Source organism: Streptomyces sp. SLBN-31 (genome assembly GCF_006715395.1).
Taxonomy (GTDB): domain Bacteria; phylum Actinomycetota; class Actinomycetes; order Streptomycetales; family Streptomycetaceae; genus Streptomyces.
Map to the genome: position 1 here is coordinate 2,145,431 of NZ_VFNC01000002.1, position 113,278 is coordinate 2,258,708.

At 71.8% G+C, this 113,278-nt stretch carries 105 protein-coding genes, 1 pseudogene and 1 riboswitch (2 of these 107 cut by a window edge); of the genes and pseudogenes, 53 read left to right on the top strand and 53 right to left on the bottom strand.

The annotated features are described in order from the left end of the window. From FBY22_RS29860 to FBY22_RS29870, 3 genes are all read left to right on the top strand, one after another. Positions 1-431, top strand: the 3' portion of a protein-coding gene (locus FBY22_RS29860; RefSeq protein WP_399212053.1) for a carbohydrate ABC transporter permease. 565 nt of this gene lie to the left of the window's left edge; only the last 431 of its 996 coding nucleotides appear in the window; its start codon lies off the left edge, out of view; its stop codon occupies positions 429-431. Positions 432-447: 16 nt separating this feature from the next. Further along, a complete protein-coding gene (locus FBY22_RS29865) occupies positions 448-1,380 on the top strand; it encodes a carbohydrate ABC transporter permease (RefSeq protein ID WP_142151083.1) in 933 nt (310 codons plus the stop codon). 71 nt (positions 1,381-1,451) lie between these two features. Further along, positions 1,452-2,912, top strand: coding sequence for a GH1 family beta-glucosidase (locus FBY22_RS29870; protein ID WP_142151084.1), 1,461 nt, complete (start codon positions 1,452-1,454; stop codon positions 2,910-2,912). 40 nt (positions 2,913-2,952) lie between these two features. On the opposite strand, the gene moaA is transcribed toward FBY22_RS29870, so the two are convergent. The 3 genes from moaA to FBY22_RS29885 all read right to left on the bottom strand — a co-directional run bounded on the left by moaA (position 2,953) and on the right by FBY22_RS29885 (position 6,084). Further along, positions 2,953-3,942: a GTP 3',8-cyclase MoaA gene (moaA, locus tag FBY22_RS29875; RefSeq protein ID WP_142151085.1), complete on the bottom strand. Its 990-nt coding sequence runs from the start codon at positions 3,940-3,942 to the stop codon at positions 2,953-2,955. 163 nt (positions 3,943-4,105) lie between these two features. Beyond that, positions 4,106-5,731, bottom strand: a complete 1,626-nt coding sequence (locus FBY22_RS29880) for a cation acetate symporter (RefSeq protein ID WP_142151086.1) — start codon at positions 5,729-5,731, stop codon at positions 4,106-4,108. Further along, a complete protein-coding gene (locus FBY22_RS29885; protein WP_142151087.1) occupies positions 5,728-6,084 on the bottom strand; it encodes a DUF485 domain-containing protein in 357 nt (118 codons plus the stop codon). Before FBY22_RS29885 ends, FBY22_RS29880 begins: the two co-directional genes overlap by 4 nt. 253 nt (positions 6,085-6,337) lie before the next feature. Between FBY22_RS29885 and FBY22_RS29890 the strand changes: the two genes are divergently transcribed. The 4 genes from FBY22_RS29890 to FBY22_RS29905 all read left to right on the top strand — a co-directional run bounded on the left by FBY22_RS29890 (position 6,338) and on the right by FBY22_RS29905 (position 12,011). Continuing rightward, positions 6,338-7,867 carry a S8 family serine peptidase gene (locus FBY22_RS29890; RefSeq protein ID WP_142151088.1) on the top strand — a complete coding sequence of 510 codons (1,530 nt, stop codon included), beginning with the start codon at positions 6,338-6,340 and terminating at the stop codon, positions 7,865-7,867. A 101-nt stretch (positions 7,868-7,968) separates the two neighbouring features. Then, the gene (locus FBY22_RS29895) at positions 7,969-9,501 is read left to right on the top strand and encodes a S8 family serine peptidase (RefSeq protein ID WP_142151089.1); all 1,533 of its coding nucleotides are present in this window, start codon (positions 7,969-7,971) and stop codon (positions 9,499-9,501) included. A gap of 34 nt (positions 9,502-9,535) precedes the next feature. Continuing rightward, positions 9,536-10,900, top strand: a complete 1,365-nt coding sequence (locus tag FBY22_RS29900; protein WP_142151090.1) for a CoA transferase — start codon at positions 9,536-9,538, stop codon at positions 10,898-10,900. A 100-nt stretch (positions 10,901-11,000) separates the two neighbouring features. Beyond that, positions 11,001-12,011 (top strand): CopD family protein, encoded by a 1,011-nt coding sequence (locus FBY22_RS29905; protein WP_142151091.1) that lies wholly within the window; start codon positions 11,001-11,003, stop codon positions 12,009-12,011. Positions 12,012-12,025: 14 nt separating this feature from the next. Here FBY22_RS29905 and FBY22_RS29910 read toward each other — a convergent pair whose 3' ends face one another. The 4 genes from FBY22_RS29910 to FBY22_RS29925 all read right to left on the bottom strand — a co-directional run bounded on the left by FBY22_RS29910 (position 12,026) and on the right by FBY22_RS29925 (position 15,698). Beyond that, positions 12,026-13,072 carry a zinc-dependent alcohol dehydrogenase family protein gene (locus FBY22_RS29910; RefSeq protein WP_142151092.1) on the bottom strand — a complete coding sequence of 349 codons (1,047 nt, stop codon included), beginning with the start codon at positions 13,070-13,072 and terminating at the stop codon, positions 12,026-12,028. A gap of 36 nt (positions 13,073-13,108) precedes the next feature. After that, positions 13,109-13,756, bottom strand: coding sequence for a lysoplasmalogenase (locus tag FBY22_RS29915; protein ID WP_142152561.1), 648 nt, complete (start codon positions 13,754-13,756; stop codon positions 13,109-13,111). Between the two features lie 230 nt (positions 13,757-13,986). Then, positions 13,987-14,877 (bottom strand): sterol desaturase family protein, encoded by an 891-nt coding sequence (locus FBY22_RS29920; RefSeq protein WP_142151093.1) that lies wholly within the window; start codon positions 14,875-14,877, stop codon positions 13,987-13,989. A gap of 107 nt (positions 14,878-14,984) precedes the next feature. Next, on the bottom strand, positions 14,985-15,698 hold the full coding sequence (locus FBY22_RS29925) for a VIT family protein (RefSeq protein ID WP_142151094.1): 714 nt from the start codon (positions 15,696-15,698) through the stop codon (positions 14,985-14,987). Positions 15,699-15,896: 198 nt separating this feature from the next. On the opposite strand from FBY22_RS29925, the gene FBY22_RS29930 reads away from it, so the two are divergent. The 3 genes from FBY22_RS29930 (at position 15,897) to FBY22_RS29940 (ending at position 18,033) form a co-directional block, all read left to right on the top strand. Further along, entirely contained in the window at positions 15,897-16,877 is a 981-nt protein-coding gene (locus tag FBY22_RS29930; RefSeq protein ID WP_142151095.1) for a DEDDh family exonuclease, read from the top strand. 80 nt (positions 16,878-16,957) lie between these two features. Further along, positions 16,958-17,191 (top strand): hypothetical protein, encoded by a 234-nt coding sequence (locus tag FBY22_RS29935; RefSeq protein ID WP_063824492.1) that lies wholly within the window; start codon positions 16,958-16,960, stop codon positions 17,189-17,191. A 50-nt stretch (positions 17,192-17,241) separates the two neighbouring features. After that, the gene (locus tag FBY22_RS29940; RefSeq protein ID WP_142151096.1) at positions 17,242-18,033 is read left to right on the top strand and encodes an SURF1 family protein; all 792 of its coding nucleotides are present in this window, start codon (positions 17,242-17,244) and stop codon (positions 18,031-18,033) included. A gap of 3 nt (positions 18,034-18,036) precedes the next feature. Here the strand turns inward: FBY22_RS29940 and FBY22_RS29945 are convergent, their stop codons facing one another. From FBY22_RS29945 to FBY22_RS29955, 3 genes are all read right to left on the bottom strand, one after another. Continuing rightward, positions 18,037-18,969 carry a hypothetical protein gene (locus FBY22_RS29945; protein WP_142151097.1) on the bottom strand — a complete coding sequence of 311 codons (933 nt, stop codon included), beginning with the start codon at positions 18,967-18,969 and terminating at the stop codon, positions 18,037-18,039. A gap of 99 nt (positions 18,970-19,068) precedes the next feature. Next, the gene (locus tag FBY22_RS29950; protein WP_142151098.1) at positions 19,069-19,251 is read right to left on the bottom strand and encodes a YbdD/YjiX family protein; all 183 of its coding nucleotides are present in this window, start codon (positions 19,249-19,251) and stop codon (positions 19,069-19,071) included. Beyond that, positions 19,248-21,389: a carbon starvation CstA family protein gene (locus tag FBY22_RS29955; RefSeq protein WP_142151099.1), complete on the bottom strand. Its 2,142-nt coding sequence runs from the start codon at positions 21,387-21,389 to the stop codon at positions 19,248-19,250. The genes FBY22_RS29950 and FBY22_RS29955 overlap by 4 nt, the downstream gene beginning before the upstream one ends. 343 nt (positions 21,390-21,732) lie before the next feature. Here FBY22_RS29955 and FBY22_RS29960 point away from each other — a divergent pair, with 343 nt between their 5' ends. The 5 genes from FBY22_RS29960 to FBY22_RS29980 are packed head-to-tail and all read left to right on the top strand — an operon-like array spanning position 21,733 to position 26,715. Next, entirely contained in the window at positions 21,733-23,274 is a 1,542-nt protein-coding gene (locus FBY22_RS29960) for a sodium:solute symporter (RefSeq protein WP_142151100.1), read from the top strand. After that, a complete protein-coding gene (locus FBY22_RS29965; protein ID WP_174267294.1) occupies positions 23,271-23,837 on the top strand; it encodes a SigE family RNA polymerase sigma factor in 567 nt (188 codons plus the stop codon). The genes FBY22_RS29960 and FBY22_RS29965 overlap by 4 nt, the downstream gene beginning before the upstream one ends. Beyond that, entirely contained in the window at positions 23,834-24,133 is a 300-nt protein-coding gene (locus tag FBY22_RS29970) for a hypothetical protein (protein ID WP_142151101.1), read from the top strand. The genes FBY22_RS29965 and FBY22_RS29970 overlap by 4 nt, the downstream gene beginning before the upstream one ends. Positions 24,134-24,166: 33 nt before the next feature. Next, positions 24,167-25,954, top strand: a complete 1,788-nt coding sequence (locus tag FBY22_RS29975; protein WP_142151102.1) for a glycoside hydrolase family 15 protein — start codon at positions 24,167-24,169, stop codon at positions 25,952-25,954. 5 nt (positions 25,955-25,959) lie between these two features. Further along, positions 25,960-26,715 carry an SDR family oxidoreductase gene (locus tag FBY22_RS29980; RefSeq protein WP_142151103.1) on the top strand — a complete coding sequence of 252 codons (756 nt, stop codon included), beginning with the start codon at positions 25,960-25,962 and terminating at the stop codon, positions 26,713-26,715. 15 nt (positions 26,716-26,730) lie between these two features. Here FBY22_RS29980 and amaP read toward each other — a convergent pair whose 3' ends face one another. From amaP to FBY22_RS30005, 5 genes are read right to left on the bottom strand one after another with little or no spacing between them, the layout of a single operon-like run. Next, positions 26,731-27,309: an alkaline shock response membrane anchor protein AmaP gene (gene amaP / locus FBY22_RS29985; RefSeq protein ID WP_142151104.1), complete on the bottom strand. Its 579-nt coding sequence runs from the start codon at positions 27,307-27,309 to the stop codon at positions 26,731-26,733. Between the two features lie 5 nt (positions 27,310-27,314). Continuing rightward, entirely contained in the window at positions 27,315-27,962 is a 648-nt protein-coding gene (locus FBY22_RS29990; protein WP_142151105.1) for a DUF6286 domain-containing protein, read from the bottom strand. Further along, entirely contained in the window at positions 27,959-28,342 is a 384-nt protein-coding gene (locus FBY22_RS29995; RefSeq protein ID WP_142152563.1) for an Asp23/Gls24 family envelope stress response protein, read from the bottom strand. The genes FBY22_RS29990 and FBY22_RS29995 overlap by 4 nt, the downstream gene beginning before the upstream one ends. A gap of 2 nt (positions 28,343-28,344) precedes the next feature. Beyond that, positions 28,345-28,530, bottom strand: coding sequence for a hypothetical protein (locus FBY22_RS30000; protein WP_133048226.1), 186 nt, complete (start codon positions 28,528-28,530; stop codon positions 28,345-28,347). A gap of 37 nt (positions 28,531-28,567) precedes the next feature. After that, positions 28,568-29,065: an Asp23/Gls24 family envelope stress response protein gene (locus tag FBY22_RS30005; RefSeq protein ID WP_142151106.1), complete on the bottom strand. Its 498-nt coding sequence runs from the start codon at positions 29,063-29,065 to the stop codon at positions 28,568-28,570. 88 nt (positions 29,066-29,153) lie between these two features. Here FBY22_RS30005 and FBY22_RS30010 point away from each other — a divergent pair, with 88 nt between their 5' ends. Continuing rightward, complete coding sequence (locus FBY22_RS30010) at positions 29,154-29,864, top strand: nucleopolyhedrovirus P10 family protein (RefSeq protein WP_142151107.1); 711 nt, start codon at positions 29,154-29,156, stop codon at positions 29,862-29,864. 4 nt (positions 29,865-29,868) lie between these two features. Here FBY22_RS30010 and FBY22_RS30015 read toward each other — a convergent pair whose 3' ends face one another. The 6 genes from FBY22_RS30015 to FBY22_RS30040 all read right to left on the bottom strand — a co-directional run bounded on the left by FBY22_RS30015 (position 29,869) and on the right by FBY22_RS30040 (position 37,098). Beyond that, positions 29,869-30,672, bottom strand: coding sequence for an enoyl-CoA hydratase/isomerase family protein (locus tag FBY22_RS30015; RefSeq protein ID WP_142151108.1), 804 nt, complete (start codon positions 30,670-30,672; stop codon positions 29,869-29,871). Between the two features lie 123 nt (positions 30,673-30,795). Next, entirely contained in the window at positions 30,796-31,017 is a 222-nt protein-coding gene (locus tag FBY22_RS30020; RefSeq protein ID WP_004002281.1) for a helix-turn-helix domain-containing protein, read from the bottom strand. Positions 31,018-31,370: 353 nt separating this feature from the next. Continuing rightward, positions 31,371-32,969 (bottom strand): ABC-F family ATP-binding cassette domain-containing protein, encoded by a 1,599-nt coding sequence (locus FBY22_RS30025; RefSeq protein WP_142151109.1) that lies wholly within the window; start codon positions 32,967-32,969, stop codon positions 31,371-31,373. Between the two features lie 196 nt (positions 32,970-33,165). Then, entirely contained in the window at positions 33,166-34,563 is a 1,398-nt protein-coding gene (locus tag FBY22_RS30030) for a hypothetical protein (RefSeq protein ID WP_174267295.1), read from the bottom strand. 571 nt (positions 34,564-35,134) lie between these two features. Beyond that, positions 35,135-36,253: an alpha/beta hydrolase gene (locus FBY22_RS30035; protein WP_142151110.1), complete on the bottom strand. Its 1,119-nt coding sequence runs from the start codon at positions 36,251-36,253 to the stop codon at positions 35,135-35,137. 116 nt (positions 36,254-36,369) lie between these two features. Further along, entirely contained in the window at positions 36,370-37,098 is a 729-nt protein-coding gene (locus FBY22_RS30040) for a class II aldolase/adducin family protein (RefSeq protein WP_142151111.1), read from the bottom strand. 283 nt (positions 37,099-37,381) lie between these two features. Between FBY22_RS30040 and FBY22_RS30045 the strand changes: the two genes are divergently transcribed. From FBY22_RS30045 to cobI, 9 genes are all read left to right on the top strand, one after another. Further along, the gene (locus FBY22_RS30045) at positions 37,382-38,626 is read left to right on the top strand and encodes an inorganic phosphate transporter (RefSeq protein WP_142151112.1); all 1,245 of its coding nucleotides are present in this window, start codon (positions 37,382-37,384) and stop codon (positions 38,624-38,626) included. 34 nt (positions 38,627-38,660) lie between these two features. Then, complete coding sequence (locus tag FBY22_RS30050; protein ID WP_058926122.1) at positions 38,661-38,888, top strand: hypothetical protein; 228 nt, start codon at positions 38,661-38,663, stop codon at positions 38,886-38,888. Positions 38,889-39,014: 126 nt separating this feature from the next. Then, positions 39,015-39,157: riboswitch (cobalamin riboswitch) on the top strand. A gap of 99 nt (positions 39,158-39,256) precedes the next feature. Further along, positions 39,257-40,198: a cobalamin biosynthesis protein gene (locus tag FBY22_RS30055; RefSeq protein ID WP_142151113.1), complete on the top strand. Its 942-nt coding sequence runs from the start codon at positions 39,257-39,259 to the stop codon at positions 40,196-40,198. Further along, on the top strand, positions 40,195-41,706 hold the full coding sequence (locus tag FBY22_RS30060) for a cobyric acid synthase (protein ID WP_142151114.1): 1,512 nt from the start codon (positions 40,195-40,197) through the stop codon (positions 41,704-41,706). Before FBY22_RS30055 ends, FBY22_RS30060 begins: the two co-directional genes overlap by 4 nt. Beyond that, positions 41,703-45,356, top strand: a complete 3,654-nt coding sequence (gene cobN, locus FBY22_RS30065; protein WP_142151115.1) for a cobaltochelatase subunit CobN — start codon at positions 41,703-41,705, stop codon at positions 45,354-45,356. Before FBY22_RS30060 ends, cobN begins: the two co-directional genes overlap by 4 nt. After that, positions 45,353-47,341, top strand: coding sequence for a putative cobaltochelatase (locus FBY22_RS30070; protein ID WP_142151116.1), 1,989 nt, complete (start codon positions 45,353-45,355; stop codon positions 47,339-47,341). The genes cobN and FBY22_RS30070 overlap by 4 nt, the downstream gene beginning before the upstream one ends. Continuing rightward, positions 47,341-47,940, top strand: a complete 600-nt coding sequence (gene cobO, locus FBY22_RS30075; protein ID WP_142151117.1) for a cob(I)yrinic acid a,c-diamide adenosyltransferase — start codon at positions 47,341-47,343, stop codon at positions 47,938-47,940. Before FBY22_RS30070 ends, cobO begins: the two co-directional genes overlap by 1 nt. Next, positions 47,937-49,334, top strand: coding sequence for a cobyrinate a,c-diamide synthase (locus tag FBY22_RS30080; protein WP_174267296.1), 1,398 nt, complete (start codon positions 47,937-47,939; stop codon positions 49,332-49,334). The genes cobO and FBY22_RS30080 overlap by 4 nt, the downstream gene beginning before the upstream one ends. Next, positions 49,331-50,062: a precorrin-2 C(20)-methyltransferase gene (gene cobI / locus FBY22_RS30085; protein WP_142151119.1), complete on the top strand. Its 732-nt coding sequence runs from the start codon at positions 49,331-49,333 to the stop codon at positions 50,060-50,062. Before FBY22_RS30080 ends, cobI begins: the two co-directional genes overlap by 4 nt. A 20-nt stretch (positions 50,063-50,082) precedes the next feature. On the opposite strand, the gene FBY22_RS30090 is transcribed toward cobI, so the two are convergent. Beyond that, positions 50,083-50,814 (bottom strand): ZIP family metal transporter, encoded by a 732-nt coding sequence (locus FBY22_RS30090; RefSeq protein WP_142151120.1) that lies wholly within the window; start codon positions 50,812-50,814, stop codon positions 50,083-50,085. 105 nt (positions 50,815-50,919) lie between these two features. On the opposite strand from FBY22_RS30090, the gene cobM reads away from it, so the two are divergent. The 6 genes from cobM to cobC are packed head-to-tail and all read left to right on the top strand — an operon-like array spanning position 50,920 to position 57,225. Next, positions 50,920-51,738 (top strand): precorrin-4 C(11)-methyltransferase, encoded by an 819-nt coding sequence (cobM, locus tag FBY22_RS30095; RefSeq protein WP_142151121.1) that lies wholly within the window; start codon positions 50,920-50,922, stop codon positions 51,736-51,738. Further along, entirely contained in the window at positions 51,735-52,976 is a 1,242-nt protein-coding gene (gene cbiE / locus FBY22_RS30100; protein WP_174267297.1) for a precorrin-6y C5,15-methyltransferase (decarboxylating) subunit CbiE, read from the top strand. The genes cobM and cbiE overlap by 4 nt, the downstream gene beginning before the upstream one ends. Then, the gene (gene cobJ / locus FBY22_RS30105) at positions 52,973-54,655 is read left to right on the top strand and encodes a precorrin-3B C(17)-methyltransferase (protein WP_142151122.1); all 1,683 of its coding nucleotides are present in this window, start codon (positions 52,973-52,975) and stop codon (positions 54,653-54,655) included. Before cbiE ends, cobJ begins: the two co-directional genes overlap by 4 nt. Beyond that, a complete protein-coding gene (locus FBY22_RS30110; protein ID WP_142151123.1) occupies positions 54,652-55,242 on the top strand; it encodes a precorrin-8X methylmutase in 591 nt (196 codons plus the stop codon). Before cobJ ends, FBY22_RS30110 begins: the two co-directional genes overlap by 4 nt. Further along, the gene (locus FBY22_RS30115) at positions 55,239-56,165 is read left to right on the top strand and encodes a sirohydrochlorin chelatase (protein WP_142151124.1); all 927 of its coding nucleotides are present in this window, start codon (positions 55,239-55,241) and stop codon (positions 56,163-56,165) included. Before FBY22_RS30110 ends, FBY22_RS30115 begins: the two co-directional genes overlap by 4 nt. Beyond that, the gene (gene cobC, locus FBY22_RS30120) at positions 56,155-57,225 is read left to right on the top strand and encodes an Rv2231c family pyridoxal phosphate-dependent protein CobC (protein ID WP_260845211.1); all 1,071 of its coding nucleotides are present in this window, start codon (positions 56,155-56,157) and stop codon (positions 57,223-57,225) included. The genes FBY22_RS30115 and cobC overlap by 11 nt, the downstream gene beginning before the upstream one ends. Positions 57,226-57,383: 158 nt before the next feature. Here cobC and FBY22_RS30125 read toward each other — a convergent pair whose 3' ends face one another. From FBY22_RS30125 to FBY22_RS30145, 5 genes are all read right to left on the bottom strand, one after another. Then, complete coding sequence (locus tag FBY22_RS30125; protein ID WP_142151126.1) at positions 57,384-58,475, bottom strand: amidohydrolase family protein; 1,092 nt, start codon at positions 58,473-58,475, stop codon at positions 57,384-57,386. 24 nt (positions 58,476-58,499) lie between these two features. After that, a complete protein-coding gene (locus FBY22_RS30130; RefSeq protein WP_142151127.1) occupies positions 58,500-59,291 on the bottom strand; it encodes a PIG-L deacetylase family protein in 792 nt (263 codons plus the stop codon). Between the two features lie 70 nt (positions 59,292-59,361). Continuing rightward, on the bottom strand, positions 59,362-60,171 hold the full coding sequence (locus FBY22_RS30135; RefSeq protein ID WP_142151128.1) for an amino acid ABC transporter ATP-binding protein: 810 nt from the start codon (positions 60,169-60,171) through the stop codon (positions 59,362-59,364). Then, on the bottom strand, positions 60,168-61,001 hold the full coding sequence (locus FBY22_RS30140; protein ID WP_142151129.1) for an amino acid ABC transporter permease: 834 nt from the start codon (positions 60,999-61,001) through the stop codon (positions 60,168-60,170). The genes FBY22_RS30135 and FBY22_RS30140 overlap by 4 nt, the downstream gene beginning before the upstream one ends. Beyond that, positions 60,998-61,849 (bottom strand): transporter substrate-binding domain-containing protein, encoded by an 852-nt coding sequence (locus tag FBY22_RS30145; RefSeq protein WP_142151130.1) that lies wholly within the window; start codon positions 61,847-61,849, stop codon positions 60,998-61,000. Before FBY22_RS30145 ends, FBY22_RS30140 begins: the two co-directional genes overlap by 4 nt. 187 nt (positions 61,850-62,036) lie before the next feature. Here FBY22_RS30145 and FBY22_RS30150 point away from each other — a divergent pair, with 187 nt between their 5' ends. The 6 genes from FBY22_RS30150 (at position 62,037) to thpD (ending at position 67,232) form a co-directional block, all read left to right on the top strand. Next, positions 62,037-63,137, top strand: coding sequence for an alanine--glyoxylate aminotransferase family protein (locus FBY22_RS30150; RefSeq protein ID WP_142151131.1), 1,101 nt, complete (start codon positions 62,037-62,039; stop codon positions 63,135-63,137). Positions 63,138-63,188: 51 nt separating this feature from the next. Next, positions 63,189-63,722, top strand: coding sequence for a DinB family protein (locus tag FBY22_RS30155; protein WP_142151132.1), 534 nt, complete (start codon positions 63,189-63,191; stop codon positions 63,720-63,722). Positions 63,723-64,029: 307 nt separating this feature from the next. Beyond that, positions 64,030-64,545, top strand: coding sequence for a diaminobutyrate acetyltransferase (ectA, locus tag FBY22_RS30160; RefSeq protein ID WP_142151133.1), 516 nt, complete (start codon positions 64,030-64,032; stop codon positions 64,543-64,545). An 83-nt stretch (positions 64,546-64,628) separates the two neighbouring features. Continuing rightward, positions 64,629-65,900 (top strand): diaminobutyrate--2-oxoglutarate transaminase, encoded by a 1,272-nt coding sequence (ectB, locus tag FBY22_RS30165; RefSeq protein ID WP_142151134.1) that lies wholly within the window; start codon positions 64,629-64,631, stop codon positions 65,898-65,900. 32 nt (positions 65,901-65,932) lie between these two features. Next, a complete protein-coding gene (locus FBY22_RS30170; RefSeq protein WP_142151135.1) occupies positions 65,933-66,337 on the top strand; it encodes an ectoine synthase in 405 nt (134 codons plus the stop codon). A gap of 7 nt (positions 66,338-66,344) precedes the next feature. Further along, positions 66,345-67,232, top strand: a complete 888-nt coding sequence (thpD, locus tag FBY22_RS30175) for an ectoine hydroxylase (RefSeq protein ID WP_142151136.1) — start codon at positions 66,345-66,347, stop codon at positions 67,230-67,232. 65 nt (positions 67,233-67,297) lie between these two features. Here thpD and FBY22_RS30180 read toward each other — a convergent pair whose 3' ends face one another. The 4 genes from FBY22_RS30180 to FBY22_RS30195 all read right to left on the bottom strand — a co-directional run bounded on the left by FBY22_RS30180 (position 67,298) and on the right by FBY22_RS30195 (position 70,726). Next, positions 67,298-68,350: an aminotransferase class V-fold PLP-dependent enzyme gene (locus tag FBY22_RS30180; RefSeq protein WP_142151137.1), complete on the bottom strand. Its 1,053-nt coding sequence runs from the start codon at positions 68,348-68,350 to the stop codon at positions 67,298-67,300. A gap of 95 nt (positions 68,351-68,445) precedes the next feature. Further along, complete coding sequence (locus FBY22_RS30185) at positions 68,446-69,162, bottom strand: DsbA family oxidoreductase (RefSeq protein WP_142151138.1); 717 nt, start codon at positions 69,160-69,162, stop codon at positions 68,446-68,448. A gap of 68 nt (positions 69,163-69,230) precedes the next feature. Beyond that, entirely contained in the window at positions 69,231-69,734 is a 504-nt protein-coding gene (locus FBY22_RS30190; RefSeq protein ID WP_142151139.1) for a GNAT family N-acetyltransferase, read from the bottom strand. Beyond that, positions 69,731-70,726 (bottom strand): GlxA family transcriptional regulator, encoded by a 996-nt coding sequence (locus tag FBY22_RS30195; protein ID WP_142151140.1) that lies wholly within the window; start codon positions 70,724-70,726, stop codon positions 69,731-69,733. The genes FBY22_RS30190 and FBY22_RS30195 overlap by 4 nt, the downstream gene beginning before the upstream one ends. 70 nt (positions 70,727-70,796) lie before the next feature. Between FBY22_RS30195 and FBY22_RS30200 the strand changes: the two genes are divergently transcribed. After that, a complete protein-coding gene (locus tag FBY22_RS30200) occupies positions 70,797-72,170 on the top strand; it encodes an MFS transporter (protein WP_142151141.1) in 1,374 nt (457 codons plus the stop codon). Between the two features lie 132 nt (positions 72,171-72,302). Here the strand turns inward: FBY22_RS30200 and FBY22_RS30205 are convergent, their stop codons facing one another. Both FBY22_RS30205 and FBY22_RS30210 read right to left on the bottom strand, forming a co-directional pair. Further along, positions 72,303-72,911 carry a DUF1349 domain-containing protein gene (locus tag FBY22_RS30205; protein ID WP_142151142.1) on the bottom strand — a complete coding sequence of 203 codons (609 nt, stop codon included), beginning with the start codon at positions 72,909-72,911 and terminating at the stop codon, positions 72,303-72,305. A gap of 26 nt (positions 72,912-72,937) precedes the next feature. Further along, complete coding sequence (locus FBY22_RS30210; protein ID WP_142151143.1) at positions 72,938-74,467, bottom strand: aldehyde dehydrogenase (NADP(+)); 1,530 nt, start codon at positions 74,465-74,467, stop codon at positions 72,938-72,940. A 130-nt stretch (positions 74,468-74,597) separates the two neighbouring features. Here FBY22_RS30210 and FBY22_RS30215 point away from each other — a divergent pair, with 130 nt between their 5' ends. The 3 genes from FBY22_RS30215 to FBY22_RS30225 all read left to right on the top strand — a co-directional run bounded on the left by FBY22_RS30215 (position 74,598) and on the right by FBY22_RS30225 (position 77,386). After that, positions 74,598-75,371, top strand: coding sequence for an IclR family transcriptional regulator (locus FBY22_RS30215; protein ID WP_142151144.1), 774 nt, complete (start codon positions 74,598-74,600; stop codon positions 75,369-75,371). A gap of 18 nt (positions 75,372-75,389) precedes the next feature. Continuing rightward, positions 75,390-75,860: a GNAT family N-acetyltransferase gene (locus FBY22_RS30220; protein WP_142151145.1), complete on the top strand. Its 471-nt coding sequence runs from the start codon at positions 75,390-75,392 to the stop codon at positions 75,858-75,860. Positions 75,861-75,934: 74 nt separating this feature from the next. Continuing rightward, positions 75,935-77,386 carry a penicillin-binding protein 2 gene (locus FBY22_RS30225; protein WP_142151146.1) on the top strand — a complete coding sequence of 484 codons (1,452 nt, stop codon included), beginning with the start codon at positions 75,935-75,937 and terminating at the stop codon, positions 77,384-77,386. An 86-nt stretch (positions 77,387-77,472) separates the two neighbouring features. Here FBY22_RS30225 and FBY22_RS30230 read toward each other — a convergent pair whose 3' ends face one another. Beyond that, positions 77,473-78,933 carry an NCS2 family permease gene (locus tag FBY22_RS30230; protein ID WP_142151147.1) on the bottom strand — a complete coding sequence of 487 codons (1,461 nt, stop codon included), beginning with the start codon at positions 78,931-78,933 and terminating at the stop codon, positions 77,473-77,475. 231 nt (positions 78,934-79,164) lie between these two features. On the opposite strand from FBY22_RS30230, the gene FBY22_RS30235 reads away from it, so the two are divergent. The 3 genes from FBY22_RS30235 to FBY22_RS30245 all read left to right on the top strand — a co-directional run bounded on the left by FBY22_RS30235 (position 79,165) and on the right by FBY22_RS30245 (position 83,112). Next, complete coding sequence (locus tag FBY22_RS30235; RefSeq protein WP_142151148.1) at positions 79,165-79,731, top strand: SigE family RNA polymerase sigma factor; 567 nt, start codon at positions 79,165-79,167, stop codon at positions 79,729-79,731. Continuing rightward, positions 79,728-80,573 carry a DotU family type IV/VI secretion system protein gene (locus tag FBY22_RS30240; RefSeq protein WP_142151149.1) on the top strand — a complete coding sequence of 282 codons (846 nt, stop codon included), beginning with the start codon at positions 79,728-79,730 and terminating at the stop codon, positions 80,571-80,573. The genes FBY22_RS30235 and FBY22_RS30240 overlap by 4 nt, the downstream gene beginning before the upstream one ends. Positions 80,574-80,913: 340 nt before the next feature. Next, positions 80,914-83,112, top strand: coding sequence for a family 43 glycosylhydrolase (locus tag FBY22_RS30245; protein WP_142151150.1), 2,199 nt, complete (start codon positions 80,914-80,916; stop codon positions 83,110-83,112). On the opposite strand, the gene FBY22_RS30250 is transcribed toward FBY22_RS30245, so the two are convergent. The 17 genes and pseudogenes from FBY22_RS30250 to FBY22_RS30330 all read right to left on the bottom strand — a co-directional run bounded on the left by FBY22_RS30250 (position 83,109) and on the right by FBY22_RS30330 (position 101,897). Next, complete coding sequence (locus FBY22_RS30250; RefSeq protein WP_142151151.1) at positions 83,109-83,906, bottom strand: HAD family acid phosphatase; 798 nt, start codon at positions 83,904-83,906, stop codon at positions 83,109-83,111. The two genes, FBY22_RS30245 and FBY22_RS30250, sit on opposite strands and share 4 nt — an antisense overlap. 109 nt (positions 83,907-84,015) lie before the next feature. Continuing rightward, on the bottom strand, positions 84,016-85,128 hold the full coding sequence (locus FBY22_RS30255; RefSeq protein ID WP_142151152.1) for a right-handed parallel beta-helix repeat-containing protein: 1,113 nt from the start codon (positions 85,126-85,128) through the stop codon (positions 84,016-84,018). A 38-nt stretch (positions 85,129-85,166) separates the two neighbouring features. Further along, positions 85,167-86,326, bottom strand: a pseudogene (locus FBY22_RS30260) (dienelactone hydrolase family protein). After that, positions 86,313-87,341, bottom strand: a complete 1,029-nt coding sequence (locus FBY22_RS30265) for a pectinesterase family protein (protein ID WP_142151153.1) — start codon at positions 87,339-87,341, stop codon at positions 86,313-86,315. Before FBY22_RS30265 ends, FBY22_RS30260 begins: the two are co-directional and overlap by 14 nt. Before the next feature lies 1 nt (position 87,342). Next, a complete protein-coding gene (locus FBY22_RS30270; RefSeq protein WP_142151154.1) occupies positions 87,343-88,467 on the bottom strand; it encodes a pectinesterase family protein in 1,125 nt (374 codons plus the stop codon). 70 nt (positions 88,468-88,537) lie between these two features. After that, the gene (locus FBY22_RS30275; RefSeq protein ID WP_260845212.1) at positions 88,538-89,809 is read right to left on the bottom strand and encodes a polysaccharide lyase family 1 protein; all 1,272 of its coding nucleotides are present in this window, start codon (positions 89,807-89,809) and stop codon (positions 88,538-88,540) included. Between the two features lie 55 nt (positions 89,810-89,864). Then, on the bottom strand, positions 89,865-90,656 hold the full coding sequence (locus FBY22_RS30280; RefSeq protein ID WP_142151156.1) for a rhamnogalacturonan acetylesterase: 792 nt from the start codon (positions 90,654-90,656) through the stop codon (positions 89,865-89,867). 90 nt (positions 90,657-90,746) lie between these two features. Beyond that, on the bottom strand, positions 90,747-92,084 hold the full coding sequence (locus FBY22_RS30285) for a sugar ABC transporter substrate-binding protein (RefSeq protein ID WP_142151157.1): 1,338 nt from the start codon (positions 92,082-92,084) through the stop codon (positions 90,747-90,749). Between the two features lie 192 nt (positions 92,085-92,276). Beyond that, positions 92,277-93,782, bottom strand: coding sequence for a glycoside hydrolase 43 family protein (locus FBY22_RS30290; RefSeq protein ID WP_142151158.1), 1,506 nt, complete (start codon positions 93,780-93,782; stop codon positions 92,277-92,279). Beyond that, on the bottom strand, positions 93,779-94,624 hold the full coding sequence (locus tag FBY22_RS30295) for a PmoA family protein (protein ID WP_142151159.1): 846 nt from the start codon (positions 94,622-94,624) through the stop codon (positions 93,779-93,781). Before FBY22_RS30295 ends, FBY22_RS30290 begins: the two co-directional genes overlap by 4 nt. Further along, positions 94,624-95,769 (bottom strand): Gfo/Idh/MocA family protein, encoded by a 1,146-nt coding sequence (locus FBY22_RS30300; RefSeq protein ID WP_142151160.1) that lies wholly within the window; start codon positions 95,767-95,769, stop codon positions 94,624-94,626. The genes FBY22_RS30295 and FBY22_RS30300 overlap by 1 nt, the downstream gene beginning before the upstream one ends. Positions 95,770-95,821: 52 nt before the next feature. Further along, positions 95,822-96,709 (bottom strand): carbohydrate ABC transporter permease, encoded by an 888-nt coding sequence (locus FBY22_RS30305; protein WP_142151161.1) that lies wholly within the window; start codon positions 96,707-96,709, stop codon positions 95,822-95,824. Further along, positions 96,706-97,641, bottom strand: coding sequence for a carbohydrate ABC transporter permease (locus tag FBY22_RS30310; protein ID WP_142151162.1), 936 nt, complete (start codon positions 97,639-97,641; stop codon positions 96,706-96,708). Before FBY22_RS30310 ends, FBY22_RS30305 begins: the two co-directional genes overlap by 4 nt. Positions 97,642-97,801: 160 nt before the next feature. After that, positions 97,802-99,538 carry an L-arabinonate dehydratase gene (gene araD / locus FBY22_RS30315; RefSeq protein WP_142151163.1) on the bottom strand — a complete coding sequence of 579 codons (1,737 nt, stop codon included), beginning with the start codon at positions 99,536-99,538 and terminating at the stop codon, positions 97,802-97,804. Continuing rightward, positions 99,535-100,446: a dihydrodipicolinate synthase family protein gene (locus tag FBY22_RS30320; protein WP_142151164.1), complete on the bottom strand. Its 912-nt coding sequence runs from the start codon at positions 100,444-100,446 to the stop codon at positions 99,535-99,537. Before FBY22_RS30320 ends, araD begins: the two co-directional genes overlap by 4 nt. Continuing rightward, positions 100,443-101,117 (bottom strand): GntR family transcriptional regulator, encoded by a 675-nt coding sequence (locus FBY22_RS30325; RefSeq protein ID WP_142151165.1) that lies wholly within the window; start codon positions 101,115-101,117, stop codon positions 100,443-100,445. The genes FBY22_RS30320 and FBY22_RS30325 overlap by 4 nt, the downstream gene beginning before the upstream one ends. A 192-nt stretch (positions 101,118-101,309) precedes the next feature. Beyond that, on the bottom strand, positions 101,310-101,897 hold the full coding sequence (locus FBY22_RS30330) for a TIGR03086 family metal-binding protein (RefSeq protein ID WP_142151166.1): 588 nt from the start codon (positions 101,895-101,897) through the stop codon (positions 101,310-101,312). Between the two features lie 145 nt (positions 101,898-102,042). On the opposite strand from FBY22_RS30330, the gene FBY22_RS30335 reads away from it, so the two are divergent. Next, a complete protein-coding gene (locus FBY22_RS30335) occupies positions 102,043-103,278 on the top strand; it encodes an MFS transporter (protein WP_142151167.1) in 1,236 nt (411 codons plus the stop codon). Here FBY22_RS30335 and FBY22_RS30340 read toward each other — a convergent pair. Both FBY22_RS30340 and FBY22_RS30345 read right to left on the bottom strand, forming a co-directional pair. Continuing rightward, positions 103,215-104,378: a hypothetical protein gene (locus FBY22_RS30340; protein ID WP_142151168.1), complete on the bottom strand. Its 1,164-nt coding sequence runs from the start codon at positions 104,376-104,378 to the stop codon at positions 103,215-103,217. The two genes, FBY22_RS30335 and FBY22_RS30340, sit on opposite strands and share 64 nt — an antisense overlap. After that, positions 104,375-105,316 carry a 5-dehydro-4-deoxyglucarate dehydratase gene (locus FBY22_RS30345; RefSeq protein WP_142151169.1) on the bottom strand — a complete coding sequence of 314 codons (942 nt, stop codon included), beginning with the start codon at positions 105,314-105,316 and terminating at the stop codon, positions 104,375-104,377. The genes FBY22_RS30340 and FBY22_RS30345 overlap by 4 nt, the downstream gene beginning before the upstream one ends. A 243-nt stretch (positions 105,317-105,559) precedes the next feature. On the opposite strand from FBY22_RS30345, the gene FBY22_RS30350 reads away from it, so the two are divergent. The 8 genes from FBY22_RS30350 to fxsT all read left to right on the top strand — a co-directional run. Beyond that, positions 105,560-106,369: an NAD(P)-dependent oxidoreductase gene (locus tag FBY22_RS30350; RefSeq protein WP_142151170.1), complete on the top strand. Its 810-nt coding sequence runs from the start codon at positions 105,560-105,562 to the stop codon at positions 106,367-106,369. A 273-nt stretch (positions 106,370-106,642) separates the two neighbouring features. Continuing rightward, positions 106,643-107,422: a DeoR/GlpR family DNA-binding transcription regulator gene (locus tag FBY22_RS30355; protein ID WP_142151171.1), complete on the top strand. Its 780-nt coding sequence runs from the start codon at positions 106,643-106,645 to the stop codon at positions 107,420-107,422. 78 nt (positions 107,423-107,500) lie between these two features. Beyond that, positions 107,501-108,874 (top strand): sugar ABC transporter substrate-binding protein, encoded by a 1,374-nt coding sequence (locus FBY22_RS30360; protein WP_142151172.1) that lies wholly within the window; start codon positions 107,501-107,503, stop codon positions 108,872-108,874. Beyond that, a complete protein-coding gene (locus FBY22_RS30365) occupies positions 108,871-109,806 on the top strand; it encodes a carbohydrate ABC transporter permease (RefSeq protein WP_142151173.1) in 936 nt (311 codons plus the stop codon). The genes FBY22_RS30360 and FBY22_RS30365 overlap by 4 nt, the downstream gene beginning before the upstream one ends. Then, a complete protein-coding gene (locus FBY22_RS30370) occupies positions 109,803-110,651 on the top strand; it encodes a carbohydrate ABC transporter permease (protein WP_142151174.1) in 849 nt (282 codons plus the stop codon). Before FBY22_RS30365 ends, FBY22_RS30370 begins: the two co-directional genes overlap by 4 nt. Beyond that, complete coding sequence (locus FBY22_RS30375) at positions 110,648-111,637, top strand: zinc-dependent alcohol dehydrogenase family protein (RefSeq protein WP_142151175.1); 990 nt, start codon at positions 110,648-110,650, stop codon at positions 111,635-111,637. Before FBY22_RS30370 ends, FBY22_RS30375 begins: the two co-directional genes overlap by 4 nt. Positions 111,638-111,689: 52 nt before the next feature. Then, entirely contained in the window at positions 111,690-112,862 is a 1,173-nt protein-coding gene (locus FBY22_RS30380) for a TerD family protein (RefSeq protein WP_142152566.1), read from the top strand. A gap of 74 nt (positions 112,863-112,936) precedes the next feature. Continuing rightward, positions 112,937-113,278 carry the 5' end (the start) of an FxSxx-COOH system tetratricopeptide repeat protein gene (gene fxsT, locus FBY22_RS30385; protein WP_160159939.1) on the top strand. Its footprint extends 2,976 nt past the window's final position, so the window shows 342 of its 3,318 coding nt (coding positions 1-342); its start codon is at positions 112,937-112,939; its stop codon lies off the right edge, out of view.

Below are 113,278 nucleotides of genomic sequence, written 5' to 3' on the forward strand. Positions count from 1 at the left end.
AGATCGCGATCTCCACCATCGTCATCTGGCGCTGGACCGGCTACAACGCCCTGCTCTACCTCGCGGCGATGCAGGCCGTCCCGCGCGACCGCTACGAGGCCGCGGCCATCGACGGTGCCTCCCGCTGGCAGCAGTTCCTCAAGGTCACGGTGCCGGGCATCCGGGCCACCATCGTCTTCACCATCGTGCTGTCCACGATCGGTGCCACCCAGCTCTTCGGAGAGCCGCTGATCTTCGGGCAGGGTCCCAACGGCATCACCGGCGGCGCCGACAACCAGTACCAGACGCTGGGCCTGCTGCTGTACGAGGAGGGCTGGAAGAACTACCAGATGGGCCGCGCCGCCACCGTCGCCTGGGCGATGTTCCTGCTGCTCATCCTCGTCTTCGTCGTCCAGCGAGTCCTCAAGCGCGCGCTGGCGCGCAGGTCCTGACCAGGAGTGCTTTCCCATGACCACTGACAGTCTCCCGGTCCGGACGGCGGACCCGCGGCCCCGCACCGGCACCCCTGAAGGGTCCACCCGCCGCCGCCGGACGCGCCTTTGGCTGCGCCCGCGCGCCGGACGCCAGCACCACGCCGGCCCCCTGGCCTACGTACTGCTCGGCTTCGCCGCTCTGGTGTCGCTCTTCCCGCTGTACTGGACGATGGTGGCCGCCTCCAGCGACAACACCCGTGTGACGCAGAGCCCGCCGCCCTTCCTGCCCGGCCCGCACCTGCTGGAGAACCTGGGCAAGGCCTGGCGCGACGCGGCGCTGGGCAAGGCCATGGTCAACAGCCTGATCGTGGCCGGGGTGATCGCGCTGTCCACGGTGCTGTTCGCCACCCTGGCCGGGTTCGCCTTCGCCAAGCTGCGCTTCAAGGGCCGCAACGCACTGCTGATGCTGGTCATCGGGACGATGATGGTGCCGCCCCAGCTGGGCGTGGTGCCCCTGTTCATGATGATGACGGACCTCGGCTGGGGGCAGCAGCTGCCCGCCGTCATCTTCCCCACTCTGGTGAGCGCCGTCGGCGTGTTCTTCATGCGGCAGTACCTCGCCGAGGCCCTTCCCGACGAACTGGTCGAGGCGGGCCGGGTGGACGGCGCGCACTCTCTGCGCATCTTCTGGAGCATCGTGCTGCCCGTCGCGCGCCCGGCCATGGCGGTGCTGTTCATGATCACGTTCGTGCACGCCTGGAACGACTTCTTCTGGCCGTTCATCGTGCTCGACATGACCAACCCGACGGTTCCCGTCGCCCTCACCCAGCTCAGCGCGGGCTATGTGCGCGACCAGTCGCTGATCATGGCCGGCGCCCTGCTGGGCACGCTGCCGCTGCTCGCCCTCTTCGTCGTCTTCGGCCGCCAGATCGTCGGCGGCATCATGCAGGGCGCGGTCAAGGGCTGAGCCCTGTACTCCCTCCGCCGAGCCCCGAAATCCCCTTGCGCGTTCTTGCCGCCTCCTCCGAAAGGATCTCCGTGAGCACCGCTACCCGACGTGTCGCACCCGGGCCGCAGCACACCTCCGCCCTGGTCTTCCCCACCGGCTTCCGGTGGGGCACCGCGACCGCCGCCTACCAGATCGAGGGCGCCGCCACCGAGGACGGCCGCACCCCCTCCATCTGGGACACCTACTCGCACACGCCCGGACGGGTACGCAACGGGGACACCGGTGACGTGGCCTGCGACCACTACCACCGGTGGCGCGAGGACGTCGAGATCATGGCCGACCTCGGCGTGGACACCTACCGCTTCTCGATCTCGTGGCCGCGGGTGCAGCCGACCGGTCGCGGCCCCGCGGTCGAGAAGGGCCTGGACTTCTACCGGCGGCTCACCGACGCCCTGCTGGAGAAGGGCATCGAGCCGGTGGTCACCCTCTACCACTGGGATCTGCCGCAGGAGCTGGAGGACGCCGGCGGCTGGCCCGAACGGGGCACCGCGGACCGCTTCGCCGAGTACGCCTCGCTCGCGGCCCGTGCGCTGGGCGACCGGGTGAAGATCTGGACCACGCTCAACGAGCCCTGGTGCAGCGCCTTTCTGGGGTACGGCTCCGGGGTGCACGCCCCCGGGCGCACCGACCCGGTGGCGGCGCTGCGGGCCGCCCATCATCTCAACCTGGCGCACGGCAAGGCGGTTCAGGCGCTGCGGGCCGAACTGCCCCATCACGCCCAGACGTCGGTCACCCTGAACATCCACCACGTCAGGGCCCTGACCGAGCGCGCGGAGGACGTCGACGCCGCTCGCCGGATCGACGCGCTGGCCAATCGCGTCTTCACCGGCCCCCAGTTGCTCGGCGCTTACCCGGAGGACCTCATCGAGGACACCTCCCGGCTGACGGACTGGAGTTTCGTGGAGGACGGCGACCTCTCCGCCATCCACCAGCCGCTGGACTTCCTCGGCGTCAACTACTACACGCCCACCCTGGTCTCGGCCTCGGACGGGCGGGGCACCCACAACTCGGACGGTCACGGCCGCAGCGACCACAGCCCGTGGCCCGCCGCGGAAGACGTGGCCTTCCACCTGCCGCCGGGTGACACGACGGCGATGGGCTGGGCGGTCGACCCGAGCGGTCTGTACGACCTGCTGCTGCGGCTGAAGGCGGACTTCCCCGGACTGCCGTTGATGATCACGGAGAACGGAGCGGCCTTCGACGACTACGTGGACCCGCACGGCCGTGTCGTCGACCCCGACCGCATCGCCTACCTGCGCGGGCACCTGAGCGCGGTACACCGGGCGATCGAGGCGGGCGTCGACGTCCGCGGGTACTTCCTGTGGTCGCTGCTGGACAACTTCGAGTGGGGCTACGGCTACAGCAAGCGGTTCGGCGCGGTGTACGTGGACTACCCCACCGGTCGGCGCATCCCGAAGGAGAGCGCACGGTGGTACGCCGAGGTGGCTCGTACCGGTGCGGTTCCCCCGCGGGACGGGGGCGACGCGTGAGCTGAGCGCTGGGGGCGGGACGGCGGCCGGCCGGGGTCGGTCAGCCGCCGATGGCCGACATCGGCCGGTCCGGCTGGACGAACGACGGGTCGTCCAGGCCGGCTCCCGCCTTCTTGCCCCACATGGCCAGCCGCCAGATGCGGGCGATCTCCTCGTCCGGGGAACCGTCGCGCAGGGCGGTGCGCAGGTCCGTTTCCTCCCGGGCGAACAGGCAGGTGCGTATCTGGCCGTCGGCCGTGAGGCGGGTGCGGTCGCAGGCGGCGCAGAAGGGGCGGGTCACCGAGGCGATGACGCCCACCCGGTGCGGGCCGCCGTCGACCAGCCAGCGCTCCGCCGGGGCCGAGCCGCGCGCGGCGGCCCCTTCGGGGGTGAGGTCGAAGCGGGTGCGCAGGGAGGCCAGGATGTCACCGGCCGTGACCATGCCCTCGCGCTTCCAGCCGTGCTGGGCGTCCAGGGGCATCTGCTCGATGAACCGCAGTTCGTAGTCGTGCTCGACGGCCCAGGCCAGCAGGTCGGGGGCCTCATCGGCATTCAGGTCAGGCATCAGGACCGTGTTGACCTTCACCGGGGTCAGACCCGCCTCGCGGGCGGCCCGCAGGCCTTCGAGGACGTCCTTGTGGCGGTCCCGGCGGGTGAGGGTCTTGAAGACGTCCGGGCGCAGGGTGTCCAGGGAGACGTTGACCCGGTCCAGACCCGCGTCCTTCAGGGCCTTCGCCGTGCGCCCCAGGCCGATGCCGTTGGTGGTCAGGGACATCTGGGGGCGGGGGTCGAGCCGCGCGACCCGCTCGACGATGCCGACCAGGCCGGGGCGCAGCAGGGGTTCTCCGCCGGTGAAGCGGATCTCCTCGATGCCCAGGGAGGTGACGGCGATGTCGATCAGGCGGACGATCTCGTCGTCCGTGAGCAGATCAGGCTTGGCCAGCCACTGCAGGCCTTCCTCGGGCATGCAGTAGGTGCAGCGAAGATTGCACCGGTCGGTCAGCGAGACCCTCAGGTCGGTGGCCACCCGGCCGTAGGTGTCGATGAGCACGTGGGCCCCCTCCCTCGTAGCGGATCAGTGCGGGTCGTCATTTCCGTCACTTGCGAGCCTACGTGACGTCACTGACAACGACAGCGGCCCGGATCCCACGAGGTACGGCGCGGCCGCGTCGTAGGGATCTACGACGCGGCCGCTCAGGGGGCGTACCGGGGTGTCAGTGGGCGCCGGTTCCGGTGAGTGAACGGACCTCCAGCTCGGCGTATTTGCCGGCGTCCGGCTCCTCCTTGGAGAGATAGGTGCCGAGGATGCCGAGCAGGAAGCCGACGGGGATCGAGATGATGCCCGGGTTCTCCAGCGGGAACCAGTGGAAGTCGGCGTCCGGGAACATCGAGGTCGGCTTGCCCGAGACGACCGGCGAGAACAGCACCAGGCCCACGGCGGTGACCAGGCCGCCGTAGATCGACCACAGGGCGCCGGAGGTGGTGAACCGCTTCCAGAAGAGGCTGTAGATGATCGTCGGGAGGTTGGCGGAGGCGGCGACCGCGAAGGCGAGGGCGACCAGGCCGGCGACGTTCAGGTCGCGGGCGAGGGCGCCCAGGACGATGGAGACGGCGCCGATGCCGACCGTGGCCCAGCGGGCCGCGCCGAGCTCCTGCTTCTCGGTGGCCGTGCCCTTCTTGATGACGTTGGCGTAGATGTCGTGGGCGAAGGACGACGAGGAGGCCAGGGTGAGGCCCGCCACGACCGCGAGGATGGTGGCGAAGGCGACCGCCGAGATCGTGGCGAGCAGGATCGCGCCCCAGTTGGAGTCGACGCCGCCGAGGTGGAGGGCGAGGAGTGGCGCGGCGGTGTTGCCCGCCTTGTTGGAGGCGATGATCTCGTCCGGCTTGATCAGGGCCGCGGCGCCGAAGCCGAGGGCGAGGGTCATCAGGTAGAAGGCGCCGATCAGGCCGATCGCCCAGATCACGGACTTACGGGCGGCCTTGGCGGTGGGCACCGTGTAGAAGCGGATCAGGATGTGCGGCAGGCCGGCGGTGCCCAGCACCAGGGCGATGCCGAGGGAGATGAAGTCCAGCTTGGTGGTGCCCGTGGCGCCGTACTTCAGGCCGGGCTCCAGGAAGGCCGAACCCTTGGCGCTGTTGTCGGCGGCCGAGCCGAGCAGGTCGGAGATGTTGAAGTGGAACTTCAGCAGCACCAGGAAGGTCAGCAGCAGGGCGCCGACGATGAGCAGGACGGCCTTGACCATCTGCACCCAGGTGGTGCCCTTCATGCCGCCGATGGTGACGTAGACGATCATCAGGACGCCGACCAGGGCGACGATGCCGATCTTGCCGGCGTCGCTGGTGATGCCGAGCAGCAGGGAGACCAGAACGCCGGCGCCCGCCATCTGGGCCAGCAGGTAGAAGATCGACACGACGATGGTGGAGGTGCCGGCCGCCGTGCGGACGGGGCGCTGGCGCATCCGGTAGGCGAGGACGTCGCCCATGGTGTAGCGGCCGGAGTTGCGCAGTGGCTCGGCCACCAGGAGCAGGGCGACCAGCCAGGCGACCAGGAAGCCGATGGAGTACAGGAAGCCGTCGTAGCCGAAGAGGGCGATGGCGCCCGCGATGCCGAGGAAGGACGCGGCGGACATGTAGTCGCCGGAGACGGCGAGGCCGTTCTGGAAGCCGGTGAACTGGCGGCCGCCCGCGTAGAAGTCGGCCGCGTCCTTGGTCTGGCGGCCGGCCCAGATGGTGATCACGAGGGTCGCGGCGACGAACACCGAGAACAGCGTGATGATCAGCGGCCGGTGCTGGCTCGCCTCGCCGGCCGCGAGCAGGGTGTGCTGTGCGGGGCTCATGCGCCGCCCTCCATCCGGGACTTGATCGCCTCGGCCTTGGGGTCGAGCTTGGCGGCGGCGTGCCGCGAGTACCACCAGGCGATGAGGAACGTGGTCAGGAACTGGGCGAGGCCGAGGACGAGGGCCACGTTGATGTTGCCGAACAGCTGGGTGCCCATGAAGTCGCCCGCGTAGTTCGACAGCAGGACGTACAGCAGGTACCAGGCGATGAAGCCGACGGTCAGCGGGAAGGCGAACGAGCGGTAGGAGCGGCGCAGTTCACCGAATTCCGCGCTCTCCTGCTCCGCGAGGAACTCCTCTGTCGGGGGGAGTTGGGTGGGGGTCTTCGAGGGGGGCGGTGTCTCGGTGGCCACGTAGTCTCCTCGCGTTGCGGATGCGTTCGTCTCGGGGATCGGGGGCGCGTGTCCTGGTGCTCCCTGCCCAAGGTCACGGCGCGATGCGGGGACGGGTTCAACTCACTTGACCGATTTCCGAACTCGCCTTGGGCAACTCATTGCTGACCAGCGACTTCGGGAGATAGTTTTCGGCCTGGACCGCCCGTCATGTACCTGCCCGAGCACCACCTGTGTCTCGGGCGGTTTCGTTTCCGGATGATGTGGAGACCCCATGGTTCATCTGCGTTCCAGACGTCGGCTCGCGCTCGCGGTGCCGGTCGTGCTGTCGCTGACCGCCTCGCTCGGCTTCCTGCCGGCGGCGGCTCAGGCCGCTCCCCGCGTGGAGTCCGCCTCTCCGGCGGCCGCCGCCGCGGACACGTACGCATACCTCGTCAACACGAAGACGGACCCCTACACGATCAAGTCGGTCAAGGCGGCGATCAAGGCGGCCGGCGGTTCGATCGTGGTGTCGTACGACAAGATCGGTGTCATCGTGGTCCATTCCACGGACCTCGACTTCGCCAAGAAGATACGCACCGTACGTGGCGTGCAGTCCGCGGGTGCCTCGCGCACCTCGCCGGTACAGGCGGCGGGGACCACGGACGAGGGTGCGGCGCAGTACCTGTCCGAGGCCGAGGCCGCGAAGGTCGAGAAGGGCTCGGCGGCCGGTGAGGAGCCGCTGGAGGCCGACCAGTGGGACCTCAGGGCGATCGGCGCCGACAAGGCCGCCGCGATCGACCCGGGCAGCAGGAAGGTGACGGTCGCCGTGATCGACGTGGGCGTCGACGACACCCACCCCGACCTCGCCCCGAACTTCTCCCCCTCGCAGTCCGCGAACTGCGTCAGCGGCAAGGCGGACACGACCTACGGCTCCTGGCGGCCGGTGGACGCCGAGCACTACCACGGCACGCACGTGGCGGGTGAGATCGCCGCGGCCCGCAACGGCATCGGTGTCGCGGGCGTCGCGCCCGGCGTGCGGGTCGCCGGCATCACGGTGGCCCAGCCGGACGAGAACCAGCTGTTCTTCCCCGAGAGCGTCGTGTGCGCGTTCGTGTTCGCCGCCGACCACGGCGTCGAGGTCACCAACAACAGCTACTACGTTGATCCATGGCAGTACAACTGCATGGACGACCCCGATCAGCGCGCCATCGTTGATTCGGTCAACAGGGCCCAGCTGTACGCACAGAGCAAGGGCACGCTCAATGTGGCCGCCGCGGGCAACGCCAACGACGACCTCGACTCGGACGCCCTCGTCGACGACTCCAGCCCCGACGACTCGACTCCGGTGACCCGGACGGTCGACCCGCACGAGTGCTTCGACGTGCCGACCCAGCTGCCGGGCGTCGTCACGGTCAGCGCGGTGGGCGTCAAGGGCACCAAGTCGTACTACTCCAGCTACGGCTACGGAGTCGTCGACGTCGCGGCGCCCGGTGGCGACAAGTACCAGATCCCGGACACGCCGTCGAAGAACGGCCGCATCCTGTCCACCATGCCGAACAACCAGTACGGCTTCCTGCAGGGCACGTCGATGGCCACGCCGCACGTGGCCGGCGTCGCCGCGCTGCTGAAGTCGACGCATCCGTTCGCGACCCCGGCCCAACTGCAGGCCCTGCTCAAGGCGGAGGCCGTCAACCCGGGCTGCCCGAGCGGCCCCTACGACGGGGACGGCGACGGCGTCGTCGACGCGACCTGCGTCGGCGGCAAGCGGGTCAACGGCTTCTACGGCTTCGGCGTCGTCGACGCGCTGCGCGCGGTGAAGTGACCGCGGCCGATCCACCATCCACTCGCTCCGGGGGACGCCACCGTCCCCCGGGGCTCCCGCACGGCCCCTTCGTACCGCGAACGAACTGGAGACCCCGACACATGACAGCGCCTCACCCGCGCTCGCGCCGCGTGCTCGCCCTTCCGCTGGGGATGGCGATGGCGACGGCCCTCGCGTTCCTGCCGAACATCACGGCCTCGGCGGCGGAGGCCGCGCCGACGGCCACGGCCACGACCACGGCCGGTGACGCCACCTCGCTCAGCTACGTCGTCAACGTCCGCCCGGGGCACGGCCCTTCGGCGCGTGTGAAGAAGGCGATCGCCGAGGCAGACGGCACGATCGTGACGTCGTACGACCAGATAGGCGTGATCGTCGTCCACTCGTCGAACGCCGACTTCGCCAAGATCCTGCGCGCGGTGCCCGGCGTGGAGTCGGCGGGCAACACCCGCAACGCGCCGCTGCCCGCCCAGTCGACCGACGACATGGGCACGCCGAAGGTGCTCTCCGCACGGGAGGTCGCCGCCGCGCAGGCCGCCGACGGGCAGGATCCGCTCGAACCCCAGCAGTGGGACCTGGCCGCCATCAAGGCGGACAAGGCGCACGAGGTGTCGCTGGGCAGTCCCAAGGTGACGGTCGCCGTCATCGACACCGGCGTCGACGACACCCACCCCGACATCGCGCCCAACTTCGACCGCGCGGCGTCGGTCAACTGCGTGGCGGGCAAGCCGGACACGGCGGACGGCGCCTGGCGGCCGAGCGCCTCGGAGAGCCCGCACGGCACCCACGTGGCGGGCGAGATCGCGGCCGCGAAGAACGGCGTCGGCATGACGGGCGTGGCGCCCGGGGTGAAGGTCGCCGGCATCAAGGTGGCCAACCCCGACGGCTACTTCTACACCGAGGCCGTGGTCTGCGGCTTCGTGTGGGCGGCCGAGCACGGCGTCGACGTGACGAACAACAGCTATTACACCGACCCGTGGTACTTCAACTGCACCGACGACCCGGACCAGAAGGCACTGGTGGACGCCGTCACCCGGGCCTCGCGGTACGCGGAGAAGCGGGGTGCCGTCAATGTCGCGGCGGCCGGCAACGAGAACTACGACCTCGCCGCCGACACGATCACGGACCCGGTGTCGCCGAACGACGGCACGCCCTCGGACCGGGTGATCGACCCGACCAAGTGCTTCGACATACCGACCCAGTTGCCGGGTGTGGTGACGGTCGCGGCCACGGGCGCCAAGGGCCTGAAGTCGTCCTTCTCCAACCACGGCCTGGGCGTCATCGACGTCGCCGCGCCGGGCGGCGACTCGACCCGCTACCAGACCCCGGCCCCGCCGGCCACCAGCGGCCTGATCCTGGGCACGCTGCCCGGCGGCAAGTGGGGCTACATGGCGGGGACGTCGATGGCCTCGCCGCACGTCGCGGCGGTCGCCGCATTGATCAAGTCAACGCACCCGCACGCTACGCCGGCCCTGGTGAAGGCGCTGCTCTACGCGGAGGCCGACGCCACGCCGTGCACGGACCCGTACGACATCGACGGCGACGGCAAGGTCGACGCGGTGTGCGAGGGGACGAAGAACCGCAACGGCTTCTACGGCTGGGGCACGGTTGACGCGTTGGCCGCGGTGACCAAGTGATATATTGATTCAGTCAATACTGCATAGTGCAGTCATGACTGCAATCAAGTTCGCATGGGCCGAGCTGGGCGGCGATCCCGCCCTGCTCTCCAGGATGTCGACCTCCGCACGGGAGGGCGCTCTCCAAGGGCGCCTTCCCGTACGGGAGCTGGCGCGGGCCTGTGTCGGTGCCTGTGCGCTGGCCGCCGCCGAGCTGGGGGCGCGGCGGGCCGGGCTCGCGCAGATGCCCCGGGTGCGGGTCGACGACGGGGCGGTCGCCACCGCGTTCCACAGTGAGCGGCATCTGCAGGTCGACGGGCGGGCGCCGGTCGTCTTCGCGCCGCTGTCGCGGTTCTGGCGGACCGCGGACGGGTGGGTGCGCACCCACGCCAACTACCCCCACCACCGGGCCCGGCTGCTGGACGTGCTGCGGGTGCCCGAGGACGTGGCCGCCGTCGAGGCGGCGCTGGCGCGGCGGTCCTCGCTGGAGGTCGAGGAGGCTGTGTACGAGGCCGGCGGCCTCGCGGTGGCGCTGCGGACACCGAAGGAGTGGGCCGCCCACGAGCAGGCCGCCGAGGTGGGCCGGCGTCGGCTCGTCGAGCGCGAGCGGCTCGACTCCGCACCCGCGCGCGTGCTGCGGCCTCTCGACGGACCCGCGCTGCTGCCCGCCGCCGGGCTGCGCGTCCTGGACCTGACCCGGGTGCTCGCCGGACCGGTCGCCACGCGCACGCTCGCCCTGCTCGGCGCGGACGTCCTGCGCCTCGACCCCCCGCACCTGCCCGAACTGCCCGACCAGCACACGGACACGGGCTTCGGGAAGCGGTCGGCGCTGCTGGACCTCACGGCCGACCGGCGTGCGTTCGAGGACCTGCTCGCGCGCGCGGACGTCGTCGTCACCGGCTACCGGCCGGGCGCCCTGGACCGGTTCGGGCTGTCGCCCGAGGCGCTGGCCGAGCGGCGGCCGGGACTGGTCGTGGCACAGGTGTCGGCGTGGGGCGCGTACGGGCCGTGGCGCGGGCGGCGGGGCTTCGACAGCCTGGTGCAGGTCGCGACCGGCATCGCCGCCCTGGAGGGCTCGGCGGGACAGCCGGGCGCGCTGCCGGCGCAGGCCCTGGACCACGGGACGGGGTATCTGCTGGCGGCCGCGGTACTGCGGGCGCTGACCGAGCAGTCGTACGACGGCGGCGGCCGGTCCGTGCGGCTGGCGCTGGCCCGGACGGCCGCGTGGCTCGTGAACGACGTCGAGGCGGAGGGTCCGGGCGACGCCGAGTACGACGGTCCGGGGCCCTGGCTGACCGAGACGGACAGCGCCCTGGGCCGACTGCGGCACGCCCTGCCGCCGGTGTCCTTCGACGGTGGGCCGGCCGACTGGGCGCGCCCGCCGGAGCCGTGGGGGTCCGGCACCGCGCGTTGGGTCTGAGCCAAGGGACGGCCAAAAACGTCTCTACGGGCGGAATGGCGTACCGCCAGTTGTTTTACTGCAGTTGCCCTGTTCTGCGACGGCTGGTGAAGTCTTCGAGGTGACGTTGATACGACCCCCCGCCGGGGTGGCGGACGCGAGTGGGCCCGTACGGCGCCCCGGTGCCGGCCGGGCCGTCGGCGTCCTCGTCCTGGTGGCACTGGCCGCGCTGATACCCCTGCTGGGCCAGTCGGCCGCCCTGCACGGCACCGGGGAGGCCGCCGCGCCCGGCGTCGGGGGCATCGCGCTGCTGCGGGCGGTGCTGTTCGCCGCGCTGTGCGTCCCGGTCGGCGAGGCGTTCGTGAACCGTCTGGCGCGCTCGCTGCCCGGGGCCCCCGGGCAGGCGCCCCGCAGTTGGGCCCCGTACACGGCGCTCGCCGGTTTCGTGGCCGCCGTGGGGCTGGCGTCGGTCGTGTCGACGGGCAACCTGCTGCCGCACGACCTGGACCAGGTCGACGTCGGCGGCCTGTACGACTCCCCGGACGGCAGGCTCGCCCTGGTCGAGGTCAACGCCTTCCTCGCGGCCGCCCTGTGCGCCCGCGCGCGCCGTCCGGCCGCCCGGCTCTGGCCGGTGGCCGCGGTGATCGTGGCGGAGGCCCTGCGCGCGCACCCCACCACCGAGCACGCCCCGCTCCTCGGATCCGGGCTGACGCTGGTGCACCTGACGTGCGCGGCGCTGTGGGCGGGCGGTCTGCTGCACGTGCTGCGCACACTCGGCCGCTGGGGCCGTACCGAGGCCGGCCCCGCCCTGCTGGGGCTCTACGCGCGCGTGGCGGCTGTGCTGCTCGCCGCCATCACCGCGACGGGCGTGTGGAGTTCGCTGCGCCGCATGCCGTCGGCCACGGTCCTGGACCAGCTGACGACGACGGCCTACGGGCGCACCCTGCTGGCCAAGGTGCTCCTGGTGGCCGCCGTCGCACTGCTCGCCGTGTGGGCGCGGCTGAGGCTGCGCCGCGCCGCCGACCCGCTGACCGCCTGCGCTCCCGCCCGCGCGGAGGTCGTCGCCCTGGGCGTGGTGGTCGTGGTGTCGGGTCTGCTGACGGCGCTGCCGCTGCCGATCCGCTGGTCGTGACGTTGATCCGTTGATCAACCGTTGGTGACGAGCACCTTGAGGGCGGTGCGCTCGTCCATCGCCTTGTAGCCGTCGGGCACGCCCTCGATGTCGACGGTCATGTCGAAGACGGGCGAGGGGTCCACGGTGCCGTCGAGGACGTCGGGCAGCAGCTGCGGGATGTACGCGCGCACGGGTGCGACTCCCCCGCGCAGCGCGATGTTCCGGTCGAACATGACGCCCAGGTCGAGACCGGTGCCGCTGCCGTGCGGCACCCCGACGAAGCCGATGGCGCCGCCGTCGCGGGTGATCTCGACCGCCGTGCGCATGGACTGCTCGGTGCCGACGGCCTCGACCACGGCGTGCGCGCCCTGGCCGCGGGTGAGTTCGCGTACGGCCTCGACGGCCGCCTCCCCGCGCTCGGCGACGACGTCGGTGGCGCCGAAGCGGCGGGCGATGTCCGTGCGGACCTCGTGCCGGCCGAGGGCGATGATCCGTTCGGCGCCGAGCCGCTTGGCGGCGAGGACCGCGCACAGGCCGACGGCTCCGTCGCCGACGACGGCGACCGTGGCGCCCGGGCGGACGCCCGCGCCGAGGGCAGCGTGGTGGCCCGTGCCCAGGACGTCGGAGAGGGTCAGCAGGGCGGACAGCAGGTGCTCGTCGGACGCGGCCTCCTTGGGCAGCCGCACGAGGGTGCCGTCGGCGAAGGGGACGCGGACCGCCTCGCCCTGGCCGCCGTCGTAGCCGACGGAGCCCCAGAATCCGCCGTGCTCGCAGGAGGTGGTCAGGCCCTCCCGGCAGTAGTCGCAGACGCCGTCGGACCACATGAACGGGGCGACCACGAGGTCACCCCGCCTGAAGCCCGAGACCTCGCTGCCCGTCTCCTCGACGACACCGAGGAACTCGTGCCCGATCCGCTGCCCCGGCTGCCGCGCGGCCTCGCCGCGGTACGCCCACAGGTCGCTGCCGCAGATGCAGGCGCGCAGGACCCGCACGACGGCGTCGGTGGGCAGCTGCACCACGGGCTCGGGGACGTCCTCCACGCGCATGTCGTACGGGGCGTGGATGGTGGTGGCGCGCATGGCGAGGATCCTTCTCGTGCGGTGTCGTGGGCGCGCTCAGGGGGTGGTCGAGCGCACTTCACGGTACGTCGCCGCCGGCGCGGGCCGCTCGTCGAGGGCGCCCTGGACCAGCAGGAACTGGGCGGCGGCGTAGGTGAGCATGATCCACAGGTCGGGCCGTGGCGGCTGCGGCCAGTTCGCGACGCCGGTCGCGATCAGGGTGTCGGAGAGCATGAAGAGCGCGCCACCGGCGGCGGCCCGGGGGCCGAGCCGGGTGGCGGCGCCGTACGCCATCGCCGTGAGCAGGGTGCTGTAGCAGGCGACCGGGACACGCAGGCCCGCCGGGAGGTCCGGCCACAGCAGGGCGACCGTGGCGGCGAGGGCGACGGCGTAGGCCGGGGCGAGGAGACGGCCACGCGCGTGTGGAGCGCCGTGGCGCAGGAACAGCGCGATGTAGCAGACGTGTCCCGCCGCGAAGGAGGCCATCCCGGCGAGGAACGCCGGGTCGGCGTCGGACAGGAGCAGGATGTCGCCACCCCAGCCGAACAGCAGGGCGGCGAGCAGGAGCCGCGGGGCGCCGCGAACGCCGGCGTAGGCGGCGAGGAGCGGCATGAGAAGCGTCTTGGCGACGGTGTGACCGGCGTCGAATCCCACGGCGAGGGACCCGAGGTCGGCGAGGGTGGCCACACCGAAGAGGGCGAACAGCCGGGCGCCCCAGGGAGTTTCGGCCCGCGGCTCACCGGGGCGGGTCGCGTGGGGGCAGGGCGCGACGGCGGGCGGCTCGGCCAGGGGCTCTTCGGGAGCGCGCGCGGCGGCCGTCGACCCGGCCTCGGGCACGCCGGGGCCGGGTGCGGCGGAGGTCGGCTCGGGCGCGGGCGGCTGTGGAGCGGCCGTGTGCGACGCCCGTGGGCGGGCGCGGCTGTCGTCGTCCGGGCTCACGCGGCCGCGGTCCCCTCGGCCGGGGCCGGTTCGGCCACCGGGCCCGGCTGGGCGAGGCGGGCCGGCCGCCAGCCCGGGCCCCGGAAGACGCGCCCGGCGCGCTCGCCCCAGCTCTCCGCCGCCCTCACGTCCCTGATGATCGCGGCGTACTCGTGCGTCGCCACCTTGATCGGGTTGAACGTGTTGATGTTCTTGGTCAACCCGTAGACCGGTCGCTCGACCTCCGCCACGAACGAGCCGAACATCCGGTCCCAGACGATCAGGATGCCGCCGAAGTTGCGGTCCAGGTAGCCGCCCTGGGAGGCGTGGTGGACACGGTGGTGGGAGGGGGTGTTCAGGACGGACTCGAACCAGCGGGGCATCTTGTCGATGCGTTCGGTGTGGATCCAGAACTGGTAGACGAGGCCGGCCGAGGAGCAGAAGGCGACGGCGGCCGGGTGCACCCCGGCGGCCACGAGGGGGACGTAGAACGGCCAGGCGGTCCACGACGTGCAGGGCTGGCGCAGCGCGGTGGTGAGGTTGAACTTCTTGCTGGAGTGGTGGACGACGTGGCAGGCCCACAGGATGCGGATGACGTGGTGGCCGCGGTGCGACCAGTAGTAGAAGAAGTCCTGCGCGAGGAGCATCAGCGGGACGGTCCACCACAGCACCGGCACGCGCGGGGGCGTGAGTTCGTAGACCGCCGAGTAGACGGCGACGATCGGGATCTTCCACAGGAAGTCGAAGACGAGGCTGCCGAGTCCCATGCCGACGCTCGTCGCGGCGTCCTTCGCCTCGTATCCCGCGGCGTCCTCGTCGGGATGGAGACGGACGCTGATCATCTCGACCACGGTGAGCAGGACGAAGGCGGGTATCGAGCACAGCACGACATCGGGCAGGTTCGGCATGTGGGCACCGTAGAACCGCTGGTCGGTGAGGGATAGACGTTGTTACCCACAAGTATCGCCCGGGGTACGCGCTTGCTTCTTGGTGATCTCCGCCAACGCGCCCGCGGCTACACCCCGACCGCTCCCAGCAGCGCCCCCGCCGCGTACGTGATCCCCATGGCCAGCGCCCCGCCCACCACGTTCCGCAGCAACGCGCGTCCCGGCTCGGCCGCGCCCAGGCGCGCGCTGCTCCACCCGGTCAGGACGAGGGCCGCGAGCACCGACACCACGGTGATCCAGAGCCGCCAGCCCGCGGGCGGCAGCACGATCGCGAGCAGCGGCAGCAGCGCGCCGACCGTGAACGCCAGGAAGCTCGCCCACGCCGCGTGCCAGGGGTTGGTCAGCTCGTCGGGGTCGATACCGAGCTCCACGCGCGCGTGCGCCCTGAGCGCGTCACGTTCCGTCAGCTGCTCGGCCGCCTCCCGTGCGACGTCGTGGGACAGGCCGCGTTCCTGGAGCAGCTGGGTCAGCTCCTCCAGCTCGGCCTCGGGCTGTTCGCGCAACTCCCGTTTCTCCAGGGCGAGGGCCGCCATCTCCGAGTCGCGCTGGGTGGACACGGAGACGTACTCGCCGGCGGCCATCGACATCGACCCGGCGAGCAGCCCGGCGAGTCCGGCGGTGAGCAGCGCGGAGCGGCTGTCGGTCGCGCCGGCCACGCCGACGACGAGACCGGCGGTGGAGACGATGCCGTCGTTCGCGCCGAGCACGGCCGCGCGCAGCCAGTTCAGCCGCTGTCCCAGTGCGCCCCCGTGGGCTTCGCCGCCGTGCGTTGGTTGGGTCACACGGGGAGGATGCCACCCGCACACCGCTCCCATGCGCACCGACGCTCCCCCGGACCTCACCGGCGTCGCACGGGGCTCGGTCAACGAGCGGGGTGCGCCCGGGGATTGGGAGGGGTCCATTGCCGCAAGGCCGGACATTCCGTACGCGGAGCCCCTGTTGGAGGAGACTGTCAGTCGTGGCCCGTATCCTCAGGGACCATGCTCGAAGACCCCACGACCGCAGCGTCCTTCCCCACCGGGTGGCCGACCGCGTATCCCCCTGGATACGCGGTCGTTGACGTGGAGACGACCGGCCTGGCCCGGGACGACCGGATAATCTCCGCGGCCGTCTACCGGCTGGACGCGCGCGGTGAGGTCGAGGACCACTGGTACACGCTGGTCAACCCGGAGCGGGACCCGGGCCCGGTGTGGATCCACGGTCTGACGAGCGAGGTGCTGGAGAGCGCGCCCCTTTTCACGGACATCGCCGAGGAGTTCGCGACCCGCCTGGAGGGCCGGGTGCTCGTGGCGCACAACGCGGTCTTCGACTGGCAGATGATCGCACGGGAGTACGCGCGCGCCCGGCGCGAGGCGCCGGTGCGCCAGCGGCTGTGCACCATCGCGCTCTCCAAGGAGCTGGGGCTGCCGCTGCCCAACCACAAGCTGGAGTCGCTGGCCGCCCACTTCGGCGTCGTGCAGCGGCGCGCGCATCACGCGCTGGACGACGCGCGCGTGCTCGCGGAGGCGTTCCGGCCGAGCCTGAGGGCCGCGGCGGCGGGCGGCGTACGGCTGCCTCTGCTGGAGTGCCGGCCGCTGACGGAGTTCACCGACCGGCCGGTGCCCCGCCAGGCGGGCGGCTACGGCGGCTACCGGCCGACGAGTTGGCGCCCCTCTCGCAAGAGGCCCGCATGCCCCCATCCCAACCCCGGTCGTTACGAGGACGGCAAACCGCTCAAGCAGGGCATGCGGGTCGCCTTCTCCGGGGACACCTCCGTCGAGCGGGAGCTGCTGGAGGACCGCGCGGCCGAGGCCGGCCTGCATGTCGCCACCAGCCTGTCCCGGCTGACCAGCCTGCTGGTCACCAACGACCCCGACTCCGGCACGTCGAAAGTGGTCAAGGCCCGGCAGTACGGGACGCCGGTGGTGGACGAGGCGGCGTTCGGACAGCTGCTCAGGGACGTCGAACCGGCGGACGAGTGACCCGTACGGACGGGTGATTGCCGCGCGACTCGCCCGGCGCCCGCTCGCCCGCGCGGCGCCGACGGCCCACGCTGAGGCCCATGGCGAGATGCGAAGTTTGCGGCAATGACTACGGAATGAGCTTTGAGGTGCACGCGCAGGGCGCGGTGCACGTCTTCGACTGCTTCTCCTGTGCGATCCATCGCATGGCACCCATCTGCGAGCACTGCCGGGTGCAGATCATCGGTCAGGGCGTCGAGGCCGACGGCCAGTGGTACTGCGGTGCCCACTGCGCCCGCGCGGCCGGGAAGGCCGGCATCGTCGACCGCGTCTGAGACGCACCCCTGGCGCAGGCACCCCACGGCCCGAGAGGTACGGTCGTGGGGTGTACCGCTTCCTGTTGACCCGGCAGTGGGTGATCCTCACGCTGGTCGCCCTGCTGCTCATCCCCACGATGATCAGGCTGGGCATCTGGCAGATGCACCGCTACGAGATGCGCTCCGCGCGCAACCAGCTGGTGTCGGACGCGCTGCACGCCAAGCCCGTACCGGTGGAGAAGCTGACCTCCCCTGGGCACACCGTCACCACCCACGACCGGTACCGCACGGTGAGCGCGAAGGGGCACTTCGACACCGCGCACGAGGTCGTCGTGCGCCGCCGCACCAACTCCGACGACGAGGTCGGCTACCACGTCCTGACCCCCTTCGTGCTGTCGGACGGCAGGGTGCTGCTGGTCAACCGGGGCTGGATCCCCTCCGACGGCCCGAGCCAGACCACCTTCCCCCGGGTTCCCGCGCCGCCGAGCGGCCAGGTCACCGTCCAGGGCCGGCTGATGCCCGACGAAACGACCGCGGCGAGCGGCATCAAGGACCTCCAGGGGCTCCCGGCCCGGCAGATCATGCTGATCAACAGCGAGGAGCAGGCCCGGCGCCTGCACGCCGAGGTCCTCGGCGGCTACATCCAGCAGACGGCGCCCGAGCCGAAGGGCGACAGCCCGGAGCAGATCTCCGACCCGGGCAAGGAGGACGCCCCGCTGAACTACGCGTACATGATCCAGTGGTGGCTGTTCGCGGCGGGTGTGCCGTACGGCTGGTGGATCCTGGTGCGCCGGGAGCGCCGCGACCGGGCGGCTGCGGCCAAGGACACGGATCAGGAAGCGGAACCGGCGTCGGTATGACGCTCACCGTCCGAGACGGTCGCGCCAGTACAGGAACGTGCGCTGCGGCTCTGGCAGCAGTTCCCACGGGTGGGGTGTCATGTGGCGGCCCATGCGCCGGAAGACGGCGGCGGCCTCGTCCGGGCGGTGCATCCGGATCAGGGCAAAGGCGAGGACGTTGAGGTCGGCGACGCCCTCGGCGTGCGGCGCGGCCGCGGCGGCGAACCAGTCGGTCAGGGCCACGGCCACCTCGTCTGCGGCCCGGGGTTCGCGCCAGTGGGCGTCGGTCCCGAGGGACATCTGCCGCTGCCGGTGGGTGACGAGTTCCACGCGGGCCGCGACGGGGAGCAGGGCGAGCGGTGATCCGTGTGGTGCGCGGGCCGCGGCCTGCCGGGCGAACTCCAGCATGTCGTCGACCGTGCCGTGCCCGCGCGGGGACAGGTAGCGCAGCAGCTGGTGGTAGGCGGTGCGGTGCCAGGGGGCACGGGTGACGGCCTCGCTCCACACCGGGACCGCGTCACGGACAGGGACGGCGAAGGAGTGCATCAACTCCAGCAACGCCAGCCACGGGGTCGGGTCCTCGGGGCAGCACTCGGCTGCCCGCAGACACGCCCGCTCGGCCGCCCGAGCCTCGTCCCGCCCCCCGGCGACGGCCCGGACCGAGCGCACCCATGCCTCGAGCACCAGGGCGTCCCCGTCGCCGGGCCGGTCGGCGGACCACCGCTCACTGACCGAGGGCGGTAGGGCGCGCGCCAGCACGGAGACCCGGTGCGCCCTGCGGTCCCAGTCCCGTCCGGTCCTGCCCAGCAGTTCCGCGACCGGTTCCCAGAGCGGACGGGTGCGCCCGGCGCCGAGGCCGTGGAGCTGCGGCGCGGGGCGGAGTTCGGTCAGGGTCGCGTGCAGGGCGTGGTCGTCCAGCGCGGGGCGGACGACCAGGGAGGGGCGGCGTCTCAGCATCTCGTTCCCGGGGAGAAGGGTAGAGGTCGACGAGGTCGCGCGTGGCGGCCCACCCCGGTGCCGGGAGGGAGCCGCCACGGCGCCGACGGCGACAGGGAGTCAGCAGCACCTGCTCTGCGGACGGTTCTCGTGATGCAGCGTGCGCAGCACCTGGTACTCCCGCCGGGTCGGCAGCGGAGCCTGCGGGTGATGACGGGCGTGCCGTTCGCAGTAGCGGTCGTACTCCGCCTCGCCGGTCAGCTCCCGCAGATACCAGCGCACCGCTCGCACCCAGGTCCTCACGGCCCCACCTCCACCAGTTCCGGCGCCGTGCCGATGCGGGACTCCACGTACGGCGCCTCGGCCGTGGGCAGCGCGCCCGGCGACCGCACGGCCCGGACGCACACCACCGCCGCGTTGACGATCACGACCGCGACGAGCAGCAGGAACAGGGCGATCAGGACGCCGTCGACGGTGGAGTTGGTGACCACGGTGTGCATGTCGTCGAGGGACTTGGCGGGCGGCAGGACATGGCCGGCGCCGAGGGCGTCGGCGTACTTCGCTCGCTGGGCGAAGAAGCCGACCCGGGGGTCGTCGGAGAAGATCTTCTGCCAGCCCGCGGTGAAGGTGACCGCGGTGACCCAGGCGAGCGGGAGCCCGGTGACCCAGGCCCAGCGCAGGCGGCCGGACTTCACCAGGATCGTGGTGCACACGGTCAGGGCCACCGCCGCCAGCAGCTGGTTGGCGATGCCGAACAGCGGGAAGAGCTGGTTGATTCCGCCGAGCGGGTCGGTGGCCCCGGTGTAGAGGAAGTAGCCCCAGGCGGCCACGACCAGCCCGCTGCACAGCCAGATGCCGGGCTTCCAGTTGACCCGGCCGACCGGCTTGAAGACGTTGCCGAGCATGTCCTGGAGCATGAAGCGTCCGACCCGGGTGCCCGCGTCGACCGTGGTCAGGATGAACAGCGCCTCGAACATGATCGCGAAGTGGTACCAGAAGGCCTTGAGCGCGCTGCCGCCGAAGATGCCGGAGAAGATCTCCGACATGCCGACGGCGAGGGTCGGGGCGCCGCCGGAGCGGGCGATCAGGGTCTGTTCCTCGACCGCCCTGGCCGCGTGGGTCAGCTGGTCGGGGGTGATGGTGAAGCCGAGGCCGGCGACCGCGTGGGAGGCGGACTGGGCCGTCGTGCCGAGGAGGCCCGCGGGGGCGTTCATGGCGTAGTACAGACCCGGCTCCAGGGTGGCCGCGGCGATCAGCGCCATGATCGCGACGAACGACTCCATCAGCATGGCGCCGTAGCCGATCAGCCGGACCTGGGACTCCTTCTCGATCAGCTTCGGCGTCGTGCCGGAGGAGACCAGGGCGTGGAATCCGGACAGGGCGCCGCAGGCGATCGTGATGAACAGGAAGGGGAAGAGGGACCCGGCGAAGACCGGCCCCGCCCCCGAGGTCGCGAACTCGCTGACCGCGTCCGCGTGCAGCACCGGTGCGGCGATCACGACCCCGACCGCGAGCAGCGCGATGGTGCCGATCTTCATGAAGGTGGAGAGGTAGTCGCGCGGGGCCAGGAGCATCCACACCGGGAGCACGGAGGCGACGAAGCCGTAGCCGATCAGGCAGAAGACCAGGGTCGTGGGGCTGAGGGTGAAGGCGGACGCCAGCGAGGAGTCCTGCACCCAGCTGCCGCCGGCGATCGCCATCAGGAGCAGGGTCACGCCGATGAGGCTGGTCTCCACGACCCGGCCGGGTCGGACGCGGTGCAGCCAGAAGCCCATGAACAGGGCGATGGGGACGGTCATCGCGACGGAGAAGGTGCCCCACGGGGAGTGCGCGAGGGCGTTGACGACGACCAGGGCCAGCACGCCCAGGAGGATGATCATGATGGCGAACACGGCGATCAGTGCCGCCGCCCCGCCCGCCCGGCCGATCTCGTCCCGTGCCATCTGGCCGAGCGAGGTGCCGTCCCGGCGCATGGACAGGAACAGGACGACCATGTCCTGTACCGCGCCCGCGAAGATCACGCCGGCGACGATCCAGAGGGTGCCCGGCAGGTAGCCCATCTGGGCCGCGAGGACCGGGCCCACGAGCGGTCCGGCCCCGGCGATCGCGGCGAAGTGGTGGCCGAGCAGCACGCGCCGGTCGGTGGGATGGAAGTCGACACCGTCCTCCAGCCGCTCGGCGGGCGTGGCCCGGCGGTCGTCGGGCCGCAGGACGCGTCGGGCGATGAAGCGGGAGTAGAAGCGGTAGGCGACGGCGTACGAGCCGAGGGCGGCGACGACCAGCCAGACCGCGGAGATCTTCTCGCCGCGGGCCAGGGCGAGGACACCCCAGGCGACGGCGCCGAGCAGGGAGACGGTGGTCCAGAGCAGGACCGACCTCAGTGACATACGTGACTTTTCGGGCGCCTTGGTGTCGGCTTCGGGCAGGGCTGTCGCGGGCATGGCGGCTCCTCACCGGAGAACGGTGTGACGACGTACGGGTCGGAAAAGGGAATTCAGCTCGGCCGACGGACCGGCCGGGCGGTCACGAGGGGACCGACGGCGGGCCTGCGACGGGCGCGAGGAGCGGTACGGCGATCGCGACGCGCCGTAGCCGGTGATGACCGTGGGGTGCCATGACCTGCGCTCCTCTCCCGCTCGCTGTCGGTCTGTGCAAGAGTTGCCCACCCCCCGGGACCGGTTGACAGCGCATGTCCAGAAGATTTCCCGCCGGTTTCCTGTCCTCCGTTCCGGCCGCTCGCGCAACTCCCGCACGAGGGTTCAGGCACACCAAGGACGGTGACCCATGGCCGACGGCGCCATGACCGCGACGTTCCTCGCCGTGATCGGCGGGGCGTCGCTGCTCGCCGTGACCGCACGGCGCCTGCGTCCCAGCGACCGCCTGCCGTCCCTGGAGGGCTGGGCGCTGGCCGACCGCAGTCTGGGCCCGGTCTGGACGTGGTTCTTGCTGGGCGGCACGATCTTCACGGCGTACACCTTCACCGCCGTACCCGGACTGGCGTACGGCAACGGCGCGCCCGCCTTCTTCGCGGTGCCGTACACGATCATCGTCTGCCCCATCGCCTTCGTGCTGCTCAGCCGCCTGTGGACCGTGGCCCGCGCGCACGGCTACGTCACCGCGGCGGACTTCGTGCGCGGACGGTACGGCTCGCCGTCGCTGGCCCTGGTCGTCGCGCTCACCGGGATCCTCGCGACCATGCCGTACCTGGCGCTCCAACTGCTGGGCATACGGGCGGTGCTGACCGCCGGGGGCGTGTATCCGCGCGGTGCGGCCGGGGACCTGGCGATGGTGGCGCTGTTCGCGGGGCTCGCGGTGGCCACCTACCGGCACGGATTGCGGGCGCCGACGGTCATCTCGGCGCTGAAGGCGGTCGCCGTGTTCGTGTCGCTGACCGCGGTGACCTGGCTGGTCTTCGAGCGGCTCGGCGGGCCGGGCAGGGTCTTCGACGGCGCGGCGCGCCGGCTGGGCAGCCCGGCACTGGTCCTGACACCTCAGCAGCAGCCCGCGTACGCGACCCTCGCCCTGGGCTCGGCACTGGCGCTGCTGATGTACCCGCACGTGCTGACGGCGGGGTTCGCCGCCGACGGGCCGCGCACCCTGCGCAAGGTCTCCGCGGCACTGCCCGCCTGGACAGGGCTGCTCGCCCTGTTCGGCTTCCTCGGCATCGCGGCGCTGGCCGCGGGCGTGCGCGCGCCCGGGGGCGCCGCGGAGGCCGCCGTTCCGATGCTGGTGGACCGGCTGATGCCGGGGCCGCTGGCCGGGCTGGTGTTCGGCGCGATCACCGTGGGCGCCCTGGTCCCGGCGGCCGTGATGTCCATCGCGGCGGCCACCGCCTTCGTACGCAATGTGTACGTCGAGTACGTGCACCCCACGGCCACGCCCAAGCGGCAGGTCCGCATCGCCAAGGCCGTCTCGCTGACCGCGAAGGTGGGAGCGGTGGCGTTCGTGTTCGGGCTGCGCGACCAGGACGCGGTCAACCTCCAGCTGCTCGGCGGGGTCTGGATCCTGCAGATCTTCCCGGCCGTGGCCGTCGGCCTGTTCACCGGGCGGCTGCATCCGCGTGCCCTGCTCGCCGGCTGGGGCGCGGGCATGCTCGCCGGGACGTTCCTGGTCGTGCGCGAGGGGTTCTCGTCCATCGTGTCCCTCGGCTTCGGACCGCTCCGGATCTACGCCGGCCTCGCCGCCCTGGTGCTGAACCTGGCCGTCGCGGTGGCCGGCACCGCCCTCCTCGAACGTCTCGGCGTCCCGCGCGGCGCCGACCTGACCGACCTGCCGTCGCGCCTGAGAGTCAGGCGACGCCCGGAGACGGGAGCGAACCAGCCGTGAGACGCAAGTACCCGACACCTGTGCCCGAGCCGCGCGTCGAGCCGCTCGCGCCGACGCCGGCCGACCCGGCCGACCTGGAGCGCGAGGCCGGGCTCGCGCGCCTCTTCGAGCTGCACTACTCCTCGATGCTGCGCCTTGCCGCACTGCTCGGCGCCGACGACCCGGAGAACGTGGTGGCCGAGGCGTACTACCAGATCTACCGCAAGTGGCGGCGCCTGCGTGACGTCGAGGCGGCGGAGGCCTATCTGCGCTCCACGGTGTGCAATCTGACCCGGATGCGGATACGCCATCTCCAGGTCGCCCGCAGACACGTGGAGAACCCGCCCGAGGAGACCGTCGTCTCCGCCGAGAGCGCCGCGCTGCTCCGCGACGACCAGCGCGTCCTCATCGACGCGCTCCAGCAACTGCCCGCCCGGCAGCGCGAGGCACTGGTGCTGCGGCACTGGCTCGGGCTGAAGGAGGGTGAGATCGCCGCCGCGATGGGCATCTCCGGCGGCTCGGTGAAGACCCACACCTCCCGCGGCCTGGCCGCACTCACCCAGGCGATGGAGGCCCGGCGATGACGCACCGAGACGCGACCGGGTCGCGTGGCACCGGACCGGACCGCACCGAGCGGGAGTTGAGCGAGGCGCTGGCCGCGCTGGCCGAAGGGGTGCGCGCCGCCCCCGACGCGTACCGCACGGCGCGCGGCGAATGGCTGCGGCGGGAGCGCAGGCGACGCCTGGTGCTCGCCGTACTGATCGCCGTCGTCTTCACCCTCGCCACCCTGATCGGGCTGTGGGTGCTCAACCAGACGCCCTCCCATCAGGGCGTCGTCTTCTCGGGCATGGCGCACTCACTCCCCCGGCCCACCCGCTGATTGTCATCTCGGCAGGCCGGGAACCCGCAACTCGTGCATCCCCGTATCGAGGACTACGCGCTCATCGGCGACGAGCAGACCGCGGCCCTGGTCGGCCGCGACGGCTCCGTCGACTGGCTGTGCCTGCCCCGCTTCGACTCGGCGGCCTGTTTCGCCCGGCTGCTCGGCGACGAGGAGAACGGCCACTGGCGCATCGCCCCCAAGGGCGTCGACGGGCCCTGCAGCCGCCGCGCCTACCGCCAGGACACCCTCGTACTGGACACGGAGTGGGAGACCGACGAGGGCGCGATCCGCGTCACCGACCTGATGCCGCAGCGCGACCGCGCCCCCGACCTGGTGCGCGTCGTCAAGGGCCTCACCGGCAGGGTGACCGTGCGCAGCACCCTGCGGCTGCGCTTCGACTACGGCTCGATCGTGCCGTGGATGCGCAAGTCCGACGGGCACCGGGTGGCGATCGCCGGGCCGGACTCGGTGTGGCTGCGCAGCGAGCCGTCCGTGCACACCTGGGGCGAGGACCTGAGCACGTACTCGGAGTTCACCGTGGAAGAGGGCGAGAAGGTCGCGTTCGTGCTGACCTGGCACCCCTCGCACGAGCCGCGGCCCCCGCTCGTCGACCCGCACAAGGCGGTGCACGCCAGCGTCAAGGACTGGCGCAAGTGGGTGCGGCGGTGCCGCTACTACGGCCCCTACCGCGACACCGTCGTGCGCTCCCTGATCACCCTCAAGGCCCTCACCTACCGGCCGACCGGCGGCATCGTCGCCGCCGCCACCACCTCCCTGCCCGAGGAGCCGGGCGGCGTCCGCAACTGGGACTACCGCTACTGCTGGCTGCGCGACTCCACCCTCACCCTGAACGCCGGCCTGGCCGCGGGCTACCGCAAGGAGGCGGAGAACTGGCGGAACTGGCTGCTGCGCGCGGTCGCCGGCGACCCGGCCGACCTGCAGATCATGTACGGCCTCGCGGGTGAGCGGCGGCTGCCGGAGACCGAGCTGCCGTGGCTGTCGGGTTTCGCGGGGTCGGCGCCCGTACGGATCGGCAACGACGCCGTCAACCAGCTCCAGCTCGACGTCTACGGCGAAGTCATGGACTCGCTGGCGCTGGCCCGCAGTTCGGGCCTGCCCCCGCGGCCGCACATGTGGTCGATCCAGCGGGCGCTGATGGACTGGCTGTGCGCGGAGTGGCGGCAGCCCGACGAGGGACTGTGGGAGGTGCGCGGCGGCAGGCGCCACTTCGTCCACTCCAAGATCATGGTGTGGGTGGCCGCGGACCGTGCGGTGCGGACGCTGGAGGAGGAACCGGAGCTCGGCGGCGACCTCGACCGCTGGCGCGCGCTGCGCGAGGAGGTGCACCGGGAGGTGTGCGAGAAGGGCTACGACGCCGAACGGAACACCTTCACGCAGTCCTACGGCTCCCGCGAACTCGACGCCGCGCTGCTGCTCATTCCCCGCCTGGGCTTCCTGCCCCCGGACGATCCACGGGTCACGGGCACCATCGAGGCGATCCGCGGCGAGCTGGGGCACCACGGTCTGCTGCGCCGTTACAGCACGGACGGCACGACCGTCGACGGGCTGCCCGGGGACGAGGGCACCTTCGTCGTGTGCTCGTTCTGGCTCGCGGACGCGCTGCACATGACGGGCCGCCACAAGGAGGCACGGGAGTTGTTCGAACGGCTGGTGGGCCTGTGCAACGACGTGGGGCTGCTGTCCGAGGAGTACGACCCCGTGAGCGGACGTCAGCTGGGCAACTTCCCGCAGGCCTTCAGTCACGTCGGTCTGGTGAACACCGCCCTCGCCCTGTTCGGGGACGGAGAGGCAGGATAGGGGCCATGGATCTTGGACTGAAGGACCGGGTGTACGTCGTCACCGGGGCCACGCGCGGCCTCGGCAACGCGGCGGCACGGGAGCTGGTGGCCGACGGCGCGAAGGTCGTCGTGACCGGCCGGGACGAGAAGCGGGTGGCCGACGCCGCGAACGAGTTGGGGCCGAGCGCCCTCGGGCTGGCCGTCGACAACGCCGACCCGCAGGCGCCGGCCCGGCTGATCGCCGCCGCGCGGGAGAGGTTCGGCGGCTTCCACGGCATCCTCGTGAGCGTGGGCGGACCCGCGCCGGGGTTCGTCGCCGACAACACCGACGAGCAGTGGGGGGCCGCCTTCGAGTCGGTGTTCCTCGGCGCGGTGCGGCTGGCCCGGGCGGCGGCGGAGGAGCTGGACGCGGGGGGTGTCATCGGGTTCGTGCTGTCGGGCTCGGTGCACGAGCCGATTCCGGGGCTGACGATCTCCAACGGCCTGCGGCCGGGGCTCGCCGGGTTCGCGAAGTCGATCGCCGACGAACTGGGGCCGCGCGGTATTCGGGTCGTCGGGCTGCTGCCGGCCCGCATCGACACCGACCGGGTCCGCGAGCTCGACGGAATGTCCGCGGACCCGGAGGCGACGCGGGCGGCCCATGAGTCCCGTATCCCGCTGAGGCGTTACGGCAGGCCGGAGGAGTTCGGGCGGACGGCGGCGTTCCTGCTGTCGCCGGCCGCCTCCTACCTGACGGGCATCATGGTGCCCGTCGACGGCGGTATGCGACACGGTTTCTGAACCGGGGCAGCAGGCTCAACTGACCCTTTCCGCACGGTGCTTGACCGCTTTCATGCGGACCTCGGACGGCAGTGCGGCGAGGCCCGCCGAGTTGCGGGCGCGCATCAGGGACCGTGCGGTGAGGTGGTGCAGGGCCGTCGCCGGGTCCACGTGGGGTTCCAGAAGGAGCCGCACGCGGGTCTCGGGGGCGGTGCGGCGGCCGGTCAGACGGGCCTGCGCGTGCGCCACGCCGTCGAGTTCGGCCGCGTCGCCCGCCAGGACGTTCTCCAGGGCCCGGCCCCGCAGCAGCGCGCCCTCGCCGTCGCCGGTGTCCACCAGGACCTCGGTGAGACGGCGGCGGCGCAGCACGGCCGTCAGCCACCACAGGGCGAGCAGGACGAGGACCGCGAGGGCGGCCAGGACCGCCGGCCACCACCAGCCGTGTCCCTGCCACTTCGTCCGCTCGGCGTCGCTGAGCAGGACGTCGTGCCGTCCGTCGTGGATCCACCAGGAGGGCGGCGGGGCCCCCAGTCCGACGGCGAGCACCGATCCGCCGACGACGACCAGCACGAGTCCCACGACCCCGATCAGTACGCGGTTCACGGTGCGGAGCATCCCGCTCACCCCTTTCGCCCGGGTCGCCGTACATGGACCGACAGCGCGAGCGGACGCGCGAGGCCCAGACGCTCGATCGCGTCCTCCAGGGCCGCGTTCAGGTCGGCTCGTACGTCGTCCAGGTCCCGGAAGTGGGAGACGGCGCGGACGTCGGCGCGGGCGCGGCCCACACGGATGCGCACCGACTGGACGCCGGCCACCTCCATGGCACGGTCGCGCAGGACGAGGGCGGCGGCGTCGCGGTACAGGCCGGCGTGGACGTCGGACTCGACGCGCCGCATCGGCAGGACGCCGCGCAGGCCGGGGGTGCAGGCCAGCACGATCAGCCAGAGGCCGAGGGCGGCGGCCACCCCGGCGCCGACCAGCACCCAGGTGTCATCGAGGGGCCGTTGCGCGAGCTGCCGGGCGAGTTCGCGGCGCCAGGCCATCGCGGGCCGGTGGGCCCGGACGGCCGCGACGTCGTAGAGGAAGGTGCCCGCGACGGCCAGGAGCAGCAGCGCCACCACGGCCGCGGGGACGCGGCGCGCGGACCAGAAGCGGCCCTGACTTCCGGTCGGCGGTGGCGGCGGCCCGTACCCGGGCTCGTCGTCCGGTGCCCTCTCGATCACCGGCAGCCGCTGTGTGATGCCCTCGGAGCCCTGGGGCTCGCTCATCGCGTCCTCCCCTGTGCCGCGCCGTGCGCCGGGGTCAGGTGCAGCCGCTCCACGTGGACGGCGACCTCCGGCACCTCCATGCCCACCAACGCGCGTACCCGCGAAGCGACATGTCGACGCACATCCGCGCACCGGGCCCCGATGTCGCAGGGATAGTCGAGTTCGAGATGGAGCCGGACGCGGACGGTCCCGTGGTGGACGACGACCGTGGCGTGCGGGGACGCGGTCCGCGCGGACCGGTCGCCGAGACGTTCGCGGGCCGCCTGCGCGGCGATCTTCGCGACGACCCGGTCGGCGATCCGGGTGGCCCCGCGCTCACCGGGCGCGACGGCGCCGCGCGGTCCGCCCCGCGCGCCGACGCCGTCGTCCACCGTGGTCACCGTCACCGCCGCCGGTCGTCACGCGTACGGAAGAAGTCGCCCAGTTCCAGATCGCCCTCCAGGAACCGGCCCGCCACGAAGCCGATGGCGCCCAGGGCGGCCACCAGCAGGAAGGCTCCGAAGCCGCCGAAGTAGCCGGCGAAGCCCAGTGCCATACCGGCGATCATGCCGACCACGGCCATGCTCATCGTGCGCTCCCCTCACGGTTGTCCGGTCGCCCGCCGGTCACTGGAGCCGGGGCTCCGGCTCCTCGTCCTCTTCCTCCGGCAGCTTCACGTCACTCACCGCGATGTTGACCTCGACCACTTCCAGGCCGGTCATCCGCTCCACGGCCGCGATGACGTTCTCGCGCACGGCGCGGGCGACGTCGGAGATCGACACGCCGTAGTCGACGACGAGCTCCAGGTCGAGTGCCGTCTGCACCTCGCCGACCTCGACCTTCACCCCGCGCGTCACGGACTTCGAGCCACCGGGCACCCGGTCGCGCACGGCGCCGAAGGTGCGGCTGAGCCCGCTGCCCAGGGCGTGTACGCCGAGCACGTCCCGGGCGGCCAGCCCGGCGATCTTCTCCACGACGCCGTCGGCGATCGTCGTCCGGCCGCGTGCGCCGGGGTCTCCGCCGCCGCGCCGGGTCATCTGCGCCTTCCGTGTGCCGGAGGTCTCCGGCACGTCTGTCTCGACCCCCGAGGTCCCCGTCCGGCTCGGTTCCGTCATGTCGGTCATCGCGGCACGTCCCTTTCGGTTCGTCGTCCTGTGACCACGGTAAGTGGGGTTGCGCCACCGCGCGCCAGGGATGCGGCAGGCTGGAGGAATGACGGCGGACGGATGGACGCGCACGGTGCGGAACCGGCTGGGACTGGGCAGGCTGCTGCCACTGGGTGGACCGCGCGACGGCGCGTGGATCTCTGAGGAGGCCGCTGCGGCGGCGCTGCGGCGGGCCATGGGGGAACTGCGCGGGGTACGGCTGGACGCGCTCCGTATCGCGCTCGCCGATCCGCGGGACACGGACGAGCCCGTCGTACCGCCGCCGCCGAGCGCCCTGCCGCCCGGTCCGCTGCGGGTGACGGTGGACTTCGTCGCCTCGCCGGCCGAGCCGCTGCCGGAGACGGCCGCCCGCGTGCGGACGACGCTGGCGGACGCGGCGACGCGACTGCTCGGCCTGACCGTGTCGGAGGTGGACCTGCGGATCACGTCCCTGCTGGAAGAGGAACCGCAACCGGCCCCGCTACCACCGCCCGAGCCGCCGCGCGCCGGCGAGCCCGCCGCCGGGGAGGAGACGCGCGCGGTGTCCGCCGCGCTGTCGGTCCCGGGCGTCGACCGTCTCACCGCCGTCCTGGGCCGCGCGGTGCACATCGAGGAACGCCACCGGGAGGGCGCCCTGCCGCGCCGCCACGCGCGCGTGGAGATCGCGGTGCGCGCGGACCACCGGGCCGTGGAGGTGGCCCGGGAGGTCCGTGCGGTGGTCGCCGAGGCGCTACCGGATCACCCGACGGTGGCGGTGCTGGTCACGGCGATCGTCTGAGGGGTCACTCGCCGAGGCCGGCCAGATCCCGCAGCCGCCTGGCCTGCGCGGCCCGCTCGGCGGCCCGCTGGTCGTCGTAGGAACGGCCCTGCGCCCCGCGGATCAGTGCCTTGGTCTCAATCACGGCGTCCCGGGGCGCGGCCAGGATCGCCGACGCGAGGTCGCGTACGGCGGCGTCGAGCTGGTCGGCGGGGACGGCGAGGTTGGCGAGGCCGGTGGCGACCGCCTCCTCGGCCTGGACGAAGCGGCCGGTGACGCAGATCTCCAGGGCGCGGGCGTAGCCGACGAGCCCGACGAGCGGGTGCGTGCCCGTCAGGTCCGGCACCAGTCCGAGGCCGGTCTCGCGCATGGCGAACTGCACGTCGTCGGCGACGACGCGCAGGTCACAGGCGAGGGCGAGCTGGAAGCCCGCCCCGATGGCATGCCCCTGTACGGCGGCGACGGAGATCAGGTCGCTGCGCCGCCACCAGGTGAAACCGTCCTGGAAGCCGGCGATGCTCGCGTCGAGTTCACCGTCGCTGCTGCGTGCCAGGTCGATGAACGTCGACTCGCCCTCGATGCCCTCGGGCGTGAACATCTGCCGGTCGAGGCCGGCGGAGAAGGACTGCCCCTCGGCACGCAGCACGACGACCCGGACGGAGCCCGGCAGGACCCGCCCGGCCTCGGCGAGCGCACGCCACATGGCGGGGCTCTGCGCGTTGCGCTTGGCCGGGTTGGTCAGGGTCACCGTGGCGATCGCGTCGTCGACGGTGAGCCGTACGCCGTCCTTGTCGAGTACGGGACCGAGGTCCTTGGCGGGCGTGGCCATGGGGCGCCTCCGATGAGTGCGGTCAGCAGAGCAGACGTACAAGCTAAGTGACTGCACAGTAACCACCCGGCCGGTCAGCCGACCGACCGGGTGGCCACCATCGAAGCCGATGGGCCGCCAGGGTCAGGACGAGGCGGCCTTCTTGCCCCGTGTCGCGCCGCCACGCCCACGAAGCGTGACGCCGGACTCGCTGAGCATCCGATGCACGAAGCCATACGAGCGGCCGGTTTCCTCGGCCAGTGCCCGAATGCTCGCACCGGAGTCGTACTTCTTCTTCAGGTCTGCCGCGAGCTTGTCGCGCGCGGCGCCGGTCACCCGGCTGCCCTTCTTCAGAGTCTCGGCCACCCGTGCCTCCTCATGGGAAGTGCGCTCTGGTCTCCTCATGATCACCCCTCCGGGGCGCGATGGCCACCCATTCGGCAAGGTCCGTGAGACAGGGTTGTGACGACAGGAGCGCATCCCCACATGCGGAATCAGCAATTCCACGTCGGAGCGTTCGTACCGCCGAACGGGTTCTTTCGGACAACCGCCAGGTCAGAGGCATACGACGGCCGAGCCCTTGTCGATAAAGGACTCGGCCGCGAAATGGATGTAGGACACACGACGGTACGAGGAGATCTCACACAGATGGTGGATCACCGGTCGGCCGAATGATCCATACGCCGTTGATCACGCATTCGATCAAGCGGTGATGACCCTCAGGCCAGGGCCACGAGGTCCGCGTAGTCGGCACCCCACAGGTCCTCGACGCCGTCCGGCAGCAGGATGATGCGCTCCGGCTGCAGCGCCTCGACGGCGCCCTCGTCGTGGGTGACGAGGACGACCGCGCCCTTGTAGGTGCGCAGGGCGCCGAGGATCTCCTCGCGGCTGGCGGGGTCGAGGTTGTTGGTCGGCTCGTCGAGCAGCAGGACGTTCGCGGCGGACACCACGAGCGTGGCCAGGGCGAGGCGGGTCTTCTCGCCGCCGGACAGGACGCCGGCGGGCTTGTCGACGTCGTCGCCGGAGAACAGGAAGGAGCCGAGCACCTTGCGGACCTCCACGAGGTCCATGTCGGGGGCGGCCGAGCGCATGTTCTCCAGGACGCTGCGGTCGGCGTCGAGGGTCTCGTGCTCCTGGGCGTAGTAGCCGAGCTTGAGGCCGTGACCGGGGACGACCGCGCCGGTGTCGGGCTGCTCGACGCCCGCGAGGAGCCGGAGCAGGGTGGTCTTGCCGGCGCCGTTGAGGCCGAGGATGACCACCCGGGAGCCCTTGTCGATGGCCAGGTCGACGTCAGTGAAGATCTCCAGGGAGCCGTACGACTTCGACAGGCCCTCGGCGGTCAGCGGGGTCTTGCCGCAGGGCGCGGGCTCGGGGAAGCGGAGCTTGGCGACCTTGTCCTGCATCCGCACCGCCTCGAGGCCGGCGAGGAGCTTGTCGGCGCGCTTGGCCATGTTCTGCGCGGCGACCGTCTTGGTCGCCTTGGCCCGCATCTTGTCGGCCTGCGAATGGAGGGCGGCGGCCTTCTTCTCCGCGTTCTGCCGCTCGCGCTTGCGGCGCTTCTCGTCGGCCTCACGCTGCTGCTGGTAGAGCTTCCAGCCCATGTTGTAGACGTCGATCTGGGCGCGGTTTGCGTCCAGGTAGAACACCTTGTTGACGACCGTCTCGACCAGGTCGACGTCGTGGGAGATCACGATGAAGCCGCCGCGGTAGGTCTTGAGGTAGTCCCGCAGCCAGATGATCGAGTCCGCGTCGAGGTGGTTGGTGGGCTCGTCCAGCAGCAGGGTGTCCGCGTCGGAGAACAGGATGCGCGCCAGCTCGATCCGGCGGCGCTGACCGCCGGAGAGCGTGTGCAGCGGCTGGCCCAGGACCCGGTCGGGCAGGTTGAGCGCCGCGGCGATCGTGGCGGCCTCGGCCTCGGCCGCGTACCCGCCCTTGGTCAGGAACTCGGTCTCCTGGCGCTCGTACTGCTTGAGCGCCTTCTCGCGGGTGGCGCCCTGGCCGTTGGCGATGCGCTGTTCGTTCTCGCGCATCTTGCGCAGCAGGACGTCCAGGCCGCGGGCGGAGAGGATGCGGTCGCGGGCGAGGACGTCGAGGTCGCCGGTGCGGGGGTCCTGGGGGAGGTACCCGACCTCGCCGGAGCGCGTGATGGTGCCGCCGGCGGGGATGCCCTCGCCGGCCAGGCACTTGGTGAGGGTGGTCTTGCCGGCGCCGTTGCGGCCGACCAGGCCGATCCGGTCGCCCTTGGCGACACGGAAGGTGGCGGACTCGATGAGGACTCGGGCGCCGGCGCGCAGCTCGATACCGGAGGCGGAGATCACGGACAGACTCCAGGGCGGATATGGGATGTGACGGGTGGGCGGCTGAGGACGTTCCCGCCGTCTAATGCGCGAGGAGAATGGCCATGGGGGAAGTCTAACGGGGCCGTGCAAGCACTTTTCCGGCGTCCGGGTGTTCGTTACGGCACTCTCGGCTCCCCCCGGTGCGCACCTGTCGGTTCCCTCCGGTGCGCACCTGTCAGTTCCCTCCGGTGTGCACCTGGAAGGCGGCCCGGCGCACGGCCTTGGCGAGGGCCGGGTCGGGGTGGGCGGCGGCGAGGGCGACCAGGACCTGGACGGTGCGGGGGTGGCCGACGGCGCGCACCTCGTCGAGGAGCATGGGCACGGTGGGCTGCACGGCGGACTCCAGGTGCCGCACGAGCATCGGGGCCTCACCGTGGTCGGCGACGGCGGCCGCGGTGTCCACCCACAGCCAGGTGGCCTCCTCCCGGGTGAGCACCTCGTGGGCGTCCTCGGCGTCGGCGCCGTCGTGCTCGGCGAGCCAGAGCAGGGCGTACGGCCGCAGGGTGGGCTCCTCGGCGACGGCGCGGACGTCGGGCTCGGCGGGAGCGCCGACCACGCGCAGCGCCTCGAAGGCGAGGCCGCGCAGCAGGGCGTCGTCGCCGCGGGCGGCGGCGATCAGCTCGGTGACGGCGCTGCCGACCGGGCGGGCGGCGAGCCAGGCGCGGTACTCGGCGCGGGCCGCGTTCGGGCGGAGCTGGGCGCAGCCGCGCAGCATCTCCTCGGCGACGGCCTCGATGTTCCCTGCGGGGCTCTGCGCGGCCACACAGATCTGCTCGAGCTTGACCCAGACCGCCCAGCTGCCGAGCGGGGTGAGCGTGGCGTGCCCGTCGCCGTAGGTGAGGGCGCCGACCGAGGCGAGGGCGTGCAGGGCCCAGTCCAGGAGCGGGGCGAGAGGTGTGTCCTCGGACCGCGGGGGCTCGACGGGCTCGGGCTGCGGGCCGTAGGGGATCTCGCAGCGCTCGGTGCGCAGTTCGGTGACGCGCTGCTCCAGCAGGTCGAGGAGCTGCTCGACGGGGACGGGCCCGGCGGAGAGCTGGAGGAAGGAGAGCACCTGGGGCATGGCCGAGACGACCTCGGCGACGGCGGCGGGCTCGTGGTCCGCGGGCTCCGGGTAGGCGAGCGACCAGGCGTCGAAGAGGGCGACCCAGCCGCGCAGCACGGCGCTGTCGTCGCGGTTCCAGGCGCGCAGCCGCCAGCCGGGGCGGGCGCTGTCGCCGTGCACCTCGACGAGGCCGGCGAGGCGGGCGGTGTCCCAGTCGGCGCGGACCTGAGCGGCGGTCAGGCCGAGGTCCCGGGCGGCGCGTTCGGCGGTCGGGTCGGCGAGGGTGGCCTTGCCGTCTCCCGCGCCGTCGCTGCCCGGGCCGAGCGCGACGTCGGCCCAGCGGGCGACGCGGGCGGCGGCGGCCAGTTGGGAGCGAGCCATTCTGGCCAGCTCCGCGGGGGCCGGTGTGCCCTCCGGGGGGCGGGGCGCGGGGCGGCGCGGGCGCCGCTGGTTCACAGCTGTGGGGGCGGCGGCCAGGGGTCGCGGGCGGACGAGTCGAAGCCTGGAGTCGCGCGGGATACGGGACGTCACGGGTGCAGTCTTCCGGTTGACGGTCCGAAAACCCAAACGGAAGGTCACGGGCGGCGACGGGACTGGCCAAGGGCGGCACCCTGAGGGCGGCCCGGGACCGAGATCAGGCCACCGGTTCGAGGTTAAACGGAACCGGGGCCAACGGTTCGCGCCGAAGGGCGTTGCGGAGGCCCGCCGGAAGCCGGCCGAGGGCGGCCGCGGAGACCCACCGGGAGGCCGCCGAGAGCCGGCGCGGAGAACCACCGGAAGACCGCCGAGAGCCGGCGCGGAGAACCACCGGAAGACCGCCGAGAGCCGGCGCGGAGAACCACCGGAAGACCGCCGAGAGCCGGCGCGGAGAACCACCGGAAGACCGCCGAGAGCCGGCGCGGAGAACCACCGGAAGACCGCCGAGAGCCGGCGCGGAGAACCACCGGAAGACCGCCGAGAGCCGGCGCGGCCGTCTACCAGGAGGGCCCCGAGGTCCGGCGCAGGATGCGCCAGAAGCGCCCCGAAGGCCGGCGCAGGATGGGTCAGAAGCGCCCCGAAGGCCGGCGCAGGACCCGCCATAAGGGCCCGCGCCCCGGTGGGGTTACATCAGCGGCGTCAGGAAGCGGCGCAGGGCCTCTTCGTAGGCCTTCGGGTCGGCGTTCCACATGGCCGAGTGCGGGGCGCCCCGGACGGTGTGCAGGGCGACCAGGTTGGGGTGGGCGTCGGCGAGGTGGCGGGAGTGCTCCCAGGGGGCCAGGGTGTCGTCGGGGCCGTGGAAGAGCAGGGTCGGGACGGTGAGCCGGACGGTCTCGGCGGTGCGGTCGCGGTCGAGTCCGGTGCGGCCCTGCGCGGCGCGCACCGCGAGCGGCAGCAGGGCGCCGGGGGTGCGGTGTGCCGCGGCGAGGGCGCGCAGGGTCGTCGGCCAGTCGAGCACCGGGGAGTCCAGGATCAGCCCGGAGATCCGCCCGCGCAGACCGGAGTGCGCGGCGGCGAGCAGGGCCATCGCGGCGCCGGTGGACCAGCCGTGCAGGACGACGCGTCCGGCGCCGTGGCTCATGGCGTAGCGGATCGCCGCGTCCAGGTCGCGCCACTCGGTCTCGCCGAGGTGGTTCAGGCCGTCCGGGGAGCGGGGGGCGCCGAGGTCGCCGCGGTAGGCCGGGGCGAGGACCGGGAAGCGCTGGCGGTGCAGGAACTCCATGACGTTCATGGACAGTTCGCGGGTGGTGCCGAGGCCGTGCACCGCGATGATCCAGGTGTCGCGCACGCCGGGGACGAACCAGGCGGGCAGGGAGCCGAGTTCGCCGGGGATGTCGACGTCGGTGTGGTCAAGGCCGAGGGCGTCGCGGGGGTTGCCGACGTGGAGGTTGGGGGTGAACCACACCTTGTCGCGACGTTCGAGGGTGCCGTGCGTGACACGTTCCAGCCGGCGCACGACGGTGTCGGCGGAGTGTTCGGCGGAGTCGAGGACGGGGCCGACGACCGCGTGACTGGCGTCGCCCGCGAGACCGTAGGTGCCGGGGCGCAGGGCCGCCAGGTCGCGGGTGAGGGTGACGCGGCCGGCCGCGGTGGCGTGCACGGTGAGGCGGGGCTCCGTGGGCAGGGGCCTGCCGGGCGCCGCCTTGAGCGCGGCGCCGCTGGCGAAGCGGCCGGCGGCCACGGAGGCCGCGCCGGCGGCGAGGGCTACGGTGACGGCGGCGGCCGTCGCTCTGACAGTACGCACCTGTCCAGTGTCCTGGCGGTACCGGTGACCGGCCAGCGGAAGGCGGGGGCGGGGTGATGTCGTGCGGCGGCGATGTGGTGTGCTCACGCCGTCCCGGTTACCCCGTGACGCCCGGGTCAGCGCTGCCCGTACCCCTTGAGCTTCTCCCCCACCTCGTCCAGCTGTTCGCGGGTCAGCAGGGTCGGTGACAGGCCCGGCACCGAGGACGCCGTCAGCCACAGGCGGCACATCCACTCCAGTTGGGCCGTGCGGTCGTAGGCCTGGTCGAGGGTGGCGCCGTAAGCCATCGTGCCGTGGTTCTGCAGGAGGCAGGCCGAGCGGCCGGCGAGGGCGAGCAGCATGTTCTCGGCCAACTCGTCGGTGCCGTAGGTCGCATAGGGGGCGACTCGGACGGGTCCGCCGAGGGCGGCGGACATGTAATGGATCGTCGGGAGCTCGGGGACGAGGGTCGAGACGGCCGTCGCGTGCACGGCGTGGGTGTGGACGACGGCGCGGGCGTCGGTGGAGCGGTGGATCGCGAGGTGCATGGGCAGCTCGCTGGTCGGGACCAGGGTGCCGAGGACCTGGCGCCCGTCGAGGGCGACCCCCGTGATGTCGTCCGGGGTGAGGCGGTCGTACGGCACGCCGGAGGGGGTGACCAGGACGGTGTCGCCGACCCGTACCGAGACGTTGCCGGAGGTGCCGACGACCAGGCCCTCGGTGACGGTGCGGCGGGCCGTGGCGACGAGGGCCTCCCAGGCGCGCGTCTCCTCGGGGAGCGCGGTCCTCGCCCGTCCCCGCGGCACGTCCCGCGCGTCCTTTCGGAGATCCCGCCCGTCACCCTGGTCCCGCCGCTGATCAGCCATGCCGCGATCCTGCCAAAGAGGGTGCCGGCCCGTCTCCGGGTGGGGCACTTCAGGACGGAAACCGACGCTCCGACTCGACATCGCATACAACCTCCGGCGCCGGGCACGGGTGCCACGGGCCGAGCGAGACGGGCATGGTGGACTGGAGCCAGGTGGTCGTGCCGAGCCGGTTCACCCCGGACGGCTGTTTTCCGACACCCTGATGCCCACCTCAGTTCATCTTCCGTTCACCCAGGTTATTTACGGTCAACCGTCCGATGACTTCGAACGATTGCCTGGGTAAATGGAAAACTTCTCGCTGATCCTCGCGATTGTGGTGGTAACCGCACTCGCGTTCGATTTCACGAACGGTTTCCACGACACCGCCAACGCGATGGCCACGACCATCTCGACCGGTGCACTCAAGCCCAAGGTCGCGGTGGCCATGTCCGCCGTGCTGAACCTTGTGGGCGCTTTCCTCTCCGTGGAGGTCGCCAACACGATCTCCAAGGGTCTCGTCGACGAGACCGGCATCCGTCCCGAGGTCATCTTCGCCGCTCTGGTCGGCGCGATCCTCTGGAACCTGCTGACCTGGCTGGTGGGGCTGCCCTCCAGCTCCTCGCACGCCCTCATGGGTGGTCTGATCGGCGCCACCGTCGCCTCGGCCGGCTTCGGTGCCGTGCACGGCGACGTGCTCGCGACCAAGGTTCTCCTGCCGGCGCTCGCCGCACCGATCGTGGCCGGTCTGGCCGCGTTCCTCGCGACGCGCTTCTCCTACACCCTGGACAAGAAGGCCGACGGCAAGGCCTCCGCCAAGGGCTACCGCGCCGGGCAGGTCGCCTCCGCCGGCCTGGTCTCCCTGGCGCACGGCACGAACGACGCACAGAAGACCATGGGCATCATCACGCTCGCCCTGGTCGCCGGCGGAGTCGTCGCCCCCGACGCCGACCCGCCCACCTGGGTCATCCTCTCCGCCGGTCTCGCCATCGCGCTCGGCACCTACATCGGCGGCTGGCGCATCATCCGCACCATGGGCAAGGGCCTGACCGAGCTGCAGCCGCAGCAGGGCTTCGCCGCCCAGACCAGCGCAGCCACGGCGATCCTGGCCTCCTCGCACCTCGGCTTCTCGCTGTCCACCACGCACGTCGTCTCCGGCTCCGTGATGGGTGCGGGCCTGGGCCGCAAGGGCGGTGTGGTGCGCTGGTCGACCGCGACCCGGATGCTGGTCGCCTGGGTTCTCACCCTCCCGGCCGCCGCGCTCGTCGGCGCGGGCGCCGAGTCCGTGACGGACCTCGGAGACTGGGGCACCGCCGTCGTCGCCGTCTTCCTGGTCGCCGCGAGCGCCGCGATCTGGAAGCTCTCGCGCCGCGAGGTCGTCGACGCGTCCAACGTCAACGAGACCGAGGAACCGCCCGGCGTGGTGACCACGGCCATCGCCGCCGTGACCCCGCCGCCCGCGGGCACGGTCACCGAGGAGCTGACGGCCACCATCGCGGCGCCGGCCACGACCCCGACCACGGAGCCGGTGAACCCGCCGGCCGCCGTCTGAGTCCCGAGCATCAGGTAACGAAGGAATCAGCAGCATGAAGATCGACTGGGCAGCTCTGGGCTCCGTCTTCGGCGTCAGCCTCGCGGTCACCGTGGGTCTCGTCGCCCTGTTCACCCTCGGCGTGATGGGCCTGTCCCGCAAGGAGCGGGCCGTGGCCGAGGGCAACTCGGCCGCTCTCGCGGCGACCGGGGCCTACGTGGCCTTCGCGGGATGCGCGGCGGCCGTCGCGTACGGAATCTCGCTGATCATGAACAAGGCCTGAGCCTCGAACGCACCTGTGATGCCGGGACGGTGATCCGTCCCGGCATCACGCGTTCCGGTGACCCCGGCGACCCCCTGCGTGTGGGCCTCAGCACACTCCCGCGTCGCAGGTCAACGGCAAGTTGACTGCCGTTCGGGCGCGTGGTGGACTGCCGGAGCCATGTACGGCGGCAAGGGAGGAAGCCGGTGAGATTCCGGCGCGGTCCCGCCACTGTCACCGGGGTAGATAGCCCCGGGAGCCAGGAACTCCCACCGCCGGTCTCGTCGAACCAGGGCGCGGACACCCTGAGTGAGGACATATCGCCATGCGCGGCTGCCTGTTGAGGTTCACCACCCCGGTCCCGCCCGACCCCTTGGCGGGCTGAGCCGGTGCGGGCCGATCGCGTCTTCGCGTACGGCGCCGCCGCCGGACTCCTCGGTGACCAGCTCCTCGGCGATCCACGCCGCGGACATCCGGTCGCCGTGTTCGGGCGTGCCGCCGGCGCCGTGGAAAGAGTGCTGTGGCGTGACCACCGCGGGTGGGGCGCGCTGCACACCGCCGTGTGCGTGGGCGGTGCCGTGGCCCTCGGCGCCGCGGCACAGTCGCTCGTACGTCCCTCCCGTACCGCTTCCGTCGCGCTGACCGCCGCCGCCACCTGGGCCGTGGTCGGCGGCACGTCGCTCGCGCGCGAGGCACGGACCGTGGGACGGGCCCTGGAGGCGGGGGACGTCGAGGCCGCCCGGGCACGGCTGCCGCATCTGTGCGGGCGGGATCCGCAGGCGCTGGACGCCGACGGGATCGCGCGGGCCGTGGTGGAGTCGGTCGCCGAGAACACCTCCGACGCGGTGGTCGGGGCGCTGGTGTGGGGGGCCGTCGGCGGTGTGCCGGGGCTGCTGGGCTTCCGGGCCGTGAACACACTGGACGCCATGGTCGGGCACCGGTCGGCCCGTTACCGGCGCTACGGGTGGGCCTCGGCGCGGCTGGACGACGTGGCCGGATGGCCGGGGGCCAGGCTGACGGCCGGGCTCGCGACGGTCGCCGGGGGTGACCCGGCGGGGGCGGTACGGGCCTGGCGCGCCGACGCCGGCCGGCACCCGAGCCCCAACGCCGGTCCGGTGGAGGCCTCGTTCGCGGGAGCGCTCGGGGTGCGCCTGGGCGGGACCTTGTCGTACGGAGGGCGGGTCGAGCACCGGCCCGTGCTGAACAGGGAGGGGCGGCCCGTGGAGGTCGGGGACATCGAGCGGGCCGTGCGGCTGTCGCGGCGCGTCGGACTGCTCGCGCTCGGCGTGAGCGTTGCCGCGCGCGCCCTGCTGAGGGGACGTGCGTCATGAGCGGCGGTGGGCTGCTCGTCGCCGGTACCACCTCCGACGCGGGCAAGAGCGTCGTCACCGCCGGGATCTGCCGCTGGCTGGTGCGACAGGGCGTCAAGGTCGCGCCGTTCAAGGCGCAGAACATGTCCCTGAACTCGTTCGTGACGCGTGAGGGCGCCGAGATCGGGCGGGCGCAGGCCATGCAGGCCCAGGCGTGCCGGATCGAGCCGACCGCGCTGATGAACCCGGTGCTGCTGAAGCCGGGGGGCGAGCAGAGCAGTCAGGTCGTGCTGATGGGCCGGCCCGTGGGCGAGTTGAGCGCGCGGGGGTATCACGGCGGGCGGCAGCAGAAGCTCCTCGGGACCGTTCTCGACTGTCTCGCCGAACTGCGGGGCACGTATGACGCGGTGATCTGCGAAGGGGCGGGCAGTCCGGCCGAGATCAACCTCAGGCGCACGGACATCGTGAACATGGGCATCGCCCGGAACGCCGGGCTGCCCGTGCTGGTCGTCGGGGACATCGACCGCGGGGGCGTCTTCGCCTCCTTCTTCGGGACGGTCGCGCTCCTCTCCCCCGAGGACCAGGCGCTCGTCGCGGGGTTCCTGGTCAACAAGTTCCGGGGCGACGTCAGCCTCCTGGAGCCCGGCCTCGACATGCTGCACGGGCTCACCGGGCGGCGCACGTACGGCGTCCTGCCCTTCCGGCACGGGCTCGGCATCGACGAGGAGGACGGGCTCCGGGTCTCCCTGCGCGGGACCGTGCGGGAGTCCAACACCGCCCCGCCGGTGGGCGAGGACGTGCTGCGGGTCGCGGTCTGCGCGATCCCGCTGATGTCCAACTTCACGGACGTCGACGCGCTGGCCGCCGAACCGGGGGTCGTCGTGCGGTTCGTGGACCGGCCCGAGGAGCTGGCGGACGCGGACCTGGTGGTGATCCCGGGGACCCGAGGGACCGTCCGGGCCCTGGAGTGGCTGCACGAGCGGGGACTGGCCGACGCGCTGCGCCGCAGGGCCGCCGAACAGCGCCCGATCCTCGGTGTCTGCGGCGGCTTCCAGGTCCTCGGCGAGCACATCGAGGACGAGGTGGAGAGCCGGCGGGGGCATGTGCCGGGCCTCGGAGTCCTGCCCGTGCGGGTGCGGTTCGCCCGCGAGAAGACCCTCACCCGGCCGGTGGGCGAAGCCCTCGGCGAGCGGGTCGAGGGGTACGAGATCCATCACGGGGTCGCCTCCCTGAGCGGAGGGGAACCCTTCCTCGACGGCTGCCGGGTCGGCCAGACCTGGGGCACGCACTGGCACGGCTCGCTGGAGTCGGACGGTTTCCGGCGCGCCTTCCTGCGCGAGGTGGCGGCCGCCGCGGACCGCCGTTTCGTGCCGGCCGGCGACACATCGTTCGCCGCGCTGCGCGAGGAGCAGCTCGACCGGCTCGGCGACCTGATCGAACAGCACGCGGACACGGACGCGCTGTGGCGGCTCATCGAGTCCGGCGCGCCGCAAGGACTGCCATTCATTCCACCGGGAGCGCCCGCATGAGCACTGTGTTGTTGTTGTCCACCGCCGACACGGACCTGTTGGCGGCGCGGGCCGCGACCGGCGCCGACTACCGGATCGGCAACCCGATGCGGGTGAACGTCGCCGAGGAGCTGCCGGGGCTCGTCGAGGGCGCCGACATCGCCGTCGTACGGCTGCTCGGCGGCAAGCGGGCGTGGGAGGACGGGCTCGCCGCGCTGAAGGCGTCCGGTGTCCCGACCGTGCTGCTCGGCGGCGAGACCGTGCCGGACGCGGAGCTGATGGCCGAGTCGTCCGTGCCCGCGGGTGTGGTCGCCGAGGCGCTGAAGTACCTCGTCGAGGGCGGACCGGCCAACCTGACCGAGCTGGCCCGGTTCCTGTCGGACACCGTGCTGCTGACGGGCGAGGGCTTCGTCGAGCCGCACAAGATGCCGGAGTACGGCGTCCACGGCTCGTACGAGAGCGTCGACGGCCGCCCGACCGTGGGCGTGCTCTTCTACCGGGCCCATGAACTGAGCGGCAACACCGCGTTCGTGGACACCCTGTGCCAGGCGATCGAGGCGCGCGGCGCCAACGCCCTTCCCGTGTACTGCGGTTCGCTGCGCGGCGCGGACCCCGGGCTGTACGAGATCCTCGGCGGTGCCGACGCGCTCGTGGCCACCGTCCTCGCCGCCGGCGGCACACACGCCTCGCAGGCCTCGGCGGGCGGCGACGAGGAGGCCTGGGACATCGGGGCGCTCGCCGACCTCGACGTGCCCGTGCTCCAGGGGCTCTGCCTCACCTCGTCCAGGGCGGCCTGGGACGAGTCCGACGCGGCCCTGTCCCCCATGGACGCGGCGATGCAGGTCGCGATCCCGGAGTTCGACGGGCGGCTGATCACCGTGCCGTTCTCCTTCAAGGAGCAGGGTCCCGACGACGTTCCCGTGTACGTCGCCGACCCCGAGCGGGCCGCGCGGGTGGCCGGGATCGCCGTACGGCACGCGGCTCTGAAGCACAAGGCGAACGCCGACAAGAAGCTGGCGCTGGTCTTCACGGCGTACCCGACGAAGCACTCCCGGGTCGGCAACGCGGTGGGGCTGGACACGCCCGCGTCCGCGGTGCGGGTGCTGGACGCGCTGCGGGCGGCCGGGTACTCGCTCACCGAATACCCGGACAACGGCGACGAGTTGATTCACCGGCTGATCGAGGCCGGCGGTCACGACGTGGAGTGGCTGACCGAGGAGCAGCTGGCCGCCGCGCCCGCGCGGGTGCCGCTCGCCGACTACCGGGCGTGGTTCGACAAGCTCGATCCCGCCCTGCGCGAAGGGATGCTGGAGGCGTGGGGCGAGCCGCCGGGCTCGCTGTACGTCGACGGGGACGACATCGTGCTGGCGTGCCTGCGGTTCGGGAACGTCGTCGTGATGATCCAGCCGCCGCGCGGCTTCGGCGAGAACCCGATCGCGATCTACCACGACCCCGACATGCCGCCGTCGCACCACTACATGGCCGCGTACCGCTGGCTGGAGAACTCGTTCGGCGCCGACGCCATCGTCCACATGGGCAAGCACGGCACAATGGAGTGGCTGCCCGGCAAGGGACTCGGACTGAGCGGCGGCTGCGCGCCGGACGCCGTGCTGGGCGAACTGCCGCTGGTGTACCCGTTCATCGTCAACGACCCTGGTGAGGGCACCCAGGCCAAGCGGCGCGGGCACGCCACGGTCGTCGACCACCTCGTGCCGCCGATGGCCCGCGCCGACACCTACGGCGACCTGGCGAAGCTGGAGCAGCTGCTCGACGAGTACGCGCTCGTCTCCGACCTGGACCCGACCAAGGCGCCCGCCGTCCGGGCCCAGATCTGGACGCTGGTGAAGGCGGCCGAGCTCCACCACGACCTGCACGTGGACGAGCAACCGGACGACGAGGCGTTCGACGAGTTCGTCATGCACATCGACGGCTATCTGTGCGAGATCAAGGACGTGCAGATCAGGGACGGTCTGCACATCCTCGGCGGCGGTCCGGTCGGTGAACCGCGGGTCAATCTCGTGCTCGCCGTGCTGCGCGCCTCGCAGGTGTGGGGCGGGCAGGCGAACGCGCTGCCGGGGCTCCGGGCCTGTCTCGCGGCCCACTTCGGGCTCGTCGAGAAGGAGTTGCTCGCCGAGCCGGGTGCGCCCGTGAAGGTGCCGGTCGAGCTGACGGATCTCGTCGAGGGGCCCTCCCGTACAGCCGCCGACGCGATCGACCTGCTGGAGCAGCTGTGCAGGCGGGTCACGGAGGGCATGGAGGAGCGCGGCTGGGCGGCCGCCGAGAGCGGCCCGCTGGTGCGCGAGGTGCTGCGTACCGAACTCCCGGACGCGGTCGCCGTGTTGGAGTTCGCGTGCACGGAGGTCGTGCCGCGGCTCGCCCGCACCACCGACGAGATCGGCCACATCCTCAAGGCGCTGGACGGCGGTTACGTCCCCGCCGGCCCCTCCGGCTCCCCCACCCGCGGTCTGGTCAACGTCCTGCCGACCGGCCGCAACTTCTACTCCGTCGACCCCAAGGCGATTCCGTCCAGGCTGAGTTGGGAGGTCGGGCAGTCGCTCGCCGACTCGCTCGTCCAGCGCTATCTGCAGGACACCGGCGAGTACCCGAAGTCCGTCGGACTGACGGTGTGGGGCACGTCCGCGATGCGCACCCAGGGCGACGACATCGCCGAGATCCTGGCGCTGCTGGGCTGCCGGCCGGTGTGGGACGACGCCTCGCGCCGGGTGACCGGCTTCGAGGTGGTGCCCCTCGCCGAACTCGGCAGGCCGCGCGTGGACGTCACGGTCCGCATCTCCGGGTTCTTCCGGGACGCCTTCCCCCATGTGGTCGGTCTGATCGACGACGCCGTGCGCACGGTCGCGGAGCTGGACGAGCCCGCCGAGCGCAACTTCGTGAAGGCGCACGCCGACGAGGACACCGCCGGGCACGGCGACCGGCGCCGGGCCACCGCCCGCATCTTCGGTTCCAAGCCGGGCGCGTACGGCGCCGGCCTGCTGCCGTTGATCGACGCCCGCAACTGGCGCTCGGACGCCGACCTCGCCGAGGTGTACGCGGTGTGGGGCGGTTACGCCTACGGGCGCGGGCTCGACGGGCGGGCCGCGCGCGGCGACATGGAGACGGCGTTCCGGCGGATCAACGTCGCCGCGAAGAACGTCGACACCCGCGAGCACGACCTCGTCGACGCCGACGACTACTTCCAGTACCACGGCGGCATGGTGGCCATGGTGCGCCATCTGACGGGCGAGAGCCCCGAGGCGTACGTCGGCGACTCGGCCACCCCGGACCAGGTGAAGACCCGCACGCTCGGCGAGGAGACCCACCGGGTCTTCCGCGCCCGTGTGGTCAACCCGCGCTGGATGGCGGCCATGCGCCGGCACGGTTACAAGGGCGCCTTCGAGATGGCGGCGACCGTGGACTACCTCTTCGGGTACGACGCCACGGCCGGCGTCGTCGACGACTGGATGTACGAGAAGCTCAGCGCCGAGTACGTCTTCGCCCCGGAGAACCGGGAGTTCATGAAGCAGTCCAACCCATGGGCGCTGCGCGGCATCACCGAACGGCTGCTGGAGGCGGCCGAGCGCGGGCTGTGGGCCGAGCCGGACGCCGAGACGCTGGAGCGGCTGCGCGCGACCTATCTGGAGCTGGAAGGCGACTTGGAGGGCGACCAGTGACCACCCCCTTCCCCTTTACGGCCGTCGTCGGTCAGGACGACCTGCGTCTGGCGCTGCTGCTGAACGCCGTCTCCCCGGCGGTCGGCGGCGTGCTGGTGCGCGGCGAGAAGGGCACCGCCAAGTCCACGGCCGTGCGGGCCCTTTCGGCGCTGCTGCCCGAGGTGGCCGTCGTGCCGGGCTGCCGTTTCTCCTGTGACCCGTCGGCGCCGGATCCGTCCTGCCCGGACGGACCGCACGAGCCGGGTCCGGGGACCCGGCGCCCGGCCCGCATGGTGGAGTTGCCCGTCGGTGCCTCCGAGGACCGGCTAGTCGGTGCCCTCGACATCGAACGGGCGCTGGCGGAGGGCGTGAAGGCCTTCGAGCCCGGCCTCCTCGCCGACGCCCACCGCGGGATCCTCTACGTCGACGAGGTCAACCTGCTCCACGACCACCTCGTCGACCTGCTGCTGGACGCTGCCGCGATGGGCGCGTCGTACGTGGAGCGCGAGGGCGTCTCCGTCCGGCACGCCGCCCGCTTCCTCCTCGTGGGCACCATGAACCCCGAAGAGGGCGAACTGCGACCGCAGTTGCTCGACCGCTTCGGGCTGACCGTCGAGGTCGCGGCCTCGCGGGAGCCGGACCAGCGGGTGGAGGTCGTGCGGCGCAGGCTCGCCTACGACGACGACCCGGCCCGTTTCGCGGCGCGCTGGGCGGACGAGGAGGCCTCCGTACGCGGGCGGATCGTCGCGGCACGGGAGTTGCTGCCGTCGGTGCGGCTGGGCGACGGGGCGCTGCGGCAGATCGCGGCGACCTGTGCCGCCTTCGAGGTGGACGGCATGCGGGCCGACATCGTGATGGCGCGCACCGCGACCGCGCTGGCCGCGTGGGCCGGGCGGACGGACGTGCTCGCCGAGGACGTCCGGCAGGCGGCGCTGCTCGCACTGCCGCACCGCAGGCGCCGCAACCCCTTCGACGCGCCCGGCCTGGACGAGGACAAGCTCGACCAGACGCTGGAGGAGTTCGGCGAGGAGGACGACGATCCCGGCCCCGACGGCGGCGGACCGGGCGGAGGCGGCGGGCAGCCGTCGCCGGACGCCGGGCCGCAGGGCGGGGACACGGGCGCACGCCCCGAGGCCGGGGAGGACGAGGGCGCGCCGCAGGCCTCCGGCGGCGGCGAGCAGTCCGCCGTACGGGCCGCGGAGCCCTTCCGCGCCAAGGTGCTGAGCGTGCCCGGGATCGGTGAGGGTGCCGCGGGGCGGCGGTCCCGGGCGCGGACCGAGCACGGGCGCACGACCGGGGCCCGGCGGCCCCGGGGGACGCTCACCAAGCTGCACCTGGCGGCGACCGTGCAGGCGGCCGCCCCGCACCAGCGGGCGCGGGGGCGGTCCGGACCGGGGCTCGTGGTCCGGCGGGACGACCTGCGGCAGGCGACGCGGGAGGGGCGCGAGGGCAACCTGGTGCTGTTCGTGGTCGACGCCTCCGGGTCGATGGCGGCCCGGCAGCGGATGAGCGCCGTCAAGGGCGCCGTGCTGTCGCTGCTGCTGGACGCCTACCAGCGGCGGGACAAGGTGGGGCTGGTGACGTTCCGCGGGTCGGCCGCGGACCTGGCGCTGCCGCCGACCTCGTCGGTGGACGCGGCGGCGGCCCGGCTGGAGTCGCTGCCGACGGGCGGGCGGACCCCGCTCGCCGCGGGCCTGCTCAAGGCCCACGACGTGCTGCGGGTGGAGCGGCTGCGGGATCCCGCGCGGCGGCCGCTGGTGGTCGTGGTGACGGACGGACGCGCCACGGGCGGCCCCGAGCCGGTCGCCCTCGCGGGGCGCGCCGCGCGGCTCTTCGCCGCGGACGGGGTGGCCTGCGTGGTCGTCGACTGCGAGTCCGGGCCGGTGCGGCTGGGGCTGGCCGGTCAGCTCGCCGGTGACCTGGGCGGTACGGCGGTGACGCTCGACGAACTGCGGGCGGACAGCATCGCCGGGCTGGTGAAGGACGTACAGAGGAGGGCCGCGTAATGCCGCAGGGGCAGCCGAGTGTGGTGCCGGACGACGGGCTGACGACACGTCAGCGCCGTAACCGGCCGCTGGTCGTCGTGCACACGGGGATCGGCAAGGGAAAGTCGACCGCCGCTTTCGGGCTCGCGCTGCGCGCCTGGAACCAGGGATGGCCGATCGGGGTGTTCCAGTTCGTGAAGTCGGCCAAGTGGAAGGTCGGCGAGGAGAACGCGCTGCGGGTGCTCGGCGCCAGCGGTGAGGGCGGGACCGTCGACTGGCACAAGATGGGCGAGGGCTGGTCCTGGGTCCAGCGCGACGCCCAGATGGACAACGAGGAGAAGGCCCGCGAGGGCTGGGAGCAGGTCAAGCGGGACCTGGCCGCCGAGACGTACCGGCTGTACGTGCTGGACGAGTTCGCGTACCCCATGCACTGGGGGTGGGTCGACACCGACGAGGTGATCGAGGTGCTGCGGGAGCGGCCCGGGACCCAGCACGTCGTGATCACCGGGCGCAACGCTCCCGAGAAGCTCGTCGACTTCGCCGACCTGGTGACCGACATGTCGAAGGTCAAGCACCCGATGGACGCGGGCCAGAAGGGCCAGAGGGGCATCGAGTGGTGACAGGTTCCGTTCCACGGCTGGTCGTCGCCGCGCCCTCCTCGGGCAGCGGCAAGACCACCGTCGCCACGGGGTTGATGGCCGCGTTCGCCGCGCGGGGGCTCGCCGTATCCCCGCACAAGGTCGGGCCGGACTACATCGATCCCGGGTACCACTCGCTCGCGACCGGGCGGGTGGGACGGAACCTCGACGCGTACCTGTGCGGGCCGGAGCTGGTCGGCCCGCTGTTCGCGCACGGTGCCCGCGGGTGCGACCTCGCGGTCGTCGAGGGTGTCATGGGGATGTACGACGGGGCCGCGGGCGAGGGCGAGTTGGCGTCCACGGCCCATGTCGCCAAGCTGCTGCGGGCGCCGGTGGTGCTCGTGGTCGACGCGTCGTCGCAGTCGCGGTCGGTGGCGGCGCTGGTCCACGGGTTCGCGTCCTGGGACCCGCAGGTGCGGGTCGGGGGCGTGATCCTCAACAAGGTGGCGTCCGACCGGCACGAGACGCTGCTGCGCGAGGCGCTGGACTCGGCCGGGGTGCCGGTGCTGGGGGTGTTGCGGCGGGCCGCTCCGGTGGAGACGCCGTCACGGCACCTGGGGCTGGTGCCGGTCGCCGAGCGGGGCGCTGCCGCGGTGGCGGCCGTGGAGGCGATGGGGGCGCAGGTGGCTGCCGGGTGCGATCTGGACGCGCTGCTCGGCCTGGCCAGGAGTGCGGGTGAGTTGTCGGCTGCCGCGTGGGATGCGGCTGACGTTCTGGGGGCTGCGCCCCCAGGCCCCCGTCGGCCCGAAGGGCCTCGTCCTCAAACGCCGGACGGGCTGAGGGTTGCCGTGGCCGGCGGTAGTGCGTTCACGTTTTCCTACGCCGAGCACAGCGAGCTGCTCACCGCCGCCGGGGCCGAGGTCGTCACGTTCGATCCGCTGCGGGATGAGCAACTGCCCGATAGGACAGCGGGGTTGGTGATCGGTGGCGGGTTCCCCGAGGTGTACGCCGCCGAGTTGTCCGCCAACGAACCGTTGCGGAAGGCCGTCGCCGACCTCGCCGGGAGCGGGGCGCCCGTCGCCGCCGAGTGTGCCGGGTTGCTGTACCTGGGCCGGGAGCTGGACGGGCTGCCCATGTGCGGGGTGCTGGACGTGACCGCGCGGATGAGCGAGCGGCTGACCCTCGGGTACCGCGACGCCGTGGCCGTGAGCGACAGCGTGCTGGCCGTCGCCGGGACGCGGATGCGGGGGCACGAGTTCCACCGGACCGTCGTGGAGCCCGGGGCGGGGTCGGCCCCTGCGTGGGGGGTGCGCGCCCCGGAGCGGCGCGTCGAAGGTTTCGTACAACAAGGTGTGCACGCGAGTTATCTGCACACCCACTGGGCGTCGCGGCCCGGTGTCGCCCGTCGGTTCGTGGAGAGGTGCCGGACGTCATGAGCAGCAAGCTGACCGGAGTGGGAGTGGGGCCCGGCGACCCCGAGCTGGTGACCGTCAAGGGCGTCAACGCGCTGCGGGCCGCCGGTGTGGTCGTCGTACCCGTCATGGACACCCTGGAGCGCGGGCGCGCCGAGGCGACCGTGCTGCACTACGTGCCCGAGGAGAAGGTCGTACGGGTGGTGTTCGCGCTCAACGAGCGCAGTGACCGGGGACGGCGGGAGGCCGCCTGGGACGCGGCCGGCGGGCGGGTCGCCCAGCTCCTGCGGGAGCACGGGAGCGTCGCCTTCGCCACCATCGGCGACCCCAACGTGTACTCCACCTTCACCTACCTCGCGCAGACCGTCGCCGGGCTGGTTCCGGGAACGGTGGTGGAGACCGTGCCCGGCATCACCGCCATGCAGGATTTGGCGGCGCGGTCGGGGGCCGTGCTGACCGAGGGCACCGAGCCGCTCACCCTCGTCCCCGTCACCGCCGGGGCGGCCGTGCTCAAGGACGCCCTGAACGGTCCCGGCACCGTCGTCGCCTACAAGTTCGGCCGGCACGCGGCCGAGGTCGCCGAGGCGCTGCGGGAGACCGGACGGCTGGAGGGCGCGGTGTGGGGGGCGGCGCTCGGGCTGGAGAGCGAGTCCATCCGGGCGGCCGCCGACCTCGACGGGGCCCCGCTGCCGTACCTGTCGACGCTCATCGCGCCCGCCCGGCGCGAGGGCGGCCGGGGCGGCAAGCTGTGAGACTGCGCGAGCGGCCCGGCTCAGCCGGCGAGGCCGACCACGAGCCAGATGAACAGCGCGCCCGCGACCGTGCACAGCAGGGTCGAGCGGGCGGGGTGTTCGTGGTGCGCCTCGGGCAGGATCTCGGCTGCGGCGAGGTAGAGCAGCACGCCGCCGAACAGGCCCAGATAGCCGCCGAGCAGGCCCTCCGGGATGGCCACGTAGGCCGTGGAGGCCGCGCCGACCACCGGGGCCGCCGCGTCCGCGAACAACATGGTCAGCGCCTTGCGGCGGTCGTTCCCGTACAGGCTCGTGATCGTGTACGTGTTGAAGCCGTCCGCGAAGTCGTGGGCGATCACGGCGAGCGCGACCGCCGCGCCCATGCCGCCGCCGACCTGGAAGGCCGCGCCGATCGCGACACCGTCCATCGCGCTGTGGCCGACCATGGCGGCCGCCGCCGTCAGGCCCACCTCGGGCGCCCGGTGGTCGTGCGCCTCGTCGCCGCCGTGGGACGCCTGGCGGCCGGCGAGGGTGCGCTCCACCAGATGGGCAAGCAGGAAGCCGGCCACGAACAGCAGCAGGGCCGCCGGTACGCCGAAGACCTCGTCACCCGCCGCCTGCAGCGCCTCCGGCAGCAGGTCCAGGCCGACCACGCCCAGCATCAGTCCGCCGGCCAGCCCCAGGACGAGATGGCGACGGTCGGTGACCCGCTGTGCCGTCCAGCCGCCGGCCAGCGTCATGAGGAACGCGCAGAGCGCGACGAAGACCGCCATGGGGCCTTGTTATCCGATCAACCGTCGTTTTCGCACATCGTGCGGCCTCGACGGCCCTTCGCGTAAGACGTTTTGTACGAGTTGTTCATGAGAGGACCGATTTTCATGGCCGATGCCTCCACCGGCAAGGTGACCTTCGTCGGTGCCGGCCCCGGCGCCGCCGACCTGCTGACGTTCCGTGCCGCGCGCGCCATCGCCGAGGCCGATGTCGTGATCTGGGCGGCGAGCCTGGTGCAGGCGGAGGTCCTCGAGCACGCGCGCGAGGGCGCGGAGATCCTCGACTCGGCGACCATGTCCCTGGAGGACGTCGTCGCCGTCTACGAGCGGGCGCATGCCGAGGGGCTGCGCGTGGCCCGTATCCACTCCGGCGATCCCGCCCTGTGGGGCGGCACCCAGGAGCAGCTCGACCGGTGCGCCGGGATCGGCATCGCCACCGAGGTCGTCCCCGGTGTCTCCGCGTTCTCCGCCGTCGCCGCACTCTCGCAGCGTGAGCTGACCATCCCCGAGGTCGCGCAGTCCGTGATCCTCACCCGGCTCGGCGGCGGCAAGACGCCGATGCCGCCCGGGGAGGAGGTGCGGGAGTTCGCCAGGCACGGCACCACCATGGCGCTGTTCCTGTCGGCCGCCCGCAGCGGGCAGCTGGTGCGGGAGCTGCTGGAGGGCGGCTATCCGACGTCCACGCCGGTCGTGGTCGCCTACCAGGCGACCTGGCCGGAGGAGCTGCTGGTGCGCTGCACCATCGGCACCCTGGAGGAGACGGTCAAGGAGCACAAGCTCTGGAAGCACACCCTGTTCCTGGTCGGCCCGGCGCTGGACGCCGAGGGCACCCGGTCGCACCTGTACCACCCCGGTCACTTCCACGGCTTCCGCAAGGCCGACCCTCAGGCCCGCCGGGCCCTGCGCGAACGAGGGGCGAGTACGTGAGCGGCCCGATCACGGTCGTCGGCACGGGGACGGGGGCGCCCGTCCCCGCCGAGGTGCTGGCCGGCGCCGGGCTGGTCGTCGGCGGGCGGCGCCACCTGGCCGCGGCCGCGGTGCCGCCGGACGCCGAGCAGGTCGTCCTCGGCCCGCTGGCGCCGGCCCTGGACGCCGTCGAGCGGCACCTGCAGAAGGGGGCCCGGGTGGTCGTGCTGGCCTCCGGCGACCCCGGGTTCTTCGGGATCGTGCGGGTGCTGGCCGAGCGGTTCGGGTCCGGCCGGCTGGACGTGCGGCCCGGGGTGTCGTCCGTCGCCGCCGCGTTCGCGCGGGCCGGGCTGACGTGGGACGACGCGGTGGTCGTCAGTGCGCACGGCAGGGCGCTGCGGACGGCGGTGAACGTGTGCCGGGCGCGGCCGAAGGTGGCCGTGCTGACGGGGCCGGGCAGCGGGCCGGCCGAGTTGGGGGCCGCGCTGCGCGGTGCCGGCCGGGTCCTGGTCGTCGCCTCCGCGCTCGGTTCGGGGGCGGAGCGGGTGGAGCGGGTGAGGCCCGCAGAGGCCGCCGGGCGGGACTGGGGGGCGGACGTCAGCGTGGTGCTGTGTCTCGACGAGACGCGCGCGACGGGCGGGGTGCGTACAGTCGCCGGTGCGCCGGCCGGGCCCGAGCTGTGGGCCCTGGACGAGGGCGCGTTCGCACACCGGGACTCGATGATCACCAAGTTCGAGGTACGGGCCCTCGCGCTCGCCCGGCTCGGACCGCGCCTCGGCGACCTGGTGTGGGACGTCGGCGCGGGTTCCGGCTCGGTGGCCGTCGAGTGCGCCCGGTTCGGTGCCGCCGTCACCGCGGTCGAGAAGAGCGCGGACGGCGTCGAACGGATCCGTGCCAACGCCGCCGCCCACGGCGTGGACGTCGAGGTCGTGCACGGCGCGGCACCGGCCGCGCTGGGCGGACTCGACGACCCGGACGCCGTGTTCGTCGGCGGCGGCGGGGCGGATCTGCCCGCCATCGTCGGCGCCTGCGCCCGGCGCGCCCGGCGGACCGTCGTGGTCGCCATGGCCGCGCTGGACCGCGTACCGGCCGCGCGCGAGGCGCTGACCGGTGCCGGGTTCGACTGCGACGGCGTGCTGCTGCAGTCGTCGCGGCTCGCTCCGCTGCCGGGGGATGTCACCCGGCTCGCGGCGACCAACCCCGTGTTTCTGCTGTGGGGGGTCAGAACCCCCGTGTCTGACGAAGGAGTTGCCCAGTGATCGGCCTCATTTCCGCCACCGCGGCGGGGGCGGCGGCACGCGACCGGCTGGCCGCTGCCCGGCCGGACCGCACGCGCGTGTACGAGGGTCCCGTCGGGGACGCCGTACGGGCCGCGTTCGCTGAGTGCGAGCAGCTCGTGTGCTTCCTGGCCACGGGCGCGGTCGTCCGGCTGATCGCACCGCTGCTGGGCGACAAGAGCGCCGACCCCGGTGTGGTGTGCGTCGACGAGGGCGGCCGGTTCGCTGTGTCGCTGGTCGGCGGCCACGGCGGCGGCGCCAACGAACTCGCCCGCGAGGTCGGCGAGTTGCTGGGGGCGGAGCCGGTGGTGACCACGGCGACGGACTCGGTGGGCCTGGCGGGTCTGGACACGCTCGGGCTGCCGGTCGAGGGAGCCGTCGCGGCCGTGTCGCGGGCGCTGCTGGACGGCGAACCGGTCGCCCTGGACGCCGAGTTGCGCTGGCCGCTGCCCGCGCTGCCGGTCGCCGCGCAGGGTGCGTACACGATCCGGGTGACCGACCGGGCCGTCGAGCCCGGAGAGCGCGAGGTCGTGCTGCGGCCGCCCTCCCTCGTCGTCGGCGTCGGCGCCTCCAAGGGCGCGCCGGTCGAGGAGGTACTGGACCTGGTCGAGGGGGCGCTGCGGGACGCGGGCCTCTCCCCCGCCTCGCTCGCCGAACTGGCCACCGTCGACGCCAAGGCCGACGAGCCGGGGATCGTGCGGGCGGCCGAGCGGCTGGGCGTGCCGCTGGTGACGTACTCCGCCGAGGAGTTGGCGGCGGTCGACGTGCCCAACCCGTCCGAGGCCCCCCTCGCGGCGGTCGGCACGCCGTCGGTCGCCGAGGCCGCGGCCCTCCTGCGGGGCGGCGAACTCCTCGTCCCCAAGCGGAAGTCCGCGGCGAGTCCCGCGATGGCGACCTGCGCGGTCGTACGGCGTCCCGCGCGCGGCCGGCTCGCGGTCGTGGGCCTCGGCCCCGGCGCCCGCGACCTGCTCACCCCGCGCGCCGAGGCAGAACTGCGGCGCGCCTCCGTCCTCGTCGGCCTCGACCAGTACGTCGACCAGATCCGCGACCTGCTGCGGCCCGGCACCCGCGTCCTGGAGTCGGGGCTGGGCGCCGAGGAGGAGCGGGCCCGTACGGCGGTCGCCGAGGCCCGCGAGGGGCAGGCCGTCGCGCTGATCGGCAGCGGGGACGCCGGCGTGTACGCCATGGCCTCGCCCGCGCTGGCCGAGGCGTCGGACGACATCGACGTGGTCGGCGTGCCCGGCGTCACCGCCGCGCTCGCGGCCGGGGCGCTCCTCGGGGCACCCCTCGGCCACGACCACGTCTCCATCAGCCTCTCCGACCTGCACACCCCCTGGGAGGTCATCGAGCGGCGGGTGCGCGCGGCGGCCGAGGCGGACCTCGTGGTCACCTTCTACAACCCGCGTTCGCGGGGCCGGGACTGGCAGCTGCCGAAGGCGCTGGCGATCCTCGCCGGGCACCGCGAGCCGGTGACGCCGGTCGGTGTCGTACGCAACGCCTCCCGTCCGGACGAGTCCGCCCGGGTGACGACGCTGGCCGACCTCGACCCGGCGACGGTCGACATGATGACGGTCGTGACCGTGGGCAACACGGCGACCCGCGAGATCGCGGGACGCATGGTGACGCCGCGCGGCTACCGCTGGCAGGAGGAGCCGAAGTGAACCGTGTGATCCACCCGATCGAGGTGGAGTCCTACCGGCGGATGCGCGCCCGCCTGGACACCTCGCACCTCCCGCCGCTGACCCGTGCCGTGGTCGAGCGGGTCGTCCACTCGGCCGCCGACCTCGACTACGCCACCGATCTCGTCATGGACGAGGGCGAGTTGACGAGGGCGCACGCCGCGCTGCACGCCGGTGCGCCTGTGGTCGTGGACGTCGAGATGGTGGCCGCCGGGATCACCCGGCGCGAGACCGTCTGCCGGCTCCGGGACGCCGTCGCCGGGCCGGGTCTCACCCGCTCGGCGCACGCGATCCGGCTCGCCCACGAGCAGGTCGGTCCGGGCGCGATCTGGGTGATCGGCAACGCGCCGACCGCGCTGGAGGAGCTGCTGACCCTGGACGCCGACCCGGCGCTCGTCATCGGACTGCCCGTCGGCTTCGTCGGCGCGGTCGAGTCCAAGGCCGCGTTGCGCGAGAGCGGGCTGCCCGCCGTGAGCAACGTGTCCGAGAAGGGCGGGTCGGCGGTCGCCTCCGCCGCGCTCAACGCCCTGCTGTACCACCCCACTTCACCGTCCGAGGAGACATCGTGACCACCCCGCCGCCCGCCCTGCTCATCGCCGGTCACGGCACCCGGGACGAGGCCGGGGCCGAGGCGTTCCGCGACTTCGTGCGGGAGCTCGGCCGCCGCCACCCCGAACTGCCCGTCGCCGGCGGCTTCATCGAGCTGTCGCCGCCGCCGCTGGGCGACGCGGTCGCCGAACTGGTGGAGCGCGGGGTGCGCCGGTTCGCCGCCGTCCCGCTGATGCTGGTGTCCGCCGGCCACGCCAAGGGCGACATCCCGGCGGCGCTGGCCCGCGAGAAGGAACGGCACCCGGGGATCTCCTACACCTACGGCCGCCCCCTGGGCCCGCACCCCGCGTTGCTGTCGGTCCTGGAGCGGCGGCTTGACGAGGCCCTGGGCGGTGGCGCCCGCACCCCCGAGGAGCGGGCCGACGTGACCGTGCTGCTGGTCGGGCGCGGCTCCACCGACCCCGACGCCAACGCCGAGGTGCACAAGGCGGCCCGGCTGCTGTGGGAGGGGCGCGGGTACGCGGGCGTGGAGACGGCGTTCGTGTCGCTGGCGGCGCCCGACGTGCCCAGCGGACTCGACCGGTGCCTGAAGCTCGGGGCGCGCAGGATCGTCGTGCTCCCCTACTTCCTGTTCACCGGCATCCTGCCGGACCGGGTGAAGGAGCAGACCGAGGCGTGGGCGGCCGCGCATCCGGAGACCGAGGTGCTCTCGGCCGAGGTCATCGGCCCGGAGCCGGAGCTCCTCGACCTCGTCATGGAGCGGTACCGGGAGGCCGTGCGGGGCGATCTGCGCATGAACTGCGACTCGTGCGTGTACCGCATCGCCCTGCCCGGCTTCGAGGACAAGGTCGGTCAGCCGCAGCAGCCGCACTTCCACCCCGACGACGACGGCCACCATCACCACCACGGCCACCACCACGGCGGTCACGCCCATGCGCACTGAGGACGGCGCCGGGCACGATCTGCGGCACCACGGCGACGCCGAGGTGCGCGACGGCGGGGCCGCACTGGTCGACCTCGCCGTCAACGTCCGCGCGGACACGCCCCCGGCCTGGCTGCGGGAGCGGATCGCCGGATCGCTGGGCTCGCTCGCGGCCTACCCCGACGGGCGGGCCGCGCGGGCGGCGGTGGCGGCCCGGCACGGGCTGCCGGTGGAGCGGGTGCTGCTCACCGCGGGTGCCGCGGAGGCGTTCGTGCTGCTGGCGCGCGCCCTGAAGGTGCGCCGGCCGGTCGTGGTGCACCCGCAGTTCACCGAGCCGGAGGCGGCGCTGCGGGACGCCGGGCACACGGTGGACCGGGTGCTGCTGCGCGAGGAGGACGGCTTCCGGCTCGACGCGGCGGCCGTCCCCGAGGACGCCGACCTGGTGGTGATCGGCAACCCGACGAACCCGACGTCGGTCCTCCACCCGGCCGCCACCGTCGCCGCACTCGCCCGCCCCGGGCGGACGCTGGTGGTGGACGAGGCCTTCATGGACGCGGTGCCGGGCGAGCGGGAGGCGCTGGCGGGCCGCACGGACGTGCCCGGCCTCGTCGTGCTGCGCAGCCTCACCAAGACCTGGGGTCTGGCCGGGCTGCGCATCGGATACGTCCTCGCCGCCCCGGAGACGATCGCCGACCTGGAGCGGGCGCAGCCGCTGTGGCCGGTCTCCACCCCGGCGCTGGCCGCCGCCGAGGCCTGCGTGGGCTCGCAGGCGCTCGCTGAGGCCGCCCACGCCGCCCACCGGATCGCCGCCGACCGGGCTCATCTCGTCGCGGGACTGCGCGAGTTCGCCGCGGACGGGCTGCGGGTGGCGGAGCCCGCCGAGGGCCCCTTCGTCCTCGTACGGCTGCCGAGGGCGCGGGCCGTCCGCGGCCACCTGCGGGACCTGGGCTTCGCGGTACGGCGGGGCGACACCTTCCCGGGGCTCGGCGAGGACTGGCTGCGGCTGGCGGTACGGGACCGGACCACGGTCAACTCCTTCCTCCAGGCCCTGGACCGAGCGATGACACTGGCCGCCCACTGAGCCCACGGGACTCGATGGGGTGCCCTCGGAGAGGCCTGCTCGGGACCCGCCAGGAATTACGCGCCACGGGTGAACCGGCGGCCGTCCGCCGCCGGTTCACCCCTATCGTGCTTTCGACGTGAATGTCTTCGACGCACGGGGCACAGCCGTTCCACGCGTCAGCCGACGACCCGCCCGTTCAGCATGATCCGCCGGGGCGCGGCCAGCACCCGTACGTCGGCCCGCGGATCGTCCTCGTACACCACGAGGTCCGCCGCCGCGCCCTCCTCCAGTCCCGGCCGCCCGAGCCACTTGCGCGCACCCCAGGTGGTGGCCGACAGGGCCTCGACGGCGGGGATGCCCGCGGTGACCAGCTCGGCGACCTCGCCCGCCACCAGCCCGTGGGCGAGGTGGCCGCCCGCGTCGGTGCCGACGAACACCGGGATCCCGGCGTCGTAGGCGCTCCGCACGGTGTCGTAGCGGCGCTCGTGCAGGCGGCGCATGTGCGCGGCCCACTCGGGGTACTTCCGCTCGCCGCCGGCCGCGAGCTGCGGGAACGTCGCGATGTTGACGAGGGTGGGGACGATGGCGACACCGCGCTCGGCGAACAGCGGGATCAGGTCGTCGGTCAGTCCAGTGGCGTGCTCGATGCAGTCGATGCCGGCCTCGACCAGGTCCCGCAGGGAGCTCTCGGCGAAGCAGTGCGCGGTGACGCGGGCGCCAAGCCGGTGGGCCTCGGCGATGGCGGCCTCGACCGCGTCCCGCGGCCAGCTGGGCGCCAGGTCGCCGAGTCCGCGGTCGATCCAGTCGCCGACCAGCTTGACCCAGCCGTCGCCGCGCCGGGCTTCCCGGGCGACGTACCCGACCAGGTCCTCCGGCTCGATCTCGTGGGCGTAGCCGCGCATGTAGCGGCCGGTGCGGGCGATGTGCCGGCCCGCCCGGACGATCTTCGGCAGGTCCTCGCGGTCGTCGACCCAGCGGGTGTCCGAGGGGGAGCCGGCGTCGCGGATGAGCAGGGTGCCCGCGTCCCGGTCGGTCAGCGCCTGCTTCTCGGCCACGTCCTCGGGCACCGGGCCGTGCGGGCCGAGCCCGACATGGCAGTGGGCGTCGACCAGGCCGGGCAGGGCCCAGCCGTCGACGGTCCTCACGTCGCGGGCGTCCGCGGGACGGTCGTAGGAGATCCGGCCGTCGATCACCCACAGTTCGTCCCGGACGTCCTCGGCCCCGGCCAGGATCCGGCCCTTCACGTGCAGCACCGCGTGTTCGCTCATGCCCCGCACCTTAGGACCTGTCCGTCACCGCTCCCACGGCGGCGGTCCCTCGAAGGCGAGGGGGTGGACGTCGAACAGGACCGCCGCCTCGACGCCGAGCGCGGGGCCGCCCTGGCGGGCCGCCCAGGTCAGGAAGGGCCGCGGCTCGAAGCCCGCCGCGCCGAGGCCCTTGGTGTACTCGGCGTGGGCGGCAAGGGAGGCGATGCCCCGCTCCAGCGGCTCACCGGAGATGTCCACGCCGTGGGTGGGCCGCTCGGCGCCGGCGAAGCACACGAAGCGCACGCCGCCCCAGGGTTCGAGGCCCTCGTCGGCGAGTTCGGGGAAGATCCACCGGTTGCCCGCGTCCCGGGCCGCGTCGAGCGCCGCGAGGCCCACGACGCGGTGGTCGGCCTGGTTGACCATGCCGCCGATCATGCGCACCGTACGAGGGCCGGTGACCAGCACCTCGGGCCGGTGCCGGCGGATCGCCCGCACGATGTCGCGGCGCAGGGCCGGGCCGTACTCCACGATCCCGTCCCGGTGGTCGAGGAACTCGACCGTCTCCACGCCCACTTCGCGGGCGCCGGCGCGCTCCTCCGCCTCGCGCAGCGGTCCCGCCTCGTCGGGGTGCAGTGCGTCGATGCCCGCCTCGCCGCGCGTGACCAGCAGATACGTCACCCGCTTGCCCTGCGCCGTCCAGCGGGCCACGGCCGAGGCCGTCCCGTACTCGATGTCGTCCGGGTGGGCGGCCACGGCCAGGCCGCGCTCCCAGTCCTCCGGCAGCGCGGGCAGGGGTGTGTCCGGGCCGAAGCCGGCGGGCTCGTCATGAGTCGTCATGGCCCGAATGGTGGCGGTTCCAGCCGTGTGGGCGACAGAGGAATGTATGTCCCCGTTTCGTACGCCCGTGTCAGCCGCTGCCGCCCACCTGGTCCGAGGTCTCCTCCTCCACCTGCGCCATCGCCGGGTCGAGCAGCCGGGAGAGGAAGTGGCGGGTGCGCTCGTGGCGCGGGGCGCCGATGACCTGTCCGGGGCTGCCGTCCTCGACGATCACCCCGCCGTCCATGAAGACGACCCGGTCGGCGACCTCGCGGGCGAACGTCATCTCGTGTGTGACGACCATCATGGTCATGCCCTCGTCGGCAAGCATGCGCATCACCGCGAGGACGTCCCCGACCAGTTCCGGGTCGAGGGCCGAGGTCGGCTCGTCGAAGAGCATCACCTCGGGGCCCATGGACAGCGAGCGGGCGATCGCCACCCGCTGCTGCTGGCCGCCGGAGAGGGAGGCGGGGTAGGCGTCCGCCTTCTCCGACAGTCCCACCCGCTCCAGGTTCTCGGCCGCGACCTTCGCTGCCGCGGCCTTGTCCCGGCGCAGCACCCGGCGCTGGGGCAGGGTGAGGTTCTCGGTGACCGTCAGGTGCGGGAAGAGGTTGAACTGCTGGAAGACCATGCCGATACGGCGGCGTACGGCGTCGATGTCGACGTCCGGGTCGGTGAGTTCGGTGCCGCCGACGAAGACCTGCCCCTTGGTCGGCTCCTCCAGGAGGTTCACGCACCTCAGCAGCGTCGACTTGCCCGAGCCCGAGGGGCCGATGACGCACACGACCTCGCCCTGGCCGATCTCCAGGTCGATGCCGCGCAGGACCTCGTTGTCCCCGAACGACTTGTGCAGGTCCCGGACTTCGATCTCCGGGCCCGCCGGGGGCCGCTGTTCGCTCATTTGACGGCCTCCTGGGCCTTCGCCTCCATGCGGCGCACGACGAAGCCGAGCGGGATGGTGACCAGCAGGTAGCACAGCCCGGCGACGAGGATGGGCGTGGAGTTGGCGGTCGTACTGGCCAGGTCGCGGCCGTACTTGGACAGTTCGCGCTCCTCCAGGGTGACGCCGAGGAAGAGCACCAGCGAGGAGTCCTTGAAGAGCAGGACGAGTTCGTTGGTCAGCGGCGGGAGGATGATGCGGAACGCCTGCGGGACGATGATGGAGGTCATCGCGCGGGCGGGTGAGAAGCCCAGTGAACGGGCCGCCTCCATCTGCCCCTTGGGCACCGCCTGGATGCCGGCGCGGATGGTCTCCGCCATGTAGGCGGCGGCGACCAGGCCGAGGGCCAGGGCCACCTTCCCGTAGGTGCCGCCGACGATCTCCGTGCCGGGGAAGGCCAGGGGGACGGCGACCCCGATGAAGATGAAGATCAGCAGGGCCGGCAGACCGCGGAAGATCTCGATGTAGACGCCGGCGAGCCAGCGGTACGGCCCCACGGACGACAGTCGCATCAGGGCGATGACCATGCCCAGCGCCAGCCCCACCACGAACCCGGACAGCGTGTACAGCACGGTGTTCTTCAGCGCCAGTGTGATGACGTCCGGGAACATCTGCTGGGCGATGCTGCCCTGCGCGAACTGGTTCTTCAGCCGCCCCCAGTCCGCCGAGACCGCGAAGGCGATCACGGCGGCGACGAAGACGACGTACTGGACTCCCCGCGACAGGCTGCGCTTCTGCCGCCGGGTCAGCCCCTTCTTCTTCGGCTGGAGTCGTACGTCGGTGGTGGTCATGAGGCGGACGGGGAGGCCGCGGCGGCGTCGTAGGGACCGATCCACTTCTCGTACAGCTTCTTGTACGTGCCGTCGGCCTTCGCGTTCTTGATCGCCTTGTTGATGGCGGCGAGGAGTTCGGTGTTGCCCTTCTTCACCGTGAAGCCGTACTGCTCACCGGTGTTGATCTGGCCGGCGAGCTTGAAGGCGTCCGCGTTGGCCTTGTCCTTCAGCCAGCCCTGGACGACCGGGTAGTCGATGACGACGGCCTTGACCTGGCCGGTGCGCAGACCGTTGAGGACGGCGTCGGAGGACTCGAAGGAGACCGGGTCGAAGCCCTGCTTCTTGGCGTAGTCCTCGCCCGTGGTCTGCGCCTGGGCGCCGATCTTGACCTTCTTCGCCTTCGCGTCGGCGAGCGAGGTGATGCCGCTGTTCTTGTCGACGAGCAGGGCCTGGGTGGCGTCGAAGTAGGGGTCGGAGAAGTCGACGTTCTTCTTGCGCTCGGCGGTGATGGTCATGCCGGCCGCGGCCAGGTCGCACTCGCCGGAGTTGAGGAAGGCGCCGGTCTTGAAGTTCTCGAAGGGCGTGTCGAGGATCTGCTGCTTCACGCCGAGGTCCTTGGCGACGAGGTCGATCATCGACACGTCGAAGCCCTGCACCTTGCCGTCGATCTCCGACTGGAAGGGCGGGTAGGGCAGATGGGTGCAGGTGGTGAGCTGACCGGCCTTGACGAGCCTGACCCCGCCGGCGGCGGTCTTGCTGCCGCTGCCGCCGTCGCCGCTGGAGGTGCAGGCGGCCACGAGCACCAGCCCGGCCGTGGCGGTGGTGGCGGCCAGGACGCGGGTCCGGCGCCCGGAGAACGTTGTCACGGGGTGGCCTCCTGTGTGGGAACTGAGGGTTCCGATTATAAGGAGAAGTTTGGGTCTCTCAAATCAAACCGATGGTTGCGAGGCCGCCCGGCCTAAGAAGTCGCAAGTGCGGGGAGTCCACCGGCGGGTCACGAGGGGTGGATACCCTCGACTGAGCCGACCACTCGTGAGCGAAGAGAGCACTGCCGTGACCCACCCCTTCCTCGACCTGCCCCCGCTGAGCGCCGCGCACTTCGCCTCCGTCGAGGACCGGGTGGCCCGGCTGCTCGGCACCGAGCACGACGTCGTGATCATGCAGGGTGAGGCGTTGCTGCCGCTGGAAGGGGCGATCCGCGGGACGGCGGGTCCCGGGACCACCGCCCTGAACGTGATCACCGGGCCGTACGGGCAGACGTTCGGGAACTGGCTGCGGGACTGCGGGGCGACGGTGATCGACCTGGCGGTGCCGTTCCACACGGCGGTGAGCGCCGGGCAGATCCGGGAGGCCTTCGCCGAGCACCCGGAGATCGACTTCGTCTCCCTGGTGCACGCGGAGGCGGCGACCGGCAACACCAACCCGGTCGCCGAGATCGGGGAGGTGGTACGGGAACGGGGCGCGCTGTTCTACCTGGACGCGGTCGCCTCCGTCGGCGCCGAGCCGGTGCTGGTGGACGCGTGGGGCGTGGACCTGTGCGTCATCGGCGCCCAGAAGGCGATGGGCGGGCCCGCCGGGGTGTCGGCGGTGTCGGTGAGCGAGCGGGCCTGGGCGCGGATGACGGCGAACCCCGGGGCACCTCGCCGGTCCTACCTCTCCCTGCTGGACTGGAAGGAGCGGTGGCTCGACGGCGGGCGGAAGGTGCTGCCGCACGCTCCGGCGCAGTTGGAGATGCTCGCGCTGGAGGCCTGCCTCGAGCGGATCGAGGCGCAGGGGCTGGAGACGGTGATGGGCCGGCACCGTGCGGCGGCCGCGGCCACCCGGGCCGGGGCGGTGGCCCTGGGCGGAGGCCTGGAGCCCTACGTGCACGAGCCGCGGGAGGCGGCGCCCGTGGCCACGACGCTCAGGACGCCGGCCGGCGTTGCGGCGTCGGAGCTGGTGGCGCGGGCCCTGGCGGCGGACCCGACGCTGCCATTGGCCGCCGGCGGGGGTGCGTTGGCCAAGGAGATGATCCGGGTCAACCACTACGGCGCGGACGCAACGGTGGGGGTCGTGCAGGGATGCCTGGCGGCGCTGGGGACCGCGCTGGCGGAGAAGGGACCGGCGGTGGACCTGGAGGGGGCGCGCCGGGCGGCGGAGAACGCCTGGCGCTGACCGCGACCGCAACGACGCCTCGCCGTCGGACCCGCGTGCCATGCTGCCCGCATGACCATCGAGACGCGCCCCACCCTTCCCGACGGCCGCCCCGTCCCCCAACTCACCGGCGACGAACGCCCCATGCTCGACAGCTGGCTCGACTTCCATCGCGCCACGCTGGAGCTGAAGTGCAAGGGACTGGACGACGCCCAGGTGCGGGCCGCGGCGGCCGAACCGTCGGTGCTCACGCTGCTCGGGCTGGTGCAGCACATGTCCGAGGTGGAGCGGAACTGGTTCCAGCGGACGGTGGCGGGGCTGGACGTACCGCCGGTCTACGGGGAGGGAAACGAGAGCGGGTACGGGCTCGATCCCGCGCGGGGTCTGCAGGAGGCGCTGGACGTCTGGCGCCGGGAGATCGCCCGGGGACGGGAGCTGTGCGCCGGACGGCCGCTGGAACAGACCGGGCGTCTGGCGGACGGCCCCATGGCCGGCGTCGAGGTGAGTCTGCGGTGGGTGCTCATTCACATGATAGAGGAGTACGCCCGGCACAACGGACACGCGGATATTCTTCGCGAGCGCATCGACGGAGTTACCGGCGCCTGAATTCGGCATAATTACTCTATTAGCTTTTCCGGGTAGCTTCCCGTTCTCTTCTGCCCGCTTTCCCCGACCCTAAACGCAAAGATTTCGCGAACGCCGACGGGGGTAATTCGGGCAGATCTCGTGAGGGTTACACGGTTGTGACGCGTTACACAAGCGGCCCGTTTTGTGCGGTATTTACCCGCCAAACCGGGCCATTTCTGCCCGATCCCAGGGCCCGACTCGCGCCCGCGTGATAACACACGCACCGTCCACACGTAACCCCGATCGGCCATGCATTTTTGAATTCCTCTCGGTAAGTTCAATTCGCATGACTGCCGCACAAGCAGACTCAGCACAGTTGCAAATCGACCGTCCCTCGGTAACGGACGGTGCCGCGCTGTGGCGGATAGCGCGCGACTCGAAGGTGCTCGACCTGAACTCGTCGTACAGCTATCTGCTGTGGTGCCGCGACTTCGCCGCCACCTCGGCCGTGGCGCGCGACGAGCACGGCGAGGCCGTCGGCTTCGTCACCGGCTACGTACGGCCGGACCGTCCGCGCACCCTGCTGATCTGGCAGGTGGCGGTCGACGAGGCCCAGCGCGGGCGGGGACTGGCCGCCGCACTGCTGGACGGGCTCGTCGCCCGCTGCTCCGGCGAACACCGGATCACCGCCGTCGAGACCACCATCACACCCGGCAACACCGCCTCCGAGCGCCTGTTCACCTCGTTCGCCGAGCGGCACGGCGCCGAGGTGGAACGCGAGGTGCTGTTCGACACCGGCCTGTTCCCCGACGGCCCGCACGACCCGGAAGTGCTGTACCGCATCGGCCCGCTCTCCCTCTGACGCCGGCGCACTCCCTCACCCTCACCCCTCACTCGCACCTGACGACCCCACGCACTCCCCCACGCAACGAGGAGCGATTCGTCGTGACCATCACCCAGCCCGACCTCAGCGTCTTCGAGACCCTCGAGTCCGAGGTGCGCAGCTACTGCCGCGGCTGGCCCACCGTCTTCGACCGTGCGCACGGCAGCCGTATGTACGACGAGGACGGCCACGAGTACCTGGACTTCTTCGCCGGCGCCGGCTCGCTCAACTACGGCCACAACAACCCGGTGCTGAAACGGGCGTTGATCGACTACCTGGAGCGCGACGGCGTCACGCACGGGCTGGACATGTCGACCACCGCCAAGCGGTCCTTCCTGCAGACCTTCCAGGACCTGGTGCTGCGCCCGCGCGACCTGCCGTACAAGGTCATGTTCCCCGGCCCGACGGGTACCAACGCCGTCGAGTCGGCCCTCAAACTGGCCCGGAAGGTGAAGGGCCGCGAGGCCATCGTGTCCTTCACCAACGCCTTCCACGGCATGTCCCTCGGCTCCCTCGCCGTCACCGGAAACGCCTTCAAGCGGGCCGGCGCCGGCATCCCGCTGGTCCACGGCACGCCCATGCCGTTCGACAACTACTTCGAGGGCAAGGTCCCGGACTTCCTGTGGTTCGAGCGGCTGCTGGAGGACCAGGGCTCCGGTCTGAACAAGCCCGCCGCGGTGATCGTGGAGACCGTGCAGGGCGAGGGCGGCATCAACGTGGCGCGCCCCGAGTGGCTGCGCGCGCTCGCCGACCTGTGCGAGCGGCAGGACATGCTGCTCATCGTCGACGACATCCAGATGGGCTGCGGCCGCACCGGCGCCTTCTTCTCCTTCGAGGAGGCCGGCATCACGCCCGACATCGTCACCGTCTCCAAGTCCATCAGCGGCTACGGACTGCCCATGTCGCTGTGCCTGTTCAAGCCGGAGCTGGACATCTGGGAGCCGGGCGAGCACAACGGCACCTTCCGCGGCAACAACCCGGCCTTCGTCACGGCCACCGCCGCGCTGGAGGCGTACTGGGCGGACGGCTCGGCGATGGAGAAGCAGACCCGCACGCGCGGCGAGCAGGTCGAGCGGGCCCTGGCCGCCATCGCCGAGGAGAACCGCGGCGAGGTGAAGGAGTACCGCGGCCGCGGGCTCGTGTGGGGCATGGAGTTCCACGACAAGGAGCGCGCGAACCGGGTCGCGCGGCGCGCCTTCGAACTCGGCCTGCTCATCGAGACGTCGGGCCCGGAGAGCGAGGTCGTCAAGCTGCTCCCGGCGCTGACGGTCACGGCCGACGAACTCGACGAGGGGCTGAGCGTCCTGGCCCGGTCCGTCCGCGAGACCCACTGAGAAACCCGCCGAAAAAGGAGAAGTGCAGCACAGTGATCGTCCGTTCGTTCAAGGAGATCGAAGGCACCGACCGGCATGTGAAATCCGCGTCCGGCACCTGGGAGAGCAAGCGCATCGTCCTGGCCAAGGAGAGGGTCGGCTTCTCGGTGCACGAGACGATCCTCTACGCGGGCACGGAGACCCACATGTGGTACGCCAACCACATCGAGGCCGTCGTCTGCACCCGGGGCGACGCCGAGCTGACCGACCGCGAGACCGGGCAGACCTACCGCATCACGCCCGGCACCATGTACCTCCTCAACGGCCATGAGCGGCACACCCTCAAGGTCAAGGAGGACTTCCACTGCATCTGTGTCTTCAACCCGCCCGTCACCGGCCGGGAGGACCACGACGAGAACGGCGTCTACCCGCTGCTCACCGAACCCGAGGAGGTGTGAGAACCCCATGACCACCGTCACCGATCTCTACCCCACCCGCGGCACCACCGAGGTGTCCGTCCCGCGCCAGGACCCCGTCGTGTGGGGCGCCCCCGACACACCGGGTCCGATCTCGGCCGGCGATCTGCAGTCCTTCGAGCGGGACGGCTTCCTCGCCGTCGACCAGCTCATCGCCCCGGACGAAGTGGGCGTCTACCAGCGTGAGTTGGAGCGGCTGGTCACCGACCCGGAGATCCGGGCCGACGAGCGGTCGATCGTCGAGCCGAAGTCCAAGGAGATCCGCTCGGTCTTCGAGGTGCACCGGATCAGCGAGGTCTTCGCGAAGCTGGTGCGCGACGAGCGGGTCGTCGGCCGGGCCCGGCAGATCCTCGGCTCGGACGTCTACGTCCACCAGTCGCGGATCAACGTCAAGCCCGGTTTCGGGGCCAGCGGCTTCTACTGGCACTCGGACTTCGAGACCTGGCACGCCGAGGACGGCCTGCCCAACATGCGCACGGTGTCCGTCTCGATCGCGCTGACCGAGAACTACGACACCAACGGCGGGCTGATGATCATGCCCGGCTCGCACCGGACGTTCCTGGGCTGCGCCGGCGCCACTCCCAAGGACAACTACAAGAAGTCGCTGCAGATGCAGGACGCGGGCACGCCCTCGGACGAGGCGCTGACCGAGATGGCGAGCGAGTACGGCATCAGGCTCTTCACCGGCAAGGCCGGTTCGGCGACCTGGTTCGACTGCAACGCCATGCACGGCTCCGGCGACAACATCACGCCGTTCCCGCGCAGCAACGTCTTCATCGTGTTCAACAGCGTGGAGAACAAGGCGGTGGAGCCGTTCGCGGCACCGATCCGGCGCCCGGAGTTCATCGCGGCCCGGGACTTCACTCCGGTGAAGTGACCCCCTGAAGCACCGGGCCGGGGCCTCCTCGTGCGGGACGGGAGGCCCCGGCCCGGTCGCGTTCGTCAGCCGGACAGCGCGTCCAGCAGGCGGTCCACGTCGTCCGGCGTGTTGTAGAGGTGGAAGGAGGCGCGCAGATTGCCCGCGCGGTCGGACACCTCGATGCCGGCACGGCTCAGCGCGAGCTGGCGGTCCCCCAGGCCGGGGACCGAGACGATGGCCGAGCCCGGCGCGGGCACGGGCTCGTGCCCGAGGCTCGCGAGCCCCGCGCGGAACCGGTCGGCGAGGGCCACATCGTGCGCGTGGACGGCGGGCACGCCGAGTTCCTCGATCAGCTCGAGCGAGCGGCGCAGTCCGGCGAACGTGAAGAGGGCCGGGGTCAGGTCGAATCGTCGTGCGGAGTGGGCGAGTTCGGCGACCGGTCCGTAGCAGCTGTCCCACGGCCGCTCGCCCGCGACCCACCCGGCGAGCACCGGGGTCAGCCCGCCGAAGTCCTCCGGTACGACGAGGAAGGCCGCGCCGTGCGGGCCGAGCAGCCACTTGAAGGAGACCGTGGCGCTGAAGTCGTAGGCGTCGGCGTCCATCGGCAGCCAGCCGGCGGCCTGCGAGAAGTCGACGTAGGTACGCGCCCCGTGGGCACGGGCGGCCTCGCGCAGGGCGGGCAGGTCGGCGATGCGCCCGTCCGCGGACTGCGCGGCGCTGACGGCGACCAGCGCGGTGCCCGGACGGACGGCCTCCGCGATCCCCTCCAGGGGCACCGAGCGGACCTTGAGGTCGCCGCGGACGTGGAAGGGGTTGAGCACGGAGGTGAAGTCGTCCTCGGCGGTGAGGACTTCGGCGCCGGACGGCAGCGAGGCGGCGATCACCGCGGTGTGCGCGGCGACGGAGGCGCCCGCCGCCACCCGGGTGGCGGGGACACCGGCCAGCCGGGCGTACCCGGCCCGGCAGGCCTCCACGTTCTCGTGCAGCGGGGTCAGCGGCCGGCCCTGGGCCCGCAGCAGCGCCGCCTGGTGCAGGGCGGTCACGGTGCGGGCGGGCAGCAGGCTGTTGCTGGCGGTGTTGAGGTAGGTGCTCTCCGGGGCGAACTCGGCGCGGACGAGGCTCTCGAAGGTCTCCATGGGTCCACTCTGACCCCCGGAGAACCCATAGTCCATTGCCGATTTCTGCGTGGTTTCCCTAAGCGGTGCTTATGGATACACCCCGACCTGCGTCTTCAGTGCTGCGGCACCGCGCATCCGTCGGGGCCGCAGGCGTCCGCGTCACCCTGGTCGAGGAGCTGCAGCGGGGACCGCTCGCCCCAGGCCTGGGTCAGCGCCTGGGTGAAGACCTCGGCGGGCTGGGCGCCGGAGACGCCGTACTTGCGGTCCAGGACGAAGAAGGGGACACCGTTGGCGCCGAGCTCGGCGGCCTCACGCTCGTCGGCGCGGACGTCGTCGGCGTAGGCGGTGGGATCGGCGAGGACCTTACGGGCGTCCTCCGCGGCCAGCCCGGCGGCGACGGCCAGCTCGACCAGCCGCTCCTCGCCCTCGGAGAAGACGGAGCGCTCCTCGGCGAAGTTCGCCTTGTAAAGGACCTGGATCAGCTCGTCCTGCTTCCCCTGCTCCTTGGCGAGGTGCAGCAGGCGGTGCATGTCGAAGGTGTTGCCGTGGTCGCGGTCCCGGGTGCGGTACTCCAGGCCCTCGGCGGCCGCCTGGGCGCCCAGGTTCTCCTCACCGGCCTGGGCCTGGGCCTCGCTCATGCCGTACTTCTTCGTGAGCATGGCGATCACCGGCTGGACGTCGCCCTTGGCGCGGCCGGGGTCCAGTTCGAAGGAGCGGTGCACCACCTCGACCCGGTCGCGGTGCGGGAAGGCGGCGAGCGCCTTCTCGAAGCGCGCCTTGCCCACGTAGCACCAGGGGCACGCTATGTCCGACCAGATCTCGACCTTCATGTTCTCTCCAGCTCGTACGGGTACGGAGGCCACCTCCGCCGAGTGGATGAACGTTCAAGCAGCCGGGATCATTCCCCCGTCACCGCATACCGCAGAAACATGTGGTGATCCCCCTCGGCCGGCGGGTGCGCGGGGTCCGCCACCCAGCCCTGGCGGGCGTAGAAGGCCTGGGCGCGGCGGTTGTCGACGTGCACGTCGAGGACGGCGGCGCGTCGGCCGTCGGCCCGCCACTGCTCGGCGCAGGCGGTGTGCAGGGCCGTACCGACGCCGCGGCGCCAGGCGTCGGGATCCACGTGGAACTGGTAGAGCTTGACCGTTTCCGCGGAGGCGTCCGGCGGGGTGCGGAAGGAGGCGACGGCGACGATGCGGCCCTGCTCGACGAGGCACAGCACCTGGCCGTCCGGCCGCGTGATGGCTCCGTGCCAGGCGGCGAGCCAGTCGGTGCCGTCCTGGGGTACGCCGTCCGGGTAGTAGGTCGCCCGGGCGCGCGTGTGCAGGGCGGTGACGGCCTCGGCCTCGGCGGGCAGCACCGTGCGGATGACCCGGGCGCCCATGACTCGGTCACTGATCATGCAGCGGAGGACGTGTCCGCGGAAGCCGCGGTTCCCAGGCGGCTGAACTGCGTCCGGTACGCGCTCGGCGTCAGACCGGTGCGGCGCACGACGTGGGCGCGCAGCGAGTCGGCGGTGCCCAGGCCGCAGGCGCGGGCCACCTGGTCCATGGGGAGCGTGGTGGTCTCCAGCAACTCCTTCGCGCGCTCGATGCGCTGGTGGAGCAGCCACTGCAGCGGGCTGACCCCGCTCTCGGCGTGGAAGCGGCGGGTGAGCGTCCGTACCGAGACGCCCGCGTGCCGGGCCAGGTCGGTGAGGGAGAGGGGCTTGTCGAGGTGGCGCATGGCCCAGCCCCGGGTGTCGGCGCAGGCGTTGCCGCGCTCCGGGGGCAGCGGGGTGTGCGTGAACTGCGTCTGGCCGCCGGGCCGTACGGGCGCGACCAGGGCGCGCCGGGCGACCTCGTTGGCGACGGCGGCGCCGTAGTCGGTGCGGATGACATGGAGGCAGAGGTCGATGCCGGCGGCGTACCCGGAGGAGGTTACGTAGGGGCCGTCCTGGACGTAGAGGACGTCGCCCTGGAGGTCGACCTGCGGGTAGCGCCTGCGCAGTTCCTCGGCGTGCGCCCAGTACGTCGTCGCTCTGCGGCCCGCCAGCAGGCCCGCCTCGGCGAGCTGGAAGGCGCCGGTGCACAGGGAGGCGACGCGTTTGCCGTCCGCGGCGGCCTCCTTGACGGCGGCCACGATCCGCGGGTCCGGCTCGTACGGCGCCCCGGTGCCGGCGACGACCACCGTGTCCGCCTCCCGCGTGGCGTCGAGGCCGCGGCGGACGTACAGGTCGAGCCCGCCGCTGGTGGGCACCGGACCCGGCTCGGCGGCGCAGATGATCACCTCGTAGCCGGGCCGCCCGTCCACCTCGACCTTGCCGAACAGCATCTCGGGGATGGCGAGGTTGAACATCGACACGGGCGAGGGCGCGATCACGGCGATGCGGTGCGGGGCGAGCGGCTGGGGCATGGCCAGAACCTCCGGTTCCCTGTCGTTCAGGCCACTACTGTACGACGCCGAAGATCCGCAGCATGGACGCATGACGACGAACCGGACCCTGGAGGGCGACGAACTCGCCTCTGTCACAGCCAAGTTGACGACGGAAGCCAGGAAAACCTCGCCCTCGCTCACCCTCACCGCCGCCCTGCTCGGCTTCGCGCTGATCTGCCTCGACGCTTCCGTGGTCAACGTGGCCCTGCCCGCGATCGGCTCCTCCCTGGGCGGCGGGATGGCCGGCTCCCAGTGGGTGGTCGACGCCTACACCCTGCCCTTCGCCGCGCTGATGCTGTCCACCGGGGCCTTCGCGGACCGGTCGGGAGCGAGCCGCGCGTTCGCGCTCGGCACCGGCGTCTTCACGCTCGCCTCGGTCGCCTGCGGCCTGGCGCCGAACCTTCCGGCGCTGATCGGCGCCCGGGTGGTGCAGGGCCTCGCGGCCGCGGTGGTGCTCCCGGCCTCGCTGGCACTGGTGCGGCAGGCGTTCCGGGAGCCGGCGCGACGGGCGCGGGCGGTGGCGACGTGGGCCGCCGGCGGTTCGGCCGCGGTGGCGCTGGGGCCGGTGGCGGGCGGTCTGCTGACCACGGCGTGGGACTGGCGCGGGATCTTCTTCGTCAACCTGCCGGTGGGGGCGCTGATCCTGGCGCTGCTCCTGCGGGCCCCGCGCTCCGAGCGCCGGCCGGCCCCGCTGGACCTGCCGGGGCAGACGACGGCGGTGGTGGCGCTCACGGGCGTGACGTTCGCGGTGATCGAAGGGGGCACGGCGGGCTGGACGGCCCTGGCGGTGGCCCTGCTCGCGGGCGTCGCGTTCTTCCGGATCGAGGCGCGCAGCCCGCACCCGGTGGTCCCGCTCGGCCTGTTCCGCGACCGGACGGTGGCCGTGGCCGTCGCGACGGGGTCGGCGGTCAGCGTCGCCTTCTACAGCGTGGTGTTCGTCTTCTCCCTCTTCTTCCAGCAGGTCCAGGGGCTGTCCGCGCTGCGGGCCGGGCTGGCCTTCCTGCCCATGACCGGCCTGATCGCGGTGACGAACGTGGTCGCGGGCAAGGTCGCGGGGCGGTACGGGGCGAGGGCGCCGATGCTGGTGGGGCAGGCGCTCGCCGTCGCGGGCCTGCTCGTCCTGCTGTACGTCGACGCCGGCACGTCCTCCGTTGTGACGGCCGTGCTGCTCGTACCGCTGGCGCTGGGGTGCGCGCTGACGGTGCCGCCGCTGACGGCGGCGATGATGGACGCGGTGCCGGTGGAGCGGGCGGGGGTGGCGGCGGGGATGCTGAACGCCGCGCGGCAGGTGGCCGGGGGGTTGGGGATCGCGGTGTTCGGGTCGCTGGTGGGGGGTGGGTTCGTGGAGGGGATGCGGGTGGCGTTGCTGATCAGTGCGGGGGCGCTGGTGCTGACCTGGGCGGGTACGTTGCGGTTGCGGTGAGTGCTGGGGGCTGCCCCCCAGACCTCCCTACGGCCCTGGAGGGGCCTTTTCCTCAAACGCCGGACGGGCTGGATATGGGCCGGCGTCCTGGAATGCCGGACGGGCTGGATATGGCGCCCACGGCCTGAATGGTCAGGTGCCGTCCCTCAGGTCCGCCGGCCAGTGGGGGCGGAACCGTATGTGGTCGTACGTCACCACGCAGCCCTCGCCCATCGGGGACTGGGTCATGAAGCCGACCAGGGCCGCGTCCGTCTCCTTCTCGCCGCCCAGGGTGAACAGGCGGACGAAGGTCCAGCGCTCGCCGTCGCGGGAGGCGTGGAAGGCGAAGGCGCGGCCGGTGCGGCTGATCCGCAGCCACACCGAACTGCCTTCGACGGTGAAGGAGTTGGCGTCGTCGGAGTGACCCCGGGTGACCACCGTGCAGACGGTGGGCACGTCCGGGGAGTACTCCAGGCACAGCTTGGCCCAGGCCCGCTCGCCGACGTGGACGTAGAGGACCCCCGCGTCGAACGCCCCCGCGAAGCCGACCGTGACCCGGGCGATCAGCTGGAAGTCCCCTTCGGGCCAGCCCAGCAGCCGCGGGGCGTCCGAGGCGGGTTCCAGCGCCTCGCCGGTGGGCGGCACGAACCGGTCCTGGCGGGGGCCGGCCCACCCGGTGAGCACACCGTCCTCGTAGGACCAGTTGCCCTCGGGGCCGTATGTGCGCAGGGCGAAGGGGAGTTCGGGAAGTTCGACGTCCATCCGGCGATTGTGTCAGGTGGGCCCGTTCAGAGTTCCAGTCGGCCGTTGAACCGACGCGGCAGACCGAGCGGGTTGTCGTCGCGCAGCTCGGGGGGCAGCAGCGCCTCGGGCGCCCCCTGGTACACCACCGGCCGCATCCACCGCTCGATGGCGGTGCCGCCGACGGACGTCGAGGTCGAGGTGGTCGCCGGGTACGGTCCGCCGTGGTGCTGGGCCGGCGCCACGGCGACGCCCGTCGGCCAGCCGTTGACCAGCACCCGGCCGGCCAGCGGCGTCAGCTCCGCGAGGATCTCCGCGCCGCGTCCCTCGCCCGCGGCCTCCTCGGCCGACAGGTGGACCGTCGCCGTGAGGTTGCCGGGCAGGCGCGAGAGGACGGCCTGGACCTGGGCGTCGTCGTCGTAGCGGACGACGACGGTCACCGGGCCGAAGCACTCCTCCAGGAGGAGGTCGTACGCGCCCTCCTCGGTCAGCTTGTCGGCGGCGACGGTCAGGAAGCCGGCGCTCACCGTGTGCTCGCCGCCCGAGCCGGGCGTCACCGGCGACTCCACGTCCGGCAGCCCGGCGCGCTCGGCGACCCCGGCGACGAAGTTGTCGCGCATGCGGTGGTCGAGGAGCACCCCGGCGTCCGTGTCGCTCACGGCGTCGGTCAGCGACTTCAGGAAGCGGTCGCCCGACGCGCTCGCCGGAGCCAGCACCAGGCCGGGCTTCACGCAGAACTGCCCGACGCCGAGGGTCATGGAACCGGCCAGGCCCGCGCCGATGGCCTCCGCGCGCTCGGCGGCCGCGGCCTCCGTGACGACGACGGGGTTCAGGGAGCCCAGCTCGCCGTGGAAGGGGATCGGTACCGGGCGCGCGGCCGCGGCGTCGAACAGGGCCCGGCCGCCCTTGACGGAGCCGGTGAAGCCGGCCGCCGAGACCAGCGGGTGCCTGACCAGCTCGACGCCCGCCTCGAAGCCGTGCACCAGGCCGACGACGCCCTCGGGGATGCCGTGCGCGGCAGCGGCCCGGCGCAGCACCTTGGCGACCAGCTCGGACAGGGCCGGGTGGTCGGGGTGGGCCTTGACGACGACCGGGCAGCCGGCGCCGAGCGCGCTCGCGGTGTCGCCGCCGGCCACGGAGAAGGCGAAGGGGAAGTTGGAGGCCGAGTAGACGGCCACCACGCCCAGCGGCACCTTGTAGCGGCGCAGGTCCGGGATCGGGGGCGTCGCGGTGTCGTCGGGGTGGTTGATGATCACGTCGAGGAAGGCGCCCTCGTCGACGATGTCGGCGAAGGCCCGCAGCTGGAAGCAGGTGCGGGCGAGTTCGCCGGTGAGCCGGACCGGGCCGAGCGCGGTCTCCGCGTCGGCGGTCTCCACGAGCCCGTCCTTGGCCGCCTCCAGCTGCTCGGCGGCGGTGCGCAGGAACGCCGAGCGCAGGGCGCGGTCGGCGAGGGAGGCGCGTGCCGCGTGGGCGGCGCGGACGGCGGCGTCGACCTCCTGGGCTGTGGCCTCCACCGCAACCTGTTCACGCTGCTTCCCGGTTCGGGGGTCGACACTCCAGACTGGTGCTGCTGCCACCGCGGATCCCTCCAGGTGTATCAGGGTCATTCACCAGGGTCGTTCGATATACTGAACGCTGTCTCTGATGATGAATATGCTGTTGGAGACTATAACTTCGGTTTCTCGTCCAACGAAGGGGTCAGGGGCGATGGCGGCAGCCGAGACAGGCGGCGGGGCGCAGGTCAAATCCGCGGTGCGAACCGTTGAATTGCTCGAGTACTTCGCCGGCAGCCCCGGCATGCACTCCCTCGCATCGGTCCAGGAGGCCGTCGGATATCCCAAGTCCAGCCTCTACATGCTCCTGCGCACGCTGGTGGAGCTGGGCTGGGTGGAGACCGACGCGACGGGCACGCGGTACGGCATCGGGGTGCGGGCGCTGCTGGTGGGCACCTCGTACATCGACGGCGACGAGGTGGTCGCCGCGGCCCGTCCGACGCTGGACCGCCTCTCGGACGACACCACCGAGACCATCCACCTGGCGCGCCTGGACGGCACGAACGTCGTGTATCTCGCCACCCGCCAGTCCCAGCACTACCTGCGCCCCTTCACCCGCGTCGGCCGACGCCTCCCGGCGCACTCGACCTCGCTCGGCAAGGCGATCCTCGCCACCTACGCCGACGAGCAGGTCCGCAAGATGCTCCCCGAGACGCTGCCCGCCCTGACCGAGAACACGATCACGGACCGGGAGAAGCTCATCGAGGAACTGCACCAGGTGCGGGAGCAGGGCTTCGCGGTCGACCGCGAGGAGAACACGCTGGGCCTGCGCTGCTTCGGCGTCGCCATCCCCTACCGCACGCCCGCACGCGACGCGATCAGCTGCTCGGTGCCGGTGGCCCGGCTCACGCCGGCACACGAACAGCTGGTCAAGGACGCCCTGTTCGACGCGCGCGACCGACTCACCCTGGCGACCCGACGACTGTGACCCCTAGCCTCTTCGTTCATGGACGTCGTACTGCGCGAAGTGCACGACAGTGATCTGCCCGTCTTCTTCCGGCAGATGAACGATCCCGAGGCCCTGCACATGGCCGCCTTCACCCCGAAGGACCCCGCCGACCGGGACGCCTTCGAAGCGCACTGGAAACGGATCCGGGCCACCGGGGACGTGCTGCGCACGGTCCTGCTGGACGGTGACGTGGTGGGCAGCGCCGCGGTGTACGGGGATCCGGACGAGCGCGAGGTCACCTACTGGGTGGACCGGGCGTACTGGGGACGGGGGGTGGCCACGGCCGCGCTACGGGCGCTGCTGGCCGAGGTGCCGGAGCGGCCGCTGTACGCGCGGGCCGCGGCGGACAACGCCGCCTCCCGGCGGGTGCTGGAGAAGTGCGGGTTCCGGCTGACGGCGCGGGCCACGGGGTTCGCGAACGCGCGGAGCGAGGAGATCGACGAGGTCGTGCTCACCCTTCAGGCGTGAGGTTCATGAGCGCCCGATGAGAAATCGGCGGGAAGGGAACGTTCCGCCCCTTCCCGCTCGTCTTCACGATCGCGATGAACAAGACGATCAGGCGGACCTCCGTCTTCGTGCTGCTGCTCGTGTTCGCCCTGCTGATCAGGGCGACCTGGGTGCAGTACTACGACGGCAAGGCCCTAGCGGACGACAAGTACAACCGGCGCAACGTGATCGAGACGTACGCGGAGCCGCTCGGCAACATCATCGTGGCCGGACGCTCGGTCACCGGTTCGGCGCGAACGAAGAGCGGCGACCTCGCGTACAAGCGCACGTACAAGGACGGAGAGCTGTACGCGGCGGTGACGGGCTACGCCTCGCAGGCGTACGCCCCCACCCAGCTGGAGGGCATCTACCAGGACCTGCTCAACGGCACGGACAACCGGCTGAAGACCGTGATGGACACGGTCACCGGCAAGCGCGCCGAGCCCGGTGACGTGGTCACGACCATCGACCCGGACGTGCAGAAGGCGGCGTACGACGCGCTCGGCGCCAAGAAGGGCGCGGCCGTCGCGATCGACCCGAAGACGGGGAAGATCCTCGCGGTCGTCTCCACGCCCTCGTACGACCCGACGTCCCTGACGGACGCCAACACCGCGGGGACGGCCTGGAAGAAGCTGAACGCCGACCCGGACAAGCCGCTGACCAACCGGGCGCTGCGCCAGCCGCTGCCGCCGGGCTCGACGTTCAAGCTGGTCGTGGCGGCGGCCGCGCTGGAGGACGGCCTGTACTCGTCCGTGGACCAGAGGACCGACAGCCCCGACCCGTACACCCTGCCGGGCACCACCCGCGAGCTGTCCAACGAGAACCCGAACGCGCCCTGCGAGGACGCCTCGATCCGCACCGCGCTGGAGTACTCCTGCAACAACGTCTTCGCGAAGATGGCCGTCAAGCTGGGCCAGGACAAGGTGCGGGCGATGGCCGAGAAGTTCGGCTTCGACGACGACAGCCAGGACGTCCCGGTGCGGGCGTACACCAGCGTCTACCCCTCCGACATGAACGAGTCCTCCACCGCCCTGACCGGCATCGGCCAGTACGACGTCACCGCGACCCCGCTGCAGATGGCGATGGTGTCCGCCGCGATCGCCAACGGCGGCAAGCTGGTCTCGCCGCACATGGTCTCGCAGATCACCGACGGCGGCGGCGACGTGCTGAAGGACTACGACGACGACGCGGGCACCAAGGAGATCGTCAGCTCCTCGACCGCCGAGCAGTTGCAGTCGGCCATGCAGACGGTCGTGGAGAAGGGCACCGGCACCAACGCGCGGATCTCCGGGGTGACGGTCGGCGGCAAGACGGGCACGGCCCAGCACGGCGAGAACAACAGCCAGACGCCGTACGCCTGGTTCACGTCCTACGGCAAGGCAGGCGGCAAGGAGGTCGCCGTGGCGGTCGTGGTCGAGCAGTCGAACGCGGCGCGGTCCGAGGTGAGCGGCAATGGACTGGCTGCGCCGGTCGCGAAGGCCGTGATGCAGGCGGCGTTGAAGAACTGACCGGGACTGCGCGATCGGCCGCGGGCCGTCCGTGGCCGGTCGCGCAGTTCCCCGCGCCCCTTACGGGGCGCTGCCGTCACGTCACTTCACTTGACCCCGAGGATCTGCTCCACCGGATCGATCGCGAAGTACACCAGGAACAGCGCCGACACTCCCCACAACAGCCACTGCACGTCCCGCGCCTTGCCCAGGACCGCCTTGATGAGGACGTAGGCGAGGAAGCCCGCGCCGATGCCGTCGGTGATGGAGTAGGTGAAGGGCATGACGGCAATGGTGAGGAAGGCCGGGATGGCGATCTCGTACCGGTCCCAGTCGATGTGCTTGACGTGGGTCATCATCAGGAAGCCGACCGCGATCAACGCGGGCGCCGCGGCCTGCAGCGGGACGATGGTCAGCAGCGGTGTGAGGAAGAGCGCCAGGCCGAACAGGCCGCCGGTGATCAGGTTCGCGAAGCCGGTGCGCGCCCCCTCGCCGACGCCGGCCGCCGACTCGATGTAGGCGGTGTTGGAGGAGGCCGAGCCCAGGCCGCCGGCCACGGCCGCCGCGCCGTCGATGAACAGCACGCGCCCGATCCCCGGCACCTGCCCCCTGTCGTCCAGCAGTCCGGCCTCCGCGCTGATGCCGACGATCGTGCCCATGGCGTCGAAGAAGTCCGACAGGATCAGGGTGAAGACCAGCAGGACGGCGGTGAGGATGCCGGCCTTCGCGAAGCCGCCGAACAGGCTGAAGTGGCCGATCAGCCCGAAGTCGGGGGCGGCGACGATCTTGTCCGGCAGCTTGGGGGTGGTCAGGCCCCAGCTCTTGACGTCGGCGATGGCGTTGATGACGATCGCGACGACCGTCATGGTGACGATGCTGATCAGGATCGCGCCCTTCACCTTGCGCGCGAGCAGCGCGATGGTGAGCAGCACGCCGAGGCAGAAGACCAGCACGGGCCAGCCGGTGAGCCGGCCGACGGCGCCCAGCTGCACGGGCACGGTGGTGTTCGCGGCGTCCGGGATCCGGCTGACGAACCCGGCGTCGACGAAGCCGATGAAGGCGATGAACAGGCCGATGCCGACCCCGATGGCCTGCTTCAGCTGGTGCGGGATCGCGTTCATGATCGCCTCACGGAGCCCGGTGAGGACCAGGACGCAGATCAGGACGCCTTCGAGGACCACCAGACCCATCGCGTCGGGCCAGCTCATCAGCGGGGCCAGCTGGAAGGCCACGACGGCGTTGAGGCCGAGACCGGCCGCGATGGCGAGCGGGAGGTTGCCGCCGACGCCCATGATGATCGTCATGACACAGGCCACCAGGGCGGTGGCGGTGACGAGTTGGCCGGTGTCGAGCTGGTGGCCGAACTTGTCCTTCGCGCTGCCGAGGATGATGGGATTCAGGACAAGGATGTAGGCCATGGTGAAGAACGTGGCGAAGCCGCCGCGTATCTCCCGGCCGAAGCCGGATCCCCGTTCGGAGATCCGGAAGAACCGGTCGACGCCGTTCGCCGCTGGTGGCGCGGTACTTGGCCGGCCGGTTGCCTGCTGGGGGTCCTTCGTGTCGGACATGGGCGGGTGCTCCTCGGTACCTGAGGGGACGGGTGCGGATGCTGGCTGGATTGTTCCCGCGTCGAACGCGTTTCAGGTTTTCTCCGTGTTACGGAATCGGCCGACCCGTCACACCATGTTCGAAGGCCCGTACGAGAGCGGGTGGTCCATCGCTGCTACGCTTCCGGATCTCGACCGGGCCACTCCGGATGATCACATGTCATTCACATGACACGCACAGAGAGGTCGCCCGTGGGCACTGTCGTCGACGACGCAGCCTCCGTGGAGTTCCATGCCTTCTTCGAACGGCACTACGCCGAACTCTCGCGTCTCGCCCACCTGCTGACCGGCGAGGCGGACGCCGCCGACGACCTGGCGGCGGACGCGCTGCTCGCCCTGTGGCACCGCTGGGACCGGGTGCGCTCCGCGGACCACCCGGTCGCCTACGCCCGCGGAGTCGTCGCCAATCTCGCCCGCACCCGCATCCGCAGCGCCGTCCGCGAACGCCGGCGCGTCTCGCTGTTCTGGTCGCAGCGCGAGGAGAAGACGGAGAACCCCGACATCGCGGGCGTCGTCGACGTCCAGGAGGCCCTGCGCCGCCTGCCGTTCCGGAAACGGGCGTGCGTGGTGCTGCGGCACGCCTTCGACCTGTCGGAGAAGGACACCGCGCTCGCCCTGGGTGTTTCCGTGGGTACGGTTAAGTCCCAGACGTCCAAGGGGATGGCCGAACTGCAGAAGATCCTCGGCTCTCGGGGCGGCCCACAGAAGGTGCACGCGGCGATGGCGCGCGGCGGCGAGACCGGAGGAACGGCGCGATGAGGCAGCAGGACGTGCACGACGAGCTGCGCGCCCGGCTGCACGAGGCGGCCGAGGCGCACGAGCCGGACCGGGCCCGCATGCTGGCCAGGATCGAGCGGGGCATGAGCCCCGAGGCGGACCGTGCCGGGCACCGGGCGACGCGGCCGCCGTTGTGGGGCTGGGTGCGCGTGGTGGGTGCCACGACGGCGGTCGCGGGCATGCTCGCGGTCGGCGGTTACGCGGTGGCGTCCGCGGTGAAGGACGACACTCCCCCGCAGCGGCAGACGGTCGCGGTGTCCCCGACGCCCACGCCGTCGCCGGACGCCACGAGCCGGGCGCCCGTGCCGCCGGTGGAACCGTCCCCGAGCCGAGCGCCCGGCACCCACCGGCCGAGCGGCACCCCGTCCCCGACGAGGCCCTCCGTCACCGTGCTGCCGTCCGCAGGCGGTGAGAGCGACGGCCCGCTGTGGGCGGACGGTTCGGTGGACCCGCACAGCAACGACTTCTGGGCGCAGAGCAACGTCACCTTCAAGACCAGCACCCAACTCACCTCTCTCACCGTCCAGTTGAGGATCGCGCAGACCGGCGGGGTGAGCAACGCGGGTGCCTGGCGCTCGCTGCCGGAGCAGGACTTCGACCTCACCGTCGGCGAGCGGGACGGGTATCTGGTGTACACCTGGACGCTCAAGGCGGGCCGTACGGTCCCCAAGGGCGAGTGGGTGTTCGCCGGCCAGTACAACCACCAGCGCGGCGGCCGGGACGCCGAGGACGACGGCTACACGGTCCGGGCGACGGCGGACGGCGAGAAGCGCGCGGTGGGCGGCGACTTCGCGGCGCACACAAGCGGCGCGGACGGCTCATGACGCCCGCGCGCCACCGGTTCCCACGGTGACACAACCTCACCTCCCCTTTCGACGTCCCTAGTAGTGCGTAAGAACGGACGGAGGACGGTATGACGTTCTCAGTGGACCTGCTGACCTGAGCCCCCCTCGGTCAGCAGCCGCCGACAGAGCCCCCCTCGTCGGCGACAGTGACGCCCCGCCGGTGACGACCGGCGGGGCGTCCGTCGTTCCGGGGCCGGTGCATCGAAAGTTTCGCCCGCCTCCTGCCCGCCTCTGCCTGTTGACGCGCAGTTTCCCGCTGGGAACACTCCGAAGGCGCGCAACTCCCAACAGAAACCCCCACACTCCGACAGGATCGCCGATGCGCCCCAGAGCCGTGCTCGTCGTCTGCCTCGCCCTCCTCCTCGGCCTGTTCGCCGCACCGCCCGGTACCGCCCACTCAGGAGCCCCGCCCGTGAAACACCCCAGGTACGCCGGCTATCTCTTCGCCTACTTCACGGGCGAGGGCACCGCCGACGGCGAACAGATCCGTTACGCCCTCAGCCGGGGCAACGACCCGCTGCACTGGCGTGAGTTGAACCAGGGCAAGCCGGTGCTGACGTCGACGATCGGCGAGAAGGGGCTGCGCGACCCGTTCGTCATCCGCTCCCCCAAGGGCGACAAGTTCTACCTGATCGCCACCGACCTGCGGATGTACAGGAACAGCAGCGGCAGCTGGGACCAGGTCCAGCGGCACGGCAGCAAGTCGATCATGATCTGGGAGTCCACCGACCTGGTCCACTGGACCGACCAGCGGCTGGTGAAGGTGGCCCCCGACAACGCGGGCAACACCTGGGCGCCGGAGGCCTACTGGGACGACTCGCTCGGCGAGTACGTCGTCTTCTGGGCCTCCAAGCTGTACGCCGACGACGACCCCGACCACACCGGCGACCAGTACAACCGCATGATGTACGCGACCACCAAGGACTTCCGCACCTTCAGCGCGCCGAAGGTCTGGGACGACCCGGGCTACTCGGTGATCGACTCGACGGTGGTCAAGTACCGGGACACGTACTACCGCTACACCAAGGACGAGCGGAACCCCTCCTCCGACTCCCCCTGCTCGAAGTTCATCACCGCCGAGAAGTCGACGAGCCTGACCTCCGCCACGTACGACTTCGTCTCCGACTGCATCGGCAGCGGGTCGATCGCCCGCGGCGAGGGGCCGACGGTCTTCCGGTCCAACACCGACAAGAAGTGGTACCTGTTCATCGACGAGTACGGCGAGCGCGGCTACGTCCCGTTCGAGACCACCGACCTCGACTCGGGCAAGTGGACGATGTCGAAGGACTACCAACTGCCCGCGAGTCCGAGGCACGGCACGGTGATGCCGGTGACGCAGGAGGAGTACGACCGGCTGCTGGCCGCCTACCCGAGCACCCCCACCTCGGTCATGGACGCCACGGCGAAGGACCAGAAGGGGTACGCCGTCGTCACCGACGGCGCGTCGAAGGTCGTGCTGCCCATGGAGCCCGACGCCGACCTCGCGCACCTGGCGCCGAGGATCGCGGTCGCCCAGGGCGCGACCATCACTCCCGCGTCCGGTACGCACCGCGACTTCCGCACCTCGCGGACGTACACGGTGACCGCGGCCGACGGCACGAGCCGCACCTGGACGGTCGAGGCCGTGCGCACCCGGAGCCCGATCCTGCCCGGCCTGAACGCCGACCCGGACGTGGCCTATCTGGACGGCCGGTACTGGATCTATCCGACGACGGACGGCAACCAGGGCTGGGGCAGCACGAGTTTCAAGGCGTACTCCTCCCGCGACCTGGTCCACTGGAAGGACCACGGAGTCGTGCTGGACCTCGGTCCGGACGTCTCCTGGGCGGACAAGTACGCGTGGGCGCCCGCGATCGCCGAGCGCGACGGCAAGTACTACTTCTACTTCTGCGCCGAGCAGCAGATAGGCGTCGCGGTCGCCGACTCCCCGGCCGGCCCGTTCAAGGACGCCCTCGGCAAACCCCTGGTGGCGAAGGGCGGTTCGCTGGGGGGCCAGATGATCGACCCGGCCGTCTTCACGGACGACGACGGGACGTCGTATCTCTACTGGGGCAACGGGCACGGGTACGTGGTCCCGCTGAACGACGACATGACGTCGTACGACCCGGCGAAGGTGAAGGACATCACGCCGGCCGGCTTCCGCGAGGGTTCCTTCGTGGTCAAGCGGAAGGGCACGTACTACTTCACCTGGTCCGAGGACGACACCCGCAGCGAGGACTACCACGTCGCCTACGCGACGGGACCGTCCCCGCTCGGCCCGTGGACCGAGCGGGGGACGATCCTGTCGAAGCGTCCCGAGTACGGGATCCTGGGCACCGGCCACCACTCCGTGGTGAACGTGCCCGGCACCGACGACTGGTACATCGTCTACCACCGGTTCGCCCTCGCCGGGCCGGGACAGCCCGGCGGTGACGGCATGCACCGGGAGACGACCGTCGACCGGCTGTGGTTCGCCGCGGACGGTACCCTTCAGCCGGTCGTGCCGACCCTGGAGTCGATCAGGCCCGTACGGGACTAACTGACGAAGTACGTCGGGTTCGGCAGCTTGTACGTGCGGTCGGCGTAGCCGCCCTCCAGGTCGGAGTACTGGTCGCCGAAGTTGGCGACGATCTCGTACCCGAGGTCGTCCTCGATGTGCTCGCGGGTGCCGGACTTGTACTGCACGGTGGTGCAGGTCCAGGTGCCGGGCGTGGCGCAGGAGGACAGGTAGGCCGGCGGGTTGGCCTTGTCCTTGAGGAACATGTGGTCGGCGTCGAGGTTCACATCGGCGCCGATCTTCTTCAGGTTCTCGACGGCGGCGTTGCGCTGGGCCTCGCTCAGACCGGAGTTGTAGAAGACCTCGACGCCCTTGGACTCGGCGTAGCGGACCAGCTCGGCGCTGCCGAAGACGCCCGGGCGGTCCGCCTTGTTCACGTAGTCGGCCCACGTGGTCGAGTTGTAGGTGTAGTTGTAGCGCTTCTCGTAGTCCAGGCTGAGCAGCAGCGTGTCGTCGATGTCGAAGACGACGGCCGGCTTCTCGCCACGGTGGTGGGCCTTGCGGGCCGCCTGGTCGATGTACTTGTGGGCGGCGGCGTCGATGTGCGCCAGGTCCTGGGCGTACGGGCTGTCCGGGGACGCCTGGTACACGCCGTTGGCGTCCGCCGTGGTGCCGTAGTAGGTGTCGATGTCCTTCACCAGGAGCCCGATGTTGTAGGGCTCGTGAGTGGAGTTGGCCGTGGACTGTCCGGCCGTGGCCGCACCGGCGCCGTAGAGGGCGCCGCCGGAGAGGGCACACGCTGCGGCGATCGCCGCGATACGCAGTGGCTTATGCATGACAGGTTTCTACGCGCGTCACCCCCGCGGGCGCGAGCCCCGTTGCCCGATCGATACCTCGATCGGAGGCAAAAAACGGGTCAAGCGCCCTGGACGGGAGGGTTCCGGTTCAGTTCATCGTCGCTCCGATGGTGGAGCTGCCCGTCGTCAGGAAGGTCGTCGCGGGCAGGGAGCCGTCGGACCGGCGGGCGTTGTAGACGGTCGTCGCGTCGGTCGACCTGAAGGCCGGGGTGGAGATGCCGGAGTCCCAGTTGTTGCCTGCCGAGGTGACCGAGGAGCCCTTGCTCACCGAGCCGCCCGCGTTGCTCACGGCCAGGTTCTTGCCGAGCTTCGCCGCGCCGGTGGCGAAGTAGTAGCCCCATTTGGCGTTGGCATAGGCCGTGGTGCGGTTGATGACGATCGCGCCGGTGTTGGAGTTCTCGGTGAAGCCGTTGCCCGCGTTGTCCCAGGCGGCGGAGTTGTTGACGACGTGGGCGACCGCGGGGCCGTTGCCGCCCAGCTTGTAGCCGTTGCCGTTGCCCTCGAAGGCGCTGTCGCCCCAGCGGTTCTTGCCGTTGCCGAAGGACCAGGTGTGCTCGATGGTGACCGGCGAGGAGAAGGACCACAGGTCGATGCCGTCATCCGAATTGTTGTACAGGCGCGCCCCGGTGACCTGGTTGCCGGTGCCGGAGCCGAACTTGATGGCGACTCCGTCGGCGTTCTGGCCGTGGGTGGCGGCGTCGTAGTTGCCGTAACTGTCCAGGTTCTTCACGGTGTTGTTGACCGTGCCGTCGCCGGTGAGGGTGAAGCCGGAGTCGCCGCCGTTGATGGTCTTGACGTTGTTCCAGTTGGTGCCGGTGCAGGACTGGCAGACGACCGCGCTGTCCGGGGAGTTCTGGAAGGTGATGTTCGAGACGTTCCAGTAGTCCGCGGTCAGCTTGAAGATCCAGGAGCCGGAGGGCAGGGACGAGCCGTCGATCTTCACGGTCTCCGAGCCGTACGCGGTGAGCGTGACGGGCGACGAGGAGGTGCCGTTGGCGGTGGACTGGAGGGTGGCCGTCGGGTAGTAGGTGCCGCCACGGACCTGGATGACCGTGCCGGCGGTGGCGTTCTTGATGGCGTTGGACAGGTCGGTGGAGTTGCTGACGACCACGGTGGCGGCCTGCGCCTGGGTGGGCAGGACGGCGAGGCCCGCGCCGACGGCGAGGGCGGCGAGGGTGGCGAGTGCGGTAGGACGAGACATGGAGAGCGGTCCTTTGCTCGTGCGGGTGGGGGGATGGTTCACAGGACGGCGTCGAGCCAGCCGAAGACCTCGTCCTGCATGGGTCGCGTGAAGACGTGGCCGAGGCCCGGCCAGGTGTCGGTGCGCAACCGTTCCCCGGCGTGGCGGGAGGTCCAGACGGCGCGCAGCCTGGCGTAGGCGGCCTGGACACCCTCGGCGGGGAACAGCGGGTCCTGCTCGCCGTCGAGGAAGAACATCGGCCTGGGGGCGGCGATGCTCGCCACGTCGGGGATGTCGAGGTGCCGGGCGAGCCCGGGGTGGAGCATGTAGTACGAGGACTGCCCGCGCAGCGTGTTGTTGCCGGGCACCATCATTTCCTTCAGGCCGGTCATCCAGCAGACGGCGGCGCCGGCCGCGATGTCGTCGCTGAGCGCGGCCGTCTGCCAGGCCCGGTAGCCGCCCATGGAGAAGCCGACGGCGGCCACGCGGCGGGCGTCGACCCGGTCGAGGCCGGCCAGGAATGCGGCGGCGCGGGCGTCCTCGCGGGCCATGAGTCCGGCGAGCGAGGAGCCGAGGTTGTAGAAGTTGGAGGCGAGTGCCTGCTGCTGGTCGTAGGCGAGGGGCCCGCGGTCGCCCCAGCCGAGCGCGTCCGCGCACAGCACGACGTAGCCGCGCCGGGCCAGTTCGTCGCCGACGAACCGCCCGCTGAAGTATTTCTCCGTCCAGGCCTCGGCGGAGGCGAGCCGGGTGTCGTCGTACCAGGGCCGGACGAGTTTCTCCTTGCCGATGTCGAACCTGGCGCCGTGGTCGTGCAGCAGGAGCACGGCGGGGAACGGGCCGGGCCCGTCCGGGGTGAGCAGGGCGGCGCGGACCCGCTCGTACCGGGTGAGGGAGAGGGTGACCAGTTCCCGGGTGTGGCCGTCACCGCGGGAGGACTTCTGGTGGTCGGGCGCGTACGGCGTCCGTCCTGCCGTGGGACGAGGAGGTGCTCCTCGACGGTGGCGCGGGCGGCCCGCCGCCAGGCCCGGAAGTCGCGGACGGGCGAAGTGCCCCACGCGAGCGGGAAGTTCAGCTCGTCCCTCAGGGCCTGGTGGAAGTCGGGGAGGGTGCCGTCGACGAGGTCCGCGGCCTGGGCGGTCCCCGGCGCCGTGCCGAGGAGGGCCGCCGCGGCGGCCCCCGTGACGAAGGTGCGCCGGTTCGGCGGCTCAGCCCTCGACACGGGGACACCAGTCGCCGAGATAGGTCCGCATGGTGTGCGCCCGGGCCTCTTCCGGGGTGAGCTGGGGCCGGTTCTCCGGCACCGAGATCACCGCGCCGGGACCGGAGTCGGCGTATTCGTGGAAACGCATGGACTGCCAGGGGTAGGCGTCGCGCATGTTGGTGTAAGGGGCGACCGGATCGATCCCGGGCCCGATCCAGGTGTCCCGCACGACCAGGGACGGCCAGGCGGTCGTCTCGTACGACGGCACCCAGGGCCGTGCCAGCTTGTACGCCCCGTCCTCCGCGCCGGAGGTGATCCGGGAGCGGACGGCGAGGATGCCGTGCGGGTTGGCGCGGGCGGTGGAGGGCGCGAAGACCATGCCCTTGGGGGTGAAGGAGACGTCCCGTGGCAGTGTGTGGAAGTGGCAGCGCTCGAACACCGCCGTCGCCCGTCCGAAGACGAAGTCGACGTCGCCCTCGATGTAGCAGCGGGAGAAGTACTGCCGGTCGAAGGCGTCCAGCGCGGTCGTGTCGACGAAGAGGGTGTCCTGGTGGGCGAGCAGGCGGACGTTGTCGAAGTGGGTGCGGTCCCCGTAGGTGTAGGCGGCCACCGCCTGGGTGCCCGTGATGTCGGGGTGGTCGGCGCGCAGCCAGTCGTTGGCGAGGGTGAGGTCGCGGACGGTCAGGCCCGGGGCCGCCGAGGTGAAGGTGGCGGAGCCCGCGGTGCCGTAGGTGGTGCCGTCGGGTTTCTTCGTGCCGCCCGCGTTGTCGAAGACGATGACGGTGTCGCGTGGGTCGCCGGTGGCCCCGCGGATCGTCAGGTCCGCCTTGTCGGCGGGGACGGCGACGACCTCGCGGTACGTCCCCGGGTGCACGACGATGGTCCGTCCGGGTCCGTCCACCGCGTCGACGGCCGCCTGGACGCTGTCGCCGGGCCGGACGTGCAGGGTTCGGCCACTGCCGGCGAAGGCGGGCGTGGTGCCCGCGGTCACAAGGCCGGCGGTGATGCCGGTGAGAAGGGTGCGCCGGCGCATCTCAGCGGCCCTCCTTCCAGGGCGTCCAGTCGTCGAGGTAGGCCGTGCGGGTCGCCGACGCGGCCAGTTCGTCGGTGAGTTGGGGGCGGTTGGCGGGCACGCTGACGACCGCGCCGGGGCCGGTGTTGCGGTACTCGGCGAACCGCTGGTCCTGCCACGGGTAGGTGTCGGACATGTTGGTGTAGGGCGCGACCGCGTCGATGCCGGGGCCGAGGTGGGTGTCGCGGACGGTGAGCATCGGGCGGGCGGTGGTGTCGGAGCCTGGCACCCAGGGGCGGGCCAGCTTGTAGGAGCCGTCCGGGGCCTCGCTGCTCACCCGGCTCCCGGTCACCAGGTAGCCGCGCGGGTTGGCGACCGCCGTGGAGGGCGCGAAGACGAAGCCGTAGGGGGCGGCAGCCAGGTCGGTGCGGTTCAGGGTGCGGAAGTGGCACCGGTCGTAGACGGCCGTGGCCCGCCCGAAGACGAAGTCGACGTCGCCCTCGACGTAGCAGTGCGCGTAGTACTGGCGGGCGAAGGTGCCGAGCGCCATCGAGTCGGCGTACAGGGTGTCCTGGTGGCCGAGGAAGCGGCAGTGGGTGAACGAACTCCGGTCGCCCTGCACCTTGATGGCGACCGCCTGGGTGCCGGTGATGTCCGGGTGGTCGGCGCGCAGCCAGTCGTTGGCGAAGGTGATCCAGCGCGCGGTGAAGCCGTCGGCCTGGACGGTGGTGGTGGCGGATCCGGTGGTGCCGTAGGTGCCGCCGCCGGGCTTGGGCGTGCCGTTGGCGTGGTCGAAGACGATGACGACGTCCCGGGGGTCCTCCGAGGCGCCGAGCCAGGTGGCCTCCGTGCGGGTGGCGTCGAGGAGCACGGTCTCCCGGTACGTCCCGGGCGCGATGACCAGCGTCCGGCCGCTGCCGGTCGCGGCGGTCACGGCGGCCTGGACGGAGGTGAAGTCGCCCCGTCCGTGCGGGTCGACGTACAGGGTCCGCGGGGTCAGGCGGCGGTCCGGCGACCCGTACCGGCCGAAGGGGCAGGCCCGCTCGGCGGCTCGCGCGGGGGCGGTGGCGAGGCCGAGCGTGGCGGCCGCCCCGGCAGCGGCGAGAAGGAAGCCCCTTCTGGGCAGGTGGAGTTGCGGCGAGGGCATACGAGTGGTCCTTCGCAGTGCGGCTCTGGGGAGAGGGGGCCGGGGCGTCGTGCGCCCCGGCCCGGGGGCGTCAGCGCAATTGGCCCGCGCCGGCGCAGTGGTCGACGATCCCGGGGACGGCCCTGGCCGGGTCGACCTTCGTGCGCAGGGTCGGCGTCCATCCGGCGCCCGACTGGAGGATCTCCGTGGGCACTTGGGCGTTGTGGACGGCGATCAGGTCGGTCGGCTCACCGTTGACGTAGTTGTCGTCGGCGGTCAGCGGCGCCTCCTTCCACTTCTTCAGGATCGAACCGGCCTCGGCCCCGTCGGGGAGCGTGAACGCGTTGTGCTCGGCGACGAGTTGGGACTCCATGCCGATGCCGTAGCTGTAGGAGTAGCCGTCTCCCGCGACGAAGTGGTTGTTGTAGGAGTCCACTTGGCCGAACCGCACCCGGGGTGCGCGCTCGACGAGGTTCGAGAACAGGTTGTGGTGGAAGGTGACCTTCAGGTGGCCCCGGTCCACCGCGGCCGTCGAGGCGCTGTCGCTGTTGCCGATGAGGATCGTCTTGTCGTGGTCCTCGAAGACGTTCCAGGAGGCGGTGACGTAGTCGGCGCCCTTGACGATGTCGAGCTCGCCGTCGTGCTGCTCGAATATCCGGCCGTAGTAGTGGGGCAGCGTGCTGTCCGGGTGGTCGCCGTCGGTGAAGGTGTCGTGGTCCATCCACACGTGGGAGGAGCCGTAGACCACCGCGCTGTCGTACTCGGAGTTCCAGTTGCCGTCGGCGGTGTCGGTGGGGTCCCACTGCGGGAAGCAGTCGAGGGGGCTCTCCAGGCTCAGGTTGCGGACGATGACGTTGTCGACGCCCTTGATCTGCAGGCTGGCGCCCTTGAAGCCGGCGTCCCTGCCGATGCCGACGATGGTGGTGTTGGCCGGGACGTTCGCCTTGATGTAGACGTCCTGGTTGGCCTGTGAGGCACGGCGCAGGCCCTCGGGGCTGGCGTCCGGCTCGCCGTCCAGGTTCTTGTCGCGGCCCCAGACGGCGGGATCGTACGTCTTCAGATAGGTGTCGAAGTCGTATCCCGGCACCTCGAAGGAGGCGCAGCCGGGCCCGTCCGCGTCGATGGTGCCCTTCACCTTGATGATCTTCGGTGCGCTGCCGCCGTCGGCCAGGGCGGCCTTGAAGCCGGCCCAGTCGGTGACGGTGTGGACGTGCGCGGCGTCGGCGGCGGCGCCACCGGTGGTGCCGGTGCCGTAGGAGCCCCAGCCGTCGCTCGCGCCGAGCGTCTGCCGGCCGAGGTCCCTCGGCTGGGCGTGGGCGGAGGCGGTCCCGGTGACACCGAGGACCAGGGCGGTGCACCCCACGACGGACGCTATGACACGTCCATGACATTTCCGTGTACGCACTGTGCGGTTCTCCTCAGCTTGCGGGTGGCCAGGTGATCCACGAGGTGGGGATGTCCTCGTGCAGCCGGACGACGTCGTGCCGGGCCAGCACCCGGGTGCGCAGCAGTTCCTGCGCCACGAGCCGGGCCACGGCGATGGCGCCCGGCGGGTTGAAATGCGTGTTGTCCTGCTCGGTGTCCGTCCAGTTGAAGTACGTCTTCGTCGCCTCGACCCCGAGCGACTGCCACAGCGCCAGCGACAGCGCCTCGATGTCGAGCAGCGCCACCTGCTCCTCCTGGGCGAGCGCCCGCATCGCCGCCGGGTAGTCGCCATGGGTGGGCACGGCGTTGCCGTTCGCGTCGAAGCGGCGCCGCTCGACGGGGGTGGCGAGGACCGGGCGGGCGCCATGGGCACGGGCGCCCTCGACGTACAGCCGCAGATGGTCCTGGTACGTCGTCCAGGGCTCGGTGTACCGGGCGGGGTCCTCACTCTTCTCGTCGTTGTGCGCGAACTGGACGAGCAGGAGGTCCCCCGGCCGGATGGCGTCGAGGACGGCGGCGAGCCGGCCCTCGTCGATGAAGCTCTTCGAACTGCGCCCGTTCACCGCGTGGTTGGCGACGGGCAGGTCCTTGTGCAGGAAGAACGGGAGGGCCATGCCCCACCCGGTCTCCGGGGCGGCGTCGGCGTACTTCTGGGCGGCGGTGGAATCACCGGCGATGTACAGCGTGCGCCGCCGAGGGACGGCCTGAGCGGTGCCGTTGGCCGCGAAGGCGAGGGGCAGGGCGGCAAGCGTCGCCGCGGTGACCTGTCTACGGGTGACTGACAAGAGCGTGCACCTTTCTGACCTCAAGGGGCGCGGGGAACTGCGCGACCAGCCACGACGGCCCGCAGTCCCCCGCGACCGAACCCGGCACCGTCAGTGGTTCTGCTTCCAGTCCGCCTGCGCCTTGTTCAGCTGGTCGGCCAGCGTGTTCAGGAAGTCCTTCACGCTCATCTTCCCGAGCAGCACCTTCTGGAAGTTCGGCTCGTTGTCGGCCTTGGAGATGGTGTTCCAGTCCGGCAGGTAGTAGGGCAGCTGCACGATCTTCGTGCCGGTGCCGTTGAGGGCCTCGGCCGCCAGCTTCGTGGGCTCGGCCTTCTGGATCCACGCGTCCTTGGCGGCGTCCGTGTTCGCCGGGATCTGCCCGGCGGACTGGTTGAACTTCGAGTTCTCCGCGTGCGAGACGGCGAACTCGACGAACTTCCAGGCGGCCGCCTTGTTCTTGCTGGACTTGAACAGGCTCAGCCCGTCGACCGGGTTGGAGATCTGCACGCGCGTGCCGTCGGCCTGCGTCGGGTTCGGCAGGCCCCGAAACTTGTCCGCGCCCAGCGCCTTCAGATGGTCCTGGTACGAGCCGAGGTTGTGGCTCAGCATTCCGATGGTGCCGCTGTCCCACTGCGCGACCATCTTGGTGAAGTCGTTGTTGACGTCGGCGGACGGGGTGTCCTTCTTGTACAGGGCGACGTACTTCTCCAGCGCGGCGACGTTCTTGGGGTCGTTGACCGTCGTCTTGTCGCCGTTCCAGAACGAGGTGATGCCGCTCTGGCTGTACGCCGCGTCCAGTGCCGGGGCGATGGACCCCTCACCGCCGCGGATGGTGAACCCGAACTGGTTCTTGCCCTTGTTCGTGAGCTTGTCGGCCGCCGTGAAGAACTTGTCCCACGTCGTCGGCGCGTCAAGCCCGGCCTTGTCGAACAGGTCGGTCCGGTACCACAGCGTGCCGTTGTTCGACGAGGTCGGGATCTGGTACAGCTGGTCGCCGCCGCCCGCCGCCTTGCTGCTCTGCAGCAGGTTCTGGCTGAGCTTGCCGTTCAGCGGGCTCTTCGCCAGCCGGCTGTCCAGCGGCTCCAGCGCGCCCTGGACGGCGACCTCGGCGAGCATCGCGGTGCCGACGCCGCCGACGTCGGGCAGGCCACCGCCCTGGATGGCGGTGTCGTACTTCGACTGGGCGCTCGCGGCCGGGATGCCGACGTAGTTGACCTTGATGTTCGGGTACTTCTTCTCGAAGTCGGAGATGATCTGCTTCCAGATGTCGGTGCGGACACCGCCGTTGTTGTCCCAGAAGGTGATCTCCCCCTTGCCGGACCCCTCGTTGCCCTTGTCCCCCGCGCTGCCGCTGCCGTCGTCGCCGCAGGCGGTGGCGGTAAGGGCGAGTACGGAGCCCAGGGCGACGGCGACGACGACGCGCCTGTTTCTGCGGATGCTGGTCTTCATTGGCCGGCTCTCTTCTTCTGGTTCCAACGGAGTTGCGAGGTTGTGGAGGTCGTGCGGGTCGAAGCGGCACCCGCACCTAGTAAGCGCTTGCTACTGGGGTGCGTCATGGCGGCTCCCAACAGGCTTACGAATGCGGTGCGTTGCGGCAGTGCGGTGCGTTGACGCGGTGCGGCCTTGCGGCGGTGCGGCGAGTTACAGGGAGTCGATCCTGAAGTGCGTGAAGGTTGCCGCGCCGGCGTGTCCCGTTCCGGCGGGCGCCACGGCGAACAGCCCCAGCAGGGCGCCGACCCAGCGCCACGGGGTGGCGGCGAAGACGGGTCCGGACGGACACGGGCCCCGACCGGTGTCGTAGAAGAAGCGGCAGCGCGCCCCCGCCCCGATCTCGATCCGCAGCCGCACGCGTCCCTCGGGTGCGAGCCGCGGGTGGTCCGCGTCCCGTTCGGCCTCGGCGACGGCCTCGGCGAACCGGTGCACCACATGCACCGCCCCGTCGCCGCCCCGTTGCAGCCCGATCCAGCCGAACGCGTCCCCGAGCACCGCGAGCCCCGCCCGGGCTCCCGGCTCCTCGCCGTGCAGGGTCAGCTCCACCTCGACGGCCGAGGGGGTGCCCGGCAGCCGCTGGGTGAGGACGTTCGGGAGTCTGCGCAGGTCGTGGGCGTCGGCCGAGCGGACGCAGGACAGCCGCAGGCCGTCGCCGGAGTGCTGGGTGGCCCAGCCGTCCCGGGGGTTGGCGGTCCAGCTCCACTGGCGGCCGAAGCGTCCGCCGGGGAAGTCGTCGTCGGTGGCCGGTGCCGCGGGCGGCTGCGGCGGCAGACCGGGCGTCTCGTGTACGGCGACGGGGGCGCCCTCGTCGTCGCCGATCACCGGCCAGCCGTCGCTCCCCCAGCGCATCGGCTGCAGGTGGACGACCCGGCCGTACGCGCCCCGCTGCTGGAAGTGCAGGAACCAGTCCTCGCCGGTCCCGGTGCGTACCCAGCCGCCCTGGTGCGGCCCGTTGACGTCGGTCTCCCCCTGCTCCAGGACGATTCTCTCCTCGTACGGCCCGAAGAAGCCGCGCGAGCGGAAGGCGCCCTGCCAGCCGGTCTCCACCCCGCCCGCGGGAGCCAGGATCCAGAACCAGCCGTCGTGCCGGTAGAGCTTGGGGCCTTCCAGGGTGAACCAGCCCGGGATCCGGTCGCCGTCGACGATCAGCTTGCCCTCGTCGAGGACCTCGGTGCCGTCGGGGTGCATCCGGTGGCCGGTGAGGCGGTTCTTCACCCCCGAACGGGACTTGGCCCAGGCGTGCACCAGGTAGGCGTCACCCGTCTCCTCGTCCCACAACGGGCAGGGGTCGATGAGGCCCTTCCCGGCCTTGACCAGGTGCGGCCTGGTCCAGGGGCCGCGCACCGCCGGGGCGTTGACCTGGAAGACGCCCTGGTCGGGATCGCCCCAGAAGATCCAGAAGCGTTCGTCGTGATACCTCAACGCCGGCGCCCACACACCGCAGTCGTGCCGCGGCGTCCTGAACTCGGCCTCGGGTTCGAGACGTTCGAGGGCGTGGCCGACCAGCGTCCAGTTGACCAGGTCGCGCGAGTGCAGCAGGGGCAGGCCCGGCGCGCGGCCGAAGCTGGAGGCGGTGAGGTAGAAGTCGTCGCCGACGCGCAGGACGTCCGGGTCGGACCAGTCGGCGTTCAGGACGGGGTTGGTGTACGTCGTCACCGGCTCACCGCCTTGCGGACCAGCGCCGCCGCCTCGTCGCGGCCCAGCCGCCCGTCGGCGACGACGGTGACGACACGGCGTACGACGGTGTCGCCGGGCTCGATCGCAAGCCGCTCCTCGTGCGCCAACGACGAGCCCACGCCCGGGTATTCGGCGGTGCGCACGAACCACGGGTCGCGCCGGGTGGCGTCCGTGGCACCGGCGAGGACGAGGGTCCAGGTGGATCCCGCGAGGGCGAGCCAGTCGGCGCGGCTGCCGTGCACCGCCGGCTCGCCCTCGCGGTCGGGGGTGAAGACGTGCGGGGCCTCCCGCTCCTTGCGGGCCCGCCAGAAGAAGCCGCCGTACGCGGCGCCCGGGCGGCCGTTGGTGGCCGGGCTGCCGATGGACAGCAGTCCCGAGGTGACGTTGGTGAGGGAGAAGGTGAAGTCCAGCGCCCAGGCGGCGTCGGTGAGTTCGGTGGCCGCCACGGTGCGGCGCTCGCGCAGCAGCTCCGCCCCGGATGCCACCCAGCGCAGCTCCTCCACGAAGCCGTCGGGGTCGCGCAGCTGGAAGGAGATGTGGCGCTGGGCGCCGTGGTTGTCCAGCTCGGTGGGGCCCTTGTCGCGGACGTAGGTCCGGCCGCCCCAGAAGTTGTGCCCCTCGACGTCGGGAACGGCGACACCGACGCCGAGGTGGTGGGTGTGGTCGGCGGGGCTGAGCTCGGTGACCGCCGTGCCGGCCAGGGTGGTGACGGGGTGCAGATAGGGGCGCGGGGACAGCCGGGCCGGGAGTTCGGGCCGGGTCACGTAGCGGCCGACCGGGCGGCCCGAAACGCGCAGGACCGGCGAGTCGTTGGTCGTCATCAGGTGCTCACCTCTTTCGGTGGGGCCCAGGCGGCGCCGAGTTCGGAGTAGAGGGCGAGGGTGTCGGCGGCGGCCGCGACCAGGGCGTCGATGCCGGGCACGACCCGGCGCTCCTCGTCGCGGAGCAGCTGCCAGGCCGTGGCCGGCAGCGGGGCGGGGTCGGGGGCCAGCCGGATCGCCTCGACGACCTTCATGAAGGCGCCCGTCGCGTCCGGGGTGACCAGCAGGTCGTCGCCGTCGGTGAGGTGGTCGACCAGGTTCTCCAGCAGGTCGGTGCGGCCGTACTCGTACTCCTCGGGACCGTGGTCCGCGCGCTGGAGCAGGACGCGGTCCTGCTTGTACCAGAAGGTGATCCGGCCGCTGGTGCCGTGGATCAGGACGTACGGCTCGCCGGGCTCCTCGGCGCACAGGGTCGCGGCGACGGTGACCTGGCGGCCCTGCGCGGTGCAGACGCGGACGCAGGAGGTGTCGTCGGACTCGATGTCGTTGGCGCGCAGCAGTTCCAGCTCGACGCCGGTGACGTCCTCGGCGCGCGGGGAGCCGTTCAGCGCGAGGCCGGTGGCGACGGCGTGGGCGAGCGGGTTGGTCAGCACACCGTCGATGACGTCGACGCCGTTCAGCCGACGCTTGCCGGCCCAGGGTGCCCGCCGGTAGTACGACTCCGGCCGCGCCCAGGCTCCGGCCCCGCCGATCCCGACGATCTCGCCGACGGCACCCTCGGCGATCATCTCGCGGATCGCGGGCACAGCGTGCGAGCCCAGCGACTGGAACCCGATCTGACAGGCGACCCCGGCCGCGGCGATCCCGTCGGCCATCCGGCGGAACTCCGCGTACGACGGCGCGGGCGGCTTCTCCAGCAGCACGTGCACGCCCTTGTCCGCGGCGGTCAGCGCCAGGTCCGTGTGGGTCGGGATCGGCGTGCAGATCACCGCGATCCGGGCGCCGGTGGAGTCGAGGAGGGCGCCGAAGTCGGCGGACTGCTCGGGGGTGCCGAGACCCTCGGGGATCTCGTCGGCGCCGAGCGGGGTCAGCTCGCAGATGCCCGCCAGCCGGACGATGCCCTTGTCCTGGAGGCGCCGGATGTTGTCGAGGTGCCAGCGGCCGTGGCCGCGCGCGCCCGCCAGGACGATGTCTACGGTGCTCATGGGATCCTCCCTGCGCTGGTTCGTGCGTGCAGGGTAGGCATCGGAGACGCTCTCATCCCTTCACCGCCCCCGCGCTGAAGCCGGTGATCAGCCACTTCTGGATGAAGGCGAAGACGATCACGACGGGTACGGCCGCGATGATGCCGCCCGCGGCGAGGGCGCCGAGGTCGACGCTGTCCGCGCTCATCAGCGTGTTGAGGCCGACCGGGATGGTCTGCTTGCCCTGGTCGGAGAGGAACATCAGGGCGAACAGGAAGTGGTTCCAGGCGTGCACGAAGGCGAAGGAACCGACGGCGATCAACCCGGGCCGCAGCAGCGGCAGGACGACGATCCGGAAGGCGGTGAAGCGGTTGCAGCCGTCGACCCAGGCGGCCTCCTCCAGGGAGTAGGGCACGTTCCGGATGAAGCCGCTGATCAGGATCATCGACAGGGGCAGCTGGAAGACGGTCTCGGCGATGATGACGCTGGCCAGCGAGTTGATCATCCGCAGGTTGGCGAAGATCTCGAAGAGCGGGACCAGCAGCAGGGCACCCGGCACGAACTGCGTGCACAGCAGGGCCAGCATGAAGCCCTTCTTGACCTTGAAGTCGAACCGGGCGAGGGCGTAGCCGCCGGCCAGCGCGACCAGGGTCGTCATCACGAGGGTCGCGATGCCGACGAGGACGCTGTTCTGGAAGTAGGTGCCGAACGCCCGCTCGTTCCAGACCTTCTCGAAGTGGTCGAAGGTCATCGGCCAGGGCAGGAGCGAGGTGGAGCCGGCCGGGCGCAGGGCGAACAGGAGGATCCAGTAGAAGGGGATCAGGGTGAAGAGCAGGTAGATCGACAGGGGGACGTAGATGTGCCATCGGGGTACCTCGTCCCAGGCGCGGCGCCGTCCGCGCGGCCGGCGGGCGGGCTCGGAGGACACGCGCTGCGGCGCGGGGGCGATCTCGGTGATCATTTCTGGTCGCCTCCGAACTTGCTCAGCCGCAGGTAGACGATCGAGCAGAAGAGCAGGATCACGAACGCCACCGTGGTCAGGGCGGACGCGTAGCCGAAGTTGTGGGCGTCCACGCTGGTGTTGGCGATGTAGAGGGGCAGGGTCGTGGTCTCGCCGGCCGGTCCGCCGCCGGTGAGGGTGTAGAGCAGGTCGACGTTGTTGAACTCCCACACCGCGCGCAGCAGCGTCGACAGGACGATCGCGTCCTTCAGGTGGGGCAGGGTGATGTGCCAGAACTGCTTGAGGCGGCTTGCGCCGTCGACCTCGGCGGCCTCGTAGAGGTCCTTGGAGACGGACTGGAGGTCGGCGAGGATGAGGATGGCGAAGAAGGGGACGCCTCGCCACAGGTCGGCGACGAGCGCCGCGGGGAAGACGGTCGAGGTGTCCGACAGCCAGCTCGTGCCGTAGGAGCCGATGCCCATGTCCGCGAGGTAACGGGTCATTCCTGTCTGGGAGTTGTAGAGCAGCACCCAGATCGCGGAGGTCAGCACGCCGGAGACGGCCCACGGGGAGAAGACCAGCGCGCGGCCCAGGGCGCGGCCCACGAAGGTCTGGTTGACGATCAGCGCGAGCGCGAGACCGAAGAGCAGCTGCAGACCGACCTCGACGACGACCCACTTGGTGCTGAAGGTCAGCGTGTCCCAGAACTGGGTGTCCTTGGTGAAGATCTGCACGAAGTTGTCGAAGCCCGCGTAGCCGTTCCGCCACGGCTTGGTGGGGTTGTAGTTCTGCAGGCTGTAGTAGAAGACGCTGATGACGGGGTAGGCGATGAAGCCCAGCATCAGCAGGGCCGCCGGTGCGATCAGCAGGTACGGGAGCCTGCGGGGCGTGGCGGAGGCACGGCGCCGCCGGGGTGGCGCGGGCGGTTTCGCCACGGCTGCGGCTTGGGCCATGACTGTTCTCCGTTCTCGGTACGGTACGTCGTACGGGAAGCGCTTTCTCGATATGCGGAGGTCGGCCCCTGTTCGCGGTACGGGGTGCCTCTTGCTGTTGCGCGGCGAGTGCGGGTCGGTGGGGGTCTCGCGCAGTTCCCCGCGCCCCTGGTGGGACCGGTCAACCTGCGTACGGGTCAGGGGCCTTGCCCGGCCTTGCCAGGAACTCGAAGTCGCAGCCGGTGTCCGCCTGGGTGATCTGCTCGTTGTAGAGCGCGCCGTAGCCGCGCTCGTAGCGGGTGGGCGGCGGCGTCCACTCCGCCCTTCGGCGCTCCAACTCGCTTTCGTCGACGTCCAGTCGCAGGGTCCGGGCCTCGACGTCCAGGGTGATCGAGTCGCCGGTGCGGACGAGGGCCAGCGGTCCTCCTACGTACGACTCGGGTGCCACGTGCAGGACGCACGCGCCGTAACTCGTGCCGCTCATCCGGGCGTCGGAGATCCGCACCATGTCCCGCACACCCTGCTTGAGAAGGTGGTCGGGGATGGGCAGCATGCCGTACTCGGGCATGCCGGGGCCGCCCTTGGGTCCCGAGTTGCGCAGCACCAGCACGGTGTCGGCGGTGATGTGCAACTCCGGTTCGTCGATGGTGCGTTGCATGGTCTTGTAGTCGTCGAAGACGACCGCGCGACCGGTGTGCTTCAGCAGGTGCTGCTCGGCGGCGATGTGCTTGATGACGGCGCCGTCGGGACAGAGGTTGCCGCGCAGGACCGCGACACCGCCCTCGGGGGCGACGGGGTTCTCGCGGGTGCGGATGACGTCGTCGTCGTGGACGACGGCGCCCTCCAGTTGCTCGCCCAGGGTGCCGTTGACGGTCGGCCGGTCCAGGTGCAGCAGGTCGGTGATCCGGGAGAGGAAGGCGGGCAGGCCGCCGGCGAAGTGGAAGTCCTCCATGAGGTACGTCCGTCCGCCGGGCCGGACGTTCGCCAGCACCGGCACGGTGCGCGCGATGCGGTCGAAGTCGTCCAGGGTGAGGTCGACGCCCGCCCGGCCGGCCATGGCGATCAGGTGGATGACGGCGTTGGTGGAGCCGCCGAGTCCGAGCACCGTGGTGACGGCGTCCTCGAAGGCCTCGGGGGTGAGGATCTGCGACGGCTTCAGCCCGGTCCAGGCCAGCTCCACGGCACGGCGTCCGGAGGCGGCTGCCATCCGCTCGTGCCCGGAGTCGACGGCCGGGATCGAGGAGGCGCCCGGCAGGGTCATGCCGAGGGCCTCCGCCGCCGCGGTCATCGTGGACGCGGTCCCCATGGTCATGCAGTGCCCCGGGGAACGCGCCAACCGGCCCTGGAGTTCGCGCAGTTCGCAGTCGGTGAGGTTGCCGGCGCGGTGCTCGTCCCAGTACTTCCACATGTCGGTGCCGGAGCCGAGGGTCTCCCCGCGCCAGTGCCCGGGCAGCATCGGCCCGGCGGGCACGAAGAGCGACGGCACGTCGGCCGAGGCCGCGCCCATCAGCAGCGCCGGCGTCGACTTGTCGCAGCCCCCGAGCAGCACCGCCGCGTCGATCGGATACGACCGCAGCAGTTCCTCCGTCTCCATCGCGAGCAGGTTGCGGTAGAGCATCGGGGTGGGCTTCTGGTACGTCTCGGAGAGCGTGGCGACCGGGAATTCCAGTGGGAAGCCACCGGCTTGCCACACCCCGCGCTTGACCGCCTCGGCGCGCTCGCGCAGATGGACGTGGCAGGGGTTGATCTCGGACCAGGTATTCAGGACGGCGATCACCGGGCGGCCCCGGTACTCCTCCGCCTCGTAACCGAGCTGGCGCATCCGGGCGTTGTGCGACCAGGTCCGCAACTGACCCTCGGTGCCGTACCACTGATGGCTGCGCAGTTCCTCCTCGCTCATCCGCTCTCGGCCGGTCATATCGCCCACCCGGCGGCTATCGCGGCGACCTCGGCGCGCTCGTCCTCGGGCAGCGTCCGGCTCGGCGGCCGGACGTCGCGGCGGCACAGGCCGAGGGAGGCGAGGGCCTCCTTGACGACGGTGACGTTGTTGGCGGAACCGTGCGCGGCGCGCAGTTCCTCGAAGCGGCGGATCTGCTCCCAGACCTTCATGGCGGCCGGGTAGTCGCCGGACCGGAGCGCCTCGATCATGTTCAGCGACACGGAGGGGGCGACGTTGACCAGGCCGGAGGTGAAGCCGGTGGCGCCCGCGGAGAAGTAGGAGGGCGCGTAGGGCTCGGCGAGTCCGGCCACCCACACGAAGCGGTCGAGCCCCGCGTCCCGCGCGAAGGCCGCGAACTTGGCGGCGTCCGGGGCGGCGTACTTGACGCCGATGACGTTCGGGCAGGCCTCGCCGAGCTGGGCGAGCCGGGCTCCGGACAGCTGGGCGTTGCGGATGTACGGGACGACGCCCAGCTCGGGAACGGCCTCGGCGATGGCGCGGTGGTAGTCGACCCAGCCGGCCTGGGAGACGTAGGGGTGGACGGGCTGGTGGACCATCACCATCTGGGCGCCGAGTTCGCGGGCGTGCCGTGCGGAGGCGATGGCGGTGGGCACGTCGTGGCCGACCCCGACGAGGATCGCGGCGCCGGCGCCCGCCTCGTCGACGGTCAGCTCGGTGACCAGGCGGCGCTCCTCGGGGGTGAGGGCGTAGAACTCGCCGGTGTTGCCGTTGGGGGTCAGGATGCGGACGCCGCCGTCGAGCAGCCGACGCAGCAGGGCCCGGTGGGCGACGGTGTCGACGGAGCCGTCCTCGGCGAACGGGGTCACCGGGATCGCCACCACGTCGGCCAGGGCCGCCCGCTGGGTCTCGAACGTCACGCCGCTCATTCCTGACCTTCCTCTTCGGTTGCCATGGGCAGTTCCGCGGCCTGCGGAAACGCCCGCCGCACGAACGACGCGATGTGGTCGTGCAGGGCGCGCGCGGCACCGTCGGCGTCGCCGTCCAGGGCGAGCCGCAGGATCTCCCGGTGCTCGCCGGCCTCCCGCTCCCAGGAGGGTGAGGCCGCCCAGGCGACCGCGGAGACCAGGGCGGCCTGGTCGCGGACCTCGTCGAGCATCCGGCCGAGCAGCGGATTGCCGCAGGGAAGGTAGAGGGCGCGGTGGAACTCACGGTTGGCGAGGGACCGTTCGGCGGTGTCGGTCGCCTCGTCGGCCCGGGTGAGGGCGTCGCGCGCGGCGGCCAGGGAGGCTTTGCGGCGTACGGCGCGCTTCAGCGCCTCGGGCTCCAGCAGCAGCCGTACGTCGTAGACCTCGCGCGCCATGTCCGCGTCCACCATGCGCACCGTGACGCCCTTGTACTGGTTCATCACGACGAGCCCGGTTCCGGCCAGGGTCTTGAGGGCCTCCCGCACGGGGGTCTTGGACACCCCGAACTGCGCGGCGAGCTCGGTCTCGACCAGAGCCTGTCCCGGCGTCAACTGCCCGGTGAGGATGCGGTGTTTGATCGCGTCCAGCACGTACTGCGTGCGGGACGGGATCGGCGTGGGCACAGAGGTCATGCGGCCCTCTCGATGTCGCGTATCTGATCTCGCGTATCGCGTCTCATATATGACGTACGAAGTACGACGCGTTGAAGGTAGGAGAGGGCGAAGATTTCGTCAATGCTTCCGGCAGAGGAAGTTGAGGTTGCCGGGGCACGGTGAGTGCGTCGGGTGCGACCGGCCACGAACCACCCGCGCCCGGCTACGCTGCTAGGCCGTCCAGCCCGGGTCCCGTCCGCTCAGGCCCACCGCCCGGTCGAGCAGCGGTGCGTCCGCCAGGACCGGGACGACCGGGCCGAAGATGCCGCCGCCCCGACTGGGATCCTCCGCCGCCGCGAACAGGAAGTCGTACGACATCCGCAGCGCGGCCGGGTCGGGGGTGTACGGCAGGCCGGTGGCGCGCGCCAGGTCCCAGCCGTGGATGACCAGTTCGTCGACCGCGACGGCGGCGGCGACCTCGCCGGGCAGGTCCACTCCGCCCGCCCTGGTCATGCCGGTCCAGGCCGCCGGGTCGCGCCAGGCGTCGGCCAGTTCGTCGAGGGCCTTGGGCAGTTCCTCGCGCCAGCCCGGGGGGATCTCCGGGGCGGCGGCGCCCGGGTTGCCGTCGGTCGTGACGCCCAGGTCCTTGCGGGCGGCGTCGCGGAAGGCGACGGACAGGTGCAGCACGTGGCCCAGCATGTTGCGCACCGCGGAGCCGGGGCAGGGCGTGGGCGCCGCCAGCTGCTCGTCCCGCACGCCCTCCGCGAGCCGCGCGATGATCCGTGCCTGTGGTCCGAGGTCCAGGATCGTGTCGGTCATTCACCGCTCCTCACAGTCGTGTCGAAGAGGCAGACCCGCACGGCCCCCGAAACTCATCGCCCGGTGCCGCCGGAGTCCCTCGCATCCAGGTCTACGGCACATGACCGATCCCGGCACCCCGGCCTCAGGACCACGATGAGCAGGCATGACGACATCGACCTGGCCCCTGGTGCGCGTGCTGCGGGACCGCCGCGCGCGGCTGTGTCTCGCCGCCCTGCTGGTCTCCGGTTTCGGTACCTCCGCGCTGTGGCTGGCCTCCGGGGTGTGGGTGAGGGACCTGACCGGTTCGGACGGCCTCGCCGCCCTGTGCATGCTCGCCCTGTGGGCGCCCACGCCGGCCGGGCCGGCGCTGGGCACGCTCGCCGACCGGATGCGCCGCAAGCCGCTGCTGATCACGCTCAACCTGCTGCCGGCGGCCCTGCTGCCCGCCCTCCTGGCCGTCGACTCCCCCGGCCGGCTGTGGCTGCTGTTCACCGTGCTGTTCGTGTACGGCACCGCCTCGGTCGTGCACGAGGCGGCCAAGTCCGCGCTCGTCGCCGCCGCCGTCGCCCCGGAGCTGCTCGGCGACTTCAACGGCCTGCGCACCACGGCCGTCGAGGGCATGAAACTGCTGGCCCCGCCGGCGGGCGCCGGTGTCTACGCGGCCTGCGGCGGTCCGAGCGTGGCCCTGCTGGACGCGGCGACCTTCGTGTGCGCGGCGGCGCTCTACGCGTGTGTGCGGGTGCGGGAGATGCGGCCGGAGCCGGCCACGCGCGCGTGGCGAGCGCAGACCGCCGAGGGCGCCCGCTTCCTGTGGGGGCACCGCCGCCTGCGCCCCCTGGTCGTGGCGGGCGGGGCGACGATGCTGTGCGCCGGCCTCAACGGCGCGCTGGTCTACGCCGTCGTCGACGGTCTGGGGCACTCCCCCGCCTACGCGGGCGCGCTCTACGCGGCGCAGGGCGCCGGTTCGGTCGCGGTCGGGCTGGTCAGCGGGGCCGGGCTGCGGCGGCTCGGGGAACGCCGGTTCGCCGCGTGCGGGATCGCTCTTACGGCGGTCGCGGTAGCGGGGCGGGCGGTGCCGTCCGACCCGGTGGCGCTGGCGTGCGGCGCGGCGATCGGGGCGGGACTGCCCTGCGTGCTGATCGCCGCGATGACCGCCGTACAGCGTGGAACCGCGGACGCGCTGCTCGGGAGGGTCACCGCGACCGCCGGCACCCTGATGTACGCCCCGAACGTCGTCGGCCTCGCCCTGGGCGCCGGTCTGGTCGAAGTCACCGGCTTCCGGCCGCTGTTGCTGGCCGTGGGCGCGGGACTGCTGGCGACGGCGGTCTCGCTGCGTCAGCGGGACGCCAGTGCCGAGCGCACCGCCTCCAGGTCGTCGTCGGACGCCAACCCGGCGTGATAGAGCCGCAGTTCGGTGGCGCCGCACTCCCGGGCCGCCGCCGCGTCCGCGGCCAGCGTTCCCGGGCTGCCGCCCATGCCCGCGACCACGGGGAGGTTGGCGGCGATGACGGCGTCCTCGCGGCCCTGCTCGGCGAAGGGCGTCAGCAGGCCGGGGCCGCCCGCGCAGGGCACGACCACACCGTCCGCGACACCCAGGATGTGCGCGGGATCGACGCCCGGGTTGGCGCCGACGCGGTACGTCGTCGGGTCGGCGTGCAGCAGGACCTGGAAGCCGTCGGGGGCGGCCTCGCGCACGGCCCGTACGGCCCTCTCCTGGAGCGTGCGGGCGGTCTCGTCGCGCCACGCGCGCGTGGCGGCCGCCCTCTCCTCGCCCAGCAGCTTCTCCACCCCGGTCCAGCCCCCGTCGTCGGGCTCGCCCCGCCACAGCGGCTCCAGCGCGTCGCGTACGGCGGCCGCCAGCGCGTCGGGGTCGAGGCCCTGGGCGCCGTACCCCGTCCGGCAGACGGGGCAGAAGCAGAGCGACATCAGGTAGTGCCCGGCGTCCCCGAGTCCGACCCCGCCCGTCTTGTCGTGGGCGTGCAGGTGCTGCAGGCCGTACCAGCCGAGGGACTCCAACTCGGTGCCGCGCGCCCCGGGCCGTACGGCCGCCTCGGCCGCGAGGTCGGTCAGGTACACGCGCGTGGCGGGCTGGGCGATGCAGGGGGCCCAGGGGTAGCGGTCGCCGTAGGCGTTGACGACGGAGGTGGCCGGATGCTCGGCGCCCATGCGGGAGTTGTGGGCGAGGACGACCCAGGTGTGCACCTCCAGGCCGGCGTCCGCGAGGGCCTCCGCGGCCTCGCCGTACGCGTCGCCGGGCGCCCAGTCGCCGGCCGCGTAGGGGCGCAACCGACGCCCTTCCCAGCGCGCGTCCGTGGGGTACAGCACGGCGGCGTGCTCGGCGGTGACGATGCGGTGGCGCGGGTGGCGCGGGGTCAGGGCGCGCGTGGAGTGGTAGGCGGCGGCCAGCGTCACCTGCGGCACGCCGAGGCCGGCGATGCGCCGCGCGGCCTCGGGATGTCCGTTGACGTCCCAGGGGTAGACGAAAGCCGACGCCTTCACTTGCCCTCCTCCAACAGCGCGTGGCCGCGCTCGATCAGCCGGGCCAGTTGCTTCACGTGGTCCTCGGTCGGCTCGTGCAGCGGCGGCCGGACCTCGCCGACGTCCAGTCCGCGCAGTCGTACACCGGCCTTGACCAGGGACACGGCGTATCCGCGGCCCTGGGCGCGCAGTTCGACGAAGGGGCGGTAGAAGCCGTCCAGGAGCCGGCGGGCGGTGGTGTCGTCACCGGAGTTCAGGGCCGCGTGGAAGGCGAGGGCGAGTTCCGGGGCGAAGCAGAACACGGCGGAGGAGTACAGCGGGACGCCGATGGCGCGGTAGGCGAGCTGGGTCTGCTCGGCGGTCGGCAGGCCGTTGAAGTAGAGGAAGTCGCCGGAGGTCTCGGTGCGGACGGCGCTGATGACGCGCTGCATCAGGTCGAGGTCGCCGAGGCCGTCCTTGAAGCCGATGATCCCGTCCGTGCGGGCCAGTTCGACCACGGTCTCGGGGGTGAACAGGGCGTTGTCGCGCTGGTAGACGATCACCGGCAGCGCGGTAGCGGCGGCCACCTCGCGGTAGTGGCGCAGCAGCCCCTCCTGCCCGGCGACCACCAGGTACGGCGGCATGGCGAGCAGCCCGTCGGCGCCGGCGTCCTCGGCCAGGCGCGCGTAGCGCACGGCGAGCGCGGTGCCGTACCCGGCACCCGCGACGACCGGCACCCGCCCCGCCGTCTCCTCGACCGCAGCCCGCACGCACGTCTGGAACTCCTCCGGCGTGAGCGCGTGGAACTCGCCGGTGCCGCAGCAGGCGAACACCGCGGCGGCCCCGGCCTCGACGCCCTGGCGCACATGGGTGCGGTAGGCGCCCAGGTCGAGGGAGCCGTCCGGGCGGTAGGCGGTGACCGGGAAGAACAGCGGCCCGCTCGGGATGCTGAGGCGAGCGGCGAGGGGGGCAGGCGTCACGGGCTCTCCCTGAGGCAGGCGCGTACGTTCTTGTGATCGGTGTCTATATTTCTGAACATCGCCACCCTAAGGAGCGCTCTCCGGGCCGGTCAAGCGCGCGATTCGGCGCGATGACGACCGAAAGTCAGCGGAAAAGAGGTGAATCCGGCGGCCGCGCGGGACACTTGACGGAGCGTGGCACCGCTCCCTAGCGTGTCCATGAATGTGAATACCGTCCACACATGTGCCCCAAGGAGACCGAGGATGCCCGCTCCCCGCACCGTTCTGCTCACCGGCGCCGCCGGTGGGGTCGGCACCCTGATGCGGAACCTGCTCCCGGCCTTCGGCTACGAACTGCGCCTCCTCGACGTACGCCCGATCGAGGGCGACCCCGACGCGGTCACCGTCGACCTCTCCGACCGAGCCGCCCTGCGCGAGGCCGTCCGGGGCGTCGACGCGATCATCCACCTCGCGGGCATCTCCCTGGAAGCCCCGTTCGAGCAGATCCTGAAGGCGAACATCGAGGGCACCTACAACCTGTACGAGGCCGCCCGCGAGGAGGGCGTGGCCCGCATCGTGTTCGCCTCCTCCAACCACGCGGTCGGCTTCACCCCGCGCCCGCAGGGCGACGACCCGCTGATCCCGATCGACACCCCGCGCCGCCCGGACACCTTCTACGGCCTGTCCAAGTGCTTCGGCGAGGACCTCGCGCAGCTGTACTGGGACAAGTACGGCCTGGAGACGGTGTCCGTCCGCATCGGCTCCTGCTTCCCGGAGCCGACCAGCGTGCGCATGCTGTCGGTGTGGATGAGCCCGGCCGACGGCGCCCGCCTCTTCCACGCGGCCCTGTCCGCCGAGAACGTCGGGCACACGGTCGTCTACGGCTCCTCCGCCAACACCCGCCTGTGGTGGGACCTGTCGACCGCCCGCGCGCTCGGCTACGAGCCGCAGGACGACTCGGAGGAGTTCGCGGAGAAGCTGATCGCCGAGCAGGGCGAGCTGGAACCGGACAACATCGCGCACGCGTACCTGGGCGGCGCCTTCGTCAGCGACCCGCCGATCTGGCCGTACTGAGCCGACAGGAACAGATCGTTCGCGCGGCGGGCGGGCACCTAACGGGCCCGCCCGCCGCCGTATTCGGGCACGGACGTTGCCCGCTCCCACGCGCGCGTGCACAGCCGCGCAGGTCCGAGGCGGACGCTCCGTTTGCGTGAACGGGCACACACGGGCAGCATCGGGCCGGCAACAGGCCTGGTCAGCGCCGAGCACCGGCTGTAGAACTTCCTGCATGGGTCCCACCGGGCCCGAACGGTCAGCCCGCGCACGGCAGGGAAGCAGGTGACGGCGATGACGGCGAACACCGCGAGGACGGCGGAGGAGCGCCAGCGCGAGATCGTGCGGGCCGCGCGCGCCACCGGCTCGGTCGACGTCACGGCGCTCGCCGCCCAGCTGGGCGTGGCCAAGGAGACCGTACGACGGGACCTGCGCGCCCTGGAGGACCACGGCCTGATCCGCCGCACCCATGGCGGGGCCTACCCCGTGGAGAGCGCCGGCTTCGAGACGACGCTCGCGTTCCGGGCCACCAGCCATGTGCCCGAGAAGCGCAGGATCGCGGCCGCCGCGGCCGAGCTGCTCGGGGACGCCGAGACCGTGTTCGTCGACGAGGGCTTCACCCCGCAGCTCATCGCCGAGGCACTGCCGAGGGACCGGGCACTCACCGTGGTCACCGCGTCCCTGCCCGTCGCCGGAGCCCTCGCGGAGGCGGAGAACACCTCCGTCCTGCTGCTCGGCGGCCGGGTCCGCCCCGGCACCCTGGCGACCGTCGACCACTGGACGACAAAGATGCTGGCCGGCTTCGTCCTCGACCTGGCCTACATCGGCGCCAACGGCATCTCCCGCGAACACGGCCTGACCACTCCCGACCCGGCCGTCAGCGAGGTCAAGGCGCAGGCGATGCGGGCCGCGCGCCGCACGGTGTTCGCCGGCGTGCACACCAAGTTCGGCGCGGTCAGCTTCTGCCGGTTCGCGGAGATCGGCGCGCTGGAGACGATCGTCACCAGCACCCTGCTGCCGTCCGCCGAGGCCCACCGGTACTCCCTGCTGGGACCACAGGTCATCCGCGTCTGACTGTCCGGCCTTTGTGCGACACCGGGGAACGCCGTGCCGAACGGCGCCCCTTATACCCCCTATGTCCAGGAGCGATCCATGCGAACCCCGAGCCGACGACGGCCCCCGCGAGCCACGCTCGCCCTGGCCGCCGCAGGGACGCTGCTCGCCCCGCTGCTCTCCGGCTGCTGGGCCGGGGCGGGCGGGTCCGGTTCCGGCGGCGACTCCATCAACGTCCTGATGGTGAACAACCCGCAGATGGTGGAGCTGCAGAAACTGACCAAGGCGCACTTCACCGCGGAGACCGGCATCAAGGTCAACTTCACCGTCCTGCCGGAGAACGACGTCCGCGACAAGATCAGCCAGGACTTCGCCAACCAGGCCGGCCAGTACGACGTGGCCACGCTCTCCAACTACGAGATCCCCATCTACGCCCGGAACGGCTGGCTGCACGAGATGAACTCGTACGTGGCCAAGGACCCCTCCTACGACGAGCAGGACGTCCTCAAGCCGATGCGCCAGTCCCTGACGGCCGACGACGGCAAGCTCTACGGGCAGCCCTTCTACGGCGAGTCGTCGTTCCTGATGTACCGCAAGGACGTCTTCGCCGCGAAGGGCCTCACCATGCCCGCCCACCCCACCTGGACACAGGTGGCAGACCTCGCCGCGAGGGCGGACGGCGCGCGGCCCGGCATGAAGGGCATCTGCCTGCGCGGACTGCCCGGCTGGGGCGAGGTGATGGCACCGCTCACCACCGTCGTCAACACCTTCGGCGGCACCTGGTTCACCAAGGACTGGAAGGCGGAACTGGACTCCCCCGCCTTCGAGAAGGCGACGAAGTTCTACGTCGACCTCGTGCGCCGGCACGGCGAGTCCGGCGCCGCCCAGTCCGGCTTCGCCGAGTGCCTGAACAACATGACCCAGGGCAAGGTCGCCATGTGGTACGACGCCACGTCCGCGGCCGGCTCCCTGGAGGCCGAGGGCTCACCCGTGAAGGGCAAGCTCGGCTACGCGCCCGCCCCCGTGGAGAGGACCGCCGGCTCCGGCTGGCTCTACACCTGGGCCTGGGGCATCCAGAAGGCCTCCCGCAACCCCGACAAGGCCTGGAAGTTCGTCTCCTGGGCGTCCGGCAAGGGCTACGAGCAGCTGGTCGGCGAGACCAGCGGCTGGCCCAATGTGCCGGCCGGCAAACGCGCCTCGACCTACACCAACGCCGAGTACGTCAGGTCGGCCGCCGCCTTCCAGGAGATGACCAAGGAGGCCATCGAGGGCGCCCGGCCCAACGACCCGGGGGTGCAGCCGCGCCCCGCGCCCGGCATCCAGTTCGTCGGCATCCCCGAGTTCACCGATCTCGGCACCAAGGTCTCCCAGGAGATCAGTGCCGCCATCGCCGGACGCCAGTCCGTCGACTCGGCGCTGAAGAGGTCCCAGCAGCTCGCCGAGAAGATCTCGAAGGAGTACGAGGGACGATGACCGCCACGACGACCGCGCCGATCGCCGCAACTCCCCTACGCGCCCAGGGCGCACCGTCGACCCGGCTGCGCGCCTGGGTCACCCGCGCCCCGCTGCTGCCCGCCCTGGTGTTCATGATCGCGGTGACCCAGCTCCCCTTCGTGGCCACGCTGGTGATCTCGTTCTTCGACTGGAACGCCCTCTACCCGAAGGCCCGTCACTTCACCGGCCTCGACAACTACCGGCAGGTCCTCACCGACGCCGACCTGCGCCACTCGGTGTGGACGACCGTCCTGCTGACCGTCACCGTGGTCCTGGTCAGCCTGGTCCTGGGCCTGCTGCTGGCCCTGCTCCTGGACCGCAGGTTCAAGGGCCGCGGGGTGGTCCGCACCCTGCTGATCGCCCCCTTCCTGGTGGTCCCGGTGGCCGCGGCCCTGCTGTGGAAGCACGTGCTCTACAACCCCGAATACGGCCTGTTCAACGGCCTGTTGCACTACGTCGGTGGCCCCCAGCCGGACTGGATCTCCCGTACCCCGCTGATGGCGGTGGAGGCCTCGCTCGTCTGGCAGTGGACGCCGTTCATGATGCTGATCCTGCTGGCCGGTCTGCAGAGCCGCGACCACCAGCAGATCGAGGCGGCCCGCGTCGACGGCGCGAGCGACTGGCAGATCTTCCGCCACCTGACACTGCCGCACCTGCGCCGCTACCTCGAACTCGGCGCGCTCCTCGGCTCGATCTACATCGTCCAGAACTTCGACGCCGTCTTCACGATCACCTCGGGCGGCCTGGGCACCGCCAACCTCCCCTACACCGTCTACCAGAGCTTCTACCAGGCCCACGAGAACGGCCTCGCCTCCGCCGCGGGCGTCCTGGTGGTCATCGGCTCGATCGTCATCGCCACCTTCGCGCTGCGCGTGGTGTCGTCCCTGTTCCAGGAGGTGTCCCGCGCATGAGCACCGTCGCCGTAAAAACCCGCCCGCGCCGCCGGGGAGCCGGCCTGGGCCTGCTGGCCTGGCTGGTCGGGATCGCGTTCTTCCTGCCCATCGCGTGGATGGCGCTGACCTCCTTCCACTCCGAGTCGGACGCGGCGACCAACCCGCCGTCCTTCGCGGCCGCCCTCACCCTGGACGGCTACCGCGAGTTCTTCGGCACCGGCGGCGGCGCGAGCCCCTGGCCGGCGCTGATCAACTCGACCGTGGCGTCGGTGGCGTCGACGCTGTGCGTGCTGTTCCTCGCCCTGCCGGCCGCGTACGCGCTGTCCGTGCGGCCGGTGAAGAAGTGGACGGACGTCCTGTTCTTCTTCCTGTCGACGAAGATGATGCCCGCGGTGGCCGGCCTGCTGCCGATCTACCTGTTCGCCAAGAACGCCGGACTTCTGGACAACATCTGGCTGCTGGTCCTGCTCTACACCGCCATGAACCTGCCGATCGCGGTGTGGATGATGCAGTCGTTCCTGGCCGAGGTGCCGGTGGCGGTGATCGAGGCCGCGCAGATCGACGGCGCCCGGCTGCCGACGATCCTCGCGCGCGTGGTCGCCCCGATCGCCCTTCCGGGCATCGCCGCGACCGCCCTGATCTGCTTCATCTTCAGCTGGAACGAACTGCTCTTCGCCCGGGTCCTGACCGGCGTGGTCGCCGAGACCGCCCCCGTGTTCCTGACCGGCTTCATCACCAGCCAAGGCCTGTTCCTGGCGAAGGTGTGCGCCGCGTCCCTCGTCATCTCCCTGCCGGTGCTCGCCGCGGGGTTCGCCGCCCAGGACAAGCTGGTCCAGGGCCTGTCGCTTGGAGCCGTCAAATGAAGGCCGCCGTCATCGAGTCCGTGGGCCGCGCCGTCGTCACCGAGGTCCCGGACCCGACCCCCGGCCCCCGCGAGGTCGTCGTCGAAGTGGCCGCCTGCGGCCTGTGCGGCACCGACCTGCACATCCTCCAGGGCGAGTTCGCCCCCAAGCTGCCGATCGTGCCGGGGCACGAGTTCGCGGGCGAGGTCGTCGGCGTCGGCACCCAGGTCACGGAGGTCGCGGTCGGCGACCGGGTGGCGGTCGATCCGTCGCTGTACTGCCACGAGTGCCGGTACTGCCGTACGGGTCACAGCAACCTCTGCGAGCGGTGGGCCGCCATCGGCGTCACCACCGGGGGCGGCGCCGCCCAGTACGCCGTCGCACCGGTCGCGAACTGCGTGAAGCTGCCCGAACACATACGCACCCAGGACGCCGCCCTGGTCGAGCCGCTGTCCTGCGCGATCCGCGGCTACGACGTCCTGCGCTCCCGCCTGGGCGCACACGTCCTGATCTACGGCTCGGGCACGATGGGCCTGATGATGCTGGAACTCGCCAAGCGGACCGGCGCGGCGAGCGTCGACGTGGTCGACCTGAACGCGGAGCGGCTGGAGACCGCGCGGCGCCTCGGGGTGTCGGCGTCCGCCGCGAACCCGGACGAGCTGGACCGTCCGCAGGGCTGGGACCTGGTGATCGACGCGACGGGCAACGCGGCGGCCATCCAGGACGGCCTGGAGCGGGTGGCCAAGGCCGGGACGTTCCTGCAGTTCGGGGTGGCGGACTACGCGACCCGGGTGACGATCGACCCGTACCGCATCTACAACCAGGAGATCACGATCACCGGCTCCATGGCGGTCCTGCACAGCTTCGAGCGGGCGGCGGAACTGTTCGGGAACGGCGTCCTCGACCCCGACGTCTTCATCAGCGACCGCATCCCGCTGGAGCGGTACCCGCAGGCGCTGGAGCAGTTCGCCGCCGGAGTCGGACGGAAGATCGTCGTGGTGCCGTAGAAGTTTAAGGGAACGGTAAAGCCGTTACGCTCGTTCACCGGTCATGACAGCTATGACCCCGGGCTCGAACATCCCTCTGTCCGTCTCACGCGTGGCGGTGGACGTCGCCGCCCCCGTGCGGCTCGACGTGTCGGGCCTGCTGCTCACCGGAGACGGCAAGGTGCGCTCCGACGACGACTTCATCTTCTACAACCAGCCGGCCGGACCGGGCGTGACGTACCGGTCCGGCGGCGGTACGTCCCCGGACGCGATCACCGTCGACACCGCCGCCGTCCCGCCCGGCATCGAGAAGATCGTCGTCACCGCGAGCCCCGACGCCGCGGGCCAGACCTTCCAGGGCATCGAGCCGACGGCCACGATCCGGGACGCCGACAGCGGCGCGGCCCTGGCCACGTTCACACCCCCGCAGCTCGGCGCCGAGACCGCCCTGGTGGTCGTCGAGATCTATCTGCGCAACGGCCAGTGGAAGGCCCGCGCCGTCGGCCAGGGATACGCCAACGGACTGGCGGGCATCGCCACCGACTTCGGCGTCACGGTGGAGGAACCGGCCGCTGCCACACCCACCGCTCCGCCCATGTCCACCCCGCAGCCGGCGGTGGCGGCCCCGCCTCCCCCGGCCGCCCCGCCCGCCCCGGCGCCGGGCGCGGGGAAGATCAACCTCGACAAGGGCCGCGTCAGCCTGCAGAAGAACCAGACCGTCTCCCTGGTCAAGGGCGGCCGGCCGCTGCTCTCGCAGGTCAAGATGGGCCTCGGCTGGGAGCCCGCGTACCGAGGCAAGAACATCGACCTGGACGCGTCGGTCATCGCCTACGGCCCGCAGCGCAACCACATCGACAGCTGCTACTTCGGCAAGCTGTCGATCCTGAACGGCGCGATCAAGCACTCCGGGGACAACCTCACCGGCGAGGGCGGCGGCGACGACGAGGTGATCGCGGTCGACCTCGGCCGCATCCCCCAGGAGGCCACCGGCCTGGTCTTCACGGTCAACTCCTTCTCCGGCCAGAAGTTCACCGAGGTCGCCAAGGCCTACTGCCGACTCCTGGACGCCACCACCGGCGAGGAACTGGTCCGCTTCGACCTCACCAACGCCGAACCCCAGACGGGCGTGATGATGGCCAAGCTCATCCGCCAGTACTCCGGCGAATGGGAAATGACGGCCATGGGCGACTTCGTGAAGGCCCGCACGGTGAGGGGGATGGTGAAGCCCTCGGCCGAGGCGCTGTAGACGGAGAAACCCTCCCCCGGGTCTTGATCGCGCGTAATCTGCACGAGGAAGGTGTGAACCCGGGGGGCAGGCGTATGGCCTTGTGCTTCATCAGTTATGCGCGCGACGACCAAGCCTGGGCCGAGTGGATCGGGTGGCAACTCCAGGACGCCGGGCAGGAGGTCTGGCTGGACGTATGGGAACTGCGCCCGGGAGACGACTGGCAGGCCGTGACGGCGGATGCGCTGGGCAGGGCCGAGTTGGTATTGGTGCTGATCTCGGCGTCATTCGCATACAGCGGTCATGCCCGTGAGGAACTGGCGGCTGCCTCCGCCGCAGGGACCAGTGTGATCCCCGTCCTGGTGAGCGGCGCCTCCCCTCCTCCCGGCCTGGACGACATCAGTGACCGGCAGTATCTCCAACTCGGTACTCTCGAC

Coding starts and splice junctions, on each gene's coding strand:
- FBY22_RS29865 (WP_142151083.1), top strand. CDS start 448: ATGACCACTGACAGTCTCCCGGTCCGGACGGCGGACCCGCGGCCCCGC.
- FBY22_RS29880 (WP_142151086.1), bottom strand. CDS start 5,731: ATGAGCCCCGCACAGCACACCCTGCTCGCGGCCGGCGAGGCGAGCCAG.
- FBY22_RS29890 (WP_142151088.1), top strand. CDS start 6,338: ATGGTTCATCTGCGTTCCAGACGTCGGCTCGCGCTCGCGGTGCCGGTC.
- FBY22_RS29895 (WP_142151089.1), top strand. CDS start 7,969: ATGACAGCGCCTCACCCGCGCTCGCGCCGCGTGCTCGCCCTTCCGCTG.
- FBY22_RS29900 (WP_142151090.1), top strand. CDS start 9,536: ATGACTGCAATCAAGTTCGCATGGGCCGAGCTGGGCGGCGATCCCGCC.
- FBY22_RS29910 (WP_142151092.1), bottom strand. CDS start 13,072: ATGCGCGCCACCACCATCCACGCCCCGTACGACATGCGCGTGGAGGAC.
- FBY22_RS29920 (WP_142151093.1), bottom strand. CDS start 14,877: ATGCCGAACCTGCCCGATGTCGTGCTGTGCTCGATACCCGCCTTCGTC.
- FBY22_RS29930 (WP_142151095.1), top strand. CDS start 15,897: ATGCTCGAAGACCCCACGACCGCAGCGTCCTTCCCCACCGGGTGGCCG.
- FBY22_RS29935 (WP_063824492.1), top strand. CDS start 16,958: ATGGCGAGATGCGAAGTTTGCGGCAATGACTACGGAATGAGCTTTGAG.
- FBY22_RS29945 (WP_142151097.1), bottom strand. CDS start 18,969: ATGCTGAGACGCCGCCCCTCCCTGGTCGTCCGCCCCGCGCTGGACGAC.
- FBY22_RS29955 (WP_142151099.1), bottom strand. CDS start 21,389: ATGCCCGCGACAGCCCTGCCCGAAGCCGACACCAAGGCGCCCGAAAAG.
- FBY22_RS29960 (WP_142151100.1), top strand. CDS start 21,733: ATGGCCGACGGCGCCATGACCGCGACGTTCCTCGCCGTGATCGGCGGG.
- FBY22_RS29970 (WP_142151101.1), top strand. CDS start 23,834: ATGACGCACCGAGACGCGACCGGGTCGCGTGGCACCGGACCGGACCGC.
- FBY22_RS29980 (WP_142151103.1), top strand. CDS start 25,960: ATGGATCTTGGACTGAAGGACCGGGTGTACGTCGTCACCGGGGCCACG.
- amaP (WP_142151104.1), bottom strand. CDS start 27,309: ATGCTCCGCACCGTGAACCGCGTACTGATCGGGGTCGTGGGACTCGTG.
- FBY22_RS29990 (WP_142151105.1), bottom strand. CDS start 27,962: ATGAGCGAGCCCCAGGGCTCCGAGGGCATCACACAGCGGCTGCCGGTG.
- FBY22_RS30000 (WP_133048226.1), bottom strand. CDS start 28,530: ATGAGCATGGCCGTGGTCGGCATGATCGCCGGTATGGCACTGGGCTTC.
- FBY22_RS30005 (WP_142151106.1), bottom strand. CDS start 29,065: ATGACCGACATGACGGAACCGAGCCGGACGGGGACCTCGGGGGTCGAG.
- FBY22_RS30010 (WP_142151107.1), top strand. CDS start 29,154: ATGACGGCGGACGGATGGACGCGCACGGTGCGGAACCGGCTGGGACTG.
- FBY22_RS30015 (WP_142151108.1), bottom strand. CDS start 30,672: ATGGCCACGCCCGCCAAGGACCTCGGTCCCGTACTCGACAAGGACGGC.
- FBY22_RS30040 (WP_142151111.1), bottom strand. CDS start 37,098: ATGGCTGATCAGCGGCGGGACCAGGGTGACGGGCGGGATCTCCGAAAG.
- FBY22_RS30045 (WP_142151112.1), top strand. CDS start 37,382: ATGGAAAACTTCTCGCTGATCCTCGCGATTGTGGTGGTAACCGCACTC.
- FBY22_RS30050 (WP_058926122.1), top strand. CDS start 38,661: ATGAAGATCGACTGGGCAGCTCTGGGCTCCGTCTTCGGCGTCAGCCTC.
- FBY22_RS30060 (WP_142151114.1), top strand. CDS start 40,195: ATGAGCGGCGGTGGGCTGCTCGTCGCCGGTACCACCTCCGACGCGGGC.
- cobN (WP_142151115.1), top strand. CDS start 41,703: ATGAGCACTGTGTTGTTGTTGTCCACCGCCGACACGGACCTGTTGGCG.
- cobO (WP_142151117.1), top strand. CDS start 47,341: ATGCCGCAGGGGCAGCCGAGTGTGGTGCCGGACGACGGGCTGACGACA.
- cobI (WP_142151119.1), top strand. CDS start 49,331: ATGAGCAGCAAGCTGACCGGAGTGGGAGTGGGGCCCGGCGACCCCGAG.
- FBY22_RS30090 (WP_142151120.1), bottom strand. CDS start 50,814: ATGGCGGTCTTCGTCGCGCTCTGCGCGTTCCTCATGACGCTGGCCGGC.
- cobM (WP_142151121.1), top strand. CDS start 50,920: ATGGCCGATGCCTCCACCGGCAAGGTGACCTTCGTCGGTGCCGGCCCC.
- cobC (WP_260845211.1), top strand. CDS start 56,155: ATGCGCACTGAGGACGGCGCCGGGCACGATCTGCGGCACCACGGCGAC.
- FBY22_RS30125 (WP_142151126.1), bottom strand. CDS start 58,475: ATGAGCGAACACGCGGTGCTGCACGTGAAGGGCCGGATCCTGGCCGGG.
- FBY22_RS30130 (WP_142151127.1), bottom strand. CDS start 59,291: ATGACGACTCATGACGAGCCCGCCGGCTTCGGCCCGGACACACCCCTG.
- FBY22_RS30135 (WP_142151128.1), bottom strand. CDS start 60,171: ATGAGCGAACAGCGGCCCCCGGCGGGCCCGGAGATCGAAGTCCGGGAC.
- FBY22_RS30140 (WP_142151129.1), bottom strand. CDS start 61,001: ATGACCACCACCGACGTACGACTCCAGCCGAAGAAGAAGGGGCTGACC.
- FBY22_RS30155 (WP_142151132.1), top strand. CDS start 63,189: ATGACCATCGAGACGCGCCCCACCCTTCCCGACGGCCGCCCCGTCCCC.
- ectA (WP_142151133.1), top strand. CDS start 64,030: ATGACTGCCGCACAAGCAGACTCAGCACAGTTGCAAATCGACCGTCCC.
- thpD (WP_142151136.1), top strand. CDS start 66,345: ATGACCACCGTCACCGATCTCTACCCCACCCGCGGCACCACCGAGGTG.
- FBY22_RS30180 (WP_142151137.1), bottom strand. CDS start 68,350: ATGGAGACCTTCGAGAGCCTCGTCCGCGCCGAGTTCGCCCCGGAGAGC.
- FBY22_RS30185 (WP_142151138.1), bottom strand. CDS start 69,162: ATGAAGGTCGAGATCTGGTCGGACATAGCGTGCCCCTGGTGCTACGTG.
- FBY22_RS30190 (WP_142151139.1), bottom strand. CDS start 69,734: ATGATCAGTGACCGAGTCATGGGCGCCCGGGTCATCCGCACGGTGCTG.
- FBY22_RS30195 (WP_142151140.1), bottom strand. CDS start 70,726: ATGCCCCAGCCGCTCGCCCCGCACCGCATCGCCGTGATCGCGCCCTCG.
- FBY22_RS30200 (WP_142151141.1), top strand. CDS start 70,797: ATGACGACGAACCGGACCCTGGAGGGCGACGAACTCGCCTCTGTCACA.
- FBY22_RS30205 (WP_142151142.1), bottom strand. CDS start 72,911: ATGGACGTCGAACTTCCCGAACTCCCCTTCGCCCTGCGCACATACGGC.
- FBY22_RS30215 (WP_142151144.1), top strand. CDS start 74,598: ATGGCGGCAGCCGAGACAGGCGGCGGGGCGCAGGTCAAATCCGCGGTG.
- FBY22_RS30220 (WP_142151145.1), top strand. CDS start 75,390: ATGGACGTCGTACTGCGCGAAGTGCACGACAGTGATCTGCCCGTCTTC.
- FBY22_RS30225 (WP_142151146.1), top strand. CDS start 75,935: ATGAACAAGACGATCAGGCGGACCTCCGTCTTCGTGCTGCTGCTCGTG.
- FBY22_RS30230 (WP_142151147.1), bottom strand. CDS start 78,933: ATGTCCGACACGAAGGACCCCCAGCAGGCAACCGGCCGGCCAAGTACC.
- FBY22_RS30240 (WP_142151149.1), top strand. CDS start 79,728: ATGAGGCAGCAGGACGTGCACGACGAGCTGCGCGCCCGGCTGCACGAG.
- FBY22_RS30245 (WP_142151150.1), top strand. CDS start 80,914: ATGCGCCCCAGAGCCGTGCTCGTCGTCTGCCTCGCCCTCCTCCTCGGC.
- FBY22_RS30250 (WP_142151151.1), bottom strand. CDS start 83,906: ATGCATAAGCCACTGCGTATCGCGGCGATCGCCGCAGCGTGTGCCCTC.
- FBY22_RS30255 (WP_142151152.1), bottom strand. CDS start 85,128: ATGTCTCGTCCTACCGCACTCGCCACCCTCGCCGCCCTCGCCGTCGGC.
- FBY22_RS30265 (WP_142151153.1), bottom strand. CDS start 87,341: ATGCGCCGGCGCACCCTTCTCACCGGCATCACCGCCGGCCTTGTGACC.
- FBY22_RS30270 (WP_142151154.1), bottom strand. CDS start 88,467: ATGCCCTCGCCGCAACTCCACCTGCCCAGAAGGGGCTTCCTTCTCGCC.
- FBY22_RS30285 (WP_142151157.1), bottom strand. CDS start 92,084: ATGAAGACCAGCATCCGCAGAAACAGGCGCGTCGTCGTCGCCGTCGCC.
- FBY22_RS30295 (WP_142151159.1), bottom strand. CDS start 94,624: ATGACGACCAACGACTCGCCGGTCCTGCGCGTTTCGGGCCGCCCGGTC.
- FBY22_RS30300 (WP_142151160.1), bottom strand. CDS start 95,769: ATGAGCACCGTAGACATCGTCCTGGCGGGCGCGCGCGGCCACGGCCGC.
- FBY22_RS30305 (WP_142151161.1), bottom strand. CDS start 96,709: ATGATCACCGAGATCGCCCCCGCGCCGCAGCGCGTGTCCTCCGAGCCC.
- FBY22_RS30310 (WP_142151162.1), bottom strand. CDS start 97,641: ATGGCCCAAGCCGCAGCCGTGGCGAAACCGCCCGCGCCACCCCGGCGG.
- araD (WP_142151163.1), bottom strand. CDS start 99,538: ATGACCGGCCGAGAGCGGATGAGCGAGGAGGAACTGCGCAGCCATCAG.
- FBY22_RS30320 (WP_142151164.1), bottom strand. CDS start 100,446: ATGAGCGGCGTGACGTTCGAGACCCAGCGGGCGGCCCTGGCCGACGTG.
- FBY22_RS30325 (WP_142151165.1), bottom strand. CDS start 101,117: ATGACCTCTGTGCCCACGCCGATCCCGTCCCGCACGCAGTACGTGCTG.
- FBY22_RS30330 (WP_142151166.1), bottom strand. CDS start 101,897: ATGACCGACACGATCCTGGACCTCGGACCACAGGCACGGATCATCGCG.
- FBY22_RS30335 (WP_142151167.1), top strand. CDS start 102,043: ATGACGACATCGACCTGGCCCCTGGTGCGCGTGCTGCGGGACCGCCGC.
- FBY22_RS30350 (WP_142151170.1), top strand. CDS start 105,560: ATGCCCGCTCCCCGCACCGTTCTGCTCACCGGCGCCGCCGGTGGGGTC.
- FBY22_RS30355 (WP_142151171.1), top strand. CDS start 106,643: ATGACGGCGAACACCGCGAGGACGGCGGAGGAGCGCCAGCGCGAGATC.
- FBY22_RS30360 (WP_142151172.1), top strand. CDS start 107,501: ATGCGAACCCCGAGCCGACGACGGCCCCCGCGAGCCACGCTCGCCCTG.
- FBY22_RS30365 (WP_142151173.1), top strand. CDS start 108,871: ATGACCGCCACGACGACCGCGCCGATCGCCGCAACTCCCCTACGCGCC.
- FBY22_RS30370 (WP_142151174.1), top strand. CDS start 109,803: ATGAGCACCGTCGCCGTAAAAACCCGCCCGCGCCGCCGGGGAGCCGGC.
- FBY22_RS30375 (WP_142151175.1), top strand. CDS start 110,648: ATGAAGGCCGCCGTCATCGAGTCCGTGGGCCGCGCCGTCGTCACCGAG.
- FBY22_RS30380 (WP_142152566.1), top strand. CDS start 111,690: ATGACCCCGGGCTCGAACATCCCTCTGTCCGTCTCACGCGTGGCGGTG.